Genomic DNA, 115,343 nt, shown 5'->3' with positions numbered 1-115,343 from the left:
TCCAGACCTGGTAGTACATGCCCACGGGAAGGTTCTGTGGATTGTGGTAACCGAACTCGGGCCGGACCCGTGTGCGCACAGGGGCGTTCATCTCGTGCAAGAACTGCACGTAGCGGTCACACGTGGGATTGGGGCACAGCCCGGAAGGCTCGTCCTTGTGGGGAGAGGACATCGGAGAGCGGCAGTGTCACCATGCACCCGTCATATCGCAGATCCCCGACATTCGCACGGGCTCCTCGAGTGGCGGAAGAGGCCGAGGGTCCCACCCTGCTTTCATGAGGTTGAGGAAAACAAGGATGTCGACTCCTCACCTTCGCATTCAAACAGGGGGCGCGCCTTTTTCTCAACCTCATCCCCGACAAGTGAACCTTATTGGCGGTGAGTCACCCTGGTTGACGGATCCGGGTACGAGAGAGCCCCCGCGCAACGACTCCTGAAATTCGCCATGCCGGACGAAGGGGCCTTGATGTGGATCGGTAGACCGTCGTGTTGTACGGGGCAGGCGGCGGGGTCGACGACCACGGCCCGGACGTAGCCGTGCGGCGTTCGCACCGGGGCGCTGGGCCCCGCGGTGAAGGCTGCGGAGGGGGCGGGGCTCCTGCAGACTGTCGGCCATGGCCGACATCACCCCTGAGCTCGTGCGCGCCCTGGTCGCCGAGCAGTTCCCCCGGTGGCGCGACCTCCCTGTACGCCCCGTAGCCCGCCAGGGCTGGGACAACCGGACGTTCCGGCTCGGCGACGAGCTGGTCGTGCGGCTGCCCAGCGGCGAGGGCTACGTCGCCGCCGTGGCGAAGGAGGACCGCTGCCTTCCCAGGCTGGCCGGGCATCTTCCGCTCGCGGTACCCGTGCCGGTCGCCACCGGCCGGCCGGCGGCGGCCTACCCGTTCCCGTGGTCGGTGCGGCGCTGGCTGCCCGGCGTGACCGTCGAGGCCGCGACCGGCATCGACCGAACGCGGCTGGCGCGCGACCTCGGCGCTTTCCTGACCGCCCTGCGCCGGGCCCCGACCGGTCCGGGCCCGGCCTCCGGGGCCCACTCGCACCACCGCGGGTGCCACCCCGGCGTGTACGGCCATCAGGTCGAGCAGGCCCTGGAGCGGCTCGGCGGCGCCGTGGACTCCGCCTCGTGCCGGCGCATCTGGGCCGAGGCGGTGCGCTCCGCCTGGTCGGGCGCCCCCACGTGGTGCCACGGCGACGTCGCCGCGGGGAACCTGCTCACCACCGACGGCACGCTGTCCGCGGTCATCGACTTCGGCTGCTGCTCCGTGGGCGACCCGGCGTGCGACCTCGTCATGGCCTGGACGTTCTTCACGGCCGAGGAGCGCCCGGTCTTCCGCGAGGCTGTCGGCCTTCCGTCCGACACCTGGCGAAGGGCCCGCGGCTGGGCGCTGTGGAAGGCGCTGGTGACCATGGCCGGGCTGTCGAGCCCCGACCAGCGAGGCGTGCAGCGCCGCGTCCTGTCCCACGTCCTCGCCGACCCCGTAACGGACTGACCCGCGCCGGCCCGGACTCGGCGGTGGTGGTGAGGGCGAAGGGCGAGGGGTGTGCACACGGGTACTCCCTTCCGGGGCGCTCGGGCTGCGCCCGATCCCGGTGAGCATGCCCCGCCGCCCGGCACCGGCCGCTCCGTGTCCGGGAGTGGACGCGGCACGGACAGCCACCTACCGCCGAATCCTGCGGCAACCCTCCTCGACCCCCTGCCGGGCCCCGTTCAGCGGGCCGGGGCGGTGAGGCGCCGCAGGGCGGCGCGGGCGGGCGGGCCCCAGGCGGCCTTGCCGCCGGGGCGCCCGTGCTCGCCGGCGTCGCCGACGAGGATCCCGACGAGGGCGCGCAGCACCGCGCAACCGCGGGCACGGCGCAGGGTCGCGGCGTCCGCGCCCGGGCGGTAGGCGTCGTGGAAGCGGTCGGCGGCGCCGTCCGGCAGCAGGGTCCAGGCGGCGGCGAGGTCGTAGGCCGGATCGCCCGCGCACAGGTCCCCGAAGTCGACCACCCCGCAGAAGGCGCCGTTCTCGGTGAGGACGTTGGCCGGATGCAGGTCGGCGTGCAGCCACAGCGCCGGGCCTGCCCAGACGGGAGCGGCGACGGCGTCCTCCCAGACGGCGCGGACCGCGTCCGGGTCGGGGACCAGCCCCAGCCCGGTGGCCGTGTCGAGCTGCTCGGCGAACTGCTCGGCGGCCCCGGCCAGCGGCCCCCCGCGGTCGCGGCCGGCGGGCGCCCCCACGGGGGCCGGCCGGTGGAGGGCCGTGAGGAAGGCGGCCAGGCCGTCGGCCGCGGCCCCGGCGCGCGTGGCGGGAGCGCGGTCGGCGGGCGTGCCCGGTACCCAGGTGGTGACGATCCAGGGCCGCGGGAACCGCTGGGAGGGCTCGCCGAGGCGCTGGGGGACGGGGACCGGGAGGGGGAGGCGCGGGGCGAGGAAGGGCAGCCAGGCGTACTCCTTGTGCAGCAGCGCGTCGGCGGACTCCGTCGCCCACGGCAGCCGGACGGCGAGATCGTCGCCCAGCCGCCACAGCTGGTTGTCCCAGCCACGCGCCCCGAGGCTCAGGGGCAGGTCGGCCAGGTCGGGGTGCTGTTCACGCAGCAGGCCGCGGACGAGCTCCCCCGTGATGTCGATCTCGGTGCGGGTCATGGGAGGCAACAGTAGACCCCGGCCGCACCGCCTCCGAGCCCCCGGGCCGGGGCTCGGTCGGGGCGGTCCCGGGTGATCGGGCGGCCCCGGACCCGGCGCAGGTCCACCGCCTCCCCTGAGGCGGGGGCGCGACGGCCGGGGGCGTTGCGTGGGCGCTCCCGCCGCACCCGGCGGTCGCGCCTGTCGACCCGGTCGCCGGGGGGTTCTCCGGCGGTCGGTCAGCGCACGGTCAGGGCCACGACGGCGCAGACCAGGGCCACCGCGGAGGCGAGGGAGCGCAGGTGGTTCCAGCGCACCCACACCGGTTCGAAGGCGCCGCGCACCGCCGCCGGGTCGGCGATCCGCTCGGCGGGGCCGGCCTCGTCCAGGGCGTTGTTGCGAGGCACGTTGACCCCGAAGGTGATGCCCAGGGCCGCCACCAGGCAGGCGAGCGCCCCGCCGAACCAGACCGCGGAAGCGGTCTCGGCCGCACTGGTGTGGAGCACCACCGAGGCCAGCGCCCCCACCGGGGCGCCGATGAACACAGCCGCGAAAAGGGGGTTGAGGATGGCGACGTTGATGCCCTGCATCGACTCGATCATGGCGCGGTCGCCCGCCCGCCCAAGGCCGGGCATGACGGCGATCGAGAACCCGAAGAACAGCCCCGCGAACAGGCCCGTCAACACTGTGGCGGCCACCGGGACGACCGCGTACACCATGTCCGCCATTTCGTACCCCGGTTTTCCTGTTGTCGCGGTCCTCTGGGCGGATTGTATGCCCGGAACCGGTGGTCGCGCGCCCCTGCGGACGCGGGCGGCCGGGACCGTTGTCGCCCTGCGGGGCGCCCGGGCACGGTGTCCTGTGTTTCCGGCGCGTCAACACCTGGGTGCGCGCCCCGACCCCCTTCTCCGCCGCCCCCTGCCGCTATACCGTCGGTAGGTGTGCTTCCCCCCGCTCGTCGGCCGTGAGAAGGAACGACAACAGCTGCGCACCGCGGCGGTCCCCGGGTCCCTGGTCCTGCTGTCCGGGGCCGCGGGATCGGGTAAGACCCGCCTGGTCCGGGAGCTCCCCGGAGCCGTGGACGCCACGGTCCTGACCGGGTACTGCCCCTCCCGGGACGAACCCTTCCCCTTCGCCCCCGTCATCGAGGCCCTTCGCCGGGCGACGATCCCCGGCGGGCTCAGCCCGCTGTGCGGCGCCCTGCACCCCCTCATGCCCGAGCACGCCGAGCGGCTGCCTCCGCCGCCCCCGCCCACCTGTTCGCCGGCGGCCGAGCACCACCGCACCTACCGGGCCCTCACCGAGCTCATGGACTCCCTGGGCCCGACGGTGCTCGTCCTGGAGGACGTGCACGGGATCGACCCGGCCACACGGGACCTGCTGTACTACCTGGCGCCGCGCCTGCCCGCCCACCTGTGCCTGGTACTGACCTACAGACCCGAGGAACTGCCCCGGTCCTTCCCCGTCCACGCGCTGGCCGCCCGCACCCCGCCGGGCACCCCGCACCACGAACTCGCCCTGGCCCCGCTGAACCCCCGCGACCTGTTAGCGCTGGCCTCCCGGCTCCTGGACGCCGCCCCCTGCGGTGCGACCGCTCCGCGCACAGCACCCGCCGACCCGGCCGCCGAGACCGCCGCCCCGCCCCCGGCCGGGGCCGGGGCAGGGGCAGGGGCAGGGGTCACCGCCGAGGACGCCGAACGCCTGCACGCCTGGACCGGAGGCCTGGCCCTGGCCGCCGTGGAGACCCTGCACCACCTGGCCTGCGCCCGCGCCGCCACCGGGCCCGGCGCCGGCCCCGCCGTCCCGGAGGAGCCGCCCGTACCCCCCACCCTGCGCGACTGGTTCCTCGAACGCCTGCACGCCCTGGACCGCGACACCCGCCACCTGGTGCGCGCCGCCTGCGTCCTGGAGGCCCCCGCCGCCGACGACGTCCTGGCCCGGGTCGCGGACCTGGGCCCCTCCCGCGCGGAGAGGGCGCTCTCCCGCGCCTGCCGGCTCGGCCTGCTGCGGCCCGCCGGCCCGGCGGCCCTGGAGGTCCGCACCCCTCTCCTGCGCCGGGTCTGCCACGACTCCCTACCCCTGGGCAAGCACCGCCACCTGCACCGGGCCGCCCTGACCGCCCTGTCCCGGGGCCCCGCGCCTCCCCACGCCCGCCTGGCCCGCCACGCCCGTGAGGCCGGACTCGTGGAGGAGTGGACCGACCACGCCGAACGCGCCGCCGACCAGGCCCTGTCCCAGGGCGAAGACGCCAGCGCCGTCACCCTGCTGCGCGACGCCCTGACCCGCCCCACCCTGCCCGCCGGGCGCCGCTGCGACCTCGCCCTCAAACTGGGCCGCGCCGCCCTGACCGGGATCTCCGCCCAGCACACCATCGCCCTGCTGCGCGACGTCCTGGCCACCCCCGGCCTGCCCGCGCCCTCCCGGGGCGAGCTGCGCATGGAGCTGGGCCTGCTCCTGCTCAACCAGGCGGCGCAGGGGCGCACCGCCCGCAGCGAACTCGTCCGGGCCGCCGCCGAACTCACCTCACGCCCCGACCTGGCGGCCCGCGCCATGTGCGCCCTGGCCGTGCCGCGCAGCACCCCCGACCCCGTCGACACCCACCGCAGGTGGATGGAGCAGGCGGTCTCGGCCGCCCACCGCAGCAAGGACCCGGCCGTGGCCCACAGCGTCTCGGTCAACCAGGCCACCCTGCTCGCCCAGGTCGGGGACCCGGCCGCCTGGACAGCGGCCCTGCCCGACCCCGGTTCCCCACACGTGCGGCCCACGCCCGAGGCCCTCGTGCGGCGCCGCGAGTTCGCCCGCGCCTCGCTCAACCTGGCCGACGCCGCGGTCATGCTCGGCCACTACGAGCGCGCCGACCACTACCTGTCGGACGCCGCCACCTGGTCGATCGCCTCGGAGGTGTCCTACATCCGCGAGAGCGCCCAGGCGCTCCGGCTGATCCTCGACTGGCAGCGCGGCCACTGGGCGGGCCTGGACGAGGAGGCCGAACGCCACCTGGGCCCCGCGCGCCTGGCCCACCTGCACGCGGTCGCCGCCGAGCTGACCCTGGTGCGCTCCGCACTGGCCCTGGCCCAGGGGGACCCGGCCGGCGCCCGGTCCCACCTGGCGCTCCTCGAACCCGCCCCCGGGGACGGCCCCGCGGCGCCCGACCCCGACCACGCGGTTCCCGTGCGCGCGTTCGCCGCCGGGCTGCTGGCCCGCCTGGCGATCGCCAGGGGCGACCCCGGGGAGGCGTGGTCCCGGGTGGAGGGCCTGGTGTCTCTGGTGGCGAGCAAGGGCGTGTGGGTGTGGGCGGCCGACCTGGTCCCGGGCATGGAGGCGCTGATCCCGGCCGGGCGCGACGCGGAGGCCCAGGACCTGTGCGCCCGTTTCCGGGCGGGACTGCGCGGCACCGGCGCCCCGGCCGCCGCGGCGGCCCTGGGGCGGTTCGAGGCCGCCCTGGCCCGGCACCGCGGCCAGGGGGACCGGGCGCTGCACCTGTACGCCGAGACCGCGTCCGCCTACCGGGCCATGCCGCGCCCCTACGACGCCGCCCAGGTCCGCGAGGCCGCGGCCCACACGAGACTGGACCGCTCCGGGGGCCGGTCCGAGGAGGAGGGCGTGGCGGGGCTGCGGGCAGCGCTGGAGGAGTACACGGCGCTGGGCGCGGCCTGGGACGCGGCGCGGGTGCGCCGTGCGCTGCGCGCGCACGGGGTGGTGGCCGCCCCGGCGGGCGGGCGCGGCCCGCGGGACCCCCGCCTGTCCCCGCGTGAGGGGGAGATCGCGGCCCTGGCCGGGCGGGGGAGCACCAACCGGGAGATCGCGGCCCTGCTGCACCTGTCACCGCGCACGGTGGAGACCCATGTGGCCAACGCGCTGGCCAAGCTGGGGCTGCGTTCGCGCCGGGACCTGGCCTCGGTACCGGGCCGGGACCACGGGGACGGGGCCGCCGCCGGCTCCGGTTGACCCGGGCCCCGCCCTCCCGGGCACACCGGTCCCGGTGCGGGGAGGGGGCCTTCCGCCCCTGTGCCCGCACGGGGCCCGCGCCCGCGAAAAACCGCTTCCCCGTCCGGCCCCGATCCGAGACCATGCCCCGAAGGGCCGGGCGGACATCCGCTCCGGCGCCCCGACACACGGAACGAGGCGTCCGAGGACATGAGCGACCACGACAGGGCCGTCGCCGACAACCGCGCGAACTGGGACCAGAGGGCCGACGTCCACGCCCGGTCCGCGATGTACGACGTCGATGGGCTGATCGCCGACCCCTCCTACATCTCGGAGGTCGTGCGCAACGACCTCGCGGTCCTGGAGCCGCACCTGGACGGCGGGACGGTGGCGGGCAGGTCCCTGCTGCACCTGCAGTGCCACATCGGCACCGACACGGTGTGCTGGGTCCGGCTGGGCGCCGTGGACGTCCACGGCCTGGACCTGTCGGCGAACTCGCTGGCCCACGCCCGGCGCATCGCCGCCGCCGACGGCGCGGACGTCACCTGGGTGGAGAGCGACGCGCGCACGGCGTCGCAGGCCGTCGACCGGCGGTTCGAGGTGGTCGTCACCGGCACGGGCGCCGTCATGTGGCTTCCCGAGCTGGGCCCGTGGGCGCGGTCGGTCCACGACCTGCTGGAGCCGGGCGGGGTGTTCGTGGTCCGGGACGACCACCCGCTCCTGAACGCGCTGGACTACGAGCCGTGGCAGGTGACCGGCGACTACCTCGGCGGCGGGGGCGCCGACACCTACGACGAGGCCGAGACCTACACCGACGGGACGGCGGAGTCCATCACGAGCACCGTCAACCACCAGTGGCGCCACAGCCTGGCGGAGGTGACCGGAGCCCTGCTGGAGGCGGGACTGGTGGTCGAGGCGCTCGGGGAGCACCCGTTCATGGACTGGCCCGCCTTCCCCGGGCTCGTGGCGTGCCCGCAGGGGTGGCGGCTCCCGGAGGGGGCCCCGCGGATCCCGCTGAACTTCTCGGTGGTGGCCCGGCGCCCGGGGTGAGCGCGGACGGCCGCGGGGCCGCGCCCGGGGTTCAGCCGTGCCACTCGCAGAAGAGGACGGTGGCGTCGTCGCCGAACTGCCCGTGGTGGTACTCCAGGACCGCGTGGACCAGGCGCCGCAGCGTCTCGGGGACGGGCAGGCTGTCGGCCTGGTGGCGGATGACGAAGTCCACGAACCGCTCCACGCCGAACTCCCGGCCCTCGGAGTCGCGGGCCTCGATGATGCCGTCGGTGTACAGGAGCAGGCGGTCGCCGGGCTCGAGCTGCTCGTGGCAGACCGCGACGGGCACCCCCAGGTCCATGCCCAGGGGGTGGGAGGGGTCGCACTCCAGTGCGCGAACCTCCTCCCCCCGGATGAGCACGGGCGGCAGGTGGCCGCAGTTGACCCACCTCAGCTCGCCGGTGCTCAGGTTGAGCTCCGCCAGGATCGCGGTGGCGAACCGGGTCTGGACGAACTCCTGGATCAGGGTGTTCTCCACACCCCGGGGGATCTCTTCCAGCGGGACGCCGCGCCGGCGCTCGTTGCGGAAGGCGCCCACCGCCAGGTTCGCGATCAGCCCGGCGGCGGTGTCGTGGCCCATGGCGTCGAACATGGCCAGGTGGGCGATCTCCCCGGCCAGGGCGTAGTCGAAGGAGTCCCCGGCGTTGTCGTAGGCGGGCTCGGTGGCGGCGGAGATGGTCACCCGGGAGTCGGCGAAGGTGCCCGGGGGCATCAGGGTCCACTGCATCTCCGCCGAGACGGACATGGGGCTGACCCTCACCAGGCGGGCGTGCGCGTCGCTGTTGGCGCGCTTGGCGATGATCAGCAGGCTCACCATCGCGGCCAGGTCGCGCATCGCGGAGCGGTCGGGGTCGCCCTTGTAGGCCACGTGGAGCACGCCCAGGCGTTCGGCCCCGTCCAGGATCGGCACCCAGTAGCGGCCCCGGTCCCCGACGGGCACGGTCACGCCCATGATGTAGGCCTCGCCGGCGACGGTCCCGTCGATCTTCAGGTCGTCTCCGCCCTGGTGGGCGTCGAGACCGCGGCCGGTGACCTCGCGCAGGACCTGCTGCTGGCGGTCGGCGAGGTAGATGCGGATCTCGGTGAGGTCCGCGGCCGCGGCCTTGCCGGCCACGAGGGAGGGGAGCTCCTCGAAGTTGGCGAGGTGCCCGGCCCTGACCAGGGACGTCATCAGCTCGTTGGACCCGTGTTTGAGCGACATGGCATGACCCCGGTCAATCTCGCGAGGCGGCAACTGCTTCGGAACCTCTACCCGGTTTGCCACATTTCGAGCAGAAAGTCCAGCTTGGGAGGGTGGCCGCCCCCGGCTCCACGACCGCCGCGGCCGTGGCAGGCCGGTGCGCCCGGGCGCACCGGCGCGCGAAGAACCCGCCTTCGAGACGACCGTCGACAGGGTCGAGAGCGACGGCGAGTACCTCCTGGCCGAGGTCTCCCAGACGCTTCTGGAACCCCTCTCAAGCTCCGTCACCACCCGGGGCGCGCCCCTGCGCATGGTCGACCCCGTCTCAGTCCTCGTCCTTGTCCGGGGCCGGCTCGGTCCGCTCGGGCTCACCGGTCTCGCGCGGCTCACCCGGGGACCGGCTTCCTACCCCGGGTCCGCTTCCCTTGGCGGTGGAGGTGAAGACCAGGAGTGGGGCGGGGGGTGCGAGCACCGGGGCTCCTTCCGGGGCGCCCGCCCCCCGAGCATGCCCCGCCCCGGCCCGCGGGCACGGGGTGTGGCCGATCCCGGCCGCGCCGTGTCCGGCAACGGCCACTCGACAAGAGCTACTCGCCGGCCGCATGTCCTGTTGCCGAACGTTCGGGAGCAGCAGGACTTGTCATGGTCAGACGGGGGCGGTCGGTTCGGCGCGCTGTCTGTCCGAACTAGTGCTCAGTCAGGCTTTCGAGCGGGCTTGGGCTGTGCGATTCCCAGGGGCTTCCGTGCGCGTCGAGGATCGACGCCCCCGGCTGGTGGTTGTAGGAGGTGGCGTTGCCTCCGACGATGGCCTCTTGCCACCTGAGGTCGCTGGCGGCCTATGCGGGCCGGGCGGTGAGGCCTGGGCTCTGGAAAAGCCGCCGGGGCGGCCGTGGGAGGCTCCCCGACGTGGTCGGTGCGGCCTTCCCGGAGGCCGGTCCGCACGCCGGCGCCCCGCGCCGCGCTCCACGGGACACCCTGCGACCATGGCCGCACAGCCCCGGCCTCCCGGACGGACCGGGAGGGGTGCGAACTGTCGGAGGGACCGGCCAAGGTGGCGGTGGCCGCCTCCGCCGTACCCGGGCGGACGCCCCACCACCGACCCCGACACGATGGAGACCCCATGCCCGGCCGCCTCACCCCGGCCCGCTTCGTCGACCTCTACGACCTGGGCGCCAGACCGCACATCCTCGCCTACCGCACCTCCGTCGGCGACCGGCGGCGCCGGGAGTGGCTGATCGACGCCGGGCTCCTGGCCCCGTGCGATCCCCCCGGCCGCGGCTACGCCTTCCGCATCACGCAGGCGGGTCTGGCCGCGCTGCGCGAGCACCTGGACTACCTGGAGGAGCGCGAGTCCCAGGGGCTGCCGCACCGCTCCGGGGACGAGTACGGCATCCAGCGCGGGGTCCTGGCCTCCCGTGCCGGGCTGGACGCGGCCCTGGCGCGGCGCGCACGGGGCGAGGCCGCGCCCGTGGAGGCGGCGGGCAGGGAGTGGTGGGGCGGGCAGGGGACACCGGCGTGGGAGGGCTCGCCCCCCGAGGTGCTCGGGGCGGTGGCCGTGTTGCAGGCGGCCGGGCACGCGCCCGTGGACTGGACGGCGGTGGGGGAGCCCAGGGGCTTCTACGTGGAGCCGCGCGGGCGGCTCCTGTACGTGTACCACGGCGAGGCCCGACGCTCGCAGCGGGAGGACGGGGGGTGGTTCACCGCGGAGGTCGGCGCCTACGCGGAGGCGCTGCGCGCCGCCGGGTGGCAGGTGGAGGCGGACACGGGCCGGTGCGCGCACGTGCGGGTGCCCGGCTCCGGCCGGGGGTGAGCCCGGACCGGGCCTCTACCTGCCCGATGACCAGCCCCATCGCCTCCCTCCCGCGAAGCGCGCACCGGCCACGTCACCCCGCCGGGACGTCTCCCGGCCGCCGCCCCGGAAGCCGCGCCGAACCCCCGGAACGCGTCGGGACACGACCCTGGGGCCGGGCGCACACGCAGCACTCCAGCCGCACACGAGGCGGTGCCCCTCCCCGCCGGGGGGAGGGGCACCGGTCCCGCACGCGCCGCCCCGGGCGGGCGCCTCCGGGAGAGGGCGGGGGAGTGCGGTCCCCACTCAGGCCGCCGCGGCCCGGATGTCGCGGGGCTCCGCCTCGGGAAGCCCCCGCCCGCACCGGCCGCACTCGGACCGGCGCCGCACCAGGTAGGCGGCGGTGGCCACGCCCAGGGCCGTCCCCCACAGCCCCATGGAGGAGAACACCACCACGTGCACGGTGCTGGAGCTCAACATCGACCCGGCCCCTCCGGCAAGGACCTCGGTGACGCTGCTGCGGCCCATCGCCACCAGGGCCACCGCGACCAGCGTCGCGGGCACCACCGCCAGCGGCACCGGCACCCGGCGCCCGGCAAGGCCCGCGGTCCACCGGGGGAACCGCACGCCCCAGCGCTGGACCAGCCCCAGCATGAGAACGGCGCCGACGATGCCGGCCGACCCCAACCCCACGCCGATGACCAGCGTGAACGGGTCGGCGGAGAGCACCGCGAAGTCCTCCCGGCTCATCCCGACCGGGACGCCGAACAGCCACGGGATCCTGATGGACGGATAGACCAGGGCGGTCGCCGCGCCCACCGCCACCGCGATCCGACCCACCCTCAGCGCCCGCACCCGGGTCCCGCGCTCCACGGCGGCCGACCACCGGGGGCTCCTGCCGCACCGCGCGCAGGAGCGGCGGCCCGCCCGGCGGCACGCGAGGGCCGCGAGCACCCACACCCCCACACCGGCGGTGAAGAACAGGCCGGTGAGGCTGTCGGGCGCCAACAGCGCGGTCACCCAGGTCTGGGCCAGGCCGGGCACGATCCAGCCCACCACCGGCATGATCATCGTGTAGCCGAACAGGGCCAGCAGGTTGCCGTCCACGAACACCAGCAGGATGAGGACGGCCAGGGCCCAGGCGCCCACCTGCGCCGCACGGGGCCCGCCGCCCCGGAGCATCAGCACGGAGCACACGACGCCCACCGCGCCCATGGCCAGTACGAGGACCACCGGCAGGGCCTCGCCGCGCCCGGCGAAGAGCGAACCGAACCCCTCCTCATCGGCCACGCTCAGGGGCAGCACCCCCGACAGCCAGCCCAGGCCCAGTGCCAGGGCCGCCGCCGACCACGCCAGCGCGGCCCAGGGCACCGCCGTCGCGCGGTCGTGCCGTTCGTGCCCCGGATCTGCGGGGGGTGCGGGAAGGGGTGGCAAGGCGGTCATGGCGTGCTCCCGGAGTGGTGCGGAGTGGATACCTCCACCCTGGCGCGCGCACCCCCGGGCACACCTCCCCCACGAGCGGGAGCGGGCTCCCCCCTGAGGGGGAACCCGCTCCACCGCCACCGGCCCGGTCTCCGGCGCGGGCGCCCCGGGGGCGCGCCCGGACCGCCCGCCGGCGGTCTAGGCCGACGCCGCCCGGTAGGCCTTCTCCAGGGCCGAGGCGAACACCTCGACGGGCTGGGCGCCCGAGATCCCGAAGGCCCGGTCGATCACGAAGAACGGCACGCCGTTCCCGCCGAGGCGCTGCGCGGCGGCGCCGTCCTCGCGCACCTGCGCGGCGTAGTCGTCGCCCTCCAGCACCCGGCGGGCCTCCGCGGCGTCCAGGCCGATCTCCACGGCCAGCTCCACCAGGGTGGCGGTGTCGGAGAGGTCCTTCGCCTCCACGAGCTGGGCGTGCATGAAGCGCTCGTGCGCCTTCGTGCCCAGCCCCCGGCTCTGCGCCAGGTGGACGAGCCGGTGCACGTCGAAGGTGTTGACCATGAACCCGTTCTCGAAGTCGTACTCCAGCCCCACCTCCGCGGCGACCTTCTCCACCTGCGCGGTCATGGCGCGCACCTGCTCGCGCGAGGCGCCCGTCTTCGCGGCCAGGGCGTCACGGACCGGTTCGCCGCGCCCCCGCGGGTAGGAGGGGTCCAGCTGGAAGCTGCGCCAGAGGACCTCGACCTGGTCGGCGTGCTCGAACTGCTCCAGGGCCGTCTCGAAGCGCCGCTTGCCGATGTAGCACCACGGGCACACGATGTCGGACCACACCTCGACCTGCACGGACAATCCCCTCACTCACCAGCACGTTCCGTCCGAGCACGCCGGCGCGTCCTCGGTTCCCAGCGACACCAGTCCGGTGACCGCGTCCAGGGGGAGCTCCTCCTCGGCGGGCCGGTCCGCCTCCCGCGGCTCGGCCCCCGGCTCCGGGCTGCTCACGCTCACGACACCCCTTGCATACTTATTGTGCGTAACAACATTATCAGTCAGTATGAGGTGAGCCCAGGCCAGGCACAAGGAGGCACATTGACGTCCCGAGCGCACACCGGTGTTCGCTCCACCGGGCACACCGACGAACGCGCCCCCGAGGACTGCCCGGTCCGCGAGGTCCTGGACCGGGTCGGCGACAAGTGGAGCGTGCTCGTCATCGTCATGCTGGGGCGGCGCACCCACCGCTACAGCGAGCTCCACCGTGCCATCGACGGCATCAGCCAGCGCATGCTCACCCTGACGCTGCGCGCCCTGGTCCGCGACGGCCTGGTCGACCGCACCGCGCACGCCACCGTCCCGCCCCGCGTGGACTACGCCCTCACCGACCTGGGCCGCACCCTCCTGGAACCCCTCAACGCGCTGGACCGCTGGGCAATCCTGCACCGCGACGACATCCGCGCCGCCCGCGAACGCCACGACCGCGCCAGGGACCCCCGCCCGGACGGCACCTGACCCCCCGCCCCTCCCGGGCGCGCCGGACCCCGGCACGGGTCCGCCGCGCACACGCGGTCCCCTCCCGGCCCCGGACCGCGCCCCTCCCCGGAAAGCGGGGGCGGACACCGGCCCCAGGCCCCTCCCCGGCGGAGACCGCGCTCAGCCCTCCAGCGCCCATCCCGGCAGGGGCTCGGTGCGCTCGGCCCACTCCGCGGGAACCCGGCCGCCCGGCAGGCCCGCGCCCAGGACCCCGCCGACGATCGCGCAGGTGGTGTCCACGTCGCCCCCGGCTGCGGCGGTCGCCCACATGGCCGAGGCGAAGCCCGACCGGTACCGGGCCGCCGCCCACAGGGTGAAGGGCACCGTGTCCAGGGCGCTGACCCGCGAACCGTTGCCCAGGGCGCGGGCCGCCCCGACCGGATCGGCGGTCACCAGCAGCAGGCGCGCACCGCGCACCGCCTCGCGCATCCGCCCCGGCGGAAGGCGCTCGAGCACCCCGTCCAGCAGGGGCCCGGGCGCCGCCGCCCCGCCCCCCGCCACCAGGGACGCGGCCACCGCCACCGCGACCGCGCCGTCCACCGCCTCGGGGTGGGTGTGGGTGACGCGCGCCGTCACCGCCGCCTGCACGGCCGCCGCGTCCGGGTCGCCGGCGAACCAGGCCCCCAGCGGGGCCACCCTCATCGCCGCCCCGTTGCCGAAGGAACCCGACCCCTCGAACAGTCCCGCGGCCAGCTCCCGCCAGTCACCGCCCTCGCGCACCAGGCGCAGCAGGCGCCCCGTCGCCGGACCGTACCCCCGGTCGAAGTCGTGGTGGCGGGCGAAGGAGGACGCCAGCCGGTCGGGGTCCACCGCCCCGCCCCGGAGCACCTCGGCGTGGACCGAGGCCGCCATCTCCGTGTCGTCGGTCCACTCCCAGGGCCCCGGGGGCAGCTCGCGCTCCTCCAGGAAGCGCAGGTTCGCGGGAACGAAGAACTGGGAGCCGAAGGCGTCGCCGACGGACAGTGCGGACAGGGAGGACAGGGCGCGCGCCCGGCGCGGATCAGGGATCGTGTGCATCACCGGCCATCCTGGCCGACCCCGCCACCGCTGTCCACGCACCGGCCCCGGCCCCGGCACCCGGCACCCGGTGTGACCGAACACCCATCCGCGCCCCCGCGCCGCCCACACCCGCCCCGGGCTGGCCCTTCTCCGCCCCCGGCGCGAATCACGCACTCCCCACCTGCGGTGACAGCACATCGAAACAACCGCGACACACGAGGCTGACCCGCGGGTAACACCCTGCGGGTTGCCTGAGAGGCGTCCGACCCCGCAGCAGGAGGAGCCGCGCACCATGGAAGAACTCGTCGTCATCGGCAACGGCATGGTCGGCCACCGACTCGTCGAGGCCCTCCACGACCGCGACAGCGACCACCGCTGGCACGTCACAGTCGTGGGCGAGGAGCCCCGCACCGCCTACGACCGCGTCGCGCTCTCCTCCTACTTCGACGGCGCCAGCGCCCAGGACCTGTCCCTGGGCGACCTGTCCGGACCCCACGTGGACGTCCACGTGGGCGAGCGCGCCACCGCCCTGGACCGCGACGCCCGCACCGTCACCACCGCCTCCGGCCGCACCCTGGGCTACGACCGGCTCGTCCTGGCCACCGGATCCACCCCCTTCGTGCCCCCCGTCCCCGGCCACGACCTGCCCGGCTGCCACGTCTACCGCACCATCGAGGACCTGGACGCCATCACCGCCTCCGCCCGCCACGCCCGCACCGGCGTGGTCATCGGCGGCGGACTGCTCGGCCTGGAGGCCGCCAACGCCCTGCGGCTGCTGGGCGTGGAGGCCCACGTCGTCGAACTCGCCCCCCACCTGATGCCCGCCCAGATCGACGAGGGCGCCGGCGGCCTGCTCCGCAGACTCGTCACCGACCTGGGCGTGCACATCCACACCGGAGCGGCCTCCACCGCCGTCGAGGCCGGCGCGGACGGCCGCGTCCGCAACCTCCTCCTGGGCGACGGCACCCGCCTGGACGCCGACCTGGTCGTGTTCTCCGTGGGCATCCGCCCCCGCGACGACCTCGCACGCGCCGCCGGCCTCCGGGTCGGCGAACGCGGCGGCATCGTCATCGACGACACCTGCACCACCTCCGACGACCGCATCCACGCCATCGGCGAGGCCGCCGCCCACCGCGGCACCGTCTACGGGCTCATCGCCCCCGGCAACGCCATGGCCGAGGTCGTCGCCGACCGCCTCCTCGGCGGCGGCGCCACCTTCACCGGCGCCGACACCTCCACCAAGCTCAAGCTCCTGGGCGTGGACGTGGCCAGCTTCGGCGACGCCCACGGCCGCGCCGACGACTGCCTGGACGTGGTCGTCAACGACGCCGCCGGCGGCCGCTACGCCAAACTCGTCCTGTCCGACGACGCCACCACCCTCCTGGGCGGCATCCTGGTCGGCGACGCCTCCGCCTACGCCACCCTGCGCCCCATGGTCGGCTCGCCCCTGCCCGGCGACCCGCTCACCCTCATCACCCCCGAGGGCGGCGCGGCCCTGGGCGCCGACGCCCTCCCCGACTCCGCGCAGATCTGCTCCTGCAACGCCGTCACCAAGGGCGCCCTCACCGACGCCGTCCACACCCAGGGCGCCTGCGACGTCGCCGGCCTCAAGGCGTGCACACGGGCGGGCACCAGCTGCGGGTCGTGCGTGCCCATGCTCAAGCAGATCCTCTCCCAGGCGGGCATCGAGCAGTCCAAGGCCCTGTGCGAGCACTTCACCCAGTCCCGAGCCGAACTCCTGGAGACCGTCCGCGCCACCGGCACCACCACCTTCTCCGCCCTCATCGAGAACCACGGGACCGGCCAGGGCTGCGACATCTGCAAGCCCGCCGTCGCATCGATCCTGGCCTCCCTGGGGGGCGGGCACATCCTCGACGGCGAACAGGCCACACTCCAGGACACCAACGACCGCTACCTCGCCAACATGCAGCGCAACGGCACCTACTCGGTCGTGCCCCGCATCCCCGGCGGCGAGATCACCCCCGACAAGCTCATCGTCATCGGGGAGGTCGCCCGTGACTTCCAGCTCTACACCAAGATCACCGGCGGCCAGCGCATCGACCTGTTCGGCGCCCGCCTCGAACAGCTCCCCGCCATCTGGACCCGCCTGGTCGAGGCCGGGTTCGAGTCCGGCCACGCCTACGGCAAGTCCCTGCGCACCGTCAAGTCGTGCGTGGGCACCACCTGGTGCCGCTACGGCGTCCAGGACTCGGTGGGCCTGGCCATCCGCCTGGAGGAGCGCTACCGGGGCCTGCGCTCGCCCCACAAGCTCAAGTCCGCCGTCTCCGGGTGCGCCCGCGAGTGCGCCGAGGCCCGCAGCAAGGACTTCGGGATCATCGCCACCGACCAGGGCTGGAACCTGTACGTGGGCGGCAACGGCGGCTTCACCCCCCGCCACGCCGAACTCCTCGCCTCGGACCTGGACGAGGAGACCCTCATCCGCTACATCGACCGGTTCCTGATGTTCTACATCCGCACCGCCGACCGCCTCCAGCGCACCGCCCCCTGGATCGAGGCCATGGACGGCGGCCTGGACCACGTGCGCGACGTCGTCGTCCACGACACCCTGGGCATCGCCGAGGAGCTCGAGGCCGCCATGGAACGCCACGTGCACTCCTACACCGACGAGTGGGCCGCCGTCCTGGCCGACCCCGCCAAACTCGCCCGGTTCGAGTCCTTCGCCAACGCCCCCGGCACACCCGACCCCACCATCAGCTTCACCACCACACGCGACCAGCCCGTCCCGGGCGCCGCTCTCGACCTCGGCATGCCCGCCCCCCGCCCGCAGGAGGCCACCCGATGACCGCCACCACCACCCACGCCCCGCCCGCCCTGTGGATCGACGCCTGCCCCGCCCACCGCCTGGGCGCCGACGACGGCGTGGCCGTCCTGCTGCCCGACGGCCGTCAGGCGGCCCTGTTCCGCACCCGCGACAACCGCCTGTTCGCCGTCGACAACATCGACCCCTTCACCGGGGCCGCGGTCATCTCGCGCGGCATCGTCGGCGACCGCCGTGGCGAGCCCACCATCGCCTCGCCCATGCTCAAGAATGTGTTCTCCCTGCTGACCGGACAGAGCCTGGAGGACCCCCAGGTGCGCCTGCGCACCTGGGCCGTCCGCGACACCGGCGCCACCGTCCAGATCAGCGCCCGCGCCGAAGAGGAGTCACCTTGAGCACATCCGCGTCCGCGCCGTCCTCCCACACCCCGCCCCCCGCCGCGGGTCCCCACCAGGACCGCGCGAGCGGGGCCGGCGGCACGGGGGCGGAGGCCGGCGCGCCCGCGACCACCGCGCCCCTGGCCGGGTTCACCGTGGCCGTCACCGCCGCCCGCCGCGCCGACGAGCTCAGCGCCCTGCTCCAGCGCAAGGGCGCCCAGGTCATCGCCGCCCCCGCCCTGCGCATCGTCCCGCTCAGCGACGACCAGCGCCTGGCCTCGGTCTCCGACGAACTCGCCCGCCGCCCCGCCGACGTCGTCATCGCCACCACCGGCATCGGCTTCCGCGGCTGGATCGAGGCGTGCGAGACCTGGGGCACCGTCGAACCCCTCCTGGCCAGCATGCGCTCCTCGCGCCTGCTGGCCCGCGGCCCCAAGGCCAAGGGCGCCATCCGCGCCGCCGGGCTCACCGAGGAGTGGTCCCCGCCCTCGGAGTCCTCCGCCGAGGTCCTGGACTACCTCCTCGAACAGGGCGTCACGGGCCTGCGCGTGGCCATCCAGCTGCACGGCGAACCCCTGCCCGACTTCACCGCGGCCCTGCGCCTGGCCGGCGCCGACGTCGTGGAGGTCCCCGTCTACCGGTGGACCCAGCCCGAGAACGTCGCCCCCCTGGACCGGCTCATCGAGGCCGTCACCTGCGGGGGAGTGGACGCCGTCACCTTCACCAGCGCCCCCGCCGCCGCCGGCCTGCTGGCCCGCGCCCGTACCACCGGCCGCACCGGCCCCCTGGTCGAGGCCCTGCGCGGCGACGTCCTGGCCATGTGCGTGGGACCGGTCACCGCCCGCCCCCTCATGGCCCACGACATCCCCACCGTGTGGCCCGAACGCGCCCGCATCGGCGCCCAGGTCCGCAAGCTCACCGAGGAGCTGCCCGCGCGCTTTCCCACCCTGGGCGTGGCGGGACACCGACTGCGCCTGCGCGGCCACGCCGTCCTGGTCGACGGCACCGTGCACACCCTCTCGCCCACCCTGATGCGCCTGGTGCGCGAACTCGCCCGCCGCCCCGGCCAGGTCCTGGACCGCACCCGCCTGCTCACCTGCCTGGGCGAGGACGCCGACGCGCACGCCGTGGAGACCGCTGTGGCACGCCTGCGCACCGCGCTGGGCGACGCCAGGATCATCCAGACCGTCGTCAAACGCGGCTACCGCCTGGCCCTGGACACCCACGACTGCGCGCCCGAGCTCTGAGCCGCCCAACGGCGCGCCCCACCGCACACGCACTCCCACACCCGAGAGCCATGAACAGACACCCCACCCTGCTGCTGGCCGTCCACGGCACCCGCAACCCCCACGGCACCGCCGTGGCCCACTCCCTGGCCCTGCGCGTGGGGGAGCTGACACGGCGCCCCACCCGCCTGGCCTTCGCCGACGTGCTCGCCCCCACCGTCGGCGAGGTGGCCGCCGACACCCCGGGGCCCCTGGTCGTCGTGCCCGCCTTCCTGGCCTCGGGCTACCACGTGCGCACCGACATCCCCGACCAGCTCCTGCGGGCCGGGCGCGCCGACGCCGTCCTCACCCCCGCCCTGGGCGCCCACCCCGCGGTGCTGGACACCGCCGTGCGCCGCCTGGCCCAGGCCGGGTACCGCCCCGGGGACGCCGTCGTGCTGGCCTGCGCCGGAACCACCGACCCGCGCGCCGGCGCCGAACTGTCCCGCGCCGCCGCCCGCCTGGCCCGGCGCCTGGGAGCCCCGGTCACGACCGGTTTCATCGCCACCGGCCGCCCCACCGTCGCCGAACAGGTCGCCCGCCTGCGCGCCCGGGGCCACCGCCGCGTCGCGGTGGCCAGCTGGCTGCTCGCACCGGGCCTGTTCCACGACAGGCTCGCCCTGGCCGGGGCCGACGCGGTGGCCCGTCCTCTGTGCCCGGACCCGGCCGTCGCCCACGCCGTGGCCGACCGCTACCACCGCGCGGCCCTTCCCCAGCACGCCTGAGCGGCCCCCGAACGGGGCGCCCCGCCGGCCGGCCCCGGCCCGGGGACCGCAGGAGTCGAGCGCCGGCCCCGCACCGGCAGGGGCCCGACGGGGGAGGGCACCGGCCGTACCGCCCCCGGCCGACGAACGGCCCGGCCCGCACCGCCGGGCCCCGCCCCTCCACAGGCGCCCACGCCGCTCCGCACCGGACCGCCCAGCCCGGGCGCCCTTCCGCGCACCCCGGCCGCCCACCGGGTTCCCCACCCGGCGCAGGAGCCCTGCGCGCAGCCACCGGTGTACACCCCCCGAACCCCGGATGGCCACAACCGGCAACCCGTGCGCAACACCGGGCCCCCGCGGGAAGACCACCCCTGGGACACCAGTCCGCACCAGACCGCAGCGCCCACGAGGACGGCCATGTCCGCAGTACCCGCCCCCGCACCCGACTTCCACGACCCCGCCGCCGACCGGTCCATCGGCGCGATGCTCGGCGCGCCCGTGGCCGCCGCGCTGGTGGGCGCCCCCGCCGCGCTGACCCGCGGGTTCACCGAGGCCTCCGCGCGGCTTCCCCGCCTGATCCGGACCGCGCTGACCGAGCTGACCGCCACCGCGCGCACCCCCGCCCCGCCCGCGGACCCCACCGAACAGGCCTGGGCGCAGGTCCTGCGCAGCACCGCCCGCACCGGCACCCCGCCCGGGTCGGCGCCCGCCCTGGAGCACACCACCGCCGACGACCCCCTGGGCGCCTCCTGGCGGGCCCTGACCCGCACCCCCCGCCCCGCCCACGACCCCGCGAGCGGGTCCTTCGCGTGCGCCCACCTCGTCGACGCCGTCTGGTCGGCGTACACCGCCGCCGGGGACGACGCCGCCATGCACACCGGCGCCCTGGCCGGAGCCCTGTGGGGCGCCTCCGCCGTGCCCCTGCACGCCCTGCGCCGCATGTCCGAGACCCTGGACCCCCACGCCCTCACGACCGCCGCGCTGACGGCCGTACACGGCACCCGCCCCGGTGCCTGGCCCGAACACCCCGTCCTGCTCCAGGAGCCCCGCCGCCTGCCGCCCTTCGCCGTCCCCCACCCCCTGGACCCCCAGGTGCTGCTCGGCAACCTCGACCACCTGCGCCACCACCCCGAGAGCGTGGACGCGGTCGTCTCCCTGTGCCGCACCCACCCCCAGGACGCCCCCCACCTGCCCGACGCCGACTGGGTGAGGGTGTGGATGCACGACCGCCCCACCGCCAACGCCAACCTGCACTTCACCCTGGACGAGGCCGCCGCGACCGTGGCCGCCCTGCGCGCCGAGGGCAAACGCGTCCTGCTGCACTGCTGGGCGGGCGCCTCGCGCACCCCCGCCGTGGCCACCCGCTACGCCGTCGCCTCCCTGGGCGCCCCGCCCCTGCCCACCCTGGCCGCCATGATCCGCGCCGTGGGCGGACACCTGGACAACCCCTCCCTGTCCCAGGCCGTCGCCCAGCTCAGCGGGGTGCACCTGCCCGACCCCGCCCTGCGCCTGTTCCCCGACGGCGTCCCGCCCCGGCGCCCCGAACTGCCCGAACCCCACATCACCGGGTGACAAGTTCCACAAACCCCCGCTTTCCGGTACCGTTACCCTCGCGTTACCCCTAAGCTCTGCGCCCAGACCCCGTGCACCGCCACCGGCGGTCCCGGCTCCGCGCCCGTGCCACGCCCTCCCGCACCCGTCCGGGGCGTCGCACACACCCCGCACCAGGAGCGGGCCGCCACGCCCTGTTCCCGTTCGTAAGGACTCCGCCGTGGGCAAACACGAGCCCCAGACCCCGCCGGTCGAAGACGACCGCACCGACGCCCCCGCCGTCGGCCCCCGCGTCGCCGCCAAGCGCAGCCGACGCAAGCGCACCATGATCCTGGCCTCGGCCACGGGTCTGACCCTGCTCGTGGGAGGGACCGCCACCGCGGCCGTCATCGCCTCCGGCGCCGACCCCGAGACGGCCGCCAACGCCGCCGGGATCCCCGAGGCCGACCCCGACCCCCTGGTCGCCGAGGGCGCCGCGCCCCAGGCGGGGGAGGACGCCCTCCAGCGGGCCCAGGAGGCCGTCACCTCCGCCACCCAGAGCACCAGCACCGACGCCTCCGACGTCCTGGAGGAACCCGAGGAAGAGGAGGAGGCCGAGGAGCCCGAGGCCGACACCGGCGGCGGGGGAGGCGAGGCCTCCGGCGACGGCGGCACCTGCCAGGCCTCCTTCTACGGCGCCGACCTGGCGGGCAACTCCACGGCCAACGGCGAGACCTTCGACCCCAGCGCCATGACGGCCGCGCACAAGACCCTGCCGTTCAACACCCAGGTCCAGGTCACCAACCCCAGCAACGGCAAGTCGGTGACCGTGCGCATCAACGACCGCGGCCCCTACATCGACGGCCGCTGCCTGGACCTGTCCACGGCCGCCTTCGACCAGATCATCGGCACCGGGGCCGGTGTCGGCCAGGTCGAATGGCAGGTCGTCGGCTAGCCGCCCCTTCCACACGGACCCCGTGCGCCCCGCCCCGACACCCCGGGGCGGGGCGCACCCGTCTGCGCCCCGGCCCGACCGCCACCGCAGCGGCCCCGACGGCCCCGTCCCGGCCCCCGCGAGCCGGGCGGCCCCGCCACCGCCCGCAGCGGACCGCCGCAGCGGGAGGGCCCCGGCTCAGTCCTGCCAGGTGAAGTCGAAGGTGGCGGCGTCGCCGGTGTGCTCGACGTAGGTGACGGTGTAGCCGCCCACCTCGGCGGAGTCCCCGGGCACCAGAACGGCCTCCTCCGACTCCCGGTACGCCCGCTCCTGCACGCTCACCCGCACGTCGGCCTCCTGGTCCTCGGCCAGGAGGATGCGGTACCCGATCGTCGTGTTCCCCTGCTCCCACAGGTCGCCGGTGCCTTGGTCCCCGCTGACGGTGACCTCGCAGTCCCGGCTCTGGCAGGAGGTTGTGGCGAACCTGGCCCCGCTGCCCGACGTCACCTCGCACGAGGCCGAGGACGCCAGCACCAGCAGCGCGTTCGCACCGATCACCGCAAGACTCCGCGGGAACACCATGGGGATCCACTCCTTCCGGGCCGCCGGTGCGGACACCTCTTCCGGTGACCGATCCGCGCCGACCACCGGGGAGGACGCCCCCCGCGCCCCTCCGGTTCCCCCGACCCGCGTCACGTTCGCGTCACCGGCCCCGGCGGGGCCGCCGCGGAAGGGGCCGGACCCGGCCGGGCGCGGACGCGCCCCGACACCCCGTGGCGGGGCACACGCGCGTGTGAGACCCCACACGTCACCTCGACGTGGCACAATCCCCAGCACCCACCCACCACCGACACACAGGGAGCAGGGGCGTTGTTCCGCACCACCACCGGCTGGGTCGTCTCGCCCACCGACCTCGTCGACACCCTGGAGTGCGACCACCGCAGCGCCCTCAAGACCGCGCTGGCCGCCCGCCTGGAGGGCGCCCCCGCCCCCGACAAGGTCGACCCCCTCGTCGCCCACCACGGCCACGTCCACGAGCAGGCCGAACTCGACCGGCTCACCGCCCTGTTCGGCGAGGTCGTGCGCATCGAGGAGCCCCGCGCCGACGACGCCTCCCTCGCGGCCGCAGCCACCGCCACCGCCCAGGCCATGGCCGCCGGGGCGCCCGTCATCTACCAGGGCAGCTTCCACCACCCCCTGACCGCGGCCACCCCCACCGCCCCGGCCGTGGCCTTCCACGGCCGCGCCGACTTCCTCATCCGCTCCGACCTGGACCCCGCCACCGGCGAGCGCCGCGACCCCGCACCCGACCCCTGGTCCTACGAACCCTGGGACACCAAGCTCGCCCGCCGCCCCGGCCCCGGCGCCGTCGTCCAGCTCGCCGCCTACGCCCACGCCGTCGCCGTGGCCACCGGCCGCACCCCCGACCGCATGCACCTGCTCACCGGCGACGGCCACACCCACACCCTGGACACCGCCGACTTCGCCCCCATCCTCACCACCGTCACCACCCGCCTGCTGGACCGGCTCGCCCAGCCCCCCGCCCTGCCCGCCCCCACCTGGGGCGAACCCCGCCCCGGCTGCGAGGGCTGCGGCTACGGCACCTGGTGCTCGGGCGGGCGCACCGCCGCCCGCCACCTGTCCCTGGTCGCCGGGCTGCGCACCGACCAGGCCGCCAAACTCACCGACGCCGGCCTGGACACCATCGACGCCCTGGCCGGCGCCGGCGACGACCAGCGCCCCGCCACCCTGCCCCGCCGCTCCTTCGACCAGCTGCGCGCCCAGGCCGCCCTCCAGGTCCGCCAGGACACCACGCGCACCCCCCACAACCCCCAGGGCACCGTCACCGCCGAGGTCTTCTCACCCGACGGCCTGGCCGCCCTGCCCGCCCCCAGCCCCGGCGACGTGTTCTTCGACATGGAGGGCTACCCCTACCACTCCCGCGACGGCGGACGCGGCCTGGAGTACCTGTTCGGCGCCACCACCGAGGACGAGCACGGCACCGAGACCTTCCACACCTTCTGGGCCCACGACCGCGCCCAGGAGAAGAAGGCCCTGGAGGACTTCGTCGACTTCGCCTGCGCGCGCATCGACGCCGACGAGAACGCCCACGTCTACCACTACGCCTCCTACGAGGTGGACCGGCTCAAACACCTCAGCTCCGAGTTCGCCACCCGCGAGGAGGAGGTCAACCGGCTCCTGCGCGAGAACCGGCTCGTGGACCTGTACACGGTGGTCCGCAAGAGCCTGCGCGTGTCCCAGCGCTCCTACTCCATCAAGTACCTCGAACCCCTCTACCTGGGCGCCGCCCGCTCCGGCGACGTCACCACCGCCACCTCCAGCATCGACGCCTACGCCGCCTACCTGCGCGCCGCCGAGCACGGCGACCACGACCGCGCCGCCCGGGTGCTCGCCGACATCGGCGCCTACAACCGCGACGACTGCCACTCCACCGCCCGCCTGCGCGACTGGCTGGAGGACCACCGCGTCCGCCAGGGCATCACCGACCGGCCCCCCGTCCAGCTCGAACTCACCGAGGAGGAGGCCGAACGCGCCCGCAAGCGCGCCGAGAAGCTCGCCCGCCACGCCGCCCTGACCGAACCCCTCCTGGCGGACCTGCCCGCCACCGCCGAGGAGCGCGGCGAGGAGGACCGCACCCGCGCCTCCCTGGCCGCCCTGGTCGGCTACTACCAGCGCGAGAACCTGCCGCCCTGGCGCGAGCACTACCGCCGCACCAGCGCCCCCCTGACCGACCTGGAGGCCGACACCGACTGCGCCGTGCCCTGGCAGGTCCACACGGGGGAGTGGGCCGAACCCACCGGCCGCCAGCGCAAGGCCCGCCGCGAGCTGTCCATGCGCCTGGACGCCGCCCACCCCCACCCCTTCACCACCGGCCAGGACGTCCACCTGCTCTACCCCGGCGCCCCGGGCAGGCCGGCCACCGCCGTACCGGCCAACGTCGCCCGCGCCGACGCCGACACGCTCACCGTCACCGAGACCAGCGACCCCGACGACACCCGCTCCCGCGCGCCCGTGGCGGTCCTGCCCGGCTCACCCGTCAACCCCCAGCCCAAGGACGGGGCGCTGGAGTCGATCGCCCGCACCGCCGTCGCCGCCCTGCCCCGGTGGCCCCACCACCCCGGCCTGGACGTGCTGCGCCGCGTCCCGCCCCGCCTTCGCCCCCCCGGCCCCCTGCCCTCCCCGGACGAGCACGGCGGCGACCTCATCGCCGCCACCATCGCCGCCGTGGACCGCCTGGACGGCTCCTACCTGGCCGTGCAGGGCCCGCCCGGCGCCGGAAAGACCTACCTGGCCGCCCAGCTCATCACCCACCTGGCCCGCCAGGGCCGCAACGTGGGTGTGTGCTCCACCAGCCACAAGGCCGTGGAGAACGTCATGGGCGCCGCCCTGCGCGCCGCCGAACAGGCCGGGGTGTCCCTGGCCGCCGCCAAACGCGCCAAGGGCCGCGGCAAGGACGCCGTCGACCCCGACCTGCCCTGGGACCAGCCCACCAGCCCCCAGGCGCTGATGGGCTGGCGCGCCAAGCGCACCGCCGACAACCAGCCCGTCCTGATCGGCGGCACCGCCTGGGCCCTGTCCAACGCCGCGATGATCGCCGACCCCCTGGACGTGCTCATCATCGACGAGGCCGGCCAGTTCGCCCTGGCCGACACCCTCGCGGTCTCCGCCGCCGCCCACAACCTCGTCCTGCTCGGCGACCCCCAGCAGCTGCCCCAGGTCGTCCAGGGCACCCACGGCGAGGGCGCCGACGCCTCCGCCCTGCAGCACCTCATGGCCGGACGCCAGATCATCGACCCCGCCCGCGGCTACTTCCTGGACCAGACCCGCCGCATGCACCCCGACGTGTGCGCGACCGTCTCGGCCCTGTCCTACCAGGGCCGCCTGCACGCCCACCCCTCCACCGCCGAACGCGCCCTGTCCGCCCTGGACCCCGGCGTGTACACCCTGCCCGTCACCCACCACGGCCGCACCACCCACAGTCCCGAGGAGGTCGAGGCCGTCGTCGCGATCGCCACCCGCCTGGTCCAGGACAAGCTCACCCCCGGCCCCGGCCTGGAGCCGCGACCCCTGACCGGCGAGGACATCCTGGTGGTGGCCCCCTACAACCTCCAGGTGCGCGCCCTGCGCAGAGCCCTGGCCGCCGCGGCCCGCACCGACCCCGCACTGGAGGGGGTGCGGGTGGGCACCGTCGACCGCTTCCAGGGACAGGAGGCCGCCGCCGTCATCTGCTCGATGACCACCTCCAACGCTGCAGAGGCCAGCCGCGGCACCGCGTTCGTCCTGGACCGCAACCGCCTCAACGTCGCCCTCTCGCGCGCCCAGCTCCTGGCGGCCGTGGTCCACTCGCCCGACCTGCTCACCACGGCCCCGCGCAGCATCGACGAACTCCGGCTGCTGGCCTCCTTCACCGGCCTGGTCGGGGGCGCCCGCCCCTGGCCCCCCACGCCCTGAGGGCCCGCCCTCGGGTTTCGGACGCCCCCCAGGTGGAGTACGTTTTACACAGCACCGCACTCGACCCGGCGCGCCCGCGCCCGGGCGGATGCGGGCCGTCCCCGACGGACCCACCCACCCCGCGCCCCCGGGCCCGGGCATGCCCCCGTCCGTCGACGCCCTGGCCCGCCGCCCCGTTCTCGAAAGGCACCACGGCCCCCGTGTCTGACCGTCCCTCCGCCCCCGGCGGTGGCCGCAACACCAGCCACCCCACCGGCATCCGCGTCGTCGTCGCCGTCCTCGCCCTGTTCGCCCTGGTGTTGGGGCCCGTGGGCTACCTGATGGGCGTCGACGCCCACTCCCACGCCGGCTCGGCGGCCGAGTGGTTCACCCTCGCCTTCGGCGCCGCCGTCGGCATCCCCCTGCTGGCCGCCGCCGTGGCCACCGTCGCCGGGGACCGCAGAGCCGCCCTGTGGGCACTGGCACTGCTCGCCTGGCCCGTGGTGTTCGTGTCGGCCATCCACCTGACCCCGCTGGGCGGGTAGGCTCCGACTTCCCGGCCGCGCCCGCCCGCGAGGACCCCGGGCCGGGTGCGGCGACCAGCGAACCCACCCCACCAAGGACAGGCGCGTGTCACCCAAAAAACGCAAACGCCGCAAGGACCGGCCCACCGCCCCCGTGTCCGCCGCCGCCCCCCGCACGCGGGAGGCCGACGCGCCCCCGGCGCGCACCGAGGGCAGGATCAGCCGCACCCCGGTGGTCGTGGCCGACCCGCCCGACCGCAGGATCACCCTGCTGTGGGTGGTGCTGACCCTGGTGTGGGCCCTGGGCACCTTCCTGGCCCTGGCCAACCTGCTGTTCACGGCCATGGACCTGCAGGACGCCGCCGTGGCCGCGGCCGACCCCACCGCCCCGGCGCCGCAGGAGGCGATGGACGCGGTCGGCAACGCCCTGGTGTGGGTCCTGGTCCTGGCCCTGGGCGTCCCGGCGGGCGGCGCCGTCACCGCCCTGGTGCTGCGCCGCAGGATCGCCGCGATCGGGTTCACGGCCGCCCTGGTCCTGTCCGCGGCGCCCCTGCTGTGGGTCATGCCGCCCGCCGAGCTGTGGGACGCCCTGCGCGCCCACTTCGGCGGCTGAGCCGTGGCCCCCGCCACACCGCACCCGCGCGCGGGACCGGACCGGCGGCGCTGAGGACACCCGGCACACCAGCCACCACCCCCGCACGCCCCCGTGCGTCGCGGTGCCGCCCGCACCCGCGCCTGGGCCATCATGGATAACCGTGAACACACCCACCCCCTCCCAGGACCCCGAACCGGCCGACGAGGCCGCCCTGCCCGCGACCGTGCGCGCCCGCCTGGAGCGCGTCACCCACAGCGTCCTGGTGGACACCCGCGCCCTGGCCCGGGTCCGCGAGCGCTTCGACGACGAACAGGCCCGCGCCCTGGGCCGGTACCTGGCCAGCGCCCAGTCGCCCAACACCCTGCGCGCCTACCGCGCCGACTGGACCTCCTTCACCGCCTGGTGCCTGGCCGAGCACCGCCAGTCGCTCCCGGCCGACCCGGTCGACGTGGCCGTCTACCTGGCCGCCTGCGCCCAGGCCCGCACCGGGGACGGCTCCGGGTGGGCGCTGGCCCCCTCCAGCATCGAACGGCGCTCCGCGGCCATCGCCGCCGTCCACGGCGCCCACGGCCTGGAGACGCCCACCCGCGCCGAGGTGGTCCGGATGACGCTGCGCGGCATCCGCCGCACCCGCAGGAGCCGGCCGCGCCGCAAGGACCCGGTGGTGCTCTCCACACTGGAGTCCCTGCTCGCGGTGCGCCCCGCCGACGGCTTCCCCGGCGGGGTCTGCCGCCGCAGGGACACGGTGCTGCTGCTGACCGGGTTCGCCGGTGCGCTGCGCCGCGCCGAGCTGGCCGCGCTCACCTTCGACGACGTGGCGGTGCGCACCGACGCCTCCACCGGCACCCCGGCCCTGGTGGTGCGGCTGGGCTCGACCAAGACCGACCAGGAGGGGCGCCACGGCCAGGTCGTGGCGCTGCCCCGGGGCCGCCACCGCCACACCTGCCCGGTGTGCGCGCTGGCCGACTGGTCCCAGGTGCTGGAGGCGCGCCGCGACGGCGGGCCGCAGGCGGTGCGGGCCCTGGTGGAGGGGACGGCGGCCACGGCCTCGCCGGCGCACCGGTGCCAGGGCTGGCGGGGCACCGACCTGGCCGACGGCTCCGAGCGCCCGCTGCTGCCCACGGTCACCCGGCACGGCCGGGTGGGGGAGCGGGCGATGTCGGGGCGGGCGGTGAACGAGCTGGTCAAACGCTACGCCGAGCGGGCCGGTCTGGACCCCGACGACTTCGGGGGCCACTCCCTGAGGGCGGGGTTCGCCACCCAGGCGGCCCTGGGCGGGGCCACCGACCGCGAGATCATGCGCCAGGGCCGGTGGACCAACCCGCGCACCGTGCACGACTACATCCGCACCGCCAACCCGCTGGAGGACAACGCGGTCACACGACTGGGGCTGTGAGCCTCCCGGGGCCCTTACGCCCCTGGCGTCTCAAAACGTCAACAAACCCACCAGCAGCACATGAAATCACCCGTTAAAGTGCGATCCTTCCCTGATGAGACATTAGGTTGGTTGCGTAAGAAAGGGGACGGACCCATGGTCGACGAGTTTCGCAGGGCGTTCCAGCAGCTGATCGACGCCTCAGTCGCCACGGACCCCCGCCACTTCCCCCCGGCGGTGCACACGGTCTACGTACTCGCCTCCCGCATCCCCGCCTCCGAGCGCGAACTCGCCCTGGAGGCCCTGGCCCCCCTCCTCTCCGGGGACCACGCCGCCCCCGGCATCATCGCCGACCTGTCGGTGGTCGCCGGAGCCCTCGTCGAGATGGGCACCGACCCCGGCCCCACCGGCCCCGAGGTCCTGCACCGCCTGCGCACCATGGGCAAGGGCGCCATCGTCTTCGTCCGCGCCTGGGAGCGCACCGGCGGCGGCCCGCCCCCCGACCCCGACTCCGTGACCGCCGACGCCGAGGCCCGCGTGGCCGCCGAACTCGGCACCGACGCCCCCAACGCCACCATGTGCTGGTGGACCATCCGCCGCCACGGCCTGGCCGCCCGCACCATGCTCGGCGAGGCCTCCGTGCGCGCCCTGGTACGCCGCACACCCTCCCTGCACGCCGAACTCATGGCCATCGCCAACCAGCTCAGCGACCTGCTCAACGAGTTCGACGAGGTCCGCGCCCTGCTGCGCATGACCGAGGCCACCAGCGCCCTGGTCATGGACCGCCACTCCCAGCGCGCCTTCCGCGTCCTCTTCGACGGCATCGGCGACAACTTCCAGCTCCACACCCTGCTCGCCGACGCCCTCGTCGGCCCCCGCGGCCAGGGGCTGGCCGGGGACCCGCCCGACCCGCGCTGGGTCGCCGCCTTCCGCGACAGCGACCCCGACCCCGCCGCCCAGACCGTGCGCGGCTGGTGGAACCTGGTCGCCCACGACGGCACCTGGGTCTGGAACGAGGGCGTGCCCGCCGAGATCCCCACCGTCGACGGCGAACCCGTCCTGGTCCTGGACGAACAGCCCTACCCCCGCTCCTGGAACGCCGGACGGCGCCACCCCCAGGTCCGCGGATGGCTGGAGGTGGAGTCCGAACTGCCCCGGGAGGAGGCCGCCCTGTGGTGGAAGCGCGTCGCCCCGGCCGAACCCGCCATCCCCAGCGACGACGAGGGCGAGCACACCCCCATCCCCGAACCCGTCCTGGCCGTGGACGAACCCGAGCCCGGGCGCGTGCGCGGCTTCCTGGCCGAGGAGGCGCCCGCACCGGCCCCGACCCCCGCCGCACCCCCGGCCGAACCGTGGACCGAGCCCTTCCCCGTGCCGCCCCTGCCGACGCCGGACACCCGGCCCCCGGCCGGGCCGCGCCCTGCGGAGCCCGCACCGCCCACACCGTCCGCCGACCCCGCGCCCGAGCCCCCCGGCCGGGCCGGCCGGCGCCCCGGGACCCCCGGCACCGGGATCCTGCCGCCCCTGCCGCCCGGGGTGTCCAAGAGCGCCAACTGGGGACCCACCTGGCGCTGACCCGCGCCCGGCTCACCGCGCCGGGCGGGCCCCGCTCCGGCACACCGGCCCCCCGAGGGGGGAGGGGCACGGCTCCGCACCCGCCGGGGGAGTGCGCACCCGCCGCCGGACCGCGCCGCACCGGGAACGCCCCCGGACACGGCGGCGCCCCCGTCCGCGGGGTCGGACGGGGGCGCCGCGGGCAGTACGGGCCGGGGGGCTCAGGCGCGGTGCCGGGGGGCGTGGGGGGCCGAGGGCGCGCCCGCGCGCGGAGCGCGGTCCTCGTCGTCCTCCTCGTAGAGCCCGTCGAAGTACACCTCCTCCTCGCTGGGGCCCTCGGGCTCGCGGCGCCAGCGCCCGCCCACGAACAGGGGGGCGAACAGCACGAGTGCGAGCGGGACGAACACGCCCAGGGGGAGCAGGACCAGGGCTCCCTCGGCGCCGGGGACCTGGGGCAGCCGCTCCAGCAGGGGCATCCGCACCAGGGACAGGGCGGTCAGGGCGCCCAGGACCAGCGCCGCGCCGAAGGGCAGCATCGGCGTCAGCCGCGGGGGGACCGCGAGCAGCGCCACCAGGACGCCCACGCCCACCAGGCCCGCGACCGCCACCGGCCCGGAGCCCTGCAGGGCTCCCAGGCCGGCCGCGTGCAGGCCGCGCAGGTGGGCGAAGGCCCATCCGCACACCAGGACCAGCACGGGACCCAGGATCAGACCGGACAGGAAGCCGACGAAGTGTCGCACGGGGGTGCTCCTCTCAGGGGTTGCGCAGCACCCTAGCGACAAAAAACAAGTTCAGCACCAAATCACACAAATGACCGCATCTCGGACACCAGTGGTCGCGTGGGCCCCCACCCCGCCCACCGGGCCGCAGGGCCCGCCGAAGCGGACCACAGGCACCGGCAGGACCACGGAGGCGGGCCCAGGAGCGGGGCGGCGGTACGCACCCGCGACGAACACACCACCCGCACCCGAACACCCCGCACCCCACAGGCGGCGGGGGCCGCCGCCCGCACCCGGACGACGGCCCCCGCCGCACACCACAGGGCCGGCCACCACCGGCCCCGCACCCCCTCAAGGGGCCGCGGGATCGCGCCTGAGCCCCTCCGCCCCGGGCCGGCCCGCCAGCTCCAGCACCCGGTCCGAGGGCCTGGACCCCCACCGGCGCCGGAACGCGTACGCCACCAGCGCCACCACCACCGAACCCACCGACGCCCACAGCGCCTGGCGCTGGTCGGGGATCACCACCATCGCCACGAAGATCGTCACCAGCCCCGCCAGCACAACCCACGTCAGATACGGGAACGCCCACATCCGCAACGACAGGCGCTCGGGCTCACGACGGCGCACCCGCCCACCCAGCACCAGCTGGGAGGCGCAGATCGTCAGGAACAGGATCAGCAGGATCGCGCCGATCGAGGCCACCAGGAACGGAAACACCCGGCCCGGCCACAGGTAGTCGGCCACCGCCGCCGCGTACCCCACCACCGTGCCCAGCAGGATCGCCCGCACCGGCACACCGCGCCGGTTCACCCCCCGCAGCACCCGCGGGGCGTCCCCCTGGCGCGTGAGCGTGAACAGCATCCGCGAGGAGGTGTACATCGCCGCGTTCAGCACGCTCAGCACCGCCACGAAGACCACCACCTCCATGATCAGCGCCGCGCCCGGCACCCCCACGCGCTCCATCACCGCCACGAACGGGCTCAGGGCCGGGTCCACCGTGTGCCAGGGCAGCACCATCACCACGACCACGATCGAGGCCACGTAGAACAGCCCGATCCGCCACAGCACGTTGGTCACCGCCGAGGCCACACCCCGCTCGGGCTCGGCGCTCTCACCCGCCGCCACGGTGATGATCTCCACCCCGCCGAAGGCGAACAGCACCACGACCGTGGCCGCCAGCACCGCCACCCACCCCTGGGGCGCGAACCCGCCGTGCTCCCACAGGTTGGAGACCCCCGACCCGTCCGAGCCGCTCCACAGCCCCAGCGCCCACAACCCGCCGATCAGCAGGAACGCCACGATCGTGGCCACCTTGACCAGGGAGAAGAACGACTCGGTCTCGGCGAAGAAACGCACCGACACCAGGTTGGCCACCGTCATCGACAACAGCACCAGCAGCGCCAGCGCCCACCCGGGCACCCCCGGCACCCACCGGCCCAGGATCGCCGCCCCGGCCACCGACTCCGCGGCCACCAGCACCGCGTACATCCACCAGTACACCCAGCCGATCGTGAACCCCGCCCAGGGGCCGAACGCCAACCGGGCGTAGTCGGAGAACGAACCCCCCGCGGGGACCGCCACCACCATCTCGCCCAGGGCGCGCAAGGTGAGGAACACCAGGGCGCCGGCCAGCACGTAGGACACCACCGCCGCCGGCCCCGCCATCCGGATGACCGCACCGGAGCCGATGAACAGCCCCGCGCCCACCGACCCGCCGATCGCGATCAGCGCCATGTGGCGCCGCCTCAGCGAGTGCGCCAGCCCCGCGCCCGTGTCGCCTGTCTCCTTGGCCGCCCCACCGGGCGGCGTCACACTGCTCGTCACCAGCCCCACACTAGGAGCAGCACCGGCCCCCCACGTGCACCGACCCCACAATAAACAGCCCATGACCCCACGAATGTGGTCGGCGCGACACCCCCGCCCCCGCCGCCCGGGGGAGCGGCCCCACCCGCCTCACCCCCCGGAGGGAGGCGCACCACCACCCGCCTGTGCCACGATCACCCACGTGCGCCACCTCACCCCGCTCCTGCACCCGCTCACCAGCGCCCACACCTACCGCCGCTGGGCCCACCTCGTCATCGGCGGCGCGCTCCTGACCCCCTACGCCATGGCCGCCCTCGTCCTGGCCTCGCTCCTGGCCCAGAACGGCCGCACCGTCGACGTTGGCGCATCCCCCGGCCCCGCCGTCTGGGTCCTGACCGCCGCCCTGGCCCTGACCGCCGTCGCCGCCACCGCCCGCATCCCCGGCGTGCGCAACGCCCAGATCCACCTGGCCCGCGCCCTGCTGCGCGGACCCCTCACCGAGCGGCCCGCACCCGCCGCCACCTGGCGCAGCACCGCCCGCACCAGCGCCTTCCTGTGCCTGCACATGGTCCTGGGCCTGGCCGTGTGCCTGCTCACCATGACCGCCCTCACCGAAGCCGCCCTCCTGGCCGCCGCGCCCCTGGCCCCCGGCCCCCACACCACCGCCCAGGGCCCCCTGACCTTCACCGGCCACGGAGAACTCACCCGCACCCAGCTCCTGGCCGCCCCCCTGCTGGGCCTGCTCCTGCTCGCCGCCCTCCTCTACACCGTCGCCCTGGCCGGCCACCTGCTCGCCCTGGCCGCACCCCGCCTGCTGGGCCCCTCGCCCACCGAACGCCTGGCCGCCGCCCAGGCCCACGCCCACACCCTCGCCGAACGCAACCGCCTGGCCCGCGAACTCCACGACTCCCTGGGCCACGCCCTGTCCGTGGTCACCCTCCAGGCCGCCACCGCCGCACGCCTGCTCGACACCGACCCCGAGTTCGCCCGCCAGGCCCTCACCCACATCGCCGACCAGGCCCGCACCGCCACCGCCGACCTCGACCACGCCCTGGGCCTGCTGCGCGAGGACACCGCCGCCCCCCGCACCACACCCCCCGACCTGACCCACCTGCCCCACCTGGCCCACGCCACCCAGCACACCGGCACCGACCTGACCTGCCACGTCAGCGGCGACCCCGCCCGCGTCCCCGCCCTGCTCTCCCGCGAGACCTACCGCATCAGCCAGGAGGCCCTCACCAACGCCCTGCGCCACGCCCCCGGCCAACCCCTCACCCTGCGCCTGCAGACCACACCCACCAGCCTCACCCTCACCGTCACCAACCCCCTGCCCCCCACCCGCACCCTCCGCCGCCCCCGCGGCGGACGCGGCATCACCGGCATGCGCGAACGCGCCCACCTGCTCGGCGGCACCCTCACCGCCCGCCCCCACGACCGCACCTGGCAGCTCACCCTGCACCTGACATGGAAAGAACAACCGTGATCGGCATCAACCTGGTCGACGACGAAGCACTCATCCGCGCCGGCCTGGCCGCCCTCATCGACGCCGAACCCGACATGGAGGTCACCGGCCAGGCCGCCGACGGCTCCGAGGTCCCCGACCTCGTGCGCCGCACCCGCCCCGACCTGGTCCTGATGGACGTGCGCATGCCCCACCTGGACGGCATCCAGGCCACCCGCACCCTGCACACCACCCTCACCGACCCGCCCCGCGTCATCGTCCTCACCACCTTCGACAACGACGACCACGTCTGGGACGCCCTGCGCGCCGGAGCCGTCGGCTTCCTCCTCAAGCGCACCCCGCCCGAGGACATCCTCGCCGCCCTGCGCATCGCCCACCGCGGCCAGACCCTGCTCTTCCCCACCGCCCTGCGCCACCTGGCCGCCACCCGGCCCGCCGCCCCCACCCCCGCCGCACGCGCGGTCGCCACCCTCACCGAACGCGAATCCCAGACCCTCACCCTCATGGCCCAGGGCATGACCAACGCCGAGATCGCCGACCGCCTCTTCCTGGGGGTGCAGACCGTCAAGACCCACGTCTCCAACACCCTCACCAAACTCGGCGCCCGCGACCGCACCCAAGCCGTCATCGCCGCCTACGACGCCGGACTCATCCGCCCCAACACCGGCCCCTGACCCCGCCCGACACCACGACACACCCACCCTTGCGCAAACACAGGGTGATAACACTGCTACGTTCAGTCATCAAAAGGTTCTGGACGCGACAGCCACACGGGGGAAGCATGCCAACCGCGTCAGCGATCGACATCGACCACATCAGCAGCCTGTACCGCACCCACCGCGACGACCTCGCCCGCGTACGCGACCAGATGCGCGCCCACCACCAGGCCGCCGACCCCCCCATGACCCCCCAACTCGACGACATCGAAGCAGAGATCACCTACCTGCTCCTGCGCGAGCACACCCCCGCCCACACCGTCGAGATCGGCACCTACTACGGCTGGTCCACCACCTGGATCCTGTCCGCCCTGCGCGACAACGGCACCGGCCACCTCTACTCCTTCGACATCATCGACCACGCCCCCCGCCACGTCCCCCCACACCTGGCCCAGAACCGGTGGACCTTCACCAAGGGCGACGTACGCGCCAAGATCGCCCACATCCCCTCCGACACCGACTACCTGTTCATCGACGCCGCCCACAACGGCTGGTTCGCCCGCTGGTACCTGCACCACCTCCTGCCCGCCCTGCCCGCCCACATCCCCGTCAGCATCCACGACGTCTTCCACCAACGCCACGCCCTGCCCTTCACCGAAGGCGCCATCGTCCTCAAATGGCTCACCACCAACACCACCCCCTTCTTCACCGCCTCCAGCGCCCGCGCACCCCACACCCACCAGGCCATCCAGGACCTCAAACGCGAACTCGGCCTGGACGAACCCGTCCGCACCGGCCACCACAACCCCATGATCTACTTCCGCCTCCCCGTCCTGCCCGGCCACAACCCCCACCCCCACCGCCCACCCCAGCAACGCCCCGCCCCCCACGAACAGACCGAACCCCACCCCTCCGACAGCCCCTGACCCCGCACACGAAAAAACGGGGGGCGGGCCACCGGCCCACCCCCCGCACACCCCCGCTCACCCCGCCCCGTCGGCCTCCACCGCCCGCGGCGAACCCCCACCACCCTCCGCAGCCCGCTCACGCACCGCCACCACATCCGCCGCATCGGCCACGATCCGCGAGAAGTTCACCGGCTGGTCCAGACTCACCATGTGCCCCGCCCGCGGCACATTCACCAACCGCCCGTCCGCACACGCGTCGAAGAACTGCTTCTCATGGATCCGGAAATGGTCCCGCGCACCGTTGATCAACCACACCGGCCCCTTGTACGAGGCCAGCGCCGACAACGGATCCATCTCCGAGACCGCGTCGATCACCGCCGTGGCCGCCTCCACCGCCAGACCGCCGTCCAACACCGCCTCCGCCGCACCATCACGCAACGTCAACCGGTGGAACCGCTCATTGAGCGTCGCCCCCTTGTCCGGCAGCCGATCCATCAGCACCGCCGGAATCCGGTACACCTGCGCCAACGACTGCGCAGGCTTGGCCGTACAACTCGCCGCCACCAGCCCCGCCACACGACCCGGCGCCGCACCCGCAGCCGCGATCGACACGAAACCGCCCAGACTCAACCCCACCAGCAGAGCCCGACCGCCCACACCGTCGATCGCCTCCAGCACCGTGTCCACCGCACGCCCCAGCGAGAACTCCTCACCCCGCCGCGACCCGTGCCCGGGAAGATCAGGGGCCACCACCGTGCACCCCTGCCCCTCCAACAACTCCACCTGCGGACGCCACATACTCCCCGACACCCGCAGACCATGCACCAGAACGATCGGCACACCCATGACCCGTCCCCTTCCCTACGCCCGGTACCGCACCGTCACCGGCGCATGGTCGGACCACCGGGCCCCGTGCTCGGCCGCCCGCTCCACCCGGGCCGACTCCGCCCGCACCGCCAACCCCGGCGTGCACACCTGATAGTCGATACGCCACCCCGTGTCGTTGTCGAAGGCCCGCCCCCGGTAGGACCACCACGAGTACGGCCCCTCCTGATCGGGGTGCAGCGCCCGCACCACGTCCACATAACCGGCCTCATCGAAGACCCGCCCCAACCACTCCCGCTCCTGGGGCAGGAACCCCGCACTCTTCCTGTTCCCCCGCCAGTTCCTCAGATCCGCCTCGGTGTGCGCGATGTTCCAGTCACCGCACACCACCAGATCGCGCCCCTGCCCCTCCACCTCCTTGCGCCGCCGCACCAGATACGGCAGGAACGCCTCCATGAAACGCTCCTTCTCCTCCTGACGCGGGGTGCCCACCTCACCCGAGGGCAGGTACAGGCTCGCCACCGTCACCGCCCCCAGATCCACCTCCACATACCGGCCCGACCCCTCGAACTCGACCTCACCGAACCCCACACGCACAGCATCGGGCTCCACACGCGAATACACCGCCACACCGGCCCGCCCCTTGGCCTGCGCCGGAACCAACACCACATGCCACCCCTGCGGCGCCACCACCTCCTGCGGCAACTGGGAGGCCTCGGCCCGCGTCTCCTGCACACACACCACATCGGCCTCGGTGGCCGACAACCAGGACACGAAACCCGGATCCTTCTTCGCGGCGGCCCGCAGGCCGTTGACGTTCACGGTGGACACAACGAAAGTCGACTGATTCACGCCCACAGAGTAGCCACCCCCGCACCCCCGCAGCTCCCCTGCGCCCGCTCACCCCACCACCTCACCACCCCCCAACCGCCGCAACACCCCATAGGTACGGTTGGCCCCCGCCGCCTCCCGCTGCGCACGGTCCGTCACCTGGATGTAGGCCTGCGACGACGACAACGACGCATGCCCCAGCAAACGCATGATCTCGGTGACCGACGCCCCGTCCTCCGCCAACCGCGTCGCGAACGTGTGCCGCAACGCGTGCACCAGCGTCCCCCGCGCCACCCGGTCGTGCACACCCGCATGCCTGTAGCACTGCTTGACCAGGTACTGCAGCCCACCCCGGCGCAACCCCTCGCCCCGGTTGTCCACCAACAACGGATCCGACCCCCGCACCACCCCGAACCGCGCCCGCCGCGACTCCAGATAGGCCTCCAACAACACCTCCAACGGCACCTCGATGGGCAGCGACCTCTCCCCACCGCCCTTGCCCACCACCCGGATACGCCGCTCCCCGGCACGGCCCCCCACCGACTCCACCCGCAACGACAGCATCTCCGCCGAACGCATCCCCGTCAGCAGCGCCAGCGCCAACACCGCCAGATCCCGCTCCGGCCACGGATCCCGCGCCTTGCGCGCCCCCCGCGCCAACGCCTCCAACAACCGCTCGGGGGTGTCCTCACCCATCAGCGGCTTGGGCACCGAGGGCCGCACCCGCGGCCGCGGCACCGCCGACATCGGATTGCCCGCCACCACCCGCTCCGACACCCAGAACGCGAAGAACCCGTTCCACGTCGACCACGCCCGCAGCACACTGGAGGCCGCACGCTCGGCCGCGAACTCCGCGAACGCCCCCCGCAGCACCGTCGCATCCAGGTCCGACCACACCACCGCACCCGGATCCACACCCCGCACCCGGCCCACACACGCCAACACCCCCAGCAGGTCACGCCGGTAGGCGGCCACCGTGTGGGGGGAGGGCTTGGCGGCACGCCGCGCCACCAGGTACTGCTCCACGGCCTCGACCACGGACCCCTGTTCAACATCCATGACCACAGCATCCCCGATACCGCGGGCACTTCCACCCCCGCACCCCGGGTGTCCGCACCCCGGGTGTCCGCACCCGTTCCACACCCCCGCCTTCCGCCCCGGCAGGGGAGCGGGGGAGCGGCCCACCACCTCCCGCACCCCCGCCCACGGCACAGAAAACGGGGGCACAGGAAAAACCCCGCACCCCGCAGAACCCGCCTCACCCCCCGCCCACCACCTCCCGCACCCCCCGCGCCACCTCCACGTCCTCACGCGCGTGCACCACCAACGTCCGCACCGCAGCCCCCGCAGCACTCACCTCACCCTCCACACCCACACCCTCGTTCGCCCCCGCATCCACCTCCACACCCAAGAACCCCAACCCCTCCGCCACACGGGCCCGCACCAGCGCCGACCCCTCACCCACACCACCGGTGAACACCAACGCGTCCAACCCGCCCAACGACGCCGCCATCGCCGCCACCCCCGCACGCAACCGGTGCACATACACCCCCGCCGCCAGCACCGCCTCCGCGTCCACACGCCCCAACACCTCACGCATGTCCGCCGACCCCGCCAACGCCAACACCCCCGACTCGTGCTCCAACGCCTCCGCGATCTCCTCCACCGCCAACCCCGCATGCTGGTGCAGCCACAACACCATCCCCGGATCCACACTCCCCGACCGCGTCGCCATCACCAGCCCCTCCAACGGCGTGAACCCCATCGTCGTATCCACACCACGCCCCTCCAGCACCGCCGCCAACGACGCCCCCGCCCCCAGATGCGCCGTCACCACACGCCGCACACCACCGGCCACCTCCACCGCCCGACGCCACGCATACGCGTGCGAGAGCCCGTGGAACCCGAACCGCCGCACCCCCCACTCACGCCGCCACCGCTCCGGCACCGCATACGTCGACGCCTCCTGCGGCATCCCCGCGTGAAAGGCCGTGTCGAAACACGCCACCGCCGGCAGCCCCGGCAGCACCCCCTCGACCGCCTCGATCCCCGCCAACGACTTGGGCTGGTGCAACGGCGCCAGATCCCCCAACGCCCTCAACCGCCCCACCACCCGCGCATCCAACCGCACCGGCGACACGAACTCGCGCCCCCCGTGCACCACCCGGTGCCCCACCGCCTCCACCGCCGGAAACCCCTCCAACACCGCCCGCACCGCACCCCGGTCCCACACACCGCGCCGCACCGGCACCGACTCCGACGCCAACACCTCCTCCCGCGGCCCCACCACACTCAACTTCAGACTCGAGGACCCCGCGTTGACCACCAGAACACGCATCAGTACGGCCACACCCACTCACGCACCTCCACCGGATCCTCACCGAACTCCCGCGTGTACGCCCGGTGCCGCAGACGCTCGTCCACCATCCGCTGACGCACCCCCGCCGCACGCCCGCCCAACCCTGCAACCCGGTCGATCACATCCATCACCAGGTGGAACCGGTCCAGGTCGTTGAGCATCACCATGTCGAACGGCGTCGTCGTGGTGCCCTCCTCCCTGTACCCGCGCACATGCAGGTCCCCGTGCCCCGCACGCCGGTACGCCAGCCGGTGCACCAGCCACGGATACCCGTGGAACGCGAAGACCACCGGCGTGCCCACCGGGAACAGCGCCTCGTACTCCGCATCGGGCAACCCGTGCGGATGCGCGCTCGGCGGCTGCAACCTCATCAGGTCCACCACATTGACCACCCGCACCCGCAACTCCGGGAACAGCTGCCGCAACAGGTCCGCCGCCGCCAGCGTCTCCAACGTCGGCACATCACCCGCACACGCCAACACCACGTCCGGATCCTCACCCGCGCCCGTGCTCGCCCACTCCCAGATCCCGATCCCGCGCGTACAGTGCGCCACCGCCTCCTCCACCGACAAGAAGTCCAGAGCAGGCTGCTTGCCCGCCACCACCACGTTCACGTAGTCCCGCGAACGCAGACAGTGGTCGGCCACCGACAACAACGTGTTCGCGTCCGGCGGCAGATACACCCGCACCACCTCCGCCGGCTTGTTCAGCACCACATCCAGGAACCCCGGATCCTGATGCGTGAAACCGTTGTGGTCCTGACGCCACACATGCGACGTCAACAGATAGTTCAACGACGCGATCGGCCGCCGCCACGGCAGCCCCCGCGTCACCTTCAACCACTTCGCATGCTGGTTGAACATCGCATCCACGATGTGCACGAACGCCTCGTAGCAGTTGAACAACCCGTGCCGCCCCGTCAGCAGGTACCCCTCCAACCACCCCTGGCACAGGTGCTCACTGAGCACCTCCATCACACGCCCGTGCCGCCCCAGGTGCTCGTCCGAGGCCAGCACCTGCGCCTGCCACACCTTGTCCGAGGCCTCCAACACCGGCGCCAACCGGTTCGACGCCGTCTCGTCCGGCCCCATGATCCGGAACGAGTCCGGGTTGCGGCGCAGCACATCACGCAGGAAGTGCCCCAGCACCCGCGTCGCCTCACTGCTCTGCTTGCCGTTCCCCGACACCCGCACCCCGTACTCGCGAAAGTCCGGCACCACCAGGTCCCGCAACAGCGACCCGCCGTTGGCATGCGGATTCGCACTCATCCGCCGCGCCCCCGCCGGCGCCCACTCCCGCACCTCCGCCACCGGGGCCCCCGACCCCCCGAACAACTCCTCCGGCCGGTAGGAGCGCATCCACTCCTGCAGCATCCGCCGGTGCTCGGCGTTGGCACGCACCTGCCCCATCGGCACCTGGTGCGAGCGCCACGTCCCCTCCACCGCCACCCCGTCGACCTCCCGCGGCCCCGTCCACCCCTTGGGCGAACGCAGCACCACCATCGGCCACACCGGACGCCCCTCCAGACCCGAGGACCGCGCCACCCGCTGGATCCGCGCGATCTCCTCCAACGCCTCGTCCAGCACCTGCGCCATACGACGGTGCATGTACACCGGATCATCACCGGCGACCACCAGCGGCCGGTACCCGAACCCCTCCAACTGCTTGAGGAGCTCCTCCTCCGGGATCCGCGCCAACACCGTCGGATTCGCGATCTTGTACCCGTTCAGGTGCAGGATCGGCAGCACCGCCCCGTCCCGCACCGGGTCCAGGAACTTGTTGGAATGCCAGCTGCCCGCCAACGGCCCCGTCTCGGCCTCACCGTCACCCACCACGCACGAGACCACCAGATCCGGATTGTCGAAGGCCGCACCGAACGCGTGCACCAGCGAATACCCCAGCTCACCGCCCTCATGGATCGACCCCGGCGTCTCCGGCGCCACATGACTGGGCACACCCCCCGGAAACGAGAACTGGCGGAACAACCGCCGCATCCCCTCCTCGTCCCGCGTGATGTGCGGATACACCTCGGTGTAACCGCCCTCCAACCACGCGTTCGCCACCGCCGCCGGCCCCCCGTGCCCCGGACCCATCACGTAGACCATGTCCAGGTCGCGCTCCCTGATCACCCGGTTCAGGTGCGCGTAACAGAAGTTCAGCCCCGGGGTGGTGCCCCAGTGCCCCAGCAGCCGCGGCTTGATGTGCTCCGGCCGCAACTCCTCCCGCAGCAGCGGATTGTCCAGCAGGTAGATCTGCCCCACCGACAGGTAGTTCGCCGCACGCCAGTACGCGTCGACACGCCGCAACTCGCCATGGTCAAGGGCCATACCGTGTGCCTCCCCACAAGGCGGTGCCGTGAGCGGCCGGGGCGGACCCACGGCCTCCGGGACAGGACCCGCCCGCCACCCGCGCACCGGACGGACACGCCGCGAACCCACCGGCGCCCCGGCGCCACCACCCGCTCAGATCTCCTGGCAGCGCCTGCCCAGATACCGGACCGGGAAACGCCCGCCGCATGCACCTGTACGAGGACACCCTGACCGTCAGGAAGGCGTTCGACGCCGGCCGAGCACAGAGCACCAGGACCCCCACGACAGGGGAGGGGCCGCGCCGGGAACCCGGTGCCGCACACGGTCCTCCGCGTGCGGCACCGGCAGAGGAGGGGGCCGCGCCCCGGGGAAGGGCCCGACCGGGGCAGGAGCTGCCCCGGCCTCACCCCCGCCAGGCCCGCGTGGCCGCCGACTGGGCACGGCGCACCCCCGTGGTGGGGGAGAGGGGCCTCCACTCCTCCCAGAACGCGGCCACCTCCTCGCAGCGGCGCACCATCCACGCGTGGCGCTCGGCCCACGCCGGACGCACCCCGTACGCGGCGAAGAACGCCTCCAGCGCCCCGACCTCGCCCGGATGGTAGGTGCGCACCACCCACTCACACCAGGCAAGGTCCTCCACCGGCGCCCCCGGGTGCGCCCACTCCCAGTCCAGGACGGCCACCACCCTCCCGCCGCAGGGCTCCATCAGGACGTTGTTGGGACCGAAGTCCCCGTGCACGAACACCTGCCCCGACAGCGGCCCGGGACCGGGAAGCAGCGCGGGGTCCAGGGCGTGCACCAGGCGCAGCACCCGCCCGCAGGCGGCCATGACCTGCTCGGCGCACCCGCGCGCCCACAGGTCCTTGGCGTGGACGGCCTCGACGAACGCGGTGCGCAGGGGCGGGACCGTTCCCCCAAGGCCCTCGGAACCGCGGCCGTCGGCGCCCGGCGCGGGGTCCAGGAGCGCGGGAACGGGCACCGAACCGGCAGCGGCGCGCAGGGCGAGGGCCTCGGTGTCCCGGCGCCGCGCGGCGCCGGGGCCGAGGTGGTGTTTGACCACGACGCCGCCACTCCTTCGGGTGTCGTTGGTGTAACTGTGCGTGAGTCCTGTCATGGGTGGCTCCTGTGGCGGGGGAGGGGCGGCCGCGGTGCGACCTGACGGCCGAGTGCGCGGGAAGGGCGGGGGAGGCGGGACCGGGGTCCGGGCCCGCGCGGCGCCGGGGTTGCGGGCGGGGGCTCGGGGAACGCGGAGGGGACAGGTGACCGGTCGAGGCGACGAGGGGGTGGGGGCCGGTCGAGGCGACGGCCGACCAGGAGATCACCACAAACCACTCAGGTGTCTGCAAAGTTCACCAAAATCATGCATAACACGGTTTATGCATCAAACATGGAGAGATCGGGCTCGGCCTTGCGGGGGACGGCCTCCAAAACCTGCACACCGGGGCCTGCACGCGGGGCCGCTCGACCCCAGGACACCGCACCGCCAGGACCTCCCGACACCCGGAGCACCGCACCGGGCGGCCCCGGGGGCGTCGACGCCCTGACCCGCGGCCGACCCCGGACCGGGCCGGCCGTCCACAGGCCCCGAACGACCCTTGCCGCACACCCAACGACCTGCGGATACTGAGATTCGGGGGCGGCACGCCCCGGCAACGAGGCCGCAGGCGCCCCCGGATCCACGCTAACCCGCCACGCCGCGCCCGCACCAGACCGGCACAGGACCTGTGGACGGACGACAGCCCGGAGAGTTCGCCCCGGAGCACCCGGCGCACCGACGGCGACGCCCAGCGCCCACGGGCCCGATACGCCGCCGCCGCGCCGACGCGAGGCGAGCGCACACGGCCCGCCCGGCGCAGCAGCGGCCGGAAACGCGGAAAGCCCGCACACGCGGGCATTCCAACCCCTTCCCGCTACCCTGCCCATATCGCCGATAATGCACATTATGTCAAGTTAGAGCTCTCGAGCCCCCGTCGGGGCGGAGTCACCCGGCCCATGGCGAGTTCGAATGAGCCGCTGAGCCGCCCCCACCGATCCCGGTCCCCTGCCGCACCACCGCCCCCGTGCCCGGCCGCGCTCCACACCGCCCCCACGACGCCCGCCGACCCCGGCCCGCTCGCCGGAACCGCCGGCCCCGCGCACCGCCCGCACCCGCCGAACTCCCGCCCCCCACACCGCACCAACAGACGCACAAAACCCGACAAGCTCGGCCGTTCACCCCCACCACCACGCACACACCACCTATTCTGCGCACATGCTCATCCGAACCCTGTGCCGCAGCTGCCTGGGCAGCGGTACACGCGTGGCACTCCTGGCCCACCTCACCCTCACCGGCCCCGACTCCCCCGCCCACACACACGACCCCGACCACCCCGCACCCGACCTCGGGGACCAGGCCCTGGCACCGCACCCCTGCCCCCACTGCGACGGCACCGGCCACCACCTGCTCGCCGCCACCACACGCCCCCCGCCCCCGAAAAACGCGATTTAACCACCCACCGGATACCGACATGTATACGTAACCACCGGGCACGCCCCACGAAACACCACGACACCAGCCTCCTAGGTGCACCCCCACCCCCGACCCCCTAGGAGATGGGCACACGTGGCACGCACCCGCCCGCGCACAACACCCCTGGCCGCCACCGCACTCGCCCTGGCCCTGACCGCCACCGCCTGCGCCCCCGCCGGAACCGGAACCGACGACGACACCGTCACCGTCGGCCTGCTCCACTCACTCTCGGGCACCATGGCCATCAGCGAGGTCACCGTCCACGACGCCGTCCAACTCGCCATCGACGAGATCAACGCCGACGGCGGCGTCCTGGGACGCCAGATCGAACCCATCGTCGAGGACGGCGCCTCCGACGAGGCCACCTTCGCCGAACGCGCCCAAAAACTCCTCCAGTCCGACGGCGTCGCCACCGTCTTCGGCGGCTGGACCTCCGCCTCCCGCAAGGCGATGCTCCCCGTCTTCGAACGCAACGACGGCCTGCTGTGGTACCCGGTCCAGTACGAAGGCCTCGAAGCCTCCCCCAACATCGTCTACACCGGCGCCACCACCAACCAGCAGATCATCCCCGCCCTGGACTACCTGCGCGAAGAAGGCCACACCAGCCTCTACCTCGTCGGCTCCGACTACGTCTTCCCGCGCACCGCCAACCAGATCATCACCGCCTACGCCCAGGCCCACGACATGGACGTCATCGCCCAGGAGTACACACCCCTGGGCCACACCGAGTACTCCACCATCACCGACGACATCGCCCGCACCGCACCCGACGCCGTCTTCAACACCCTCAACGGCGACTCCAACGTCAGCTTCTTCCAACAGCTGCGCTCGGCCGGGGTCAGCGCCCAGGACACCCCCGTCCTGAGCGTCAGCGTCGCCGAGGAGGAGATCGAGGGCATCGGCGCCGACAACATCACCGGCCACCTCACCGCCTGGAACTACTACCAGAGCACCCCCACCGACACCAACACCGGTTTCGTCGAGGCCTTCACCGACGCCTACGGCGAAGAACGGGTCACCTCCGACCCCATGCAGTCCGCCTACAACGCCGTCCACCTGTGGAGGGCCGCCGTCGAGGAAGCCGGCAGCTTCGAGGTCGCCGACGTCCGCCAGGCCCTGGACGGCACCACCTTCGAAGCCCCCGAAGGCACCATCACCATCGACGGCGCCACCCAGCACGTCGTCAAGACGGCCCGCATCGGCCAGGTCAACGACCAGGGCCTCATCGACGAGATCTGGTCCTCCCCCCAGCCCATCACCCCCGACCCCTACCTCGAAGGCTACGACTGGGCCGCCGCCCTCACCGGCTGAGACCACCGCACGGCGGCCGGGCCCCGACCCCCGCGGGCCCGCCCCGGCCGTCCCCGACCCCACAAGGAGCCGCGGTGGACGCCCTCGTCAACCAACTCCCCACCGGACTGGCCATCGGCGCCGTCCTCCTCCTGGCCGCCCTGGGCCTGAACTTCACCTTCGGCCAGATGGGCGTCATCAACATGGCCCACGGCGAATTCATCATGGTCGGCGCCTACACCGCCTACGTCCTGCACGCCTGGGCCGGCCTGGACCCCACCTGGTCCCTCATCGCCGCCCTCCCCCTGGCCTTCACCCTCACCGGCACCCTGGGCTGGCTCCTCGAACTCGGCCTCATCCGCCACTTCTACGGGCGCCCCCTGGACACCCTCCTGCTCACCTTCGGCATCGGCATGATCCTCCAACAGGCCGCACGCGACACCTTCGGCGCACCCAACGTCGACGTCCCCGCACCCGGCTGGCTCACCGACGGCACCACCCTGCCCGGCGGCATCCGCCTGCACCACTCACGCCTGTTCATCCTCGCCCTGGCCCTGGTCTGCGTCCTGGCCATCGCCCACTACCTGCACCGCACCCACCAGGGGCGCCAGATGCGCGCCGTCATCCACAACCGCGACCTGGCCGGCGTCAGCGGCATCAACACCCGCAAGGTCGACGCCACCACCTTCTTCATCGGCTCCGGCCTGGCCGGTGTCGCCGGGGTCGCCCTCACCCTCATCGGACCCACCGGCCCCACCCTGGGCGCCAACTACATCGTCGACGCGTTCCTCGTCGTGGTCATCGGCGGCCTGGGACGGCTCCGCGGCACCGTCCTGGCCGCCTTCGCCCTGGGCATACTCAACGCCACCGCCCAGGCCTGGACCGACGCCTCCCTGGCCAAACTCCTCGTCTTCGCCGCCATCATCGCCTTCCTCCAGGCCCGCCCCCAGGGACTGTTCACCGTCAAGACAAGAGCGCTGACATGACCCCCACCCCCGCGCCCGGGCGGCGCACACCCCTGGCCCGCCTGCGCGGCCCCGCCACCTTCCTCGCCCTGCTCGCCGCCGCCCTGCTGCTCCTCCCCCACCTCCTCGAACCCTTCCGCCTCAACCTCCTCACCCAGTACCTGTGCTACTCCATCGTCGCCCTGGGCATCGCCCTGGCCTGGGGCCGCGGCGGCATGCTCACCCTCGGCCACGGCGTCTACTTCGGCCTGGGCGCCTACGCCATGGCCATCCACCTGACCCTGGCCGCCACCGCCGCCGACCCCCTCACCCGCGGCCGACTCCCCCAGTTCATGGCCTGGTCCGGGCGCACCGAACTCCCCTGGTTCTGGCAGGCCCTCACCCACCCCGCCGCCGCCGTCACGGCCGCACTGCTCCTGCCCGCCGCCCTGGCCACCCTCCTGGGCTGGTCCGTGTTCCGCCAACGCGTACGCGGCGCCTACTTCGCCCTCCTCAACCAGGCCCTGGCCGCCGCCTTCGTCATCCTCCTCATCGGCCAACAACACCTCACCGGCGGCTCCAACGGACTCACCGACTTCCCCGTCTTCGCCGGCCACAGCCTCTACACCCCCACCGCCCAGACCACCCTCTACACCCTCACCGTCCTGACCCTGGCCGCCACCTACCTGCTCCTGCGCCACCTCACCCACAGCCGCTACGGCAGACTCCTCATCGCCATCCGCGACGGCGAGGACCGCGTCCGCTACCTCGGCTACGACCCCACCTGGGCCAAAACCCTCGCCTACGCCCTCTCCGCCACCGCCGCCGGCGCCGCCGGAGCACTCTTCGTCCCCGTCATGGGCATCATCTCCCCCACCCTCATCGGCGTCGTCCCCTCGATCATGATGGTCCTGGCCGTGGCCATCGGCGGCCGCGACTCCCTCGCCGGAGCCGCCGCCGGAGCACTCATCATGAACACCGCCCAGACCACCTTCTCCGAAACCTTCACCGGAGGCTGGACCTACCTCCAGGGCGCCCTGTTCGTCGTCGTCATCGCCCTGGCCCCCCACGGCCTGGCCGGACTCGCCCACACCGCCCGAGCCGCCCTGCGCCGCCCACGCACCCCCGCGCCCGCCCAGGAGACCGCCACCGCCGGGAGCACCCCATGACCCTGCTCGACATCCGCGACCTCACCGTCACCTTCGGCGCCTTCACCGCCCTGGACCACATCGACCTCACCCTCGACCACGGCGAACTCCGCTTCCTCATCGGCCCCAACGGCGCCGGAAAAACCACCCTCATCGACACCATCACCGGCCGCACCCGCCCCACCAGCGGCACCATCACCTTCAACGGCCACACCCTCAACAAACGCAGCGAACACCACATCGTCCGCGCCGGCATCGGCCGCACCTTCCAGACCAGCGTCGTCTTCGAACACCTCACCGTCGCCGACAACGTCGACCTGGCCGCGTCCTTCCGCCTGCGCCCCTGGCAACTCCTGCGCCGCCCGCGCACCCCCCACCCCGAGGTCCCCGACCTCCTCGAACGCGTCGGCCTGACCCCCCACACCCACGCCCTCGCCGGCACCCTCTCCCACGGCCAACGCCAATGGCTGGAGATCGCCATGCTCCTGGCCCAACACCCCAGGCTCCTCCTGCTGGACGAACCCGTCGCCGGCATGAGCGCCGCAGAGCGCACCCGCACCGGCGAACTCCTCACCCGGATCGCCGCCGACCACACCGTCGTCGTCATCGAACACGACATGGACTTCCTGCGCCGCTACGCCCGCCAGGTCACCGTCCTGCACGAAGGACGCATCCTCACCCACGGCGACCTGGCCACCGTCCAGAACGACCCCCGCGTCCAAGAGGTCTACCTCGGCCGCACCCCCCAGGAGACCCGCCCGTGAACACCCCCCACCTGAGCATCCACGGCCTCCACGCCGGCTACGGGCGCGCCCGCGTCCTGTTCGACATCGACCTCACCATCGACACCGGCACCATCGCCTGCGTCATGGGCCGCAACGGCGTCGGAAAAACCACCCTCCTCAACACCATCGCCGGACTCCTCACCCCCACCGCCGGCACCATCACCCACAACGGCACCGACATCACCCGCCACCCCCCGCACACCCGCACCCGCAACGGCCTCGCCTACGCCCCCCAGGGCCACGCCACCTTCGCCCCCCTCACCGTCGCCGACAACCTCCACCTCGCCCACCGGGCCACACGACGAGGCGGCCCCGAACTCATCGACGCCGCCCTGGACCGCTTCCCCCGCCTCCAACCCCTCCTGCACCGCCGCGCCGGACTCCTGTCCGGAGGCCAGGCCCAACAACTCGCCATCGCCCGCGCCCTGGTCACCGACCCCACCCTGCTCATCCTCGACGAACCCACCGAAGGCATCCAGCCCTCCATCGTCGCCGAGATCGAACAGGCCGTCACCGACATCGCCGCCCAGGGCATCACCGTCCTGCTCGTCGAGCAGTACCTCGACCTGGCCCTGCGCCTGGCCGACACCGTCACCGTCATCGACGCGGGCCGCATCGTCCACAGCGGCGACCGCGCCGACCTCACCGACGACACCGCCCACGCCCTCATGGCCATCTGAGAACCCCAAACCGGACTTTCCCCAGCCTTTCCCACCAACGGGTTCACCACCCCGCCCCACCGTGATCGACTCGGCGACGGTGCGCCCCACCCGGCGCACCACACCCGAAACACCACGCACAAGGGGGCGCCACCCATGGGCCGCATCACCACACGCGACAACGTCGGGATCCACTACAAGGACTGGGGCAGCGGGCGCCCGGTCGTGTTCATCCACGGATGGCCGCTCAACGCCGACGCGTGGGAGGACCAGATGAAGTGGGTGGCCGACAACGGGTTCCGCGGCATCGCCCACGACCGGCGCGGGCACGGCCGCTCCGACCAGCCCTGGGACGGCTACGACTTCGACACCTTCGCCGACGACCTCGACGAGCTCATGAACCAGCTCGACCTGCAGGACACCACCCTGGTCGCGCACTCCATGGGAGGCGGCGAACTCGCCCGCTACATCGGCCGCCACGGCACCCGCAGGGTCCGCCAGGCGGTCCTGCTCTCCGCCGTCCCGCCCATCATGATCAAGTCCGACACCAACCCCGAAGGCGTCCCCGAGGACGTCCTCACCGGCATCAAGAACGGCATCCTCACCGAACGCTCCCAGTTCTGGAAGGACACCGCCGAGGGGTTCTTCGGCGCCAACCGCCCCGGCAACAAGGTCACCCAGGGCAACAAGGACGCCTTCTGGTTCATGGCCATGCACCAGTCCATCCAGGCCGGCGTCAAATGCGTCGACGCCTTCGGCTACACCGACTTCACCCAGGACCTGCGCAGCTTCGACGTCCCCACCCTGGTGGTGCACGGCGACGACGACCAGGTCGTCCCCATCGACGCCACCGGCCGCAAGTCCGCCAAGATCATCGCCGACGCCACACTCAAGGTGTACGAGGGCGGCTCCCACGGCATCGCCCTGGTCCCCGGCGACAAGGAGAAGTTCAACCGCGACCTGCTCGAGTTCCTCAAGAGCTGACAGGCCCGCTCGGCCCGCGCCGCGGCGCGGGCCGAGCGCCTCCTACGGCAACCGCAACCACCCCGTGCGCACCTGCCAGGAGCCCCCCGACTCCAACCGCTCCACCACCGCGCGCTCCAACCGCGTCCGCCTCGGCGCACCCCCCACATCCACCCGCGCCATGCCGAACACGAACCGGAACACGTCCGACTCCCCCGGCACACCCGCACCCACCAGCGTGAACCGCCGCTGGAACCCCACGATGTTGGACCCCTCCCCCAACACCGAGCCCCACTGCGGATCCAGCAACCACGACGTACACGTGGCCACCACCGGATCGATCCCCAAACACTCCCGGGCGAACCCCCGCGCCCGCCCCAGCGCCTCCTGCACCGCCACCGGGTCCAACCCGCCCGTGGGAATGTGCAACCGCAGCACCGGATCACCCACACCCATCCCCGGACCCAGCCCCCGCGCCTCCTCGGGCGCATACCACTCCACCCCGCCCTGGTTCCCCAACAGGGCCGGCTCGAACTGCAACCCGCCCACCCAGAACAGGCGGCCCCGGAACTGCGCCGCCACCCACGACGCCGTCTCCAGCGACAGCCGGCCGAACATCCGCCGCGAACGCCCCATCTGCACACCCACGTCCGCGAGCGTGGCCGCCGTCACCGACCGCTCCACACCCCGCGCACCGTGCGAGGCGAACTGCGCCCCCACCATCGCCGCGAACGCCCACAGCGACGCCACCCGCACCCGCGGATCCTCCACACCCACCAGCGAGGGCCAGTCCCGCCACTGCCCCGCCGCCAGCTCCGCATCGGCGCACAACCGCCGGTACATGCACTCCACCACGTACCACAGCTCCGGCGGCCACACCCCCCACGGCCCGCCCGACCCCGGCCACAACCCCTCCACCTCGGCCCGGTCCACCGCCTCCAGGGCGAACAGGTCCAACACCCGCGCCGCCTGCGCCCCCGAGGGCACCACCAGCGCCCTCACCGGCTCCGGCAACAGCGCAGCCTCCTCCAACCACGCACGCTCACCAGCACCCAGCCCGAAACGCTCCGCAACAGCACCACTGTCCATCCCCACATCATGGCCGAACCGCCACACCCGGCGCGAGTGAGGCCAGGCTCACAGGTGGGCATAGGGTTGACGTAACCCGGCGATACCAACAAACCCACCGAAACCGAGGAAGACCACCGATGCCCGTGCCCGACCCGGCGCACCACGTACGCGACTGGCTCGCCACCTACGACACACCCACCACATCGGTGGCCCACCTCCTCTGCGACCGCCACGACCCCCACACCGTCGCCACCACAGAAATCGGCCCCACCCTCACCGCCACCACCCTCACCTACGGCGAACTCGCCCACCGCTCCCGCGCCCTGGCCACCGGACTCGCCGACCTCGGCATCACCACCGGCGACCGCGTCGCCACCCTCCTGCCCAAAGGCACCGACCTCACCGTCACCGCCCTCGCCGTCTGGCGCCTGGGCGCCGTCCTGGTCCCCCTCCTCTCCTCCTTCGCCCCCTCCGCCATCAACGAACGCCTCACCAACTCCCGCGCACGCCTGGTCGTCTGCGACGACGAATACCGCACCAAACTCGACCCCACCCCCCACACCACCCCCACCTGGGACATCGCCACCACCGGCACCCACCCCCTACGCCCCGGCGACCACACCCTCACCACCCTCACCCAACACACCACCACCCCCACCGTCACCGACACCCCCATCGGCGGCCACGGCACCCTCGCCATCCTCTACGTCTCCGCCAACGTCGGCCCGCCCCGCGGCGTCCCCGTCCCCGCCCGCGCCCTGACCGCCATGCACGCCTACCACCACTACGGCCTCGGCGTCCGCGACGACGACGTCTACTGGAACACCGCCGACCCCGGCTCCGCCTACGGCCTCTACCACGGCCTCATCTCCCCCCTCCTGGCCGGACACGGCTCCCTCGCCCTGCGCGCGGGATTCTTCGACCCCGAACTCACCCTCGACGTCCTGGGCCTGTACGGCGTCACCAACCTCGCCGCCGACCCCACCACCTACCGCACCCTGCGCGCCGCCACCAAGACCCTGCCCCCCGAAGTCATGGTCCAACGCCTCACCAGCGCCGGCGAACCCCTGGCCCCCGACGTCATCGACTGGGTCGCCGACGTCTTCGGCGTCCCCGTACGCGACCACTACGGCCAGACCGAACTCGGCTGGTGCATCGGCGTCCCCAACGGCGACACCCCCGCCCCCGCCACCCCCCTCGTCCCCGGCGCCATCGGCCCCGCCCTGCCCGGCTGGAACATCCAGGTCCTCGAAGCCGTCTCCGACGACCCCGCCCCCCTTGGCACCTACGGCCGCATCGCCATCGACCTCGCCAACAGCCCCCTCGCCTGGTTCGAGGGCTACCTCGACAACGAGGCCGCCTCCCAGGTCCGCTTCACCCCCGACCACGCCCACTACCTCACCGGCGACACCGGCATCCAGGACCGCGACGGCCAGATCTTCTTCTCCACCCGCGACGACGGCGCCATCCGCACCCACGGCTACCGCATCGGCCCCACCGAGGTCGAGGCCGTCCTCAACGACCACCCCGCCGTCGAGGAGTGCGGCGTCTACTCCATCCCCGACGAGATCGCCGGACAGCTCATCGGCGCCCGCATCGTGCCCGCCCCCGGGCACACCGCCACCCCGCGCCTGGCCGACGACCTCAAGGAATGGGTACGCACCCGCTTCGCCACCCACGCCGCACCCCAGGTCGTCGACTTCGTCGACGAACTCCCCCGCACCGCCTCCGGCAAGATGCGCCGCTCACGCCTGCGATGACCCCGCCGGGCGGTCCGGCACAGGGCCGGGCCGCCCGGCGTGCACGCCCCCGAGAACCACCGCGAACCCACACAGACCCCCACCCCCAAACCACCCCAGACACCCACCAACCCTCACTTTTGATAACTTGACTTATCGAAACTCAAAAAACAGGCGTCCACCCCACCCCCGGAGCCCCCGTGACAGCCCAGCCGACCCCCCACCCCACCGACGACCCGACCCAGGCAATCGCCCTCCACAACCACCACACACCCGCCCTCCCCGACACCGCACTGACCGCATCCGCAGCCGCACGCGTGGCCGACGGATGGGCCGCCTCCACCCGCACCGGCTACGCCCGCGACTGGCACACCTTCACCACCTGGTGCTCACACACCTCCCGCACCCCCCTCCCCGCCACCGCCGAAACCCTCGCCTCCTACACCGACCACCTCGCCACCACCGCAGCCGCCCCCACCACCGTCGACCGGGCCCTGGGCGCCATCGCCTCCCGCCACGCCGCCGCCGGACACGCCGTCTCCACCAAGGCCGCCCGCCTCGTCCTGCGCTCCTACCGCCGCGAATGGGCCGCAGCCGGAGGCCGCCGCAAACAGGCGCCGGCACTCTCCGTCGAAGAACTCCGACAGATGCTCGACGCCGCCCAAGAAGGCCTGACAGGCCTGCGCGACCGCACACTCCTCCTCCTCGGCTACGCCATGATGGCCCGCCGCTCCGAACTCGCCGCCCTGAACACCACCGACCTGCGCCAGGTCCCCGAAGGCCTCGAAGTGTTCGTGGCCACCTCCAAGACCGACAAGGACTCCGCCGGCACCACGGTCGCCATCCCCTACGGCACACACCTGCTCACCTGCCCGGTACGCACCACCACCGCCTACCTCGCAGCCCTGGCCGACGCCGGGGTCACCGAAGGACCGCTGCTGCGCTCGATCGACCGCCACGGACGAGCGGCCGGAACCGCCGATTCGGCCGGACGCGGAACAGGCCGCATGTCCGGAGCCGGGATCAACCTCGTGGTCAAACGCCTCGCGGACAAGGCCGGCATCGAGAACGTCACCGCCCACTCCCTGCGCTCCGGACCCGCCACCGCCGCAGCCGCCGCCGGCGCCCCCCGCGCCTGGATCGCCCGCCAGGGCCGATGGTCCGAAGCCTCCACCGCCGTCGACACCTACATCCGCCCCGCCGACGCCTGGCGCGACAACCCCATCCGCAAAGTCGGACTCTGACCCCCGCCCCCACCCGGGGGCACACCGGGTAAGGCCGAAAGGGGCAACCGCCCGGCGAGGCCCCTGGGCGCCGCCCGGATGCGATGGCCGGCGCTGTTCGGTTGCACCTCCGCGCAGATGCGGTCTTCAAGGCGACGGAACGCGGCTGGCCTTGAGGACCGCTTCGAGCTGCTCGCGCATCCATGCTGCGAGGGATCCCTCGCGGTGCAGTGCCCAGCCGATCAACGCGCCGTGATAGGCCGTCTCGAGAAGCTTGGCCAGGGCAATGACGTCGGTGCTGTCACAGAGCTCACCCTCGGTTACCGCTGCCTGCAGGTGGCGCTCGAGTGCCGCGCGTAGCCGGCGCGCGCCACGCAGGGTCTCCGCGTGGAAGTCGGGTTCGACGAGGTCCAGCTGGAGCATCGCCACCGAGTTCGCAACCCCCTCCGGGGTCATGTCCGGGTCCACCGCGCCGACCAGGCCCTCGACGACCCGGTCCAGCGGCGAAGGGTGTTCGGCCTTCTCAACCGGGAGAACCCACCGCTCCACGCCGCGGCGGTCTGCGGCGAGCAGCAGCTTACGCTTGGTGCCATAACGCTGGACCAGCGTGGCGGGAGCGAGGCCGACCTCGCGAGCCGCCGCGGCGAGTGTGAGCTTGGCTGGGCCGACACGGTGGGCGAGCGCGAGAACGCCGTCCAGGACGTCCTCGTCGGAGACAGTGCGCGGACGTGGCATCTATTCGACGGAGGGTTGCGCGGCCTCGGCGTCGGCCAAACGCGCCTCCGCGTCGACTACACCCCAGTCCGGGTACTCTCCGTCGACGTCGGAGAAGCCGTAGGTGTGCATGAGCTCCCACGAGCCGAGGCATTGCCCGGCGAAGCGGGCCCGGTCGGGGTCGGCGGCGAGGGCCGCGATCCCACGACCGAGCAGGTGGGGGGTCTCTGAGTAGCGGAAGTAGCCGCCGTGGGCATCGGCAGCGTCGCGCCAGGTGGCCTCGGTGACGCCGAAGTGTTCGAGCATGGCCTCAGAGCGCAGGAAGCCGGGGGTCACCGACAGCGCGGTCGCACCGTACGGGCGCAACTCGGCCGCCAGCGAGAAGCCGAGCCGCACGACCGCCTCCTTGACGTGGTCATAAGCGACGACGCCACGGAACGGGACGCCGGCCTTGCCGTCGCCGACCTCCACGACCAGCCCGTCTCCGGTCTCGATCAGCAGCGGCAGCGCGTAGTGCGCGGTGATCAGATGCGTCTCGATCCCGTTGCGCACGATCCGCAGCGTGTCCTCAAGCGGATGTTCCCACACACCCTTGACCCAGCGCGTGTACGGGTCGCCGCCCCAGACGTCGTTGACGAGCACGTCCAAGCGGCCGTGCTCGGCGCGGATCCGGTCCATCAACGCCGCGACATCGGCACTCTGGGAATGGTCGCAGCGGACGGGGATCCCGGTCCCACCGGCGGCGTCGACTAGTTCCGCGGTCTCTTCGATCGTCTCCGGCCGGTCCATCTCCGAGCGCCCGTCGCGAGTACTGCGGCCGCTGCCGTAGACGGTGGCACCGAGCGCTCCGAGCTCGACAGCGATCGCGCGGCCACAGCCGCGAGTGGCGCCGGCGACGAGGGCGACCCGACCACTGAGGGGAGGCGTGATACTCATGTGGACGATTATAACCAAACGAACGTTTATATTGCCATTCGGAACGCTCAGGGTGAGATCTTCCCGTGTGCACAGTGCGGACGCGTCGTCATGGTCCACCTCGACCTGTAAGAGGTGCGACCGCTCGGAAAGGGTGGTCGAGATGGAGCGGGGTCGGGACGCTTCTTCAACCGGGGCACCCCGTCGTCGATGACCAGGTCGGCGTTGCCGGCATAGCCCACCTCCAGGGCCCGGGAGGCGTCCAGGTGCCGGTTGCGCAGGTGCTCCACGAACCCCGCCGCGGTGGCGGGCAGGCCGACCTCGCCGCAGAAGGCCTCCAGTGGTTCACGACGGGCTCAGGGGTGGCATTGCCCCTCTCGGGCCTACTTGGTTCACCCCCACCCGCCCCGCGCCACCGAGAACAGCCACCCGCCGACCCCGCCCCCCAGGGGTCGCGCCGGCGGACGAGAGGCCCCGCAGCGGACCGGCCGAAGGAGCCGAATGCCATCATCTGCACATGGTGATGGAGCCGATTCCCGACTACGACGACTTGATCTGGCTCTTCGAGGACGAGCCGATCCATCGGTATGCCGAGGACGAGAAGGCGACCGGGTACGAGTACGGCTGGCGCGAGCTGTGGCCGTACACGTCGGTGACCTTCAAGACCACTCGGTCCGGTTATGAGATCGCGATGGACATCGAACCGGGATACGAGGTTGTCCGCCTGCGGCTACGCGCCGAGAGCGACGGCACCGGACTGTTCGACCTGAACCTCGTCGGCGTGCGAACGGTCGGGGTGGAACGAACAGGTGGCCGCGAGTTCCTCCGCGTCGACTTTCCCGACGACGCCCCGGCGGCGACGCTATGGCTACGCATGAAACCGGACGTAGCGCTCCTGTGGTCATACGACGCGAACTCGTCCTGAAGAGGAGCACCGGCACGACCCCTGGCTACACGGCATCACACCCACACATAGTCGTCATCGGTCACAGCACCCCACCCCGCGTCGGCCACCACCGCACGCGGAGACGACAACGCCGCCAACGCCGCACCCACCGGCGGGAACAACGGCAGCGCACCGACCGCACGAAAATCCACCCACTCCACCACACCCACCTCGAAACCGCCGTCCCGCTGCTCGTCGTACTCCTCCACCGCCAACACCTCCCGCACCGCCTCACTCACATGCAACCGGTACAACAGGTGCAGCTTGCGCGGAGAGGGCGTGGGCCCCGGACGCGTCACCCGCTGATCCACCACCCACAACAGCTCCGGCGCCCCCGCCTGCCCCTCCCCGAGCCACAGCTCCTCGCCCAGCTCGCGCCACAGCGCGACCAGCAGGTCCTCACCGGGCTCGACGTTCCCGCCCGGAGGCGTGTAGTGCACGGAACCGGGCCGGTCCCTGCGGATCAGCGCGACCTCCTCACCGCAGAACACCAGCGCCCCGACACGGATCTTCACACGCGAGAACGCCTCGGAAGCACTCACAGCGCAGCCCCGCCGAACGGGAACCCGGCGCCCTCCGGACCCCGGAACACCGCCTCGCGCACCCCGCCCGGGCAGGCCCCGCGCCCCGCCGACGCGATGCCGACCCCGGCCTCCGAGTCGTCGACGAACATTGTGCTCATCGCACGGCCCGCACGTTCGGGACAGACCTCCACGAACACGCCCCGGTGCCCGGCCGACTCCCGCACCGCCTCCGTCTCACCGTCCCCGTACACGGGCGGCGAGCCGAACAGGCGCTGGTACCACGCCGGGGCGGCCTGGTGGTCGGTGACGGGGATTCCCGCGTACAGGTCAAGGGCCATGCCGAGATCCTAGGGACTCCCCTCCCCCGCCACCAGGAGCGGCCCCGCACCACCGCGGCGCCGGGAGGCGCTCAGGGCACGAGCTCGTCGATGCGCGCGGCCAGGGCCATGTCCTTGTCGGTGAGAGCGCCCTCGGAGTGGGTGCTCAGCGCCAGGTGCAGCGTGTCGTAGCGGATGTCGATGTCGGGGTGGTGGTCCACCTGCTCGGCGGCCTGGGCGATCTCGTTGACCAGGGAGACGGCCGCCGGGAAGCCGGGCAGGCGCACCGTCCGGCGGATGACGGGTGCGTCGGGGTCCAGCTCCCAGCCGGTGAGCCTGGTCAGGCCGTCACGGACCTGGTCCTCGGTGAGCTTCATGCGGATCCTCTCCCCTGCCCGCGCACGGCGGACGGTCTGCTGCGCCCGGTACGCGGGACGGCCGGGACCGACCGTCCCGCGTACCGTTTCCGGCGCCGTTGGGTGAACACCCGGTCGCCCCGGGTGCACGCGGATGTGTTCGCAGGAGGCTACGTACCCCTCGGAGAGCCCCTGTTCACACAGAGCTCTCGCTACGGAAGTGATTTCTGGTATTCAGTGCGGCGAAGCCGCCCCTTTGTTCTGTTTGTCTGATTTTTGAGAGAAGTGTCCATCTTTACGACGTAGATTTTTTGCCCGTTTCGCGTTATCAAGCTGAGGCCCACGCCCTGACCTGCGAAGATGCTCTCACACACCCTCTCATCAGCCTTTTCAGCCCTTTCAGGCTTGCGTAATCCCCCGCGGAGCGGTTCACTCTGGGAAACCCCGGCCCTCCCCCACCCCGGCGGACGCTTCCCAGCCACGCCCGCCTCTCCCCCGGAAGCGAGCCCATGCCCCACGAGAAGCGCCGGTCGCTTCGCGCCCGCATGATCACGCTGGTCCTGATCCCCAGCACCGCGCTGCTGCTCCTGTGGGCTGCCTTCACCGCCGTCCTGGTCACCGACATCCGCGAACTGCGCACCACCGCCGCCCTCACCGAGCAGGTCGCCACCCCCGTCATCACGGTCATCGGCGAACTCCAGCGCGAACGGCGCGCCACCATGGACTCCGCCAACGGCACCGAGCGCACCGCCCACCGCCTGCGGACCACCCGGCAGGAGACCACCGAGGCCGTCGAAGCCCTCCGCCTGCGCCTGCGCGCGTTCGACGAGGACGACCTGCCCGAACAGGCCCTGAACTTCCAGCGCTCCCTCAACCGGCTCGAGGCCCACCGCCAGAGGGTCGACGCCCTCTCCCCCGGCGAACGCACCCTGGAGGAGGCCGCCACCGCCTACACCGAGATCATCGAGAGCGGGCTGCGCGTGTGGGACGCCCAGGTCGAGCGCGCCGACTCCGCCCAGGTCCCCCACCTGCGCTCCCTGACCTCCCTGGCCCGCACCCGCGAACTCCTCAACCAGCAGGACGCCGTCCTGGCCCACGCGGTCGCCACCAACGCCTTCCCCGCCGAGGCCCACGCCGAGTTCGCCGCCGCCGCCGGGGCCCAGCGCTACACCTGGGGCCGGGTGGGCGCCGAACTCAACGACCAGGACAGTCAGCACTACCTCCTCCTGGAGTCCTACTCCGCCCTGCAGAGCGTCTACCAGCTCCAGGAGAGCATCATCAGCATGCCCATCCGGGGCGAGAACACCGTCCCGGTCAACGCCACCGCCTGGCGCGGCGCCGCCGAGGCCGTGGACCTGCGCATGCGCGGTGTGGAGGAGGCCCGGACCGAGCAGGTCGTCGCCTTCAGCCACACCCAGTCCGCCGAACTGCGCAACAGCGCCCTGCTCATCAGCGTGCCCGCCCTCGTGGCGGCGCTGGCCTCCTCCGCGGTGGCCGTGGGCGGCACCCAGCGCCTGGGACGCCGGCTCCAGCACCTGCGGGTCCTCACCCTGGAACACGCGCAGGTGCGCCTGCCCGAGGTGACCGCCCGCCTGCGCGCGGGCGGCAGCGTGGACGTGGACGCCGAGGTCCCCAAACTGCGCGTGCGGGTGCGCGACGAGATCGGCCGGATGGCCGAGGCGTTCAACGACGCCCAGCGGGCCGCGGTCGCCGCCGCCGTGGAGGAGGCCCAGGTCCGCGCCGGGGTGCGCGCCATGTTCCGCAACATCGCACGCCGCACGCAGTCGCTCGTCCACCGCCAGCTGGGGCTGCTGGACACCCTGGAACGGGGCGAGACCGACCCCGAGGTGCTGGAGGCGCTGTTCCGCATCGACCACTTCAGCACCCAGCTGCGGCGCAACGCCGAGAACCTCATGCTGCTGAGCGGGGACACCCCCGTGCGCCGCGGACTGGGCCCGGTACGGCTGTACGAGGCGGTGCGAGCCGCCGCCAGCGAGATCGAGGACTACGCGCGGGTGCGCATCCTGGCCCTGCCCGCGGTCGCGCTGCGCGGCGACGTGGGGACCGACACCGTCCGGCTGCTCGCCGAACTGCTGGAGAACGCGACCTCCTTCTCCCCCCCGGGGACGGAGGTGACGGTCCGGGGCCGCGAGGACGACCGCGGCCGCCACGTCCTGGAGGTGGAGGACCGCGGACTGGGCATGACCGACGCCCAGCTGGACTCGGCGAACGTGCTGCTGGCCGACCCGCCCCGGTTCGACCTGGCCCGCATGCGCGAGGACTCGCACCTGGGCCTGTTCGTGGTCGCCACGATCGCGGCCCGGCACGACTTCGAGGTGACGCTGCGGGACTCCCCCCACGGGGGGACCCGGGCCGTGGTGTCCATCCCCCGCCGGGCCCTGGCCGCGCCCGGGGACGGCCCCTCGCCGCTGCAGGCCACCGGGCCGCACCGGCGACCCGTCCCCGGCGCCGGAACGGCCGACCCGGCCGCGGAGCCCGGCGTGGTGCTCACCGAGGTCGCGGCGGCCCCCGCCCCCTCCGAGCCGCAGGACCGGGGCACCCCGGCCGGCGAGGGGGCCGCCGACGGCGCCGGGGACGGGGACGGGGACGGGGCGGAGGACACCTACATGGGGCTGCCACGGCGCCGGCGCAAGCACGTGGCGCCCCCCCAGGAGGCGCCCGCGGCGGCGCAGGACACGGGCGGGCAGCGTTCGCTGTCGGACATCCGGTCCATGATGAGTGCCTTCCAGTCCGGGACCCTGCGCGGGCGCGCGGAGTCCGAGGAACTGGGTGAGGGTGGCGCGCGCGGTGCGCGCCCCGGTGAGAGGTCGGAAGGGTGATGTCGATGTCGGCGGGCACTACGGCGGGAGACCGGGTCACCGGTGGAGAAGAGGTGGGCGGGGAGTCCCCGGCCAGGACCCTGGACTGGCTGCTGGGCGACCTGGTGGACAGGGTGGCCGGTGCGCGCGACGCCCTGCTGCTGTCCGCGGACGGCCTCCTGCTGTCCTCCTCCCCGGGGCTGGTCCGGGAGGAGGGGGAGAGGCTCGCGGCGATCGCGTCGGGGTTCGCCAGCCTGGCCCGGGGGGCGCGTTCGCAACTGGGGGCCTCGGAGGTGCGTCAGACCGTCGTGGAGATGGACAACGTCTTCTTCTTCGTGCTGGCCGCGGGCCGGGGCGCCTCGTTGGCCGTGGTGGCCGAGTCCACGTGCGACATGGGCCAGGCCGCGTTCGAGGTGAACCGCCTCGTGCGCCAGGTGGGGCCGCACCTGTCGGCGCTGCCCCGCCGCGGGCACGGGAGGTCGTGAGGCGGGGGCCGGTGCGCCGCGACGGCGCACGGCCCGTGCCGTCGAGGAGGAGTGGGAGTGAGCGCGGTGCCGCCTGGCGAGGAGTTCCCCCGGGAATGGTCGTTCGAGTCGAGCCTGATCCGGCCCTACTCGCTGACGGGTGGGCGGACACGGCCCTCGCGCTCGGACTTCTCCATGACGTCGCAGGTGGTGGCGGTCCCGTCGGGAGCGCCGCCGGAGGTGGACCCGGAGCTGGAGCTGATCCTGTCGCTGTGCGCGCGTCCGCTCTCGGTGGCGGAGGTGGCCTCGCGGTCGGGTTTTCCCCTGGGCGTGACCAGAATCCTGCTGGCCGACCTGTTGGACCAGGGGTACGTGATGGTGCATACCTCGGACTGGGAGCGGAACAGGCCCGACGCGGCGACGCTGCGCGCGGTACTGGACCGTATCCGGGAGTTGTGAGGGTGGAACGGATGGGCCTGAGAGGCCGGATGGGGTGGATGGGGCGTTGGTCGTGATGGAGGCCGAGGGGGCAGGGCCTGTCCCCGACACCCTGAAGATCGTGGTGGCCGGGGGTTTCGGGGCCGGCAAGACCACCTTGGTGTCGGCGTTGAGCGAGGTGGAGGCGCTGCACACCGAGGAGGTCATGACCTCCGAGAGCGTGGGGGTGGACGACCTGGAGGGCGTGGAGGGCAAGACCACGACGACGGTGGCGCTCGACTTCGGACGCATCACCTTGGACGAGTCGACGGTGGTGTACCTGTTCGGTACCCCCGGGCAGCGCCGGTTCTCGTTCATGTGGGAGGAGCTGGTCGAGGGCGCTCTGGGTGCGGTGGTGCTGGCCGACACGCGCCGGCTGGCGGACTCCTTCGACGCGATCGACTTCTTCGAGTCGCGCGGGGTGCCGTTCGTGGTGGCGGTGAACTGCTTCGACGGGCACCGCACACACCGGGCCGACGACGTGCGGGTGGCGTTGGACCTGGAGGAGCGTGTGCCGTTGCTGCTGTGCGACGCGCGGGACCGGGAGTCGGTCAAGGAGGTGGTGGTGGAGCTGGTGTCGCTGGTGCTGCGGTTGGAGCTGTCGGGGGCCTGAAGGGGGCCGGCCCGGGAGCGGGGGCCGGCGGCGGGGGAGGCTCCGGCCTCCCCCGCGGGCCGGCCCTGATCGGGCGCCGCTACCGGGCCGCGCCCCGGCGGTCCACGGGCACGATCATCGGCGTGCCGGTCTCGGGGTCGGGGATGATCCGCACCGGGAGCCCGAACACCTCCTCCACGAGTTCGGCGGTGACCACCTTCGCCGGGTCGCCCTCGGCGACGATGGCGCCCTCCTTCATCACGATCAGGTGGCTCGCGTAGCGGCACGCGTGGTTGAGGTCGTGCAGGACGGCCACCAGCGTGTAGCCGCGCTCGGCGTGCAGGTCGGCGCACAGGTCGAGCATGTCCATCTGGTGGGCGATGTCCAGGTAGGTGGTGGGCTCGTCCAGCAGCAGCAGCGGGGTCTGCTGGGCCAGGACCATCGCCAGCCACACGCGCTGGCGCTGCCCCCCGGAGAGCTCGTCCACCGACCGGTCGGCCAGGGCGGTGACGCCGGTGGCGTCCATGGCCTCGGCCACCACCGCCTCGTCCTGGGCCGACCACTGGCGCAGGAACCCCTGGTGCGGGAACCTGCCCCGGGCCACCAGGTCGGCGACCCCGATGCCGTCGGGGGCGATGGAGGTCTGCGGGAGCAGCCCCAGGCGGCGTGCGACCTCCTTGGCCGGGTAGGAGCCGATGACCTGCCCGTCCAGGTGGACGTGCCCGTGCGCGGGCTTGAGCGTGCGCGACAGGGCCCGCAGCAGGGTGGACTTGCCGCACGCGTTGGGGCCCACGATCACCGTGAAGGAGTTGTCGGGGATCGACACGGCCAGGTTCTGGGAGATGACGCGCTGCTCGTAGGCGAGGGTGAGGTCCCGGCCGTTGAGGCGGGAACCGGTGTCGGCTGGAGTGGTCATCGTTCTCTCTCGGTCTCGCTCAGGCACGTACGCCGCGCCATTCGGTGTACAGCAGCCAGATCAGGTAGCTCCCGCCGATGACGGCGGTGACCACGCCCACGGGAAGCTGGGTGGGCGCCAGGGCGCGCAGCGCCACCAGGTCCGCGACCACCAGCAGGGTCGCTCCCGTGAGCGCGGAGCCCACCAGGGTGGTCCCGCCGGTGCGGGTCAGGCGCCGGGCGATCTGGGGAGCGGCCAGGGCCACGAAGCCGATGGGGCCCGCCACCGCGATGGCGGCGCCGGTCAGCGCGCTGGCGGCCGCCAGGGCCCAGATCTGGGTGGAGCGGATGGGCACCCCGAGCCCCTGCGCCGTGTCGTCGCCCAGCTCCATGAAGCGCAGCCGCCGGCCCAGGGCCAGGAGCACGGGGGCCAGGACCGCCAGGGAGATCCACACGGCGGCGACCTCGGCCCAGCCGCGCGAGTTGAGGCTGCCGATCATCCAGATCTGGGCGCCCAGGGCGTCGGTGAGCTCGGCGCGGGTCAGCAGGTAGTCGCGGACCGACCCGAGCATCGCGGACACGCCGATGCCCACCAGGACCAGCCGGTACCCCTGCACGCCGTTCTTCATGGCCAGGAGGTAGACGATCGCGGCGGTGAGCAGCCCCCCGGCGATGGCCCCCAGGGACACCGCCAGCCGGCCGGCGCCCAGGACCAGGATGACCAGGACGGCGCCGGTGGCGGCCCCTGACGTGAAGCCGATGATGTCGGGGCTGCCCAGGGCGTTGCGCGACAGGCTCTGGAAGACCGAGCCCGCGATGCCCAGGGCCGCGCCCACGCCGATCGCGGTCAGCGCGCGGGGCAGGCGCACGCCCTGGACGAAGAAGACGTCGAGGCGTTCGCCGTAGCCCAGGATCGCGCCGGGCACGGCCGCCAGGGAGATCTCGTAGTCCCCCACCGTGACCGTCACGGCCAGCGCGAGGACGCCGACCAGGACCAGGGCCAGGCACACGGCCACGGTGCGCGGGCGCACCAGCAGGGAGATCCGTTCGCCGAACAGGCGCACGGCCAGGGCGCCGCGCGGGGTGGCGCGGCCGGTCGGGGTGGGGCGCGGCGGCGCCAGGGTCTTGCTCACAGCTGGGCCATCCTTCTGCTGCGGACCAGGGCGATGAACAGGGGCGCCCCGACGAAAGCGGTGATGATGCCGACCTCCAGTTCGGAGTGGGGCAGGACGACGCGGCCGACCACGTCCGCGGCGGTGAGCAGGATCGCGCCCAGGACGGCGGCGTAGGGCAGCAGCCACCGCTGGTCGGGGCCGGTGATCATGCGCGCGGCGTGGGGGATGATCAGGCCCACGAACCAGATGGGCCCCGCCGAGGCGGTGGCCGCCCCGCACAGCAGGACCACGGCCAGGGCCGTGGCGGTGCGGATCAGGGGGATCCTGGCGCCGAGGGTGGCCGCGAGGTCGTCGCCCAGGGCGACCGCGTTGAGGGAGGGGCCCAGGCACAGGGTCAGGACCACCCCGGCGACGAGGAAGGGGGCCACCTGCCAGAAGACGTCGAGGTCGCGTCCGGCGAGGGAGCCCACCTGCCAGAAGCGGATCCGGTCGAAGACGAAGTCGTTGAGGACGATCACCCCGTAGACGATCCCCTGGAGCACGACCGCGACCGCGGTGCCGGCCAGTGCCAGGCGGACCGGGGTGGCGCTGGCGCGCCCGCGCGATCCCAGGGCGTAGACGGCCACGGCCGCCACGGCGGCGCCGATGAACGCGGGCCACACGAACGCCGACCCTCCGGCGCCGAACGCGAAGACGGCGATGACGACGGCGGCGGCGGCCCCGGAGTTGATGCCCAGCAGGCCGGGTTCGGCGAGGGGGTTGCGGGTCAGGGCCTGCATGAGGGCGCCGGCCAGGCCCAGCGCGGCGCCGACGAAGATGCCGATGACCGTGCGGGGCACGCGCAGGCTGCGGATGACGTCGTGGTCGTAGCTGCCGTCGTAGGCGGCCAGGGCGGCCCAGACGTCGGCGACGGGGATGGGTTTGGCCCCGACGGTGACGCTGAGCAGGGCGCACACGGCGAGGACGCCGAGGGCCAGGAGCAGACCCGTGGGTCGAAGGACACGCCTGGTGAGGGTGGGGCGCGTGAGGGTGGGCGCGCGCAGGGCCACGGCTTCCCCGTTCGTTGTGGCGTGGGTGGTGGGTGGGGCCGCCCTGTCGGGCGCGGCCCGGCGGGGCGTGGTTCGCGGAACCGAAAAGCCCAGGGGACAGGTTAGCCTTACCTTCATCCTGTTCGCACGGAAGGGCCCCTCATGGTTTCGCTCCCGCGCACCGCACGCACCCTGGTCACAGTAGCCGCCCTGGGCTCGCTCCTGGCCTGCGGGGGCTCCCCGCAGCCCCCGGCGCCGGAGGAACCGGAGGGCGGCACCCGCACCGTGGAGGCGGCCAACGGGCCCGTGGAGATCCCCGCCACACCGCACAGGATCGCCGTGCTGTGGCGCCCCACGCTGGCGGCGGTCACCCTTCTGGGCCACGACGTGGTCGCGACCATGGGCACGCCCGGCGGGGAGGACCAGGGGCTGGCGCCGTTCCTGCCCGAGGGCGCGGACGGCGGCGGGCACGCCCTGGTGACCAACTCCCCCTCCGAGGAGGACGTCGACGTCGAGGAGCTCGCCAACGCCGCACCGGACCTGATCATCGGCGTCAGCACCCCGGTGGGCGCGCAGGCGGACATGCTGGAGAGCCTGGAGGCGATCGCGCCGACGGTGCTGCTGGAGTGGGAGGGCACCGGGTCCTGGCGCGGGCACCTGGACGAGGTGGCCGGGGTCCTGGACGCCTCGGAGGAGGCGGGGCGGGCCCTGGAGGCGTACGAGGAGGCGGTGGCCTCCGCCCGCGGGGACATCGAGGCGGCCGGCGTGGACCCCGCCGCGACCGAGCTGTCGCTGGTGCGGTTGCAGAGCGGGAGCGAGATACGCCTGGAGACGGCGGAGTCCTTTCCCGGGCAGGTCGTGGACGACCTGGGGTTCGCCCGCCCGGAGGGGCAGCTGGAGGGCGAGGGCCCGAGCGACTACATCGCGCAGAGCTACGAGAACCTGGACCGGGCGGACGGGGACGCCGTCTTCGTCATGGCCGGGTCCGGGTACCCCGACGCGCCGCGGACCTTCTCCGAGGGGGTGTGGTCGAACCTGGACGCCGTGCGCGAGGAGGCGGTGTACCGGGTGGACCACGACCACTGGGGCGCGGCCAACCACTACGCGGCGCTGCGGATCGTGGAGGACGTCAGGGCGGCCCTGACCGGGGAGGCCGAACCCGCCCTGTGACACCGCCGCCCCGGGCGCACGCAGGTGACCAGGCGCCAAGGGGGCGCCGGCGCCCCCACCAGGGGAAGGCGCCTGGCCGCGTGCTCGGGGGACGGGCGCCGGGCCCGGCGGCGGCCCACGGTTCCGCCGACCGCTGTGAACGCCGTCGGCGCGGCCGGGGCGCGGCTCACACGTGGATCGAAGGCCTGCGGTTCCTCCAGGGCACGGCCTGTTCGAGCTGGGCGGCCACCGCCAGCAGCAGGTCCTCGCGGCCGTGCGCGGCCACCAACTGCACCCCGATGGGCAGACCCTCCCGGCTCAGGGCCAGGGGCAGGCTGATCGCGGGCTGGCCCGAGACGTTGAACGGCGCCGTGAAGGGCCCGTACCGCAGCAGGGCTCGCAGCCAGGAGCGCACACTGTGCCCGGAGGCGTCGTAGTCCAGGGTCCCGTGCGGTGCGGGCAGCCGTCCCAGCGCGGGGGTCACCAGCAGGTCGTACCGGGACAGGAACGCGCCCAGGGGCCGGGTCACCCGGTGCTGGGCCTCCAGCATGGCGGCCACCTCCAGGGCCGTGCACCGCCGGGCCTCGGAGAGCACAGCACGCGAGACCCCTTCCAACAGGGCGGGGTCGGGACGCTTCGGCGCCCGCAGCAGGGCCGTACCGGTGGCCAGGGCTGCCAGGGCGGTGCCCTCCACCACGTCCTCGGGCTCCAGGTGCGGATGGGACTCCTCCACGGTGTGGCCGATCCACTCCAGGACGCGGCCCGCGTCCGAGGCGGCCTCGGCCACGGACGGGTCGACGGGTGTGTCGGCCCAGGGAGTGGTGGTCACGGCGATCAGCAGCCGCCCGGGGTCGGCCCGCATCGCCTCGGCGTAGGGGTGGGTGGGGGCGGAGACGACGAATTTCTCCCCCACTGGCGGCGCGCAGACCGCGTCCAGGACGTGTGCTGTGTCCCGGACGGTGCGGGTGAGCCCGAACTCTGTGACGAGCCCGAACCCGGCCTCTCCGGTCAGCGGGCCGCAGGGGGTGCGGCCGCGGGTGGGCTTGAGTCCGATGACGCCGCAGGCGGAGGCGGGCACGCGCAACGACCCCGCCCCGTCGTTGCCGTGGGCGAAGGGCACGGCCCCGGCTGCCACGAGGGCGGCCGCCCCGCCGCTGGAGCCTCCCGCGCCGCGGTCGGGGTTCCAAGGATTGCGGGTGATGCCGTGGCGCGCCGACTCGGTGGCGAAGTGCAGCCCCAGTTCGGGTGCGGTGCTCTGGCCGAGCGGTACCAGGCCGGCGGCGCGGAACCTCGACATCAGGGTGTGGTCGGTGGTGGCGACGGCGTCCACAGCCCTGCTGCCCAGGGTGAACCGCATACCGCGGGCGAAGGGGCCGCTGTCCTTGACCACGAACGGGACCCCGCTCAGAGGGCCGTCCGCCGGCGGGAGGGGGTCGGGCTCGGACAAGGGGCCGGTGAGCGCGTTGAGTTCGCCGTGCGCACGTTCCAGCGCGAGCCGGGCGACCCGTTCGACATCGGCTGCGCTGACCTGCCGGGTGCGGACGAGGTCGGCCAGGGCGACGGCGTCCAGTTCGGCGTACTCGTGGATCTCCAGGGCTGCTCCTCGGCACGGCGGCCCGCAGGGGGCGGACCGCTGGTCAGGGTAGCCCCGGGGGCGGTCCCCGCGCCGCCCCTTTTCCCTGTCCCCCGCCTGCTGTCGGGCGCGCGTCCGACCGCTGCGCGGCGCTGCGCATCGTGGAGGACGTCAGGGCGGCCCTGGCCGGGCCGCTCCTGCTGGGGGAACGGCCCTCCCCCTCCACTGGGTCGCCATCGCCTGTGTGACGGGGGCGTCCGCGGGCGCGGTCCTCACCGCCCGCGGGGCCCGGCGCCGGACGCCCTAGGCGAGGAGGTCCCAGGCCATGCGCAGGAGCAGGGCCAGGACGACGACGAGCAGGACCGCGCGCACGAACCCGGAGCCGCGCCGCAGCGCCATCCGCGCGCCGATCTGGGCGCCGATGACGGTGCAGACGGCCAGGCTCAGCCCCAGGAGCCAGTCGACGTGGCCGCCGAAGGCGAACACGGTGAGCGCGCCGAGGTTGGTGCACACGTTGACGATCTTGGCCGAGGCGGAGGCGGAGACGAAGTCCATGCCGACGACGGCGGTGAAGGCGATGATGAGGAAGACGCCGGTGCCGGGGCCGATGAGGCCGTCGTAGAGGCTGACGCCGACCCCGGCCAGGGCGGTGACGGCCAGCAGCCGGTTGCGTGTGCGCAGGCGCGGGTCGGGGGTGGCTCCCATGGCGGGGCGGAAGTAGACCAGCAGTGCGACCCCGGCCAGGACGACCATGATGACGGGTTTGAGGACCTCGGCGGTGAGGGCGGCGGCCATGGCGGCGCCGACCCCGGACCCGAGGAGGGCGAGCGCGGCGGTGGGCAGGACGACGCGGCGGTCGACGGCGACCTTGCGGGAGTAGGCGATGGCGGCGGAGACGGTGCCGAAGACGGCGCCGAGCTTGTTGGTGCCCAGCAGGGTGGCCAGGGGGGTGGTGGGCGCGGCGACGAGGAGGGCGGGCAGCAGGAGGAGGCCGCCTCCCCCGACGACGGCGTCCACCCAGCCGGCGGCGACGGCGACCCCCATGACCAGGGCGAGGATCTCGGGGTCCATCTACCGCACGCGTTCGGGGAGAGAGGTGATCATGGGTTCTTTTCAATGAGGAAGAGCGGGAACCCGGTGAGTTTATCCAGCCCGTACCGGTGCATTCGGGGCGGTCGACTACTGCAAACCCCTTACAAGAGCCCCTCCTTTACTACGTAGATTCGTAGTGGGGGAAAAGGGGCGGCGGCGCCCGGGATCAGGGGGCGCCGCCGCGGTCTGCTGTCCCGGTCAGAACCGGGAGCGGTCGAACCAGTCGCGGGCCTGCGCCAGCACGTCCGGGTCCAGCCGGTGTCCCCCCGGGTGCTCGCGCGCCTCCACGTCCGCTCCCCTGTCGCCGAGCTGGGCGGCCAGCAGCCGCGCCTGGTCGGGGGTCGTGACGGGGTCGGCCGCCCCGGACCCCAGGAACACCCGGACCCCGGACAGGTCCACCGGGTCGGGTTCGCGCCCCTGGAGGGGAGCCCCCGCCGCGAACAGGGCGGCCCCGCTGAGCAGGCGGGGGTGGAGCAGCAGCAGCGCCGCACCGGTGTTGGCCCCGTTGGAGAACCCGCTGACCACGATCCGGTCGGGGTCCAGGCCGTAGTCCCGGGCCGCGGCGGTGACGAACCCCGCCAGCTCGGCGCTGCGCGCGACCACGTCGTCGACGTCGAAGACGCCCTCGCGCAGGCGGCGGAACCAGCGGTTCATGCCGTTCTCGCTCACACGGCCGCGGGGCGAGAGCAGGGCCGCGCCGGGCGAGAGGGCCCGGCCCAGCGGCAGCAGGTCGCGTTCGTCGGCGCCGGTGCCGTGGAGCAGCAGGAGCGTGGGCGCTCCCGGCCGGGTGGCGGGCTCGAAGACGTGGACGAAGTCCTGGGTCGCCGTCACCGGGGGACCTCCAGCGCGGGCAGGCGGCGGGCGATCTCCTCGCGGCCGGGCTCCAGCCACGGTGGGAGCCTCAGCTCCCGGCCCAGTGCGAGCAGCGGCTCGTCGTAGTCGAAGCCGGGGCCGTCGGTGGCGATCTCCAGCAGGACCCCGCCCGGCTCGCGGAAGTAGATGGAGGTGAAGTAGGTGCGGTCGCGGATCTCGGTGACGCCCACGCCGTCGTTCTCCAGGGTCCGGCGCCAGGCCTCCTGGACGTCGCCGTCGGGGGCCCGGTAGGCGACGTGGTGGACGGTGCCGGCCGCGACCAGGCCGCGCTCCGCTCCGGGGGCGGCCAGGACGTCGACGATGGTGCCCACCCCGTCGCCGGAGCCGCCGGTGCGGAAGCGGAGCCGGTCGCCGTCCTCGCCCTCCAGCCGGAAGCCGAGCTGCCCGCTCAGCATCTCCACGGTGCCCTCGACGTCCTGTTCGGTGAGGGTGACCGCGCGGATGCCCCGGACGGCGTGCTCGGGGGGCACCGCTCCCCCGTCCCAGGGGTCGGTGTCGTGGGCGTCGGCACTGGCGGCGAGCTCGATGGCGAGACCGTCGGGGTCGCGCAGCACGAGCACGTCCTCCTCGCCCCTCTCGGCGGGCCGGGTGGCGTCCACGCCCAGGGAGGCCAGGTGCTCCGCCCACCATCCCAGGGAGCCCTCGGGCACGGAGAGGGTCGTGGTGGTGGCCTGGCCCGCGCCGATCCTGCCCCGGGGCGCGTCGGGCCAGGGGAAGAAGGTCATGATCGTGCCGGGGTTGCCCGCGCGGTCGCCGTAGTAGAGGTGGTAGGTCTCGGGCGCGTCGAAGTTGACCGTGCGCTTGACCAGCCGCATGCCGAGGGCGTTGAGGTAGAAGTCCGCGTTGGCCTGCGGATCGCTGGCGATCGCGGTCACGTGGTGGATTCCCGCGGGGCGCACGTCCATGTCGTCACCTTCCGTCGAAGTCGCCGGTGTGTCTTCGGACCAAGGTAGTTGAATTTTAAACTAACCCGGCCGATGCGTCTCCCCCACCCTCCCCCGGCGGGGCGCCCCCGACGCCCAGGGACACGGGGCGCGCACGCGGGCGGTGCAGCGCGGACCGGTCCCGCCACCGGGGCGGGGCGGGCGAGCAGGGGGGCGGCGCGGCCTCAGGCCGCGGGGGGCAGGCGGCGCAGCCGCAGCCCCACCAGGGCCGCCACCGCGCACAGCCCCGCCGCGAAGGCCACGGCGCCTCCCCAGCCCACCGCGTCGTAGACCAGACCGCCGCACCACCCGAACAGGCTGGAGCCGAGGTAGTAGGCGAGCGTGTACAGGGCCATGGCCTGGGCGCGGCCGGTGACCGCGCGGGCCCCCACCCAGGCCGAGGCGGTGGCGTGGGCGCAGAAGAAGGCGAACGTCAGCACCAGCAGGGCGGCCATGAGGCCGGCCAGCGCGGTGGTGAGCAGGCCGCCCAGACCCGCGGCCATCAGCGCCGTGGCGGCGATGAGGACGGGGTAGCCGCCCCAGCGCCCGGAGAGGTGCCCGGCGACCGCCGAGCCGAGCATCCCTGCGGTGTAGGACAGGAAGAGCAGGGACGCCGCGGACTGGGAGAGCCCGAAGGGCTCGCCCATGAGACGGAAGCCGAGCAGGTTGTACACGGTCATGAACGCGCCCATGAGCAGCAGGGCCTGGGCGTAGAGGGCGGGCAGGCCGCGCGTGGTGAGCGCGGCGGCCAGGCGCCGCCCCATCCCCGGGCCCCCGGGGGCCTTCGCGCCGCCCGGGCCGTCCCCCCGCGCCCCTTCCGCCGGGCGCCCGGAGGGGGGCGCGGCCTCGACCGCGCGCCGCGGGCGCGGCAGGACCAGCACGAAGACGACCAGGCACACCAGCCCCAGGAGGGTGTTCGCCGCGATCCCCCACTGCCAGCCGCCCAGGTCGGCGGCGAACCCGGCGAGCAGGCGCCCGCCCATCCCGCCGAGGGGGTTGCCCGCGATGTACAGCCCGGTGGCGCGCGCGGCGTCGGCCGGGTGGACCTCCTCGGACAGGTAGGCGACGGCCGCGGCGGGGACCCCGCCCAGGGCCGCGCCCTGGAGCGCGCGCAGGGCGAGCAGGGCCCAGAGGTCGCCCGCCAGGGGCGTCACACAGCCCAGGAGGGTGGTCAGGGCCAGGGACACGGCGATGACGCGGGCCCGGCCGAACCGGTCGGCGGCGCCGCTCCACACCAGCGTGAACCCGGCCAGTCCCCCGGTGGCCACGGAGACCGTGAGCGCGGCCTGGGACGCGGTGGAGCCGAAGCCGTCGGCGATGGCGGGCAGGACCGGCTGGACCGACCACAGCTGGGCGAAGGTGGCCACGGCGACGGCCACCATGGCGGCGACCGTGCGCCGGTAGGCGGCCGTGCCCGCGCGGAGGCGGGCGTCGTGGTCGGGCGGGGACGTGGTCGCGGTCATGGGTCCACGCTAGGAACCACGGTTTCATACGTCCAATGCATGGTTTGTCCCTGACTCATACTGGAATGCATGGAACATGCGGAGGGGTCGGAGCGGGCGGGGCGGCACGGGCGCGCGGACGGGGCCCGGGAGCCGGACGCGGACGCGCTCGCCCGGGTGCTGGCGCCCCGGCTGAGGATGGTGGCGGCGGTCGCCGGGACCGAGCACGTCACCCTGGCGGCCGAGACGCTGGGGGTGCCCCAGCCGACGCTGAGCCGGGCCCTGGCACGGGCCCAGGAGGAGCTGGGGATCGCCCTGGTGGAGCGGACCGGCCGGGGGGTGCGGCTGACCCGCGCCGGCCGGATCCTGCTCCCGCACGTGGAACGCGCCCTGGACGACCTGCGCAGGGGGATGGCGGAGCTGACCGGCGCCGAGGAGGGGCGGGTGGCGCTGACGTTCCTGCCCACGCTGGGGGTGGAGGTGGTGCCGGTGCTGCTGCGGGGGTTTCGCGCCGAGCACCCGGGGGTGCGGTTCTCGCTGACCCAGGAGCCGTGGGCGGAGTCGCTGAGCCGCGTGTCCTCGGGCGGGGCCGACCTCGCCCTGACCTCCCCGCTGCCCTCGGGCAGGGGGCTGGCGTCCGCGGTGCTGCACACGCAGTCGCTGCGGCTGGTGGTGCCCGAGGGGCACGCCCTGGCGCGGTCCCCGCGGGGGGTGGCGGCGGTGGCGGCGGCCGAGGAGGAGTTCGTCCTGCTCAAACCGGGCCGGGGCGTGCGCCACCTGACCGACCGGCTGCTCGACCGGGCGGGGTTCACCCCCCGGGTCGCGTTCGAGGCCGACGACATCTCGACCGCGCGCGGCCTGGTGGCGGCGGGCCTGGGGGTGTCGGTGCTCCCCGCCCGCCCGCGCGGGCCGCTGGCCGGGACGGTGGAGCTGCCGGTCCTGGGCGGTGGCGCGGACCGGCCGATCGGGGTGGTCTGGCCGCGCGAGGGCTCGGGCGGCGGGTACGAGCCCCCGGCCGTGGCCCTGTTCCGCGACTACGTGCGGCGGGTGGGGCCGCGCATCATCCCCGGCCTGACGGGCTGAGCCGCCGCACCGGGGCCCGGCAATTCCGTTGCCCCGCCGTACACGCCGCGCCACGATGGCCGCATGACCTTCTCACCGCCCTCCTCCCCCGCCCGGCCGGTCGCCCTCGTCACCGGGGTGGGCCGCACCGTCGGCATCGGCTCGGCGATCGCCCGCCGGCTGGCGTCCTCGGGCTGGGACGTGGCCTTCACCCACTGGACCCCCTACGACGCGCGCATGGACTGGGGTGTGGAGGCCGGCGCGGCCCGGGCCACCCTGGACGCACTGGCCGAGCGCGGCGCGGCGGCCCACTCCGTGGAGGCCGACCTGGCCGACCCGGCCTCCCCCGCCCGGATCTTCGACGAGGCCGAGGAGCGCCTGGGCCCCGTCACCGCGCTGGTGATGGCCCACTGCGAGTCGGTCGACTCGGGTCTGCTGGACACCACCGTGGAGTCCTTCGACCGCCACTTCGCGGTCAACGCGCGCGCCACCTGGCAGCTGGTCCGCGAGTTCGGGCTCCGCTTCGGCGGGGCGCACGGGACGGGGCGGATCGTCGCCCTGACCAGCGACCACACGGTCGGCAACCTGCCCTACGGGGCGAGCAAGGGCGCCCTGGACCGGATCGTCCTGGCCTGCGCACGCGAACTCGCCCACCTGGGGGTGAGCGCCAACGCCGTCAACCCCGGCCCCGTCGACACCGGCTGGATGTCGCGGGAGACGCGGGAGGAGTGCGCGAACCACACCCCCCTGGGACGGCTCGGCACCCCCGAGGACACCGCCGACCTGGTGGACTTCCTGTGCTCCCCCCGGGGGGTGTGGGTCAACGGCCAGCTCCTGCACAGCGACGGCGGCATCTCCGCCTGAGCGCGCCGGGCGTCCGCCGAGGGGGCGGCGGGCCCGGCCCCTCCCCGCCGGGTCCGGGGGGCCGGCCCGGTGGGGAGAGGCCGACCGCGCCCGTGCGGAACCTGCCCCTAGACTCGGGGGCGAGCCCCTCGACAGCTGCCGGAAAGAACCTCCATGAGCCAGACGGACGGCGTCCGCACCGCCCACCACGGGCAGGACCGTCTGTCCCTCCCCCAGGTCCGGCTCGACGACCTCCTGGACGAGGTCCGGTCGCGGCTGAGCGAGATCTCCGCCGGCCAGGAGCGCATCCACACGCTCCTGGAGGCGGTGGTCTCCATCGGGGAGGGACTCGAACTCGACCCCCTGCTGGTGCGTATCACCGAGACGGCCGCCAGCCTGGTGGACGCGCGCTACGGCGCCCTGGGCGTGATCGGCCCCGACGGGGAGATGAGCCGCTTCATCCCCGTGGGCCTGGAACCGGACGAGATCGCGGGCATCGCGCACTGGCCCAAGGGCGAGGGCGTGCTGGGCCTGCTCATCAAGGACCCGCGCCCCCTGCGCCTGCGCGAGGTGCGCGACCACCCCGAGTCGCGCGGGTTCCCGGCCGGGCACCCGCCCATGCACACCTTCCTCGGCGTTCCCATCAGCATCCGCGACCAGGTGTTCGGCAACCTGTACATGACGGACAAGCGCGACGGCGCGGAGTTCACCGGGGACGACGAGCTCCTGCTGCGCGCCCTGGCCACCGCGGCGGGGACCGCCATCGAGAACGCCCAGCTCTTCGCCCAGACGCAGAGCCGGGAGACCTGGTTGGACGCCTCGGGCCAGATCACCACCCGGCTGCTGTCCGGCGCCCCTCCCGAGGAGGTGCTGCGCCTGGTCGCGCGCCGCGCCCGGGGGATGGTCGACGCCGACCTCGCGGTCATCGCCATGCCGGGCGAGGAGCCCGACACCCTCACCGTGCGGGTGTGGGACGGGCCCGAAAAGCACAGCGGGGCCGTGGCCGCCGGTGCGCGGGGGGCCACGCTCACGTGTGCGCCCCACACCCTGCTGGGACGCGTCTACCGCAGCGGTGAGCCCGTCCAGACCGACGTGTCGGCCTCGGACGGGGACGGGACCGGCTTCCTGACCCGGCTGGGGGTGGGGCCCGTGCTGGTGCTGCCGTTCGGCCCCCCGGACGGGGCGCGGGGCGTGCTCGTGCTCGCCCGGGGCCGGGGCGGCGGGGATTTCCAGGACAGCTGGCTGAGCATGCTGTCGCCGTTCGCCGACCAGGCGGCGGTCGCGCTGGAGCTGGCCGAGGCCCGGCTGGACTCCGAGCGCCTGAGCGTGCTGGAGGACCGCGACCGCATCGCGCGCGACCTGCACGACACGGTCATCCAGCGCCTGTACGCCACCGCCATCACGCTGATGGGCACCGTGCGCCGCATCGAGGACACCGTGTCCTCCCAGCGGGTGCAGAACGCGGTCGACGACCTGGACGACACCATCCGCCAGATCCGCTCCACGATCTTCGCGCTCCAGAGCTCGGGCGAGGAGGGCCCCTGGCTGCGGTCGCGGGTGCTGGACCTGGTCAACTCCGCCTCGGAGACGCTGGGGTTCGCGCCCCGCCTGCTCACGCAGGGGCCGATCGACAACGCGGTGGACGAGGCGGTCGGGGAGCACCTGGTGGCGGTGCTGCGCGAGCTGCTGTCCAACGCGGCCCGCCACGCTCGGGCCACCGCCGTGGACGTGGAGCTGTCCGTGGGCGAGGAGCTGGTCCTGCGGGTGAGCGACGACGGCCGGGGCATCACCGGGGGCGTCTCGCGCAGCGGGCTGCGCAACGCGGCCTCCCGGGCCGAGGAGCTGGGCGGCCGCCTGTCGGTGACCTCCGGTCCGGGCGGGGGAGCGTGCGTCGAGTGGTCGGTGCCGCTCCGCCGCACCGGCGGGGCCGGGGAGGTGCGCGGGTGAGGCCCGCGGGGGCCTCCTATCCCTGGTCCATGGACAGCCGCACCGCGTAGGCCGCGGCCTGGGTGCGCCGGGCCATCCCGAGCTTGGCCAGGACCCTGGAGACGTAGTTCTTGACGGTCTTCTCCGCCAGGTACATCCGCGCACCGATCTCGCGGTTGGTGAGCCCCTCGCCGATGAGCTCCAGGACGCGGCGCTCCTGCTCGGTGAGTTCGCTGAGCGGGTCCTTGCGCACCGCCTCCTCGCGCAGCCGCTTGAGCATGCGCGCGGTGGACTCGGGGTCCAGCAGGGAGCGCCCGTCGGCGACCGTGCGCACCGCTCCGACCAGGTCGGTGCCGTGGATCTGCTTGAGGATGTACCCGGACGCCCCGGCCATGACCGCGCCGTAGAGCGCCTCGTCGTCGGAGTAGGACGTCAGCATGAGCATGCGGGTGTCGGGGAGCAGGGAGCGGATCTCCCGGCACACGGTGACGCCGTCGCCGTCGGGGAGGCGCACGTCGAGCACGACCACGTCGGGGGCGAGCGCGGGGACCCGCGCCAGCGCCTGCGCCGCCGTCCCGGCCTCGCCGACCACCTCGATGCCGTCCTCCTCGTCCAGGAGTGATCCCACACCCCGCCGGACGATCTCGTGGTCGTCCACCAGGAACACCCGGATCGTTCTGTCTCCACCCATCGGGCGGGCACCTCCTCAGAGCTGGGGACGGGAGCCCGAGGCGGCCCGTCCGCCCTGTGTCGGGGTCGCCCGCCGCCGCGTGCCCATTGTCGGGCACCCGCGGCGGGGGCGCTCCGGCCGCGGGAGGGGCGGGGCGGGAGGCAGGCTCCCGTCCACCCAGCCTAGCCAGCGAAGATTCATGCCATATGAGTCGAACGTCCCGTTCTGTTTGAGCCCTGCGTCCCCCCGGGTAAGCGCACAGGAGGGGACCTCCGCCGCCGGACGAGGGGCCGGCGGTCCACGCCTTCGGGGCCGGGACCGGCGAGAATGGCGGGGAACGGAGCGAGGGCACCGACTGCGGGGAGCCTGTCATGGACGGATCACGCGGCGCCGGGGCGCCGGACCAGGATCGGGGAACGGTCGCGGGAGCGGCCGCACCGCCCGCCCAGCGGGAGGCGGACGACTACGCGGGGACCGACCGGCTCGCGGAGGAGCAGGAGCTGATGGAGGGCGCCGACGTCGCCGAGGGGGACGACGGGGCGAGCTTCACGGTGCTGGAGCGGCAGACCTGCCTCAACCTGCTGGGCACCCGCGACATCGGCCGGGTGGCCTTCACCATCGACGGGGACGCCGCCCCGACGGTGCTGCCGGTGAACTACGCGCTGTTCAACGACACGGTGGTGTTCCGCACCACCCTGGCGGGAACCGTGATGCGCTACGCGCGCGGCCACGCCGCCTTCCAGGTCGACCTCTTCGACGAGGAGCGCCGTGACGGCTGGAGCGTCCTGGCGAGCGGGCGGTGCAGGTGGGTCCGCGACGCGGAGGAGCTGGCCCGCATCCCCCGGGGCCGCCTGCCCCTGCCCTGGGCGGCGGGCGAGCGCGACCAGGTCCTCAAGCTGGTCCCGGGCCGGGTGAGCGGGCGGCGGGTCCACCGGCCCTGAGCCGGCGGGCGGCGGCGCGGCCGCCTCCGGCCCGTGGCCGGGGGTCGCGGGGCCCGGCCACCGGCGCGTCACCCGGGGGTCGGCGAACGTCTCCCCAGCCTTGTCCGTACCGGGCGTTCGGTCTGTCCGGTTGCGGGTACCGAATCCGTCATGGGAGCACATCACCCCCTTCGGGCCCGGTACGCCACGGGCTCCCCCCACCGTCGTCCGGGCCCGGCCACCCCCTGCGCGCACCCCGCCCACGGGGACGCGGCCCGCCGCGCCCGCTCCGCGGGACACGGCTCCCACCGGCCCGGCCGGTACCCTGCGGGGCGCCCGGCCCCCTGCGGCCGCCCCGGACGCACGTGAGGGCGGGACCGCGGGGCCGCACGCTCCTGGGCGCCGCGGCGGCCGCCGGGGCCGTCCTCCTCACCGTCTCCGGCGCGCCCCTGCCCTCCGGCCTGTGGGCGCGGCCCGCCGCCCCCGAAACCCCCCGCGACGCCGACGCACCGCTCTCCCTGGAGGTGCTCTCCTCCCGCCCCGACACCGTCATGGGCGACACCGCCCTGGTCAGGGTGGTTCCCTCCCCGTCCGTGCCCGCCGCCGACGTCCGCCTGGACGTGGGAGGCGCCGACGCCACCCCCTCCCTGCGCACGGTGCGCCTGGCCGACGGCACCCCCGCCCTGGAGGGCCTGGTCTCCGGGCTGCCCCGGGGGAACACCGTCCTGACCGCCTCGGCGCCCGGGGGCGGGGGGAGCGCGCAGGAGGGGACCGACCCGGTGACGGCCAGGGTCACCGTCACCGCCCACCCCCTCACGGGCCCGGTCTTCTCCGGCCCCCACCAGGAGCCCTTCGTGTGCGACACCGAGCGCTTCGAGCTGCACGGCGGCGGCACCCTCGGCCCGCCCCTGGACCCCGACTGCTCGGCCCCGACCGTGGTCCGCCACATGTACCGCACCGAGGAAGGGGCCTGGGCCCCCATGGCCGACCCCGACCGGGTGCCCGGCGACGCCGCCCGGACCACCACCTCCACCGGCCACAGGGTCCCCTACACCGTCCGGGTCGAGACCGGCACGGTGAACAGGTCGATCTACGAGACGGCGCTGCTGTACACCCCCGGCGACCCCGGGCCCGACCCGTGGCAGCCGCCGCGGGGCTGGAACCGCCGCCTGGTGTACACGTTCGGCGGCGGGTGCGCGGGCGGCTGGTACGTCCAGGGGACCAGGACCGCCGGGGTCCTGGACCACGGCATGCTCTCGCAGGGGTACGCGGTGGCCTCCGCCTCCCTCAACGTGTTCGGCAACAACTGCAACGACCTGCTGGCCGCCGAGACCGCGGCCGCCGTGGTCCAGCGCTTCTCCCTCACCCACGGCGCCCCCGACCTGACCCTGGGCCGGGGCTCCTCCGGGGGCGCCTACCAGGCGCACCAGATCGGCGACAACCAGCCGGGCCTGCTGGACGGCCTGCTGGTCTCCCACTCCTTCCCCGACGTGGCCTTCTCCGTGGTGCCGACCGCCACCGACGCCCTGCTGCTGCACGAGTACGCGCGCGAGCACCCCGGCACCCTGAGCAGGGAGGAGCAGCGCGCCGTGTCCGGGTTCGCGCGCTGGGACGCCATCGGCAAGCTCGCCGGGGAGGCCGACCGCGTCGACCCCGCGGGCGTGTGCGCGGACCGGGTGCCCGAACGGGTGCGCTGCGAGCTGTACGCGCACACCGGCAACGTCTACGGGACCGACCCCTCGACCGGTCTGCCGCGCCGCCCCCTGGACAACGTCGGCGTCCAGTACGGCCTGGGAGCCCTCCTGGACGGCACGATCGACGCCGACCAGTTCCTGCACCTGAACGAGCACGTGGGCGGCCTGGACGCCGACGGCCGAGTGGTGGAGGAGCGCACCGAGGCCGACCCCGCCGCCACCGTCGCCGCCTACCGCACCGGCCGCCTCCTCAACGGGGGCGGCGGACTGGCCGACATCCCCGTCGTGGACCACCGCGCCTACGAGGACGACGTCCCGGGCGGCAGCATCCACATGCGCTTCCACTCGTTCTCGCTGCGCGAGCGCCTGCTCGCCGCCAACGGCACGGCCGACAACCACGTGATGCTCGTGGAGCGGGGCGGGCGGGGCGGGTTCTCCTCCTCCGCCCCGGTGGCCGGAAGGGCCCTGGCCGAACTCGACGCCTGGGCGAGCGGGGTGCGGGAGCTCGGCGCCGCCGACCCCGGCCGCCCCGCCATCGACCACGTGCGCGCCGCGCGCCCGGAGTGGCTCACCGACTCGTGCTGGGTGGGCGACCCCGCCCGCCGGGTGGTGGCCGAGCAGCTCCCGCTCAGCGCCGGGCAGGGGGACGCGTGCGCCGACGCCTACCCCGTGCACGCCTCGCCCCGGCTGGTCGCGGGCGCGCCCCTGGCCCTGGACGTGGTCGCGTGCCGCCTGGTCCCCTTCGACGCCGCGGAGCACCCGGCCGACCTGACCCCCGAGCAGGCCGAGCGCGCCGCGGAGGTGTTCGCCGACGGGGTGTGCGACTGGTCGGCCCCCGGACGGGGGCAGCAGGGGCTCGCGGGAACCTGGCTGCGCTTCTGAGCCGCCGCGGGGGGCGGCGGGGGCGGGCCCCGGTCCGCCGGTGCCCGTGGGCCCGTCGGCGGCCCCCGGGCCCGAGGACGCGGAGCCTCCGGGTGCGGAGTCCGCCCGTCCCGGCGGCGCGCCCCGGGGCGGCCCGCTAGCGGCCGGCGCCGTCCGGGCCCGGCCCGGCCTCCCCGTCGCGGGGCGCGGTCGCCCCGCCCCCGGCCGGGTCACGGTCGGCCAGGGCGTGCAGCAGGAACGCCCCGCCGTAGGCCGGCCTCCCCCGGCGCTCGTGCTCGGTGAGCACGTACTCGTCCAGGACGGCGAGGATGCGCCGGCCCAGTTCGTCCCGGTCCTCGTCGGACAGGTGCAGCACGAACCGCGCGTAGTCGCGGACCGAGTCCGGCCCGGCCTCCTCCAGTTCCCGGCGCAGGGCCTCCACCGGCGCGTCGGCCGTTTCGTCGCCGGCGCCGATCAGCGGCCCGTCCAGCCACCAGGACTCCCCGGTGGCCCGGTAGGGCTTCTCCAGGGCCCCGCTCGCCCCGGTGCGCACGGGCGCGGGCACGAGCAGGCCCGAGTCCACGAGCTGGCGGACGTGGTACAGGACCGTGCCCGGGGTCGTGTCGAGCCGGTCGGCCAGTTCCCGGTTGGTGAGCTCCCGCACCGCGCACAGCCTCAGGATGCGGATCCGCAGCGGGTGGGAGAGGGCCTTGACCTCCTTGACGGTGGCCGGTCGCCTCCTGCGCGCCGGGGGCGCCTCCCCCTGCGCCCGCGTCCCGGTCCCCTTCGCACCAGCCCGTTCTCCCATGGGGCCAGCGTAGCAACGATCGACAAAAGCCAAATCGATTGTTTTCTCTCAATCACCCTGTCAGGCTCGACCCATGACGGAGACGACCCCCCTTTCCGACCCCCCGCCCCCCACCGGACCCCGGCACCTCGGAGGCCGGTTCTGGACCGTGTGGACCTCCTCCGGACTCTCCAACCTCGCCGACGGGGTCCTCAAGGTCGCGCTGCCCCTGGTCGCCCTGCGCTTCACCGGCTCCCCCCTCCTGATCGCGGGCGTGGCGTTCGCGCTGACGATCCCCTGGCTGCTCCTGTCCCTCCCGGCCGGCGCCCTCGCCGACCGGTACGACCGCCGCCGCCTCATGGTCGGCGCCAACCTCGCGCGGGGGCTGCTCCTCGCCGGCCTGGCCGCGGCGCTGGCCCTGGACCTGGGGTCGGTCTGGCTGCTCTACGCGGTGGCACTGGGCGTCGGGACCGCCGAGACCGTCCACGACACCTCGGCCCAGTCGATCCTGCCGCAGGTGGTCGGCCGCGACCGGCTCTCCCGCGCCAACGGGCGCCTGCACGCCGTCGAACTGACCGCCCACCAGTTCGCCGGACCGCCCCTGGGCGGGATCCTGGTCGCCCTGGGCCTGGCCGCCGCCTTCACCGCCCCCGCCGCCCTGTGGCTGGTCGCGGCCGGCACGCTGGTCCTGGTGCGCGGAAGCTTCCGGACCGAACGCGCCGCACCCGCCACCATGCGCACCGACATCGCCGAGGGGCTGCGGTTCCTGTGGCGCCACCGGACCCTGCGCACCCTCGCCGCCATGGTGGGCCTGAGCAACTTCTCCACCAACGCCGCCTTCACCGTCATGGTCCTGTTCGCGGTGGGCCCCACCTCCCCCATGGGCCTGTCCGAGCCCGCCTACGGGCTGCTGCTGACCGCCACCGCGGCGGGCAGCGTGCTCGGCGCCCTGACCGCCGAGCACGTCGAGCGCCTCCTGGGCCGGGCCTGGTCCCTGCGCGTGAGCGAGCTCGCCTTCGCCGTCCTGGTGGGGGTCCCGGCGCTGACCGCCGACCCGCTCGTGATCGGGGCGGGCTTCTTCGTCGGCGGGGTGGGCCTCTCGGTGTGGAACGTGGTCACCGTGTCGCTGCGCCAGCGGATCACCCCCGACCACCTGCTCGGACGGCTCAACAGCGCCTACCGGCTGCTGGCCTGGGGCACACTCCCGCTGGGCGCCGCCGCGGGCGGGCTGATCGCGCAGTTCTTCGGACTGACCGCCGTGTTCGCGGGCATGGGCGCACTGGCCCTGGTCACGTTCCTGTGGCAGTTCACGCTGAGCGAGGCGGACCTGGGCGGCGCCGGGCGCGCCACCGCCGGGGCCTGAGCCCCCGAGCGCCGGGAGAAGCGCCCCTCCCGGCGCCGCGCGGGCCGCGGTGCGGCGCGGGAAAACCACCTGCGCCCCGGAACGCCGCCGGGGATACTGCTGCGATGACCGAACCAGAACACCGGGAGCAGCGCGAAGAGGTCCTGGAGGGCGGCAACGTCGCCGACGGGGTCGTACGGGTGGGGCAGACCGTGCGCAAACCGTGGACGCGGTCGTCCCCGTCGGTGGCGTCCCTGCTCCGGTACCTGCACCGGTGCTCCTTCGAGGCCTCCCCGGTCCCCTTGGGCGCGGACGCCCGCGGGCGCCAGGTGCTCGGCTACCGCCCCGGCGCGATGGCCGACACTCTGCCGCCCCTGACGGGGGCCGAACTCCGCCGGCTGGGCGGGATCGTCCGGCGCCTGCACGCGCTCACCGCCGGCTTCCGGCCGGACGGGGAGCCGGAGTGGGACATCGCGACCCCGGACCCGCGCGAGGAGGTGCTCTGCCACTACGACCTCGCGCCGTGGAACCTGGTGCGCGACGGCGACGACTGGACGTTCATCGACTGGGACGGCGCGGGGCCGGGCACCCGGATGGGCGACCTGGGGTACGCGGCGCACGGGTTCGTGCCGCTGCACGCGGGCGGCGACCCCGGGTCGGACGCCCTGCGGCTGCGCGCCCTCGCCGACGGCTACGGGTGCGACGACGCCCAGCGCCGTGAGCTGCCCGACGCCGTCCTGCACCGGGTGCGCGGCATGTACGACCTGCTGGAGGAGGGCGCCCGGACCGGCGCCCAGCCCTGGGCCCGGCTGCACGCCCAGGGGCACGCCGACCACTGGGGGCCGGCCGCCGACTACGTCGAGCGCCACCGGGCGGTGTGGCTGGCGGCGCTGACCGGCCCCGGGGAGCCCGCCGCCACGTGAGCGCCTCCGGCGGGGGCCTGCGCCGGCGGGCGGAGGCCCTCCGCGCGGAGCGGGCCGGCCCGCGCGGTGACCGGCCGGACCGGGCCTGCCCCGGGCGCCGCCGCGGCAGCGCCGCGACCGGTCCGGAAGGCGCCTCCCGGACCGGCTCCGGGAGCCCTCCGCGGCGGTACCGGCGCGGAGGGCTCAGGCTGGCCTGGTCCACACGTAGGCCGCCGAGACCGGGTGCCCCCGGAACCTCTCCCACGTGGGCTTGGCCGCCACCCACGTGTCGTCCACCGTGCCCTCGGAGAGCTCGGCCAGGGTCCAGCCGGCGGCCGTCGCGGCGCGCACGTGGTCGCTGATCAGGTGGACGTGCGTGGTGATGGCGATGTCCTCGCCGGAGGCGTCGGTGTAGTGGGTCGGCATCCCGGAGACCATCGAGAAGTGCGGGTGGTAGGAGACCAGCACGCAGGTGCCGCCGGGGCGGGTCAGCCGGAAGGCCTCGGCGTAGAGGGGGGCCAGGTCGGGCAGGTGCTCGTCGATGAGCGAGGCGATGGCCAGGTCGTAGGAGCCCCCCGGAAGGCCGGTGTCGCGCACGTCGCCCAGGGTCAGGGTGTCGTGGGCGCCCCGCTTGCCGGCCAGTTCCAGCATCCCGGAGCTGATGTCGACGCCGTCGATCCGGGCGACCCCGCGCGCCCGCAGCCAGGAGCCGGTGCGGCCGGTCCCGCAGCCGAGGTCGGCGGCGGCGGTCACGGCCGACCAGTCGGGGGCGGTGAGCCCGTCCAGCAGTCCGAGGTCCATGGCGTCCAGGACCGAGCCCTCGTAGGTGGCCGACCAGCCGTCGTAGCCGGTGGCCGGGTCCACGGTGCGGTAGTGGCGGGTGTCGAAGTCCGCGAAATCTGGCATGGGGCCGAGTATGGCGCGACCCGGGATCGGGCCGCGAACGCTTTTCCCGTCCCGTGCCCGCTGCCGGGCAGGCGCCGTTCGTACGCCCGGCGCCGCACTCCGGGCCGTGCGGCGGGAGAGGCCCGCCCGAAAGGGCCCTCCGGTGCGGGAGGGACCGTGCGGGAGGGCCGCCCCGCCGCCGGGACCCGGCGGCGGCCGAGCGGCGGTGCCGCGGCGCCGGGTCGCACGGCGGAGGGGGCCGGCTCCGGCGCGGCCGGCGCCTCGTGCAGGTGCGCCGGGAGCGCGGCGAACACGTCCGCACCGGCGTTGACCAGGACGACCTGGTTCGGGGAGGGCCCCGGGCGGGAGCGGGGCCGTGGAGCGGCGCCGGGGCCGGCACGGAGGAAAACCGGTTGCGGCGCCCCGGCGCGGCCTCCTACGGTGCATGCCATGTCCTGCTGCCACGCGATCTTCGACGGGGCGCTCGCCTGGTCGGTGAACGCCCACCCGTACGCCAAGCGCCTCCGGTCGGCCCGCCTGCACCGGTAGGCCGGGCCCCGGTCGGCCCCGGTCCCCCCTGGGGGTCCGCGCCGACCGCCCCGCTTCGCGTACGCGTCCCCTTCCGCCCCGCGCTCCCCGCGGCGCCGCCCAGCGGCCCCGGTGGCCGCGCCGGGCGGTCCCTCCCGTGTGGCCCGCCGGTCCAGGCCCAGTCGCGTCCCCTTTCCCACGGACGGGCTGCCCGACCCCTTCACCCGCACGCCGGCCGGCGTGCCCGTTCGTGCTGCCCGTCCTCGTCCGCCACCCCGCGTGGCCGGAACGGACCTTCCTGTGGCACGAACCGAACGACCCTCCCGGACGAACGCCCGCGACAACCGGCGCCGCCTGTCCCAGAACTTCCTCGCCGACCCCGGCGCCGCGCGCCACGTGGTGCGCGTGTCCGGGGTGGGACCCCGGGACCTGGTGGTGGAGGTGGGGCCCGGCGAGGGCGCCATCACCCGCTTCCTGGCCCCGGCCGCACGCCGGGTGCTCGCCTACGAGCTCGACCCCCGCCTGGCCGAGCGCCTGGCCGCCCGCTACCGCGATCCCGAGCGGGGCGTCCGCGTCACGCGGGCCGACTTCACCCGTGTGCGCCCCCCGGGCGAGGACTTCGCCGTCGTCGGCAACATCCCCTACGCGCGCACCGCCGACATCGTGCGCTGGTGCCTGGCCGCCCCGCACCTGACCTCCGCCACCCTGGTCACCCAGCTGGAGTACGCGCGCAAGCGCACCGGCGGGTTCGGCAGGTGGAGCCTGCTGACCGTGAGCACATGGCCCGAGTGGTCGTGGGCCCTGGCCGGGCGGATCGACCGCCACCGGTTCCGCCCGGTGCCCCGGGTCGACGCCGGCCTGCTGGTGCTGCGCCGCCGCCGCACGCCCCTGGTGGATCCGGGGAGGATGGGCGGGTACCGGCGCATGGTCGAACTCGGTTTCAGCGGGGCGGGCGGCTCCCTGGGCGCGTCGCTGCGCCGCGCCCACCCGGCCCGCCGCGTGGACCGCGCCCTGGACGCGGCCGGGGTGGCCCGGGGCACCCCCGTCGGCCACGTCTCCCCCGACCAGTGGCTGGAGGTGTTCGACGTGCTGGACCCCCGGGGGCGGTGACCGGGGAGGGCCCGGGGGCGCCTTCGCCCTCCCCGGGCCCCCGCCCCGCGACGAGGGACGCGGGGCGTCCGGCCGGGGCGGCGTCCGGCCGCGTTCTCAGCGCAGGAAGTCCAGGAGCGCGGCGACGAGTTCGGCGGGCGCGTCCTCCTGGACCAGGTGCCCGGCACCCTCGAGGAACCGGAGGCGGGCGCCCGGGATCGCGGCGGCCAGCCGCTCCCCCCGTTCCGGGGGCAGCCAGGTGTCCTGCCGGCCCCACACCACCAGGGTCGGCTGGTCGAGGCGGGCGTACCCGTCCTCCACCTCGGCCGTGTGGCGCTCGTCGGCCTGGGCGATCTGGCGGTAGAACGCGGGCTGCCCCTCCTCCCCCAGCCAGGGCCGCACCAGCGCGTCCAGGGTCCCGGCACGCAGTTCGCGGTGGGCGGCCGAGGCCACGTAGGCGCGCACCAGCGCCTCGTGCAGGTGCGGCGGGAGCGCGGCGAACACGTCCGCACCGGCGTTGACCAGGCGGAAGAAGTCGCTGCCCCAGGGGCGCACGCTCACCGCGTCCACCAGGGCGAGCCGCTCGTAGGCGACCCCGTCGAGCACGGCGGCGCGCAGGGCCACCGCGCCGCCGAAGTCGTGGGCGACCACGGCGGGCCGCTCCAGCCCCCAGTGGCCGAGCAGGGCGGTGAACGCGGCCTGCTGGGCGGGCAGGGACACGTCCTGCCCCCCGTACTTGGCGGAGGCGCCGTAGCCGGGCATGTCCCACACGTGGACGGTGTACCGGTCGCCGAGGGCGCGGACCGCGTGGCGCCACACGTAGGACGAGAACGGGGTGCCGTGCAGGAGCACGAGGGGGGCGCCGTCACCGAACCTGTCCCAGTGGACCGTCCCGTTGGGCGCCTCGAACCTGCGGCCGAGCCTCCAGTCGGCTTCGGTCATCATGAGCCCTTCCGTCGAACCATCCCGGCGCCGGATGCCCGGTACCGGGAGCAGCCAGCCTAGGGCGTGTTCCGTGGATGCTGTCCGTCGCGAGCGGCGCATCCGGTGCGTTCATCGCAAGGCCGAAGAAGGAGTCAGGGTGGGGTCCTGTCGACAGATGAGAACGCCGCGAGGGGCGTGCCGGGGCGACGCGCAGCAGGGCGAGTGTCCGCGGAACACGCCCTGGGGGGAGCGGTGACCGGCGGCCCGGGCGGAGGCTCACACCCGCAGGACCGCGAAGCACTCCCCGGGCAGCGCGACGGTGGCGCCGCAGAACCGCGCGGCGCCGTTGGCCAGGACGAGTTCGCGGGGGGCGGCGTCCAGTGCCACCTCGGCGCCGCCGGGGTCCAGGTTGACCACCACCCGCAGCCCGCCCCTCACCAGAACCAGCCTGCGGCCCTCCCCCTCGGCGGTCACCGCGAAGCGGTCCAGCCGCGGGTCGGACAGCTCGGGTTCGCGGCGGCGCAGCGCGATGAGCGCCCGGTACGTCTCCAGGACGAACCGGTGGGGCCCGACCCCGGGCTGGGACCAGTCCAGGACCGCTCCGTCGCGGGTGGCGGGGTCCATCGGGTCGGGGACCTCCTCGTCGGCCCACCCCAGGGCGGCGAACTCGCGGCGGCGGCCCGCGCGCACCCCCTCCGCCAGCGCGGGGTCCTCGAAGGAGGCGAAGAACGGCCACGGCGTGGTGGCGCCCCACTCCTCGCCCATGAAGACCATGGGGGTGAACGGCGAGCACAGCACGAGGGCGGCGCCGCACACGAGCAGGCCCGGCGAGAGGTGTTCGCCCATGCGGTCGCCGCGCGCCCGGTTGCCGATCTGGTCGTGGGTGCTGAGGTAGGCCAGGAACCGGTGCCCGGGGACGCGGGCGGTGTCCACGGGCGCCCCGTGGGTGCGCCCGCGGAAGCTCGAGTAGGTTCCGGCGTGCCAGAACACGCGGCCGAGCGTGGCGGGCAGCGCCCCGGGGCGGGCGAAGTCGCCGTAGTAGCCGTGGGTCTCCCCCGTCAGGGCCACGTGCAGCGCGTGGTGCAGGTCGTCGGACCACTGCGCGCTCATCCCCAGGCCGCCCGCCTCGCGGGGCAGGACGGTGCGGGGGTCGTTGCGGTCGGACTCGGCGATCAGCGACAGCGGGCGTCCCAGGGCCGCGGCCAGGGCGTCGGCCTCGGCGGAGAGTTCGGCCGTCAGGGGGACGGCGCGGTCGTCGCGCAGGGCGTGGACCGCGTCCAGGCGCAGCCCGTCCAGGTGGTAGTGGCGCAGCCAGCCCAGGGCGTTGTCCAGGACGTGGCGGCGCACGGGGTCGGAGTCGGGGCCGTCCAGGTTGAGGGAGGGGCCCCAGGCGTTCTCGCCGCGGAAGTAGGGGCCGAACCGCGGCATGTGGGCGCCCGAGGGGCCCAGGTGGTTGTAGACGACGTCGAGGAGCACGGCCAGACCCCGGGCGTGGCAGGCGTCCACCAGGGCCTTGAGGGCGTCGGGGCCTCCGTAGGGGGTGTGGACCGCCGCCCACAGGACCCCGTCGTACCCCCACCCGTGGGTGCCGTCGAAGGCGTTGACGGGCATCAGCTCGACGTGGGTGACGCCCAGGTCGACCAGGTGGTCCAGCCGGTCGACGGCGGCGGTGAGGGTGCCCTCGGGGGTGAAGGTGCCCACGTGGAGCTCGTAGACGACCGCGCCCGGCAGCGCCCGGCCGGTCCAGGAGGCGTCGGTCCACCCGAAGGCCGCGTGGTCGTGCACGCGGCTGGGGCCGTGCACGCCGTGGGGCTGGTCCTGGGAGCGCGGGTCGGGCAGGGGCGTGGGGTCGTCCTCCAGGAGGTAGGCGTACTCGGTACCGGGCCCGGCCCCCTCGACCCGGGCCCGCCACCACCCGTCCGCACCCCGTTCCATGGGGACCACGCGCGCACCGGGGGCGGGGGAGCCGCCCGGTCCCCCGGCGCCTGCCCTGGGGGCCACGCTCAGGCGGACCCTCTCCAGGCGGGGGGCCCACACGGCGAAGTCGCCGTGGACGCCCAGGCCGGTGTCCGCGGGGGGCCGGGCGGTGGTCGGGGTGGTGTCCGGTGCGCTCACGCAGGGTGTGTACCCCCCGGTCGGCCCCGTCACCCGCGGGGCCGACCGGCCGGTGGGCGGCGGGCGGCGGGCGGGTACGCGCCCGGGCGCCGGGAGGGGGCGACGGCGGGGGCCTCGGGCGCCGGCCCGCGGGGCCGTGTCCGACCGGGGTCTCAGGCGCGGGGGCGGTAGACGTGCAGCCGCACCGAGGCGGTGACGGTGAACGGCTCGGGGAGCCCGGCGACGCGGGCGCGCAGTTCCCCGGCTCCGATGTGGCGGGCGCTGGGGCCCATGCCCACGACGGTCGCCACGTCCTCGTGGGAGAGCGCCATGGCCAGGCCCAGGCCCTGTGCGCCGACCGGTGCGAAGTGTCCGTGCAGGGACTCCGCCAGGCGCTCGTCCTTGCGCGGGTCCACCTCCAGCAGCCCCAGCGGGGCGCGCAGTTCGGCCAGGTGGTCGGCGGCGGGGACGACGACGAGCAGGACGCCGTCGGGGCGCAGCACCCGGTGGAACTCCGCCGCGTTGCGCGGCGCGAACACGTTGAGCACGGCGTGCGCGGAGTCCCCGCGCAGGGGCAGGCCGCGCCAGGCGTCGGCGGTGACGGCGCCGCCGCGCCCGTGTGCGCGCGCGGCCCGGCGGGCGGCCCACTTGGACACGTCCGCGGTCAGCCCCACGGCGCCGGGCAGGGCGTCCAGGACCCGGGTCAGGTAGTGGCCGGTCCCGCCGCCGACGTCGACCACGACCGGGGCGTCGTCGCCGAGCTCGCGTCGCAGCGCGTCGGCGAGGGCGTCACCCACGAAGTCGTAGTGTCCGGCCTGCTGGAAGCGCAGGCGGTCGGCGACCATCTCCTTGCTGTCGCCGGTCCCGGGGGGCGTGGCCCCGGTGAGCAGGCTCGCGTAGCCCTCCCGGGCCACGTTGAAGCTGTGCCCCGCGGCGCAGGCGAGGCCGCGCTCGTCCGGGCGCAGGCCCTCGCCGCAGGCGGGGCAGGCCAGGAGTGCGGCGACGGTGCCGGGCATCCGCAGCCTGGGGCCGGTGTGGTGTGTGGTGTTCGCTTGCGCCATGATCGCCGCTCAGCCTATCCCCTCGCCCGGACCGGGGCGGGGCGGTGGACGGCCGGGGCGGTCCCGGACCCCGCGGCTCCGGCCGGGGTCGGCGGGCGGGTGGGCACGGCGAACCCCGCAGCGGTCCCCCGGCACGGCCCGGGCGGCGGGATCCGCGGCTCCGGCCGGGGCGGGCCCGCGCGATTCCGGCGCGGGGGGCGGAACCACTTCCCGCCGCCGGGTATCTGAGATCGTAGTCACCGTCGACCTCGCAGCCCCCACCCCCTTGAGGCGCCCTCGCCCTCCACCCGCAAGGAGCACGCGTGAAACCCCCTGTCGCGGACCGCTACCGACTCGACGAAGTGATCGCCGCGGGCGGCATGGGAACGGTCTGGCGGGGCCATGACCTGCGCCTGGACAGACCGGTCGCGGTCAAACTGCTGCGCGACACCGCCTTCCAGGACGCCGAGGGCGCCCGGAGGCGCTTCGAGCGCGAGGCCAGGGCCGCGGCCAGGCTCAGGGGGCCCGGCTTCGCGGAGGTCTACGACCACGGCGAGACGGTCCTGGACGGCGAGAAGCTCGCCTACCTGGTGATGGAGCTGGTCGAGGGGGAGTCCCTCACGGCGCTGCTCAGACGCGAGGGCCCGCTTGTGCCCGACCGGGCCATGGAGATCACCGCCGTGGTCGCCCAGACCCTGCAGACCGTGCACGACGAGGGCATCGTCCACCGCGACATCAAGCCCGGCAACATCCTCATCAACCTGGACGGGGAGGTCAAGCTCGTCGACTTCGGCATCGCCCGGATCAACGACGCCACCTCCCTGACCTCCACCGGCATCGCCCTGGGGACCCTCTCCCACGCCTCGCCCGAACAGCTCGACATGGGCGAGCTCACCTCCCGCACCGACATCTACTCGCTCGGCACGGTCGCCTACCAGTGCCTGGCCGGGAGGCCGCCCTTCGACTCCGCCGACCGCGCCGCCGTCATCGCGGCCCACTTGAACGCCGATCCGCCCCCGCTGCCCGACCACGTCCCCGACCTGGTCGCGCACGTGGTGCTCGTCGCGCTGGAGAAGGACCCGCGCGACCGGTGGGGTTCGGCGCAGGAGTTCGCGGCGGCCTGCCGGGACGCCGCGTCCGGGGACCGAACCGTGCTGACCCGGCGCACGCGCAGCAGGAGGGCGGGCCCCCGGGGGATGTGGTCCTGGCGGGGCGGGTTCGTCGCGATGGCGGTGGCCGCCGCGCTGCTGCTGACCGCGACCCTGGTGTGGTCCCCGCTGACGGGGACGGACGGCTCCCCCACGACCGCGGACGGGGCCGCCGCCGAGGCCCCCGCGCCGACCGGCGGCACGCCCTCCGCCGACGGCGGACCGTCCGCACCCGAAGGGGACCGGGGCCCCGGCGCGACGGCCCCCGCCTCGGACTCCGACGAGGCCCCGGGCGCCTCCGAGCGGGAGGAGGACGACGAGGAGGACGAGGCGGACGGGGGCTCCCCGCGGGACGACGGCGCGCCCTCGGGCGGGAGCGGTTCGGGGGACGGGACCGGAGGCGGTGACGGCGGCGGGTCCGGGGGCGGGGGCGGCGGGTCCGGGGGCGGCGGCGGGTCGGCCCCCACCGGCGGCACCGTGCCCGACGTCGAGGGGATGACGACGCACAGTGCCAGGAGCGTCCTGCGCGAGCGGGGGTTCACCAACGTCCAGGGGCAGTGGCAGACCTGGGGCGAGGGGCAGAACTTCCTCCCCTCCGAATGCGAGGTGCTGTCCCAGACGCCGGCCTCCGGCACGGACCAGGACCTCGACGCACCGGTGCGCCTGACCTACTTCTACTCCCGCGGCCTCCCGGACTGCGGCTTCCCCGTCTTCGGCCGGTAGGCGCCCGCGCGACCGCCCGCGGTCCGGCTCCTCCCGGGGGGCGCCCCCCGGGGAGTGTCGTCGAGCGATGAGCGGCGTCCATGACGTCCGGACCCGAGTTGGGGCAGCCCGGTCGACCAAGGCAACATCTTTGTTCGTTGAGTCCGGTGTCGTGGATCCGAAGGGGTTGTGGCGGATGAGGGTTCTGTTCTTTCCCGATGGCAGCGGGGTGGACGTCTCGGGCGACGCGACGGAGCTCGTCCTCCTGGCCCTCGCCCTCGTCGGGGGGAAGGGCCGCGTGGAGACCACCGCCTCGGCCGAGCCGAGCTTCGGCGGCACCGAACTGGCTTCGGTCGAGGTGGTGGGCGCCGGCGGCCCGGGGGTCGGTGTCAGGGTCGACGTGGAGCGCCGCGTCCTACTCATCGAGGGTGACCGACCCGGCTTGACCGCACTCGCCGACGACGTCCGGTCGATGGCGGGGATGGACGACGGCGGACACCAGCACATCGAGTACTTCCCAGGTCACCACTACCTTGCCGCCGGATCACTGGCCATGGTCGTGAACAGTCCGCACGGGGGCATGCCGGCCCGGTGAACGCCCGATGGCCGCGGTCGGCGGGGGTTCGTGGAAGGTGCCGTCGCGGAGCACGGCGAAGAGGACGGCGGCTCCTCCTCCAGCGGGACACAGCAGAGCGTGGGTCGTGGTGCCCGCCCCGGCCGTCCTCCTTGTCGTGGCAGGCCGGGGAAGCAGGGTCGGCCAGAGCGGCACACGGAGAGGAGGAAGGCCCGTTCGAGCTGCTCGCCCCCGAGGGGCTGTTCACCGCCGATCGAGGAGCCTGGGCTGCGCACGGCCCTCACCGGCGGACCAGCACGGCCACCGGGTAGCGCCGGAGCAGCTCCGCGAGCGGCGCGCACGTGTGCCCGTCGGTGCGCGCGGGCGCGAGGACGCGCCCGGTGAGCCGGTCGGTCCACTCCCCCGGGCCCGCGGGCAGTGCCAGGACGGTGTCCGCCCACCCCCCGCCCGCGGCCAGCCCCAGCGGCAGGCGGGTGGCGACCGCCACCACGTCGGGGTGGCGCGCCCCCCGCGAGGTCCGGGCGAAGGCCACGGCGTGGCCGGCGGCCCGCCCCGAGGCGGTGAGCGGCAGGTAGCCGGCGGGGCGCAGCTCCCGGCGCAGGCGCAGGCAGGTGCGGACCAGGTGGAGCTTGGCCGCGCCGGTCCCGTCCACGGGGGGAAGCCACCCCTCCTCCAGGCGGGCGAGCATGTCGGCGCGGGCCCGGTGGTCCACGGGCCTGCGGTTGTCGGGGTCGACCAGGGACAGGTCCCACAGCTCGGTGCCCTGGTAGACGTCGGGGACCCCGGGGCCCAGCAGCTGCACGGCCTTCTGGCCCAGGGAGTTGCTCCACCCCGCGCCGCGCACCGACTCCACCGCCGAGGCGACCTCCTCCCTCAGGGCGGGGTCGCCCAGGACCCGGCCGGGCCAGGAGCGCACCCGCTCCTCGAAGTCGGCGTCGCGGTCGGTCCAGGAGGTGCCCAGGCGCGCCTCGCGGGCGGCCTTGAGCAGGTACTCGGCCAGGCGGTCCGCCCCGATGGGCCAGGCCCCGACCAGGGTCTGCCAGCCCAGCAGGTTGAGCGCGGGCTCGGGCAGGGCGCACCGCCCGGTCCAGCGGCGCACCGCGCCGGCGAAGGCCTCCGGCGTCTCGGACAGCGCGGCCAGGCGGGCGCGCACGTCCTCGGAGCGCTTGGTGTCGTGCGTGGACAGGGTCGTCATGGTGGCGGGGCGGGAGGCCTCCCGCCGAGCCGCCCCGTCGTGGAACTCACCCGGGTCCACGGCGAAGCGCGAGGGGTCGCCGCCCACCTCGTTCAGGGCCGCGAACCTGGTCCCCCGGTAGAACGCGGTGTTCTCGGTCCCCATCGCCACGACCATGCCGCTGGTCTGCTGGATGCGGCGGGCCGGCTCACCGGAGGGGTCGCCGCGCACCAGCCGGTCGATGTCCTCCAGGTCCGGGGCCAGGTCGGGGCGCCGCCCGCGGGCCCGGTCCACCGCCGCGGCCCAGTCTGCCTCCCCCTCGGGGAGGTAGGAGCGGTACACCCCGAAGGCGCACAGGAGTTCGGCGACGGCCTCCTCGCGTCGGCGGGCCGCCCCCTCGGGGTCCGGATCCGCACGGTCCCCGGCCCGGGGCGGCAGCAGGGCGGCGATGCGCCGCACCTCCGCGCGCAGCAGCACGGTGGCCGCGTGGCGGCGCGCCCCCTCGTCGAGGGCCTGTGCGTCCACCTCCACGCCCTGCTCCCGGGCCAGGTCGGTGAAGGCCGCCTCGCCGGCCGGGTCGACGAACAGCCCGCACACCTCCCGCAGGGCGTCGTAGCCGGTGGTCCCGGCCACCGGCCAGGACTGGGGCAGGCTCTCGCCGGGGGCGAGGACCTTCTCCACCACCACCCACCCGCCGAAGCGCCCGGCGAGCCTGCGCAGGTACCCGCCGGGGTCGCTGAGCCCGTCGACGTGGTCCACCCGCAGCCCGTCGAGCTGGCCCAGCTCCGCCCACCGCAGGATCTCGGCGTGGGTGGCGTCGAACACGCCCGGCTCCTCGACGCGGACGGCGGCCAGCCCGTCCACGTCGAAGAACCTGCGGTAGGTGAGTTCGGAGTCGCCGCGGCGCCAGGACACCAGCCGGTAGTGCTGGCGACCGTGGACGTCGCCGACCCGGTCGCCGGGGGCGTACGTGCCCGGGGCCAGGGGGTAGCGCTTGTCGTGGTAGGCCAGGCACCCGTCGACCACGCGGAGGTCGTCCAGGGCCGAGGCCCCGCCGTCCCCGTCGTCGGCCAGCACAGGCACCAGGACGGGTCCGGCGTCGAAGTCGACGTCGAAGCAGCGCGCGTACACCGACGCCCGCCCGTGTTCGAGCACGTCCCACCACCAGGGGTTGGCGTCGGGCCGGGCGACGGACATGTGGTTGGGCACGATGTCCACGACCACGCCAAGGCCGCGCTCGCGGGCCTTGGCGGCCAGGGCGGCGCGGGCGGCGTCGCCGCCCAGCGCGGGCGAGACCGCGGTGGGGTCGACCACGTCGTAGCCGTGGCCGGACCCGGGCGCGGCGGTCAGGACCGGCGAGAGGTAGAGCGCGCCCACCCCGAGCCGGTCCAGGTGGTCCACCAGACCCGCGGCGTCCTCCAGGGTGAACCCGGGGCTCAGCTGCAGGCGGTAGGTTGACGTCGGAGCGGCGGCCGTGGGCGTGCTGTGCGTGCTCGTCACGCACGTACCCGTGCCCGTGCCGCCCGCGTGTCATGCACGCCCGTCACCGCAGGCGGTGAGCGCCATCCCACACGGGGGCGCTTTGGGGGTGTTGGTCCACCGGTGGTTAAATTCTTCGGCGGTGGACCATCACCAGCGACGACGTGCCGGGAACCGGCCGCGGCGGTGAGACCAGGACCACCGACACCGACGAAGGGGATAGAAGCAGTCGTGCTCCCGTCCAACAAGCACACCAAGACCGGCGCCCCGCGCCACCGCGGCGCCTACCGGGGGGCGGCCTCGGCCGCGCTCGCCGGTCTGCTGCTGGCGACCACCGCATGCGGAAGCGACGACGCGGTCCAGGGAACCGCCCCTCCCGCGGTCCCCGACGACCTGGAGTGCTTCTCCGGAAGCCTGTCGGGCGCCGGGTCCAGCGCCCAGGAGAACGCGATGACGACCTGGATCGCGGGCTACCAGTCGGCGTGCGAGGACGCCCGCGTGTACTACGACTCCATCGGGTCGGGCGGGGGGCGCAACCAGTTCATCGACGGGGCCGTGGCCTTCGCCGGGACCGACGCCGCGATGGACCCCGACGAGAACGGCGACGCCATGGAGCGCTGCGGCGGGACGAACACCATCAACCTGCCCGCGTACGTGGTGGCCATCGCCGTGGTGTTCAACCTCGAGGGCGTGGACTCCCTGAACCTGCGCCCGGACACGATCGCCAAGATCTTCAACCAGGACATCACCCGCTGGGACGACCCGGAGATCGCCGAGGACAACCCCGACGCCGACCTCCCCGACCTGGAGATCACCCAGGTCAACCGCGCCGACGACTCGGGCACCACCGAGAACTTCACCAACTACCTCAGCCAGGCGGCCCCCGACGCCTGGCCGCACGAGGCGGGCGGCCAGTGGCCGATCACCCCGCGCGAGTCGGCGCAGGGCAACAGCGGCATCGCCGACACGGTCCAGCGGGCCGAGGGCTCGATCGGGTACGTGGAGATGTCGCACGTGCACGGGATGTCCACGGCGAACATCGGGGTCGGCGGGGAATTCGTGGAGATCTCCCCCGAGGCCGCCGCCCAGGTGGTCGCCGACTCCCCCCGCCGCGAGGACAACGCCAGCGAGCACGACCTGGCCCTGGACCTGGAGTACGGCACGACCGAGGCGGGCAGCTACCCGCTGGTCCTGGTCAGCTACGAGACCGTGTGCGAGGAGTACCCGGACGCGACCGAGGCGGAGAACGTCAAGTCGTTCCTGCGGTACGTGGTGAGCCCCGAGGGCCAGGAGGCGGCCTCCGCCGAGACCGGCTCCACACCGGTCAACGACACCCTGCGCGAGCAGCTCCTGGCGTCGATCGACGCCGTGGGCGCGCGGGACTGACGCCTCCGCCCGGACGGGGCGGACCGAGCGGGCGCGCCGCCCCTGCGGCGCGCCCGCTTGACGTTCGGCGTCGGGTACCTTACGTACGGACCGCGTCGCGCTCGGTCACAGGGCCGGGCGCCGTGGTGGGCGTGCGGGGCCCGCTCGTCTCCGGGCCGGTGTCTTCCCCCATCTGCCCTGACACGGCCGGACCCCGCACGCCCTCCCCCGGGGCCCCGCCTCAGCCCTCCTGGGCCGGGTCCCGGCCGGCGGCGGGGCCGTGCGCCCGCTCGCGACGCAGGCGTCTCAGCGTGCCGCGCCAGGCGGACCTCACCAGGGCGCCCACCGGCCGCCGCCCGCCCCGCCCCGCGCCGGACGCCGGCGCCCCCTCCCGGGACCCCGCGTCCCCGTGGGGGCACGGGGCGGCGACCGTGTCGGGGGCGGTGCGCGGCTGCGGCGGCACCGAGCGGTACAGCGACAGGTCGGTGAGGGTCTCCTGGCCCGCGTGGATGCGGTAGCGGCCGTGCAGCTCGGCGACCACGTCCCCCAGGTCCTCCTCCTCGCCGCACACCCGCATGGCCCGGGCCAGGGCCCGCGTCCGCCACAGCCGCACACCGGCGTCGCGGGCGGGCGAGGTGGCGGAGAACAGCTCGGTGAGCCCGGCGCGGGCGCGTTCGGCGCTGGCGAGCAGCCGCGACAGTGCCACCTGCCCCAGCCCCCACGCCACCGGCACCTGGAGCAGGAAGGGCGAGGGGAAGCCGGTGCGGGGCGCGGCGGTGGCGAAGGAGATCCGGGGCTCGCGCAGGTAGTTGGCCTGGACCAGGCGCAGGTCCAGGTGGGGGCCGCCGGGGGCGCCGCCCCCCTCGCGCACGCCCTCCCAGTCGGCGACCAGGGTGATGGCCAGGTCGGTCTCGGCGCTGTCCAGGAGCCGGTCGACGCAACCGCGGACCAGGTCGTAGGGGGCGCCGGACACGTCGACGACGGCGTGCACCAAAGGGATGCGGCGCCGGTGGGCGGGGACCCGTTCGCGGTAGGCGTGGGGGTGGGGCATGAGTTCGGCGAGCACCTGGGTGCGGAAGCGCTCGGAGGGCAGCCGGGTGCGCGCGGTGCCCGCGCGGCCCACGTGCCAGGCGGTGGCGGCGGGCTCGGGCACCATGACCGCGCCCGCCTGCCAGAGGCGGTAGCCGAACTCGGTGTCCTGGCCCAGGTCGAGGTCGGGGTCCACCCCTCCGGCGGCCTCGTACAGGTTGCGCCGCACACCCGCCGCCGCGCCGACGTAGGCGTGGAAGCCGAGGTGGTCGGCGTCGCGCAGGCGGTCGCTCTGGGTGAGCAGGCACTCGACCCACTCGTGGCGGCGGCCGGTGTCCAGGCTCCGGTGCAGGGTCCCGGCCCGGACGCGGGACATGAGCTCCTCCGGGGTCCGGGGGCCGGCGTCGGCGAAGCGGACGCGACCCAGGGTGACGGCCTCGGCGTGCGTGTGGTGCCAGCGGGCCTGGGCCTCGACGAACTCGGGGCCGGCGACCATGTCGGCGTCCATCCACACGAGGATGTCGCCGGTGCTGGCGTGGGCGCCGTAGGCGCGGGCGTACCCCGCGCCCCATCCGCCCTCGGGGGCGTTCAGGACGCGGCACCGGGCGGGGCGCAGCGGGGGCAGGCGCAGGGCGGGCGAGGAGTGGTCGTCCACGACCACGACCTCCAGCAGGTCCTCGGGGTAGGTCTGGGCCGCGAGGGAGGCCAGGGCGAGGTCGAGCCGGCGCTGGCCGCCGCGGGCCGGCATGACGACGCTGACGCTCAGGTCGGGGGTCCAGCGGCCGATCTCGGGGGGTGTCAGCGCACTCCAGTCGTTGCGGAAGACGCGGGTGAGGACCCGTTCGACCCGCCCGCGGTGGGACACCCCGTCAACATGAGACCCTACGTGCTTATTCAGTGACACAGAGTCACTATAACCCTGTTTCCCCGAACCGCTGCGGCCTTCCCCGATGTGTCACCGGATCACCCGGAGAGCACCCCGGGCACACCGCGGGGCGCGTCGCACCGGCCGGTGCGACGCGCCCCGCCGGACCCCGCCCCGGGAGGCGGGTTACCGGCCCCTCCCGGCGGAATCGGCCCTGAGCATCCTCACCCCGAGGACGACCACGCCGACGGCCAGGGCGACGACCACGCCCCAGATCAGCAGGCCGACCACCACGGAGAGCAGCCAGAAGAAGGCGAGCACCACCGCCACGCCGGCGGCGACCCTGAACAGAAGTCGTCCCATGGGCCGAAGGATACGCGGGCCGCACCCGGACAAGAGCGCGGCCCCGCCCTCGCCGCGACCGCGCGGCCGATCCGCTAGCCGACGCGGACCGCCCCGGAGAAGACGCCGTCCCAGTACGCGGCCAGCGAGACCTCCTCCAGCGGCTTGGAGGGGTTGGAGCCGTGGATCATCATCCCGTTGCCGGAGTAGATCCCCACATGGCTGGGGGCGGACTCGCTGTAGAAGAACAGCAGGTCCCCCGGCTGGACCTCGTCGCGCGAGACGCGCGTGCCCGCGTTCACCTGGTCGTAGGTGGTACGGGGCAGGCTCACGCCCGCCTGGGCCCACGCCGCCTGGACCAGGCCCGAGCAGTCGTAGCCGTCGGGCCCGGTGCCGCCCCACACGTAGGGCTTGCCGATCTGCGCGCGGGCGAAGTCCAGTACCGCCTGGACGTCCCCGGACACCGCGCCGGCGTCCCCTCCGGTGGCGGCCGCGCCCGCGGCGCCGGCCGTCGGGTCCACCCCGCCCAGGCTCTCCAGCACCACGGCCTGCTCCTCCAGGGCCGCCTCGCCCTCCTCCTGGGCCGACTCGGCCTCGGACAGGGCCTGCGCGGCCCCCTCCTCGGCCGCCGCGGCCTGCTCGCGCAGCTCCTCGGCGCGCTCCACCTCCACGACGTAGTCCGCCAGGACCACCTCCTGCCCCTCGGAGAGGAAGTTGAGGTCGGCCACGTTCTGCAGCGCCGCGTCGGGGGAGCTGTCGAACAGCACCGTGAAGAGGCTGTGCGTGGACTCGGTGTAGGCGACCCGGGCGATCCCGGCGACCTGGCCGGACATGGCGTCCAGGTCCTCCTGCGCCTCGGCCAGCCGGGCGTCGATGTCCTCCAGCTCGGTCCGGGCGCTGGAGTGGTCCTCCTCCGCCTGGTTGAAGGCCTCGTTCAGCACCGAGAGCTCCTCCTGGAGCTCCTCGTAGCGCTGCTGCGCCTCCTCCGCGGTGGGTTCGGCCAGTGCAGGGGCCGAGGAGAGGGCGAGCGCGCCGAGGGCGACGAAACCGACCGTCGCGCCGCGGCGCCTTCCACGCGAACCGGGTTCGGGGTTGCGAGTCAAGGGATCGACTGCCTTTCTCCCACACCCGTCTACCAGCGCAGGGCATCCCGCGGACACACCTGTGGCAGGCGTGCGGGGATGAGCGGTAGGGGGTCCCGGTACGCGGCGGGAAGGCCGCGGGAGGTGTGCCGGGCGTGCTGCGGTGGCCCCCGCCCTCGGGAAGAGAGCTGCTGACGGGCGGGGTGCGACGGAAACCGGACGCCGTCACCCTGATGGTGACCAAGCGGTGCGTTCCGACCTGAGGGAACACTAATTCACGACAAGGGCGAAACGCGACCCTTTCGTTACCTCGCCTTGGGCAACCCCCTGACCTGCGAGGCCGCGCCGACCGAGCGGAAATCCCGACGGCTCCCGCGAAGCGGGCACACAGCATCCCCGCTCCGAACACACCAAAACCAGGTCAACCACCCCCGAAAAAGAGACGTGTATCACGAGAACCGGGGGAAGGGGCGGGGTCCTCCCCCGCCCCCGACGAACATCACAGGTGGCGCTGCCACCAGTCCAGGACCGCCTCGAAACGCGCGACCCGGTGGCTGGGCAGCCCCGACCTCGACAACTCGTGCCCCTCACCCGGGAACAACAGCATCTCCGCCTCGTGCCCGCGCAGCTTGAGCGCCACGAACAGGCGCTGCGCCTGTTCCACCGGACACCGCCAGTCCTCCTCGGAGTGGATGATCAGGAACGGCACCCCGATCCGGTCGGCATAGGTGAGCGGACTCTCCTTCGCCCACACCTCCGGCGGACCGTACAGCGGCCGCGGGAAGAACGAACCGATGTCGGAGGAGCCGTGGAAGCTCTCGATCGCGTTCACCGCCCGCTCGCTGATCGCCGCACGGAAGCGCCCGCCGTGGTGCGCCGCGATCCACGTCGTCATGAAGCCGCCGTGCGAACCGCCCATGACGCCCACCCGCGAGGAGTCCAGCCGCCCGTCCTCCAGGGCCGCGTCCAGGAACGCCATCACATCGGCCGCGCTCACCTCGCCCACCGCGCCGATGATCGCCCGGCCGTGCTCGTCCCCGTACCCCGAGGACCCGCGCGGGTTGCACATCACCACCGCGTACCCCGCCGCCGCGTACACCTGGGTCTCGTCGAACAGCTGGTGGCCGTAGGGCGCGAACGGGCCACCGTGGATCATCAGCACCACCGGGTGCGGCCCCTCGCCCTCGGGAAGGGTGACCCACCCGTGCACCGGGTACCCGTCGGGCGCGTGCGCCGTCAGCTCGGCCATCGGGAGCGGGGCCGGCCCCCGGGCGAACCCCGTGAGCCGCCTGACACCGTCCCCGGACACCACCACCAGCTCACCGCTGGAACGCCCGTCGGCCACCACCGCGACCGTCACACCGCCCGCGCTGTCGAACGACTGGACCTGGACCTTGTCGCCCACCAGGACCCGCGGCACACCGCCCCCGAAGGGCACCAGCACCAGATCGACCGCGCCCCGGTTCTCGGCCAGGCCCAACACCCCGTCCGCCACCACCAGCATGGGACCCGTCATCCGCGGCCCCTCCCCCGGTGTCAGGCGCGTCGGCACCGCCGAGGCGTCCGCCGGGACCGACCACACCCCGGTCGTGCGCCCCACGAAGTCGTCCAGGTCCGGGCCGATCTCGTCACCGCTGAAGAACACCGTCGAACCGTCCCCGGAGAACCGGCCGCCCCAGGCGTCCAGGTCCCCCGCGGTCACACGGCGGGGCCGCGCCCCCTCCTCCGGCGCGCACGCCCACACGTCCTGCACCAGGTCGGTGTCGCGCGTCTCGTGCCGCGAGGCGGCGAACAGCAGCTCGGAGCCGTCGGGCCGCCACGCCACGTCGGCGTGCTCGAAGTCGCCCCCGGTCACCCGGACCGGCTCCCCCGCCTCACCCGAGGCGTCCACCGGCGCGGACACGAACACGTGCGAGCGGCGGTCGTTGGTGAACCCCAGGCCGTCCAACCGGTACTTGACCTGCGTGATGCGCCGGGGCGGCTCCTTGCCCGGCTCCACGCCCACGTACCGGCCCGGCTCGGGGACCCTGGCGGTGTAGGCGAGGCGGCTGGAGTCCGGACTCCAGCGCGGCGCCCCGGCCCCCAGGGGGTGCGACGTGATCTTCCAGGGCTCGCCGCCGTCGGCGGGCAGCACGTGGATCTGGGCGCGCTCGTCCTCGTCGGGCCGCAGGAAGGCGATCCAGCGCCCGTCGGGGGAGAACACCGGGCCGCTGTCCCTGGCGCCCCGGGTGAGGCGGGCTGGCGGGGCCGACCCGTCCGTGGGGACCGACCACAGGGAACCGAGGTAGGCGTCCTCCTCCAGGTCCGGTCGGGTCACGGCGAAGACCGCGCGCCGCCCGTCCGGCGACAGGGTCGGAGCGCTGAGGCTGTGCAGGTGGACGATGTCAGCAGGTTTCATACACGGATGGCCGTCCCGGCGCGGGGGCGCCGCGACCGCCCCCTCCTTATCCCTTTGCGGGGCGCCGTCGTCCGGAGCCTCCGCGTACCAGGTACGGCGCGACCACATCGGGGCACGACCGCTCGAACACGGGATGCGCTCCGGTCAGGAGACCACCCCAGGGGGACCCTATCCACGCCCGTAGCCGGAAATCCAGGCACTTTCCCGGCTCACCCGCGACAACCGCCGCCGACGGCCCCGCGTCCGGGCCCCGGGCCCGGACGCACCGCCCGGCCTACCCCCCGCCCCGGAAGAACCCCGCCAGGGCGCGGGCCACCAGCTCCGGACGCCCCCCGTTGTCCGCCGCCAGGTGGCCCACCCCGCGCAGCTCCACCCGGCAAGCCCGGGGAAGCACGCGCTCCAGCGCGTCCAGGGCCTCCCCGCCCGGCCCTGTGAGGACCGCCTCGGCCGCGGGCGTCAGCGGAAGGCGCGCTCTCCCGGCCGGGAGAGCAGCGGGCGCGGCACGAGGGCGGTCCCGCCCCCGCCGGGCCCGCACCCCGCCCCTCACGGCGAACGAACCACCGGCACCCCGGTCCGGCTCCGCACCGCGCTGTCGGTCTCCAACCGCACACACACCCACCGCCCCTCCACCCGCCGCGCCCTGAACGCGAACACCCGCGACCGCCGGGCACAGCCGATCACCGCACTCGCCTCCACCTCGGGAGCACCCGACCCACCCGCGTCCGCCCTCTGGTGGAACACCCTCCCCAACCGGGGCGCCAACCCGCACGGGATCGCCCCCCGCAGCCGGCGCAGCTCCTCACGGACCGGAACCGCCAACTGGTCCCGCAGCACCTCCGGCGCACGGCGGCCCACCAGCACCTCCGCCAACCGCTGGGCCAGCAGGTACACCTCACCCGGCGTCCGGTGGCCCGCGAGCAGCGGACCGGCAGCGCACCGGCCCGCCTCCGCCCCGGCGAGCGGGGCCCGGGCCGGGGTCCGCGCCGGACGCGGACGCCCGCCCGGCACCCGGGCCCCGGACGAGGGCTGGTGCGGCGCCGGCCGCCGACCCGCCGCCGCGGACCGGCGGTGCGGCCCCGGGGAGCGACGGGCGGCCGGGGCCCCCGCCTCCCGCGCAACCCCCGACCCGGCGGAGGAACCGGACACGGGCGCCACCGGCGCGCCCTCCCCGGGACGGCCGTCCGGCGCCGGACGGCCCGGCCCCCCGCGACCCGGGAGGGACTCCGGACCCCGGGCCCCGTCGCAGGCCGGCCCACCAGACCGGCCCCGACGGGCGGAGGGGCCGCGGTGGACCGCAGGGCCGGGACGGCACGCGGGCAACGGGCAGCGGTGACGTGGAGGGGTGGTCGACATGAACGGGTCCCTTCGACGAGGATGACGTCCGCCTACACCCCTCCACAGAGCACGCCGCACACCGCCCGCCCCACCGGGCATTCCAGGTTTTCCGGATTTTCGGGCACCCCACGGCGACGGGCGCACCGCACCGCACAACCGGCATACTGCAAGGCGTGACTCACGCGTACCTCTCCTCCCCCGTACCCGTGGCCCTCGCCCACCGGGGCGGATGGCTCACCGACGACCAGGGCGTGCGCAGCACCGAGCTGGAGAACACGGCGGCGGCCTTCCAACACGCCGTCGACCTCGGATACACGTACCTGGAGACGGACGTCCACGCCACCGCCGACGGCGTCCTCATGGCCTTCCACGACCCGACACTGGACCGCGCCACCGACAGGACCGGCGCCATCGGCGACCTGCCCTTCGGCGAGGTCGCCCGCGCACGCGTGGGCGGACGCGAACCCGTACCGCTCATGGAGGACCTCCTCGGCTCCTGGCCCGACGCGCGGTTCAACATCGACCTCAAGGCCGACGCCGCCGTCCTCCCCCTCATCCGGGTCCTGCGCCGCACCCGCGCCTGGGACCGGGTGTGCGTGGGCTCCTTCGACCAGAGGCGCCTGGACCTGGCCCGGCGCCTCTTCGACCACCCCGTCGCCACCTCCTGCGGACCCGCCGACGTGGTCCGCCTGCGCATCGCCTCCCTCTCCCCCCTGTTGCGCCCCCTGGCCGGCCGCACCCCCGTGTGCGCCCAGATCCCCCTGTGGCAGGGCGGCTTCCCCGTGCTCAGCCGCGACCTCATCCACACCGCCCACCGCCTGGGCATGCAGGTGCACGTGTGGACCGTCAACGACCCCCGGGTGATGGAACGCCTGCTCGACGCGGGCGTGGACGGCATCGTCACCGACAACACCACCGCGCTGCGGCGGATCCTCCTTCGCCGGGGCCAGTGGACGGACCGCCCCACCGGCCCCGGCACAACCCTCCAGAACGGATGACCCCCATGGGCGACCCCACGGAGGCGGCGGCGGACAACGCCCCCTCCAGCGACCCGGTCCAGCGCAGGCGCGAACAGCGCGGCTGGTACCTCTACGACTGGGCCAACTCGGTGTTCATCACCTCGGTGGTCACCGTCCTCATCGGCCCCTACCTGAGCAACCTGGCCTGCGTGTCGGCCGGCGCCCCCGACGCCGCGTCCTGCCTGGACCCGTCGCTGACCGTCGCCCCGCTCGGGACCGAGCTCCTCACCCTCCACCCCAACGCGCTCTACCCCGCGCTGACCACGGTCGCGATCCTGCTCCAGATCGTCTGCCTGCCCGTCCTGGGGGCGATGGTCGACCAGTCCCGCCACAAGAAGCGGTGGCTGTTCTGGCTGGCCCTCACCGGGTCGCTGTCCACCCTCGGGCTGTACTTCGCCGACGACGGCTACATGCTGGCCTCGCTCCTGTTCGTGCTGGCGAACCTGCTGTACGGCCTCTCGATCGTGGTGTACAACGCGTTCCTGCCCGAGATCTCCACCTCCGACGAGCGCGACCGGGTGTCGGTGACCGGCTGGGGCATCGGCTACCTGGGGGGCGCGCTCCTGCTGGCCGCCCACCTGGGCCTCGTGGTCGGCGCGGACTCCCTGGGGATCGGCGCGGACGACGCGGCGCGCATCGCGTTCGCCTCCTGCGGCATCTGGTGGGCGGGCTTCACCGTCCTGGCGGTCAAACCGCTGCGCGACAGGTTCGGCGCGATGGCGGCGCGCGGACGCGGCCGCCCCCGGGTGGGACGGTCGGTGCGCGAGTTCGGGCACACGCTCAAGGACATGCGCAGGTACCCGAACACCATCCTGTTCCTGCTGGCCTTCATTTTCTTCAACGACGGCGTGCAGGCGGCGATCCGCTACGCGGCGCCGTTCGCGACACAGGACCTCGGGCTGCAGCAGGACATCCTCATCGTCACGATCCTGGTCATCCAGTTCGTGGCGTTCGGCGGCGCGTTCCTGACCGGGTGGATCTCCCGTTTCCTGGGGACGAAGAACACCGTGCTGGCCTCGCTGGTGGCCTGGGGCGCCCTCGTGGCGGCCGCGTACTTCCTGCCGGTGGGGAACGTGCCCCTGTTCATCGCCATGGGTGTGGGCATCGGCCTGGTGCTGGGCGGGACGCAGTCCCTGGCGAGGTCGATGTACTCCCAGCTCATCCCGAAGGGCAAGGAGGCGGAGTACTTCAGCCTCTTCCAGATCTCGGACCGGGGGTCCACGTTCCTGGGGTCGCTGACCGTGACGATCGCGGTGTCCCTGACCGGCGGCTACCGGGTGGCGATCCTGTCGCTCATCGCGTTCTTCCTCCTCGGAGGGGTGCTGCTGTGGCGGACGCGCATGCGCGAGGGGATCGTCGCGGTGGGCAACGAGGTCCCGAAGAACCTGTGATCCCCGACGACGGACCCCGGCGAGCAGCCGGGGTCCGTCTGCGTCGTGAAGAACAGCCACCTTTACGACGTAGATTCATCCTGTCGCCCCGACCCCGGCGCGGGGCGTCAGGGGGAGAGGGTCATGAGGGCGGTGGAGCCGTCCACGGCGACCAGGGTGACGGTGAAGCCGTTCATGACGAAGGTGGGGGGCCGGCCGCCGTCCGGCGGCGGGAGGCGCCCCGAGAGCTCGATCCCGGGGCCGAAACCGCTCATGCCCAACCCCTCCCCGTCGACCGCGTCGACCACGAACCGGGCCACCCCGTGGGTTCCGTCCATCGCGAACTCGTCGCCCGCCTCCACCAGGACCTCGCACTCGGCGTCGGCGCAGGCCTCCAGATCGGTGCCGTCGGCCGCCTCCGGCAGGTCCGGGCCCGCGGGCCCGGCGGAGGGTCCGGCGGAGGGTTCGGCGGCGTCCGCCGAGGGGGTCGCGCCGGCCCCTGCCGGATCCTGGCCGGACGGCTCGGCGGAGCAGCCGGCGAGCAGGGCCGCCGCGGCCAACGCGGCGGTGAGGGCGGGAAGGGGGTGCGGAAGGGGGCTGGTCATGGTGCCTCGTCCGTGGTCCGGTCGTGCGGGGAGGTGGAGGACCGGGCGACACAGGCCCCGTCACCAAGGGTCCCGGTCCGGTCACGGGTCACCCTACTCCCCGGCCCCGCGCCCGCGGGGGTCCTCGCCGGAAACGCCGGGCCACACTTGGGCGACGGCGCACGGACCCCTGGAGCCGCGATTCCCGTGTGACCCTGGCCACAACCGGACAGCGCCATCGTGCCGGAAGCGGGTAGACCACGTGGATGAGCGACCTCGCATTCTTCAAGTCCAGCCACTCCCTCGAACGGGGGGAATGTGTGGAGGTGGCCTTCCGCACGACCCCGCGGCACCCCGGGGACGGTGCCCGCGCGACGGCCGCGGGCCCTCCCGTCGGCGCCGCCCTCCGCGACTCCGGGCACCCCGGCCGGGGGCGCCTGGACGTCCCGCGCCGGGAGTGGGCGGTCTTCCTCGGCACGGCGAGGCTGTGACCGTGGGGAGCACAGCCGTGTACCTGGTGGTCCTCGCCATGCTCGTCGCACTGGTCGTGTCCCTGGCGAGCCCCTCCCCGCGGTCGGGGGAGGACGCGGCGGGACCGCACGGATCCGGCGGCGACGGAGGCGGGGCGGGCGACGGAGGCGGCTGACGCGCCGGGGCCCCGAGGGAGCGTCCGCGCCCGTGCCGCCCCCGGCCCGCTCCGCGTCCCCCGTGCCCGGGCTGTCGGCGGTCACGGGGATACTGGGCCCACGGGCAACGGGGGAACGCGGGAGGTGCTGTGCGGGTCGTGCACGGCGTGTGGGTCGGGGACGCGCTGGCGGTCTGGGCGGAGGCGGATGCCCCGTCCCGGGAGGGCCGCGGGGGAACGGGGGCCGGGTCACCGCGCCCGCACCCGTTCGCCGCGGGAACCGCCGAGCTGCGCACCCTTCCCGGCACCGGGTCGGCCTCACCGCTGGTCCTCGGGCTCACCCTCCCCGGCGACACCTCCGCCCCCTCCCCCTCCACGGCGGCCGACGGGGAGCCTGCGGCCTTCCACCCCTGGCGGGTGCCCGCGCTCCGCCTGCCGCCCGCCGGGGCCGAGGCCTTCCTGGCCGCCGCTCCCCCGGTACCGGCCGGCCCCTCCCTCCGCCACCTGGCGGCCGTCCGGGAGTTCGCCGAACAGCTCGTCACCACGGGCTGCGTCCTTCCCGACCTGGTCGGGGACCCGCCCCGGGCGCGGTGGCGCCCCGCGCCCGTGGACTGGGCGGAGGAGCACCTGGCCGCCCTCACGGCCGCCCTCCCGCCCTCCGCCCGCGCCCACATGCCCGGCGAGTCACCGGACCGCGCCGCCCGCTCCTGCGTGCTCGCCCCCCTCGAACTCCTCACGGACGCCGTCGCCCGGCGGCTGGCCGCCCGGCCCCGCCGCGCCACCGGGCCGGACGACGGCACGGCCACCCCCGGGCAGCGCCTCGCCGCCGCCCTCACCGGAACGCGGGACGCCGTGGACGCCGGAACCGCCGACCGCCTGCGCGGCCCCCTCCGGGACTGGCGCTCCCGGCTGCGCGGCGCGGGACGCGCCACCCTCCTCCTCGTCCTGCGCGAACCCGGGCGGGGCGGCCCCTGGACGGTCGAGTTCTGGGTCCGCTCGGTCTCCGATCCCGGGTTGCGCCTGCCCCTGGAGCAGGTCTGGCTGGGCGAGGGCGCCGCCTGGCTCCCCGCCGACGTGGGCGCCACCGCCCTCGCCGACCTCGACCGCGCCGCCCGCCACTACCCCCGGCTGCGGCGCGCGCTGCGCGACCTGGCCCCCGCCCGCCTGATGCTCACCACCGAGGACGCGCAGGAGTTCGTGTCCTCGGCCGCGCCCCGCCTGACGGCCGCGGGGTTCGCGGTGGTGCTGCCCGAGTGGAGCGGCCACCGGGGGATCGGCCTGCGCGTGAAGGTGGAGGAGACCGGGCCCGCGCGGCGCCGCGGCGGGGGCGGGGTGGGCCCCTCCGACCTCGTCTCCGTGTCCTTCGAGGCGCTCCTGCGCGGAACGGGGGCGGACGGGGGCGACGCCGAGCCCCTGACCGGGGAGGAGCTGGCCGAGCTCGCGGAGCTGGCCCGTCTCAAGCGCTCCCTGGTGCGCGTGCGGGGCCGGTGGATGGAGATGGACCCCGAGCGGGTCTCCGCCGCCCTGGACCTGGTCACCCGCCGCGGCGGCCACCGCATGCGCACCGACGAGGCGCTGCGCACGGCCCTCGGCGTGGCGGGGACCGCGCCCCTCCCCGTGGGCGACGTGGTCGCGGACGGACCCCTGGGCGCCCTGCTGGACGGCGGGGCCGAGGCGGAACCCCGCCCCATGGGCACCCCGGCCGGCTTCCGGGCCTCGCTGCGCCCCTACCAGGACCGGGGCGCGGCCTGGCTGCGCTTCCTGGGCGAGCTCGGCCTGGGCGCGGTCCTGGCCGACGACATGGGCCTGGGCAAGACCGTGCAGCTGCTGGCCCTGCTCGCCGACGAACGCCTCCGCGACCCCGCGCCCGGCCCCACCCTGCTGGTGTGCCCGGTGTCGCTGGTGGGCAACTGGAGGCGGGAGGCGGAGAGGTTCGCGCCCGACCTGCGGGTGCACGTCCACCACGGCCCCGACCGGCCGTCCGGCAACGCGCTCGCCCGCCTGGTGGGCGGCTGCGACCTGGTGGTGACCACCTACGGCGTGGTCACCCGGGACGCGCATGAGCTCTCCGGCATGCCCTGGCACCGGATCGTGTGCGACGAGGCCCAGGCGCTCAAGAACCACGGGACCCGCCAGGCCGCGGCGGTGCGCTCGCTGCCCGCGGCCACGCGTGTGGCGCTCACCGGCACGCCGGTGGAGAACAACCTCGGCGAGCTGTGGTCGGTCATGGACTTCGCCAACCCCGGCCTGCTGGGGTCGGCCGCCGCGTTCGAGCGGGCCGTCACCGGCGAGGACGGGCCCGACACAGGCCTGGTGCGCCGGATGACCGGACCGTTCGTGCTGCGCCGCCTCAAGACCGACCGGTCGATCATCGCCGACCTGCCCGAGAAGATGGAGATGCGCACCTGGTGCACGCTCACCCCGGAGCAGGCCTCGCTGTACAAGGCCGTGGTCGACGAGATGGCCGAGCGGATGGCGGAGGCCACGGAGAAGGAGCGCAGGGGCCTGGTCCTGGCGACCATGTCGCGGCTCAAGCAGATCTGCAACCACCCGGCCCAGTTCCTCGGGGACGGTTCGGCCCTGGCGGGCCGCTCCGGCAAGCTCGACCGCCTGGAGTCGATCCTGGGCGAGGCGGCGGCCGAGGGCGACAAGGCGCTCTGCTTCACCCAGTACGCGCGGTTCGGCGACCGGTTGGAGCCCTACCTGCGCTCGCGCCTGGGGGTGCCGGTCCTGTGGCTGCACGGCGGCACACCGCGCGCCGAGCGGGAGGAGATGACCCGGCGCTTCCAGTCCATGGAGGGGCCCGCGGTGTTCCTGCTCTCGCTCAAGGCGGCCGGGACGGGGCTGAACCTCACGGCGGCCAACCACGTGGTGCACCTGGACCGCTGGTGGAACCCCGCCGTCGAGAACCAGGCCACCGACCGGGCGTTCCGCATCGGGCAGCGCCGGGACGTGCAGGTGCGCAAGATGGTGTGCGTGGGAACGGTCGAGGAGCGGGTGGACGAGATGATCGAGCGCAAGAGCGCGCTCGCGGACAGCGCGGTCGCGACCGGCGAGCAGTGGCTGGCGTCCCTGTCGGTGGAGGACCTGCGCGAGGTGGTCCGGCTGTCCCCGGAGGCGGTGGCCGGATGAGCGCCTGGTCGGAGCTGTTGTCGGAGTCGCTGGGGGTGCCGGCCGGGGCCGCCTCGGCGGTGGAGCGGTTGTCGGTGCGTCCCGGGGAGGTCGCGGGGCGGGTGCGCGCCGGGGGCGGCCGCGGGAGCGTGCACGAGGTGAGCCTGATCCGCCCGGTGCCGCCCGAGCCGGAGCGGGAGCGCGTGTGCGCCGCACTGGCCTCCCAGCCGGTGTTCCGGGCCAGGATCCTGGCGGAGGAGCTGCCCGTGGCGGCGGACCGCGTGTTCGCCCTGCTGGGGTGGGACCTGGTCCCCCGGAGCTGGGACGCGCTGGTGGCGACGTGCTCGTGCGAGGCGTGGGAGTCCAGGTGCGCCCACCTGGACGCGGTCGCGGCGGCCCTGGGCGCGGAGGCCGACCGGGACCCGTTCGCGCTGACCCGGTGGCTGGGGCTCGACCGCCGCGCCCTGGTGGCCCGGGTCAGGACGCTCTCCCCCGCCGCCGCGCAGGGGCCTCCGGCGCCGGAGGAGGCCGTGTCCGGCGGCGGCGCGGAAGCGCCGCAGGACGTCCGCGGCGGGGCCGGGCGGCCCTCGCGCCCCGCCCCGCCGGACGCCGCGGCGACCTCGGCCGCCGTGTTCTGGTCCGCGCCCGCGATCCCGGCCCCGCCGGCCCCGCCGGGCGGCACGGGCGAGCGCGTCAGGGCCTCCGCCCCGGGGCTCGTGGCGGACGAGCTGCCCGGGTTGGGCCGTCCCGGGGCATGAGGCGCGGCGGGCCGGTGCGCTCTTTCCTCTTTCTACGGAAAACGCCGGTGCGCTCGGACGAACGCGGCTACGATTCGCCTGAAGATCGCTGCACGGCCTTTCCGCCGCAGGGCGGCCCCTCGCGCCGAGGGGTCCGGGGCCGTGCGCAGACCGGCGATCGGCGCGCACGCGCGCGGGCAGTAGCGAGGGAGGTGACCGATGGCGGCCCTGGTCCGCTCCGGGCCCACGTTCGATCCCGGACCGCTCTCCCGGCTCCGGTCCCCGCTCGCCTCCGCATCCCGGGACTCCCGCGCGCCCTCCGCACCGCGGGACCGGACCACCGCCTCCGCACCCCGGAGCGGCCCCGTCCCGCACAACGGCCGGAGCGGCGACACCCCGGAAGCCTTCCGGCGGCATCCCCTCGCCGCACCCGGTCCGGCGCACCCCTCCCGGAGCACCGGCGGCTCCCCACCCGGAGCCCCGCGCTCCACGACGGCGTCCCCGCCCCGGGGACCCGCCACCGCTGTGTCGGTCCGCACCGGCGGGCCGACGGGTACGCGAACACGACGAAGAAGGAGGCAGGGGCTCCCTCGGCCCGGTCCGCGGACCGGGTACAGCCCCAGACATCTGATGGCCGATCGCTTCCCCCCCGACATCGACATGGAAACCCCCAGCATCGCGCGTATGTACGACTACCTGCTGGGCGGCAAGGACAACTTCGAGGCGGACCGGAAGGCCTGCGAAGTGCTCGCCGCGGGCACGCCCGAACTCGTCTCCTTCGCGAACGACAACCGTGCCTACCTCTCCAGGGCCGTCGAGTACGTGGCGGCCCAGGGCGTGGAGCAGTTCCTCGACCTGGGAGCGGGGCTCCCCACCGCCAACAACACCCACCACGCGGCGCAGCGCGCCAACCCCCGGGCCCGGGTGGTCTACGTCGACCACGACCCGATCGTGCTCGCGCACGGCCGGGCGCTGATCAACGACAGCGCGGAGACGGCCTTCCTGCTCGCGGACATCAGGGAGACGGACCGGGTCCTCGGCGCTCCCGAGACCCGGCGGCTGATCGACACCGACCTGCCGGTGTGCGTGATGCTGGTGTCCCTGCTGCACTGCCTGCCGGACCAGGACGACCCGTTCGGCATGGTGCACAGGCTGACGGAGCGGCTGGCCCCGGGATCCTGCGTCATCTTCTCCCACATCGTCTCCGACGACCCCGCGTCGGGTGCGTGGATGACCGACCAGATCCTCTCCTTCGGAACGCCGTGGGGACGCGTGCGCAGCCCGGAGGAGGCCTCGGCGGTCTTCCGGGGCCTCGAACTGGCCAGCCCGTGGACCGACGGGCGCGAGGACGGCGGGCCCCGGGCCGTGGACTGCGCCTCCTGGCGCCACCCCGACGTGCCCCCCCGGTTCCGTCCCGAGGACCCCGGGGTGAAGCTGTGGGAGCTGTCGGGGGTGGCGTTCAAGCGCTGACCCCGGCCGCTCCTTCCCGCGGCGCGGTCGGCGGGGACCGCGTCCGCGCCACGGGAGGGCGCTCAGGAGTCCTCGGCCAGGACCTCCTGGGCGATGGCGAAGGCCCTGTTCGCGGCGGGCACGCCGCAGTAGACCGCCGCCTGGAGGAACACCTCGCCGATCTCGTCGGGGGTCAGCCCGTTGCGCAGCGCGGCGCGGACGTGCATGGCGACCTCCTCCCAGTGGCCGTGGGCGACGAGGGCGGTCAGCACCATGCAGCTGCGGGTGCGGCGGTCCAGCCCGGGGCGGGTCCAGACCTCGCCCCACGCGTAGCGGGTGATCAGGTCCTGGAACGGCTCGGTGAAGCCGGTCGTGCGCGCGCCGGCCCGGTCGACGTGGGCGTCGCCCAGCACGCTCCGGCGCACCCGCATACCGGCCGCGTGGCGGTCGGCGGACGCGAAGTGCTGGGTGAGGAGTGTGTTCACCTTGGCGGCCTGCTGCCAGGACAGCAGGTGCGCGGCGTCGTCCAGCACCGTCAGGCGGGCGTGCGGGACGCGCTCGGCGATGAGTTCGGCGTTGCCCGCGGGCGGGGTGGAGGGGTCGTCGGCGCCCGCGACGACCAGCGTCGGGGCGTTGATGCGGTGGAGCTCCTCGCGCAGGTCGTAGGTCTCGATCGCACCGCAGCAGCCCGCGTACCCCTCGGCGGGGGTGGCGGCGATCTGCTCGCGCAGCCCGGCGGCGTCGCGGGGGTGGGCGCCGAGGAAGCCGGGGGTGAACCAGCGCTCCACCACGGAGTCGGCCACGGCGCCGGTGCCCTCGGCGCGCACCAGGGCGGCCCGCTCGCGCCAGTTCCGGGCCGGTCCCATGTAGGGGGAGGTGGCGAGCAGGGCGAGGCGGTCGATCCGCTCGGGGCGGTGGACCGCCAGCCACTGCCCGACCATGCCGCCGATGGACAGTCCGGCGTAGTGGGCGCTGCCGATGCCCAGCCGGTCCATGAGGGCCACGACGTCCCCGCCCAGGTCCGCCATCGTGTACGGGCCGTCGGGGACCGGTGAGCGGCCGTGGCCGCGGTGGTCGAAGCGGATCACCCGGAAGACCGTGGACAGTGCCTCGACCTGCGGCTCCCACATGTCCACGGTGGCGCCGAGGGATCCCCCGAGCAGCAGCGGCGGCGCGTCGGCCGGTCCGCTCTCGACGTGGTGCAGGTCAACGCCCATGGGTGCGCCCTCCGTTGTTCTCACGATCCGTGTCCTCGGGCCCCGGCCGCGGGTCGTGGCCGGGTGTCTCCGCGGGCCCGTGCGCCCGTGGTGTGCCGCCGGGGGCCGGCGCCGCGTGCGCCTCGGGCCCACCCGTCCCCGTACCCGTCCCGGGGGCCCGGGAGACACACGGGCCCCCTGGGACCCCGCCCCCGTCCGGCTCCGGGCCGGGCCCCGGGGCCGTGGCGGCTCCCCGGCCCGTCCGCCCCCCGGTGACCCGGTCGGTGAACACCGCCGCCGCCCCCAGGTAGCCGGAGGGGTCCAGGAGTTCGAGGACGCGCTCCCGGGTGCGGACCCCGTCGAGGCGGGCGGTGAGGACGTCGGCCAGGTCCCTGCCGGAGTCCGCCGACTCGCGGCAGGCGTCGGCGACGAGGTGGTGGGCCTCCGTCCGGCCGAGTTCGGGGGCCAGGTCGGTGGTGACCCGTTCGGAGAGCGCCAGACCCCCCGTGAGGCCGAGGTTGGCGCGCATCCGCCCGGGGACGACCCTCAGCCTGGAGGCGCTGGTCCGCAGCCAGGCCACGGCCCCGCCGGTACGGCGGAACAGGTCGGTGAGGGGCAGCCATTCCGCGTGCCAGCCGCCCGCGGCGCGCTGGTGCTCCTGGATCTGGGCGGCGAGGAGGTTGGCGACGAGTCCCGGGGCCTGGCGGGCGCAGGCCAGGGCGCTGACGGCGGCGACGGGGTTGCGCTTGTGCGGAAGGGTGGAGGACCCTCCGACGCCGGGGCCCCCGTCCTCGACCAGTTCGCCCACCTCGGTCTGGGCGAGCAGGACGACGTCCTGGGCCGCGGTGCCCGCGGCGCCGCAGATCCGGCCCAGGGCCGAGGCGAGTTCGGCGATCCGTCCCCGTTCGGTGTGCCAGGGCAGGACGGGGTCGGCCAGGTCCAGGCGCGCGGCCAGGGCCGCGGTGACCCCGGGGCCGTCCTCGCCCAGGGAGGCCAGGGTGCCGACGGCGCCGCCGAGCTGGACGGCCAGGCGGCCGGTGAGCACGCGGTCGAGCTGGTCGGCGGCCTCGGCCAGACCGTTGGCCCATCCGGCGGCGACCGCCCCGAAGGTCGTGGGCAGGGCCTGCTGGAGCAGGGTGCGCCCGGCCATGGGCGTGTCGCGGTGCGCGGCGGCGAGGTCGCGCAGCTCGTCGGCGAGTC

General features: G+C 74.5%; 98 protein-coding genes and 1 pseudogene (1 of these 99 running past the window's edge). 52 read left to right on the top strand and 47 right to left on the bottom strand.

The features are described 5' to 3' along the window. Nucleotides 1–614 precede the first annotated feature (614 nt). Complete coding sequence (locus OUQ99_RS14490; protein WP_267949981.1) at nucleotides 615–1,490, top strand: aminoglycoside phosphotransferase family protein; 876 nt, start codon at nucleotides 615–617, stop codon at nucleotides 1,488–1,490. Between the two features lie 218 nt (nucleotides 1,491–1,708). Here the strand turns inward: OUQ99_RS14490 and OUQ99_RS14485 are convergent, their stop codons facing one another. Then, nucleotides 1,709–2,623, bottom strand: coding sequence for an aminoglycoside phosphotransferase family protein (locus tag OUQ99_RS14485; protein WP_267949980.1), 915 nt, complete (start codon nucleotides 2,621–2,623; stop codon nucleotides 1,709–1,711). 218 nt (nucleotides 2,624–2,841) lie between these two features. Then, the gene (locus tag OUQ99_RS14480) at nucleotides 2,842–3,330 is read right to left on the bottom strand and encodes a DUF1772 domain-containing protein (protein WP_267949979.1); all 489 of its coding nucleotides are present in this window, start codon (nucleotides 3,328–3,330) and stop codon (nucleotides 2,842–2,844) included. A gap of 211 nt (nucleotides 3,331–3,541) precedes the next feature. Between OUQ99_RS14480 and OUQ99_RS14475 the strand changes: the two genes are divergently transcribed. Both OUQ99_RS14475 and OUQ99_RS14470 read left to right on the top strand, forming a co-directional pair. Next, a complete protein-coding gene (locus OUQ99_RS14475) occupies nucleotides 3,542–6,550 on the top strand; it encodes a helix-turn-helix transcriptional regulator (protein WP_267949978.1) in 3,009 nt (1,002 codons plus the stop codon). Between the two features lie 189 nt (nucleotides 6,551–6,739). Then, nucleotides 6,740–7,579, top strand: coding sequence for a class I SAM-dependent methyltransferase (locus OUQ99_RS14470; protein ID WP_267949977.1), 840 nt, complete (start codon nucleotides 6,740–6,742; stop codon nucleotides 7,577–7,579). A 31-nt stretch (nucleotides 7,580–7,610) separates the two neighbouring features. On the opposite strand, the gene OUQ99_RS14465 is transcribed toward OUQ99_RS14470, so the two are convergent. After that, on the bottom strand, nucleotides 7,611–8,780 hold the full coding sequence (locus OUQ99_RS14465; protein WP_267949976.1) for a PP2C family protein-serine/threonine phosphatase: 1,170 nt from the start codon (nucleotides 8,778–8,780) through the stop codon (nucleotides 7,611–7,613). A gap of 304 nt (nucleotides 8,781–9,084) precedes the next feature. After that, nucleotides 9,085–9,231 (bottom strand): hypothetical protein, encoded by a 147-nt coding sequence (locus tag OUQ99_RS14460; RefSeq protein WP_267949975.1) that lies wholly within the window; start codon nucleotides 9,229–9,231, stop codon nucleotides 9,085–9,087. 645 nt (nucleotides 9,232–9,876) lie between these two features. On the opposite strand from OUQ99_RS14460, the gene OUQ99_RS14455 reads away from it, so the two are divergent. Beyond that, nucleotides 9,877–10,566 carry a hypothetical protein gene (locus tag OUQ99_RS14455; protein WP_267949974.1) on the top strand — a complete coding sequence of 230 codons (690 nt, stop codon included), beginning with the start codon at nucleotides 9,877–9,879 and terminating at the stop codon, nucleotides 10,564–10,566. 285 nt (nucleotides 10,567–10,851) lie between these two features. Here OUQ99_RS14455 and OUQ99_RS14450 read toward each other — a convergent pair whose 3' ends face one another. The 3 genes from OUQ99_RS14450 to OUQ99_RS14440 form a co-directional block, all read right to left on the bottom strand. Continuing rightward, nucleotides 10,852–11,988 carry a hypothetical protein gene (locus tag OUQ99_RS14450; RefSeq protein ID WP_267949973.1) on the bottom strand — a complete coding sequence of 379 codons (1,137 nt, stop codon included), beginning with the start codon at nucleotides 11,986–11,988 and terminating at the stop codon, nucleotides 10,852–10,854. Between the two features lie 177 nt (nucleotides 11,989–12,165). Next, nucleotides 12,166–12,807: a DsbA family oxidoreductase gene (locus tag OUQ99_RS14445; RefSeq protein WP_267949972.1), complete on the bottom strand. Its 642-nt coding sequence runs from the start codon at nucleotides 12,805–12,807 to the stop codon at nucleotides 12,166–12,168. Between the two features lie 15 nt (nucleotides 12,808–12,822). Further along, nucleotides 12,823–12,969 carry a hypothetical protein gene (locus OUQ99_RS14440; RefSeq protein ID WP_267949971.1) on the bottom strand — a complete coding sequence of 49 codons (147 nt, stop codon included), beginning with the start codon at nucleotides 12,967–12,969 and terminating at the stop codon, nucleotides 12,823–12,825. An 81-nt stretch (nucleotides 12,970–13,050) separates the two neighbouring features. On the opposite strand from OUQ99_RS14440, the gene OUQ99_RS14435 reads away from it, so the two are divergent. Beyond that, the gene (locus tag OUQ99_RS14435) at nucleotides 13,051–13,467 is read left to right on the top strand and encodes a winged helix-turn-helix transcriptional regulator (RefSeq protein ID WP_267949970.1); all 417 of its coding nucleotides are present in this window, start codon (nucleotides 13,051–13,053) and stop codon (nucleotides 13,465–13,467) included. Nucleotides 13,468–13,608: 141 nt separating this feature from the next. Here the strand turns inward: OUQ99_RS14435 and OUQ99_RS14430 are convergent, their stop codons facing one another. Next, the gene (locus OUQ99_RS14430; protein WP_267949969.1) at nucleotides 13,609–14,505 is read right to left on the bottom strand and encodes an ADP-ribosylglycohydrolase family protein; all 897 of its coding nucleotides are present in this window, start codon (nucleotides 14,503–14,505) and stop codon (nucleotides 13,609–13,611) included. A 274-nt stretch (nucleotides 14,506–14,779) separates the two neighbouring features. Between OUQ99_RS14430 and nirB the strand changes: the two genes are divergently transcribed. The 6 genes from nirB to OUQ99_RS14400 all read left to right on the top strand — a co-directional run bounded on the left by nirB (nucleotide 14,780) and on the right by OUQ99_RS14400 (nucleotide 22,097). Continuing rightward, nucleotides 14,780–17,290, top strand: coding sequence for a nitrite reductase large subunit NirB (gene nirB, locus OUQ99_RS14425; RefSeq protein WP_267949968.1), 2,511 nt, complete (start codon nucleotides 14,780–14,782; stop codon nucleotides 17,288–17,290). After that, complete coding sequence (gene nirD / locus OUQ99_RS14420) at nucleotides 17,287–17,661, top strand: nitrite reductase small subunit NirD (protein WP_267949967.1); 375 nt, start codon at nucleotides 17,287–17,289, stop codon at nucleotides 17,659–17,661. Before nirB ends, nirD begins: the two co-directional genes overlap by 4 nt. 122 nt (nucleotides 17,662–17,783) lie before the next feature. Beyond that, nucleotides 17,784–18,890, top strand: a complete 1,107-nt coding sequence (locus tag OUQ99_RS14415) for a uroporphyrinogen-III synthase (RefSeq protein WP_267950379.1) — start codon at nucleotides 17,784–17,786, stop codon at nucleotides 18,888–18,890. Between the two features lie 50 nt (nucleotides 18,891–18,940). After that, the gene (locus OUQ99_RS14410; RefSeq protein WP_267949966.1) at nucleotides 18,941–19,633 is read left to right on the top strand and encodes a sirohydrochlorin chelatase; all 693 of its coding nucleotides are present in this window, start codon (nucleotides 18,941–18,943) and stop codon (nucleotides 19,631–19,633) included. Between the two features lie 396 nt (nucleotides 19,634–20,029). Continuing rightward, nucleotides 20,030–21,184, top strand: coding sequence for a dual specificity protein phosphatase family protein (locus OUQ99_RS14405; RefSeq protein WP_267949965.1), 1,155 nt, complete (start codon nucleotides 20,030–20,032; stop codon nucleotides 21,182–21,184). A gap of 199 nt (nucleotides 21,185–21,383) precedes the next feature. Beyond that, on the top strand, nucleotides 21,384–22,097 hold the full coding sequence (locus tag OUQ99_RS14400; protein ID WP_267949964.1) for a septal ring lytic transglycosylase RlpA family protein: 714 nt from the start codon (nucleotides 21,384–21,386) through the stop codon (nucleotides 22,095–22,097). 177 nt (nucleotides 22,098–22,274) lie between these two features. Here OUQ99_RS14400 and OUQ99_RS14395 read toward each other — a convergent pair whose 3' ends face one another. Then, nucleotides 22,275–22,658 (bottom strand): hypothetical protein, encoded by a 384-nt coding sequence (locus OUQ99_RS14395; protein ID WP_267949963.1) that lies wholly within the window; start codon nucleotides 22,656–22,658, stop codon nucleotides 22,275–22,277. Between the two features lie 288 nt (nucleotides 22,659–22,946). Here OUQ99_RS14395 and OUQ99_RS14390 point away from each other — a divergent pair, with 288 nt between their 5' ends. The 5 genes from OUQ99_RS14390 (at nucleotide 22,947) to OUQ99_RS14370 (ending at nucleotide 30,597) form a co-directional block, all read left to right on the top strand. Beyond that, nucleotides 22,947–26,549 (top strand): TM0106 family RecB-like putative nuclease, encoded by a 3,603-nt coding sequence (locus OUQ99_RS14390; RefSeq protein WP_267949962.1) that lies wholly within the window; start codon nucleotides 22,947–22,949, stop codon nucleotides 26,547–26,549. A 200-nt stretch (nucleotides 26,550–26,749) separates the two neighbouring features. Continuing rightward, nucleotides 26,750–27,073, top strand: coding sequence for a hypothetical protein (locus tag OUQ99_RS14385; protein WP_267949961.1), 324 nt, complete (start codon nucleotides 26,750–26,752; stop codon nucleotides 27,071–27,073). An 85-nt stretch (nucleotides 27,074–27,158) separates the two neighbouring features. After that, a complete protein-coding gene (locus OUQ99_RS14380) occupies nucleotides 27,159–27,665 on the top strand; it encodes a hypothetical protein (RefSeq protein WP_267949960.1) in 507 nt (168 codons plus the stop codon). 142 nt (nucleotides 27,666–27,807) lie between these two features. Next, the gene (locus OUQ99_RS14375; protein WP_267949959.1) at nucleotides 27,808–29,043 is read left to right on the top strand and encodes a site-specific integrase; all 1,236 of its coding nucleotides are present in this window, start codon (nucleotides 27,808–27,810) and stop codon (nucleotides 29,041–29,043) included. Between the two features lie 135 nt (nucleotides 29,044–29,178). Beyond that, nucleotides 29,179–30,597 carry a hypothetical protein gene (locus OUQ99_RS14370; RefSeq protein WP_267949958.1) on the top strand — a complete coding sequence of 473 codons (1,419 nt, stop codon included), beginning with the start codon at nucleotides 29,179–29,181 and terminating at the stop codon, nucleotides 30,595–30,597. Nucleotides 30,598–30,797: 200 nt separating this feature from the next. Here OUQ99_RS14370 and OUQ99_RS14365 read toward each other — a convergent pair whose 3' ends face one another. Further along, entirely contained in the window at nucleotides 30,798–31,316 is a 519-nt protein-coding gene (locus OUQ99_RS14365; RefSeq protein WP_267949957.1) for a hypothetical protein, read from the bottom strand. A gap of 330 nt (nucleotides 31,317–31,646) precedes the next feature. Beyond that, on the bottom strand, nucleotides 31,647–33,029 hold the full coding sequence (locus tag OUQ99_RS14360) for an amino acid permease (RefSeq protein ID WP_267950378.1): 1,383 nt from the start codon (nucleotides 33,027–33,029) through the stop codon (nucleotides 31,647–31,649). A gap of 271 nt (nucleotides 33,030–33,300) precedes the next feature. On the opposite strand from OUQ99_RS14360, the gene OUQ99_RS14355 reads away from it, so the two are divergent. The 3 genes from OUQ99_RS14355 (at nucleotide 33,301) to OUQ99_RS14345 (ending at nucleotide 36,142) form a co-directional block, all read left to right on the top strand. After that, a complete protein-coding gene (locus tag OUQ99_RS14355; protein ID WP_267949956.1) occupies nucleotides 33,301–34,581 on the top strand; it encodes a sensor histidine kinase in 1,281 nt (426 codons plus the stop codon). After that, the gene (locus OUQ99_RS14350) at nucleotides 34,578–35,234 is read left to right on the top strand and encodes a response regulator (RefSeq protein ID WP_267949955.1); all 657 of its coding nucleotides are present in this window, start codon (nucleotides 34,578–34,580) and stop codon (nucleotides 35,232–35,234) included. The genes OUQ99_RS14355 and OUQ99_RS14350 overlap by 4 nt, the downstream gene beginning before the upstream one ends. 107 nt (nucleotides 35,235–35,341) lie before the next feature. After that, nucleotides 35,342–36,142, top strand: a complete 801-nt coding sequence (locus OUQ99_RS14345; protein ID WP_267949954.1) for a class I SAM-dependent methyltransferase — start codon at nucleotides 35,342–35,344, stop codon at nucleotides 36,140–36,142. Between the two features lie 57 nt (nucleotides 36,143–36,199). Here the strand turns inward: OUQ99_RS14345 and OUQ99_RS14340 are convergent, their stop codons facing one another. The 6 genes from OUQ99_RS14340 to OUQ99_RS14315 form a co-directional block, all read right to left on the bottom strand. Then, nucleotides 36,200–36,970, bottom strand: coding sequence for an alpha/beta fold hydrolase (locus OUQ99_RS14340; protein WP_267949953.1), 771 nt, complete (start codon nucleotides 36,968–36,970; stop codon nucleotides 36,200–36,202). A 15-nt stretch (nucleotides 36,971–36,985) separates the two neighbouring features. Further along, complete coding sequence (locus tag OUQ99_RS14335) at nucleotides 36,986–37,780, bottom strand: exodeoxyribonuclease III (protein WP_267949952.1); 795 nt, start codon at nucleotides 37,778–37,780, stop codon at nucleotides 36,986–36,988. 69 nt (nucleotides 37,781–37,849) lie between these two features. Continuing rightward, nucleotides 37,850–38,839 (bottom strand): tyrosine-type recombinase/integrase, encoded by a 990-nt coding sequence (locus OUQ99_RS14330; protein WP_267949951.1) that lies wholly within the window; start codon nucleotides 38,837–38,839, stop codon nucleotides 37,850–37,852. A gap of 199 nt (nucleotides 38,840–39,038) precedes the next feature. Continuing rightward, complete coding sequence (locus OUQ99_RS14325) at nucleotides 39,039–40,118, bottom strand: acetate/propionate family kinase (RefSeq protein ID WP_267950377.1); 1,080 nt, start codon at nucleotides 40,116–40,118, stop codon at nucleotides 39,039–39,041. Then, nucleotides 40,118–42,466 carry a phosphoketolase family protein gene (locus tag OUQ99_RS14320; RefSeq protein WP_267949950.1) on the bottom strand — a complete coding sequence of 783 codons (2,349 nt, stop codon included), beginning with the start codon at nucleotides 42,464–42,466 and terminating at the stop codon, nucleotides 40,118–40,120. Before OUQ99_RS14320 ends, OUQ99_RS14325 begins: the two co-directional genes overlap by 1 nt. A 385-nt stretch (nucleotides 42,467–42,851) precedes the next feature. Further along, a complete protein-coding gene (locus tag OUQ99_RS14315) occupies nucleotides 42,852–43,562 on the bottom strand; it encodes a phosphotransferase family protein (RefSeq protein WP_267949949.1) in 711 nt (236 codons plus the stop codon). Nucleotides 43,563–44,699: 1,137 nt separating this feature from the next. On the opposite strand from OUQ99_RS14315, the gene OUQ99_RS14310 reads away from it, so the two are divergent. The 7 genes from OUQ99_RS14310 to OUQ99_RS14280 all read left to right on the top strand — a co-directional run bounded on the left by OUQ99_RS14310 (nucleotide 44,700) and on the right by OUQ99_RS14280 (nucleotide 50,767). Beyond that, complete coding sequence (locus OUQ99_RS14310; protein WP_267949948.1) at nucleotides 44,700–44,936, top strand: hypothetical protein; 237 nt, start codon at nucleotides 44,700–44,702, stop codon at nucleotides 44,934–44,936. A 114-nt stretch (nucleotides 44,937–45,050) separates the two neighbouring features. Continuing rightward, the gene (gene urtA / locus OUQ99_RS14305) at nucleotides 45,051–46,268 is read left to right on the top strand and encodes an urea ABC transporter substrate-binding protein (RefSeq protein ID WP_267949947.1); all 1,218 of its coding nucleotides are present in this window, start codon (nucleotides 45,051–45,053) and stop codon (nucleotides 46,266–46,268) included. Between the two features lie 74 nt (nucleotides 46,269–46,342). Next, nucleotides 46,343–47,233 (top strand): urea ABC transporter permease subunit UrtB, encoded by an 891-nt coding sequence (gene urtB, locus OUQ99_RS14300; RefSeq protein ID WP_267949946.1) that lies wholly within the window; start codon nucleotides 46,343–46,345, stop codon nucleotides 47,231–47,233. Beyond that, on the top strand, nucleotides 47,230–48,360 hold the full coding sequence (urtC, locus tag OUQ99_RS14295; protein WP_267949945.1) for an urea ABC transporter permease subunit UrtC: 1,131 nt from the start codon (nucleotides 47,230–47,232) through the stop codon (nucleotides 48,358–48,360). The genes urtB and urtC overlap by 4 nt, the downstream gene beginning before the upstream one ends. Continuing rightward, entirely contained in the window at nucleotides 48,357–49,103 is a 747-nt protein-coding gene (gene urtD / locus OUQ99_RS14290) for an urea ABC transporter ATP-binding protein UrtD (RefSeq protein WP_267949944.1), read from the top strand. The genes urtC and urtD overlap by 4 nt, the downstream gene beginning before the upstream one ends. Continuing rightward, nucleotides 49,100–49,804: an ABC transporter ATP-binding protein gene (locus OUQ99_RS14285; protein WP_267949943.1), complete on the top strand. Its 705-nt coding sequence runs from the start codon at nucleotides 49,100–49,102 to the stop codon at nucleotides 49,802–49,804. Before urtD ends, OUQ99_RS14285 begins: the two co-directional genes overlap by 4 nt. A gap of 135 nt (nucleotides 49,805–49,939) precedes the next feature. Beyond that, nucleotides 49,940–50,767: an alpha/beta fold hydrolase gene (locus OUQ99_RS14280; protein WP_267949942.1), complete on the top strand. Its 828-nt coding sequence runs from the start codon at nucleotides 49,940–49,942 to the stop codon at nucleotides 50,765–50,767. Nucleotides 50,768–50,809: 42 nt separating this feature from the next. Here the strand turns inward: OUQ99_RS14280 and OUQ99_RS14275 are convergent, their stop codons facing one another. Continuing rightward, nucleotides 50,810–51,835 (bottom strand): acyltransferase domain-containing protein, encoded by a 1,026-nt coding sequence (locus OUQ99_RS14275; protein ID WP_267949941.1) that lies wholly within the window; start codon nucleotides 51,833–51,835, stop codon nucleotides 50,810–50,812. A gap of 119 nt (nucleotides 51,836–51,954) precedes the next feature. Here OUQ99_RS14275 and OUQ99_RS14270 point away from each other — a divergent pair, with 119 nt between their 5' ends. Together OUQ99_RS14270 and OUQ99_RS14265 are read left to right on the top strand one after the other, a co-directional pair. Continuing rightward, on the top strand, nucleotides 51,955–53,577 hold the full coding sequence (locus tag OUQ99_RS14270) for an AMP-binding protein (protein ID WP_267949940.1): 1,623 nt from the start codon (nucleotides 51,955–51,957) through the stop codon (nucleotides 53,575–53,577). Nucleotides 53,578–53,756: 179 nt separating this feature from the next. Further along, complete coding sequence (locus OUQ99_RS14265; RefSeq protein ID WP_267949939.1) at nucleotides 53,757–54,800, top strand: tyrosine-type recombinase/integrase; 1,044 nt, start codon at nucleotides 53,757–53,759, stop codon at nucleotides 54,798–54,800. Nucleotides 54,801–54,926: 126 nt separating this feature from the next. Here the strand turns inward: OUQ99_RS14265 and OUQ99_RS14260 are convergent, their stop codons facing one another. The 3 genes and pseudogenes from OUQ99_RS14260 to OUQ99_RS31700 all read right to left on the bottom strand — a co-directional run. After that, nucleotides 54,927–55,514, bottom strand: coding sequence for a TetR/AcrR family transcriptional regulator (locus OUQ99_RS14260; protein ID WP_267949938.1), 588 nt, complete (start codon nucleotides 55,512–55,514; stop codon nucleotides 54,927–54,929). Continuing rightward, nucleotides 55,515–56,429, bottom strand: a complete 915-nt coding sequence (locus tag OUQ99_RS14255) for an SDR family oxidoreductase (protein ID WP_267949937.1) — start codon at nucleotides 56,427–56,429, stop codon at nucleotides 55,515–55,517. A 137-nt stretch (nucleotides 56,430–56,566) separates the two neighbouring features. Continuing rightward, nucleotides 56,567–56,749: pseudogene (locus OUQ99_RS31700) on the bottom strand (hypothetical protein); the annotation flags it as partial. Between the two features lie 176 nt (nucleotides 56,750–56,925). Between OUQ99_RS31700 and OUQ99_RS14250 the strand changes: the two are divergent. Next, a complete protein-coding gene (locus tag OUQ99_RS14250) occupies nucleotides 56,926–57,333 on the top strand; it encodes a hypothetical protein (protein WP_267949936.1) in 408 nt (135 codons plus the stop codon). Between the two features lie 35 nt (nucleotides 57,334–57,368). On the opposite strand, the gene OUQ99_RS14245 is transcribed toward OUQ99_RS14250, so the two are convergent. The 3 genes from OUQ99_RS14245 to OUQ99_RS14235 all read right to left on the bottom strand — a co-directional run bounded on the left by OUQ99_RS14245 (nucleotide 57,369) and on the right by OUQ99_RS14235 (nucleotide 58,572). Beyond that, nucleotides 57,369–57,869, bottom strand: coding sequence for an NUDIX domain-containing protein (locus OUQ99_RS14245; protein WP_267949935.1), 501 nt, complete (start codon nucleotides 57,867–57,869; stop codon nucleotides 57,369–57,371). Nucleotides 57,870–57,892: 23 nt separating this feature from the next. Next, a complete protein-coding gene (locus OUQ99_RS14240) occupies nucleotides 57,893–58,216 on the bottom strand; it encodes a VOC family protein (protein ID WP_267949934.1) in 324 nt (107 codons plus the stop codon). A gap of 71 nt (nucleotides 58,217–58,287) precedes the next feature. Further along, nucleotides 58,288–58,572, bottom strand: coding sequence for a 4a-hydroxytetrahydrobiopterin dehydratase (locus OUQ99_RS14235; RefSeq protein WP_267949933.1), 285 nt, complete (start codon nucleotides 58,570–58,572; stop codon nucleotides 58,288–58,290). A 488-nt stretch (nucleotides 58,573–59,060) separates the two neighbouring features. Here OUQ99_RS14235 and OUQ99_RS14230 point away from each other — a divergent pair, with 488 nt between their 5' ends. From OUQ99_RS14230 to OUQ99_RS14215, 4 genes are read left to right on the top strand one after another with little or no spacing between them, the layout of a single operon-like run. Further along, a complete protein-coding gene (locus tag OUQ99_RS14230; RefSeq protein WP_267949932.1) occupies nucleotides 59,061–61,391 on the top strand; it encodes a sensor histidine kinase in 2,331 nt (776 codons plus the stop codon). After that, nucleotides 61,391–61,855 (top strand): roadblock/LC7 domain-containing protein, encoded by a 465-nt coding sequence (locus OUQ99_RS14225; protein ID WP_267949931.1) that lies wholly within the window; start codon nucleotides 61,391–61,393, stop codon nucleotides 61,853–61,855. Before OUQ99_RS14230 ends, OUQ99_RS14225 begins: the two co-directional genes overlap by 1 nt. A gap of 57 nt (nucleotides 61,856–61,912) precedes the next feature. Continuing rightward, the gene (locus tag OUQ99_RS14220; RefSeq protein ID WP_267949930.1) at nucleotides 61,913–62,293 is read left to right on the top strand and encodes a DUF742 domain-containing protein; all 381 of its coding nucleotides are present in this window, start codon (nucleotides 61,913–61,915) and stop codon (nucleotides 62,291–62,293) included. A 55-nt stretch (nucleotides 62,294–62,348) separates the two neighbouring features. After that, complete coding sequence (locus tag OUQ99_RS14215) at nucleotides 62,349–62,924, top strand: GTP-binding protein (protein WP_267950376.1); 576 nt, start codon at nucleotides 62,349–62,351, stop codon at nucleotides 62,922–62,924. A 79-nt stretch (nucleotides 62,925–63,003) separates the two neighbouring features. Here OUQ99_RS14215 and OUQ99_RS14210 read toward each other — a convergent pair whose 3' ends face one another. Genes OUQ99_RS14210 through OUQ99_RS14200 form a run of 3 tightly spaced genes read right to left on the bottom strand, consistent with a single transcriptional unit; the run spans nucleotide 63,004 to nucleotide 65,961 of the window. Continuing rightward, complete coding sequence (locus OUQ99_RS14210) at nucleotides 63,004–63,819, bottom strand: ABC transporter ATP-binding protein (RefSeq protein ID WP_267949929.1); 816 nt, start codon at nucleotides 63,817–63,819, stop codon at nucleotides 63,004–63,006. 19 nt (nucleotides 63,820–63,838) lie between these two features. Then, nucleotides 63,839–64,930, bottom strand: a complete 1,092-nt coding sequence (locus OUQ99_RS14205; protein WP_267949928.1) for a FecCD family ABC transporter permease — start codon at nucleotides 64,928–64,930, stop codon at nucleotides 63,839–63,841. Continuing rightward, nucleotides 64,927–65,961, bottom strand: coding sequence for a FecCD family ABC transporter permease (locus tag OUQ99_RS14200; protein WP_267949927.1), 1,035 nt, complete (start codon nucleotides 65,959–65,961; stop codon nucleotides 64,927–64,929). Before OUQ99_RS14200 ends, OUQ99_RS14205 begins: the two co-directional genes overlap by 4 nt. A 141-nt stretch (nucleotides 65,962–66,102) precedes the next feature. On the opposite strand from OUQ99_RS14200, the gene OUQ99_RS14195 reads away from it, so the two are divergent. After that, complete coding sequence (locus OUQ99_RS14195; protein ID WP_267949926.1) at nucleotides 66,103–67,110, top strand: ABC transporter substrate-binding protein; 1,008 nt, start codon at nucleotides 66,103–66,105, stop codon at nucleotides 67,108–67,110. A 166-nt stretch (nucleotides 67,111–67,276) separates the two neighbouring features. On the opposite strand, the gene OUQ99_RS14190 is transcribed toward OUQ99_RS14195, so the two are convergent. The 5 genes from OUQ99_RS14190 to OUQ99_RS14170 all read right to left on the bottom strand — a co-directional run bounded on the left by OUQ99_RS14190 (nucleotide 67,277) and on the right by OUQ99_RS14170 (nucleotide 73,013). Next, nucleotides 67,277–68,536 carry an amidase gene (locus OUQ99_RS14190; protein WP_267949925.1) on the bottom strand — a complete coding sequence of 420 codons (1,260 nt, stop codon included), beginning with the start codon at nucleotides 68,534–68,536 and terminating at the stop codon, nucleotides 67,277–67,279. Nucleotides 68,537–68,965: 429 nt separating this feature from the next. Continuing rightward, nucleotides 68,966–69,733, bottom strand: a complete 768-nt coding sequence (locus OUQ99_RS14185; protein ID WP_267949924.1) for a sulfite exporter TauE/SafE family protein — start codon at nucleotides 69,731–69,733, stop codon at nucleotides 68,966–68,968. A 219-nt stretch (nucleotides 69,734–69,952) separates the two neighbouring features. Beyond that, on the bottom strand, nucleotides 69,953–70,585 hold the full coding sequence (locus tag OUQ99_RS14180) for an alpha/beta hydrolase (protein ID WP_267949923.1): 633 nt from the start codon (nucleotides 70,583–70,585) through the stop codon (nucleotides 69,953–69,955). Then, nucleotides 70,582–71,532 (bottom strand): ring-cleaving dioxygenase, encoded by a 951-nt coding sequence (locus OUQ99_RS14175; RefSeq protein WP_267949922.1) that lies wholly within the window; start codon nucleotides 71,530–71,532, stop codon nucleotides 70,582–70,584. Before OUQ99_RS14175 ends, OUQ99_RS14180 begins: the two co-directional genes overlap by 4 nt. Before the next feature lie 203 nt (nucleotides 71,533–71,735). Beyond that, entirely contained in the window at nucleotides 71,736–73,013 is a 1,278-nt protein-coding gene (locus tag OUQ99_RS14170) for an MFS transporter (protein WP_267949921.1), read from the bottom strand. Between the two features lie 177 nt (nucleotides 73,014–73,190). Here OUQ99_RS14170 and OUQ99_RS14165 point away from each other — a divergent pair, with 177 nt between their 5' ends. The 3 genes from OUQ99_RS14165 to OUQ99_RS14155 all read left to right on the top strand — a co-directional run bounded on the left by OUQ99_RS14165 (nucleotide 73,191) and on the right by OUQ99_RS14155 (nucleotide 76,844). After that, the gene (locus tag OUQ99_RS14165) at nucleotides 73,191–74,075 is read left to right on the top strand and encodes a LysR family transcriptional regulator (RefSeq protein ID WP_267950375.1); all 885 of its coding nucleotides are present in this window, start codon (nucleotides 73,191–73,193) and stop codon (nucleotides 74,073–74,075) included. A gap of 63 nt (nucleotides 74,076–74,138) precedes the next feature. Then, nucleotides 74,139–74,918: an SDR family oxidoreductase gene (locus tag OUQ99_RS14160; protein ID WP_267949920.1), complete on the top strand. Its 780-nt coding sequence runs from the start codon at nucleotides 74,139–74,141 to the stop codon at nucleotides 74,916–74,918. A gap of 153 nt (nucleotides 74,919–75,071) precedes the next feature. Then, nucleotides 75,072–76,844 carry a sensor histidine kinase gene (locus OUQ99_RS14155; protein ID WP_267949919.1) on the top strand — a complete coding sequence of 591 codons (1,773 nt, stop codon included), beginning with the start codon at nucleotides 75,072–75,074 and terminating at the stop codon, nucleotides 76,842–76,844. A 16-nt stretch (nucleotides 76,845–76,860) separates the two neighbouring features. Here the strand turns inward: OUQ99_RS14155 and OUQ99_RS14150 are convergent, their stop codons facing one another. After that, nucleotides 76,861–77,514, bottom strand: coding sequence for a response regulator (locus tag OUQ99_RS14150; RefSeq protein ID WP_267949918.1), 654 nt, complete (start codon nucleotides 77,512–77,514; stop codon nucleotides 76,861–76,863). 350 nt (nucleotides 77,515–77,864) lie between these two features. On the opposite strand from OUQ99_RS14150, the gene OUQ99_RS14145 reads away from it, so the two are divergent. Together OUQ99_RS14145 and OUQ99_RS14140 are read left to right on the top strand one after the other, a co-directional pair. Then, nucleotides 77,865–78,434: a pyridoxamine 5'-phosphate oxidase family protein gene (locus OUQ99_RS14145; RefSeq protein ID WP_267949917.1), complete on the top strand. Its 570-nt coding sequence runs from the start codon at nucleotides 77,865–77,867 to the stop codon at nucleotides 78,432–78,434. 344 nt (nucleotides 78,435–78,778) lie between these two features. Continuing rightward, a complete protein-coding gene (locus tag OUQ99_RS14140; protein ID WP_267949916.1) occupies nucleotides 78,779–80,989 on the top strand; it encodes a DUF6351 family protein in 2,211 nt (736 codons plus the stop codon). Between the two features lie 136 nt (nucleotides 80,990–81,125). Here OUQ99_RS14140 and OUQ99_RS14135 read toward each other — a convergent pair whose 3' ends face one another. After that, nucleotides 81,126–81,776 (bottom strand): ArsR/SmtB family transcription factor, encoded by a 651-nt coding sequence (locus OUQ99_RS14135; protein ID WP_267949915.1) that lies wholly within the window; start codon nucleotides 81,774–81,776, stop codon nucleotides 81,126–81,128. 73 nt (nucleotides 81,777–81,849) lie between these two features. On the opposite strand from OUQ99_RS14135, the gene OUQ99_RS14130 reads away from it, so the two are divergent. Beyond that, nucleotides 81,850–83,118, top strand: coding sequence for an MFS transporter (locus OUQ99_RS14130; protein ID WP_267949914.1), 1,269 nt, complete (start codon nucleotides 81,850–81,852; stop codon nucleotides 83,116–83,118). A 104-nt stretch (nucleotides 83,119–83,222) separates the two neighbouring features. Beyond that, on the top strand, nucleotides 83,223–84,020 hold the full coding sequence (locus OUQ99_RS14125) for a phosphotransferase (protein WP_267949913.1): 798 nt from the start codon (nucleotides 83,223–83,225) through the stop codon (nucleotides 84,018–84,020). A 183-nt stretch (nucleotides 84,021–84,203) separates the two neighbouring features. Here OUQ99_RS14125 and OUQ99_RS14120 read toward each other — a convergent pair whose 3' ends face one another. After that, nucleotides 84,204–84,905, bottom strand: coding sequence for a class I SAM-dependent DNA methyltransferase (locus OUQ99_RS14120; protein ID WP_267949912.1), 702 nt, complete (start codon nucleotides 84,903–84,905; stop codon nucleotides 84,204–84,206). 807 nt (nucleotides 84,906–85,712) lie between these two features. Between OUQ99_RS14120 and erm the strand changes: the two genes are divergently transcribed. Next, nucleotides 85,713–86,522: an ErmE/ErmH/ErmO/ErmR family 23S rRNA (adenine(2058)-N(6))-methyltransferase gene (gene erm / locus OUQ99_RS14115; RefSeq protein ID WP_267949911.1), complete on the top strand. Its 810-nt coding sequence runs from the start codon at nucleotides 85,713–85,715 to the stop codon at nucleotides 86,520–86,522. Between the two features lie 96 nt (nucleotides 86,523–86,618). On the opposite strand, the gene OUQ99_RS14110 is transcribed toward erm, so the two are convergent. The 3 genes from OUQ99_RS14110 to OUQ99_RS14100 all read right to left on the bottom strand — a co-directional run bounded on the left by OUQ99_RS14110 (nucleotide 86,619) and on the right by OUQ99_RS14100 (nucleotide 90,580). Then, nucleotides 86,619–87,443 (bottom strand): alpha/beta fold hydrolase, encoded by an 825-nt coding sequence (locus OUQ99_RS14110; protein WP_267949910.1) that lies wholly within the window; start codon nucleotides 87,441–87,443, stop codon nucleotides 86,619–86,621. Between the two features lie 258 nt (nucleotides 87,444–87,701). Further along, the gene (gene treZ, locus OUQ99_RS14105; protein WP_267949909.1) at nucleotides 87,702–89,540 is read right to left on the bottom strand and encodes a malto-oligosyltrehalose trehalohydrolase; all 1,839 of its coding nucleotides are present in this window, start codon (nucleotides 89,538–89,540) and stop codon (nucleotides 87,702–87,704) included. A gap of 152 nt (nucleotides 89,541–89,692) precedes the next feature. Further along, on the bottom strand, nucleotides 89,693–90,580 hold the full coding sequence (locus OUQ99_RS14100) for a putative RNA methyltransferase (RefSeq protein WP_267949908.1): 888 nt from the start codon (nucleotides 90,578–90,580) through the stop codon (nucleotides 89,693–89,695). 302 nt (nucleotides 90,581–90,882) lie between these two features. On the opposite strand from OUQ99_RS14100, the gene OUQ99_RS14095 reads away from it, so the two are divergent. Further along, the gene (locus tag OUQ99_RS14095; RefSeq protein WP_267949907.1) at nucleotides 90,883–92,430 is read left to right on the top strand and encodes a serine/threonine protein kinase; all 1,548 of its coding nucleotides are present in this window, start codon (nucleotides 90,883–90,885) and stop codon (nucleotides 92,428–92,430) included. 175 nt (nucleotides 92,431–92,605) lie between these two features. Next, the gene (locus tag OUQ99_RS14090) at nucleotides 92,606–93,004 is read left to right on the top strand and encodes an Imm32 family immunity protein (RefSeq protein WP_267949906.1); all 399 of its coding nucleotides are present in this window, start codon (nucleotides 92,606–92,608) and stop codon (nucleotides 93,002–93,004) included. A gap of 259 nt (nucleotides 93,005–93,263) precedes the next feature. Here the strand turns inward: OUQ99_RS14090 and treY are convergent, their stop codons facing one another. Beyond that, a complete protein-coding gene (gene treY, locus OUQ99_RS14085) occupies nucleotides 93,264–95,657 on the bottom strand; it encodes a malto-oligosyltrehalose synthase (RefSeq protein ID WP_267949905.1) in 2,394 nt (797 codons plus the stop codon). Nucleotides 95,658–95,867: 210 nt separating this feature from the next. Here treY and pstS point away from each other — a divergent pair, with 210 nt between their 5' ends. After that, nucleotides 95,868–97,022 carry a phosphate ABC transporter substrate-binding protein PstS gene (gene pstS / locus OUQ99_RS14080; protein WP_267949904.1) on the top strand — a complete coding sequence of 385 codons (1,155 nt, stop codon included), beginning with the start codon at nucleotides 95,868–95,870 and terminating at the stop codon, nucleotides 97,020–97,022. Between the two features lie 220 nt (nucleotides 97,023–97,242). Here the strand turns inward: pstS and OUQ99_RS14075 are convergent, their stop codons facing one another. The 5 genes from OUQ99_RS14075 to OUQ99_RS14055 form a co-directional block, all read right to left on the bottom strand. Then, complete coding sequence (locus tag OUQ99_RS14075) at nucleotides 97,243–98,895, bottom strand: glycosyltransferase (protein WP_267949903.1); 1,653 nt, start codon at nucleotides 98,893–98,895, stop codon at nucleotides 97,243–97,245. Between the two features lie 186 nt (nucleotides 98,896–99,081). After that, a complete protein-coding gene (locus tag OUQ99_RS14070) occupies nucleotides 99,082–99,258 on the bottom strand; it encodes a hypothetical protein (protein ID WP_267949902.1) in 177 nt (58 codons plus the stop codon). Between the two features lie 74 nt (nucleotides 99,259–99,332). Continuing rightward, entirely contained in the window at nucleotides 99,333–100,340 is a 1,008-nt protein-coding gene (locus OUQ99_RS14065; protein ID WP_267949901.1) for a C40 family peptidase, read from the bottom strand. Between the two features lie 478 nt (nucleotides 100,341–100,818). Beyond that, nucleotides 100,819–102,717, bottom strand: a complete 1,899-nt coding sequence (locus OUQ99_RS14060; protein ID WP_267949900.1) for a S9 family peptidase — start codon at nucleotides 102,715–102,717, stop codon at nucleotides 100,819–100,821. Between the two features lie 543 nt (nucleotides 102,718–103,260). Continuing rightward, a complete protein-coding gene (locus OUQ99_RS14055; RefSeq protein WP_267949899.1) occupies nucleotides 103,261–104,070 on the bottom strand; it encodes an Rv3235 family protein in 810 nt (269 codons plus the stop codon). 155 nt (nucleotides 104,071–104,225) lie between these two features. On the opposite strand from OUQ99_RS14055, the gene OUQ99_RS14050 reads away from it, so the two are divergent. Then, nucleotides 104,226–105,050 (top strand): glycerophosphodiester phosphodiesterase, encoded by an 825-nt coding sequence (locus OUQ99_RS14050; protein ID WP_267949898.1) that lies wholly within the window; start codon nucleotides 104,226–104,228, stop codon nucleotides 105,048–105,050. A 5-nt stretch (nucleotides 105,051–105,055) separates the two neighbouring features. Continuing rightward, nucleotides 105,056–106,462: an MFS transporter gene (locus OUQ99_RS14045; RefSeq protein WP_267949897.1), complete on the top strand. Its 1,407-nt coding sequence runs from the start codon at nucleotides 105,056–105,058 to the stop codon at nucleotides 106,460–106,462. A 107-nt stretch (nucleotides 106,463–106,569) separates the two neighbouring features. Here OUQ99_RS14045 and OUQ99_RS14040 read toward each other — a convergent pair whose 3' ends face one another. Next, on the bottom strand, nucleotides 106,570–107,046 hold the full coding sequence (locus OUQ99_RS14040) for a hypothetical protein (RefSeq protein WP_267949896.1): 477 nt from the start codon (nucleotides 107,044–107,046) through the stop codon (nucleotides 106,570–106,572). A 245-nt stretch (nucleotides 107,047–107,291) separates the two neighbouring features. Between OUQ99_RS14040 and OUQ99_RS14035 the strand changes: the two genes are divergently transcribed. The 5 genes from OUQ99_RS14035 to OUQ99_RS14015 all read left to right on the top strand — a co-directional run bounded on the left by OUQ99_RS14035 (nucleotide 107,292) and on the right by OUQ99_RS14015 (nucleotide 112,968). Next, nucleotides 107,292–107,516, top strand: coding sequence for a DUF397 domain-containing protein (locus OUQ99_RS14035; protein ID WP_267949895.1), 225 nt, complete (start codon nucleotides 107,292–107,294; stop codon nucleotides 107,514–107,516). A gap of 2 nt (nucleotides 107,517–107,518) precedes the next feature. Beyond that, nucleotides 107,519–107,671 (top strand): hypothetical protein, encoded by a 153-nt coding sequence (locus tag OUQ99_RS14030; protein WP_267949894.1) that lies wholly within the window; start codon nucleotides 107,519–107,521, stop codon nucleotides 107,669–107,671. A gap of 129 nt (nucleotides 107,672–107,800) precedes the next feature. Continuing rightward, on the top strand, nucleotides 107,801–110,782 hold the full coding sequence (locus OUQ99_RS14025; RefSeq protein WP_267949893.1) for a DEAD/DEAH box helicase: 2,982 nt from the start codon (nucleotides 107,801–107,803) through the stop codon (nucleotides 110,780–110,782). Further along, entirely contained in the window at nucleotides 110,779–111,519 is a 741-nt protein-coding gene (locus OUQ99_RS14020) for a hypothetical protein (protein WP_267949892.1), read from the top strand. Before OUQ99_RS14025 ends, OUQ99_RS14020 begins: the two co-directional genes overlap by 4 nt. Before the next feature lie 609 nt (nucleotides 111,520–112,128). Continuing rightward, a complete protein-coding gene (locus OUQ99_RS14015) occupies nucleotides 112,129–112,968 on the top strand; it encodes an SAM-dependent methyltransferase (protein WP_267949891.1) in 840 nt (279 codons plus the stop codon). A 62-nt stretch (nucleotides 112,969–113,030) separates the two neighbouring features. Here the strand turns inward: OUQ99_RS14015 and pcaD are convergent, their stop codons facing one another. Together pcaD and pcaB are read right to left on the bottom strand one after the other, a co-directional pair. Then, a complete protein-coding gene (gene pcaD / locus OUQ99_RS14010) occupies nucleotides 113,031–114,164 on the bottom strand; it encodes a 3-oxoadipate enol-lactonase (RefSeq protein WP_267949890.1) in 1,134 nt (377 codons plus the stop codon). Beyond that, nucleotides 114,154–115,343: the 3' portion of a 3-carboxy-cis,cis-muconate cycloisomerase gene (pcaB, locus tag OUQ99_RS14005; RefSeq protein WP_267949889.1), read on the bottom strand. The gene runs 388 nt beyond the window's last position; 1,190 of the gene's 1,578 nt are visible here — the last part of the coding sequence; its start codon lies beyond the right edge, outside the window — the gene reads right to left on this strand; the stop codon is at nucleotides 114,154–114,156. Before pcaB ends, pcaD begins: the two co-directional genes overlap by 11 nt.

This window comes from Streptomonospora nanhaiensis (assembly GCF_026642255.1).
GTDB lineage: Bacteria > Actinomycetota > Actinomycetes > Streptosporangiales > Streptosporangiaceae > Nocardiopsis > Nocardiopsis tropica.
Note: the sequence above shows the minus strand (reverse complement) of the source record. Positions and strands in the feature narration are given on the sequence as shown.

Coding starts and splice junctions, on each gene's coding strand:
- OUQ99_RS14490 (WP_267949981.1), top strand. CDS start 615: ATGGCCGACATCACCCCTGAGCTCGTGCGCGCCCTGGTCGCCGAGCAG.
- OUQ99_RS14485 (WP_267949980.1), bottom strand. CDS start 2,623: ATGACCCGCACCGAGATCGACATCACGGGGGAGCTCGTCCGCGGCCTG.
- OUQ99_RS14480 (WP_267949979.1), bottom strand. CDS start 3,330: ATGGCGGACATGGTGTACGCGGTCGTCCCGGTGGCCGCCACAGTGTTG.
- OUQ99_RS14470 (WP_267949977.1), top strand. CDS start 6,740: ATGAGCGACCACGACAGGGCCGTCGCCGACAACCGCGCGAACTGGGAC.
- OUQ99_RS14465 (WP_267949976.1), bottom strand. CDS start 8,780: ATGTCGCTCAAACACGGGTCCAACGAGCTGATGACGTCCCTGGTCAGG.
- OUQ99_RS14455 (WP_267949974.1), top strand. CDS start 9,877: ATGCCCGGCCGCCTCACCCCGGCCCGCTTCGTCGACCTCTACGACCTG.
- OUQ99_RS14450 (WP_267949973.1), bottom strand. CDS start 11,988: ATGACCGCCTTGCCACCCCTTCCCGCACCCCCCGCAGATCCGGGGCAC.
- OUQ99_RS14430 (WP_267949969.1), bottom strand. CDS start 14,505: ATGCACACGATCCCTGATCCGCGCCGGGCGCGCGCCCTGTCCTCCCTG.
- nirB (WP_267949968.1), top strand. CDS start 14,780: ATGGAAGAACTCGTCGTCATCGGCAACGGCATGGTCGGCCACCGACTC.
- nirD (WP_267949967.1), top strand. CDS start 17,287: ATGACCGCCACCACCACCCACGCCCCGCCCGCCCTGTGGATCGACGCC.
- OUQ99_RS14410 (WP_267949966.1), top strand. CDS start 18,941: ATGAACAGACACCCCACCCTGCTGCTGGCCGTCCACGGCACCCGCAAC.
- OUQ99_RS14405 (WP_267949965.1), top strand. CDS start 20,030: ATGTCCGCAGTACCCGCCCCCGCACCCGACTTCCACGACCCCGCCGCC.
- OUQ99_RS14395 (WP_267949963.1), bottom strand. CDS start 22,658: ATGGTGTTCCCGCGGAGTCTTGCGGTGATCGGTGCGAACGCGCTGCTG.
- OUQ99_RS14370 (WP_267949958.1), top strand. CDS start 29,179: ATGGTCGACGAGTTTCGCAGGGCGTTCCAGCAGCTGATCGACGCCTCA.
- OUQ99_RS14360 (WP_267950378.1), bottom strand. CDS start 33,029: ATGGCGCTGATCGCGATCGGCGGGTCGGTGGGCGCGGGGCTGTTCATC.
- OUQ99_RS14345 (WP_267949954.1), top strand. CDS start 35,342: ATGCCAACCGCGTCAGCGATCGACATCGACCACATCAGCAGCCTGTAC.
- OUQ99_RS14340 (WP_267949953.1), bottom strand. CDS start 36,970: ATGGGTGTGCCGATCGTTCTGGTGCATGGTCTGCGGGTGTCGGGGAGT.
- OUQ99_RS14330 (WP_267949951.1), bottom strand. CDS start 38,839: ATGGATGTTGAACAGGGGTCCGTGGTCGAGGCCGTGGAGCAGTACCTG.
- OUQ99_RS14325 (WP_267950377.1), bottom strand. CDS start 40,118: ATGCGTGTTCTGGTGGTCAACGCGGGGTCCTCGAGTCTGAAGTTGAGT.
- OUQ99_RS14320 (WP_267949950.1), bottom strand. CDS start 42,466: ATGGCCCTTGACCATGGCGAGTTGCGGCGTGTCGACGCGTACTGGCGT.
- OUQ99_RS14315 (WP_267949949.1), bottom strand. CDS start 43,562: ATGACAGGACTCACGCACAGTTACACCAACGACACCCGAAGGAGTGGC.
- OUQ99_RS14310 (WP_267949948.1), top strand. CDS start 44,700: ATGCTCATCCGAACCCTGTGCCGCAGCTGCCTGGGCAGCGGTACACGC.
- urtC (WP_267949945.1), top strand. CDS start 47,230: ATGACCCCCACCCCCGCGCCCGGGCGGCGCACACCCCTGGCCCGCCTG.
- urtD (WP_267949944.1), top strand. CDS start 48,357: ATGACCCTGCTCGACATCCGCGACCTCACCGTCACCTTCGGCGCCTTC.
- OUQ99_RS14280 (WP_267949942.1), top strand. CDS start 49,940: ATGGGCCGCATCACCACACGCGACAACGTCGGGATCCACTACAAGGAC.
- OUQ99_RS14275 (WP_267949941.1), bottom strand. CDS start 51,835: ATGGACAGTGGTGCTGTTGCGGAGCGTTTCGGGCTGGGTGCTGGTGAG.
- OUQ99_RS14270 (WP_267949940.1), top strand. CDS start 51,955: ATGCCCGTGCCCGACCCGGCGCACCACGTACGCGACTGGCTCGCCACC.
- OUQ99_RS14260 (WP_267949938.1), bottom strand. CDS start 55,514: ATGCCACGTCCGCGCACTGTCTCCGACGAGGACGTCCTGGACGGCGTT.
- OUQ99_RS14255 (WP_267949937.1), bottom strand. CDS start 56,429: ATGAGTATCACGCCTCCCCTCAGTGGTCGGGTCGCCCTCGTCGCCGGC.
- OUQ99_RS14250 (WP_267949936.1), top strand. CDS start 56,926: ATGGTGATGGAGCCGATTCCCGACTACGACGACTTGATCTGGCTCTTC.
- OUQ99_RS14240 (WP_267949934.1), bottom strand. CDS start 58,216: ATGGCCCTTGACCTGTACGCGGGAATCCCCGTCACCGACCACCAGGCC.
- OUQ99_RS14235 (WP_267949933.1), bottom strand. CDS start 58,572: ATGAAGCTCACCGAGGACCAGGTCCGTGACGGCCTGACCAGGCTCACC.
- OUQ99_RS14230 (WP_267949932.1), top strand. CDS start 59,061: ATGCCCCACGAGAAGCGCCGGTCGCTTCGCGCCCGCATGATCACGCTG.
- OUQ99_RS14225 (WP_267949931.1), top strand. CDS start 61,391: ATGTCGATGTCGGCGGGCACTACGGCGGGAGACCGGGTCACCGGTGGA.
- OUQ99_RS14215 (WP_267950376.1), top strand. CDS start 62,349: ATGGAGGCCGAGGGGGCAGGGCCTGTCCCCGACACCCTGAAGATCGTG.
- OUQ99_RS14210 (WP_267949929.1), bottom strand. CDS start 63,819: ATGACCACTCCAGCCGACACCGGTTCCCGCCTCAACGGCCGGGACCTC.
- OUQ99_RS14195 (WP_267949926.1), top strand. CDS start 66,103: ATGGTTTCGCTCCCGCGCACCGCACGCACCCTGGTCACAGTAGCCGCC.
- OUQ99_RS14185 (WP_267949924.1), bottom strand. CDS start 69,733: ATGGACCCCGAGATCCTCGCCCTGGTCATGGGGGTCGCCGTCGCCGCC.
- OUQ99_RS14175 (WP_267949922.1), bottom strand. CDS start 71,532: ATGGACGTGCGCCCCGCGGGAATCCACCACGTGACCGCGATCGCCAGC.
- OUQ99_RS14170 (WP_267949921.1), bottom strand. CDS start 73,013: ATGACCGCGACCACGTCCCCGCCCGACCACGACGCCCGCCTCCGCGCG.
- OUQ99_RS14165 (WP_267950375.1), top strand. CDS start 73,191: ATGGTGGCGGCGGTCGCCGGGACCGAGCACGTCACCCTGGCGGCCGAG.
- OUQ99_RS14160 (WP_267949920.1), top strand. CDS start 74,139: ATGACCTTCTCACCGCCCTCCTCCCCCGCCCGGCCGGTCGCCCTCGTC.
- OUQ99_RS14155 (WP_267949919.1), top strand. CDS start 75,072: ATGAGCCAGACGGACGGCGTCCGCACCGCCCACCACGGGCAGGACCGT.
- OUQ99_RS14150 (WP_267949918.1), bottom strand. CDS start 77,514: ATGGGTGGAGACAGAACGATCCGGGTGTTCCTGGTGGACGACCACGAG.
- OUQ99_RS14145 (WP_267949917.1), top strand. CDS start 77,865: ATGGACGGATCACGCGGCGCCGGGGCGCCGGACCAGGATCGGGGAACG.
- OUQ99_RS14135 (WP_267949915.1), bottom strand. CDS start 81,776: ATGGGAGAACGGGCTGGTGCGAAGGGGACCGGGACGCGGGCGCAGGGG.
- OUQ99_RS14130 (WP_267949914.1), top strand. CDS start 81,850: ATGACGGAGACGACCCCCCTTTCCGACCCCCCGCCCCCCACCGGACCC.
- OUQ99_RS14125 (WP_267949913.1), top strand. CDS start 83,223: ATGACCGAACCAGAACACCGGGAGCAGCGCGAAGAGGTCCTGGAGGGC.
- OUQ99_RS14120 (WP_267949912.1), bottom strand. CDS start 84,905: ATGCCAGATTTCGCGGACTTCGACACCCGCCACTACCGCACCGTGGAC.
- OUQ99_RS14110 (WP_267949910.1), bottom strand. CDS start 87,443: ATGACCGAAGCCGACTGGAGGCTCGGCCGCAGGTTCGAGGCGCCCAAC.
- OUQ99_RS14100 (WP_267949908.1), bottom strand. CDS start 90,580: ATGGCGCAAGCGAACACCACACACCACACCGGCCCCAGGCTGCGGATG.
- OUQ99_RS14090 (WP_267949906.1), top strand. CDS start 92,606: ATGAGGGTTCTGTTCTTTCCCGATGGCAGCGGGGTGGACGTCTCGGGC.
- OUQ99_RS14070 (WP_267949902.1), bottom strand. CDS start 99,258: ATGGGACGACTTCTGTTCAGGGTCGCCGCCGGCGTGGCGGTGGTGCTC.
- OUQ99_RS14060 (WP_267949900.1), bottom strand. CDS start 102,717: ATGAAACCTGCTGACATCGTCCACCTGCACAGCCTCAGCGCTCCGACC.
- OUQ99_RS14055 (WP_267949899.1), bottom strand. CDS start 104,070: ATGTCGACCACCCCTCCACGTCACCGCTGCCCGTTGCCCGCGTGCCGT.
- OUQ99_RS14045 (WP_267949897.1), top strand. CDS start 105,056: ATGGGCGACCCCACGGAGGCGGCGGCGGACAACGCCCCCTCCAGCGAC.
- OUQ99_RS14040 (WP_267949896.1), bottom strand. CDS start 107,046: ATGACCAGCCCCCTTCCGCACCCCCTTCCCGCCCTCACCGCCGCGTTG.
- OUQ99_RS14035 (WP_267949895.1), top strand. CDS start 107,292: ATGAGCGACCTCGCATTCTTCAAGTCCAGCCACTCCCTCGAACGGGGG.
- OUQ99_RS14020 (WP_267949892.1), top strand. CDS start 110,779: ATGAGCGCCTGGTCGGAGCTGTTGTCGGAGTCGCTGGGGGTGCCGGCC.
- OUQ99_RS14015 (WP_267949891.1), top strand. CDS start 112,129: ATGGCCGATCGCTTCCCCCCCGACATCGACATGGAAACCCCCAGCATC.
- pcaD (WP_267949890.1), bottom strand. CDS start 114,164: ATGGGCGTTGACCTGCACCACGTCGAGAGCGGACCGGCCGACGCGCCG.